The following is a 109,225-nucleotide window of genomic DNA, read 5'->3' on the forward strand; positions in this document are numbered from 1 at the left end:
GCGATGATGCCAGCGAGGACGCTCTCGTTGCCGGTGAAGCCGTGCCACGGCTTGAAATGCGGCACGTGGTAGACGCTGGCCTTGTCTCGTTTGAGCAGGTTGGCAAAGACACCCGCGACCAGAGTGCCGCCCACCCCGGTCAGCCTGCCGCCGCCGAATTCCTCCGCCTCCTGAAGGCAGTAGAACCAGAGCGGAGTCTTGCGGAACCCCTTGTCCTTCAGCGGGTCGGGCACTTCGGGCCGCTTGTCGATCCCGAAATGCGCCGCCGCCATCTGCCCGCTGGCCAGTTCGTAGGTATAGCGGTCGCGGATCATGTTGCGCAGGGGCAGGTTCCGCGACTGGTCCAGCGTCAGGGTGTGATCGATGTCCTTGAGACGGATCGGATCATGCACGAACGGCAGGTTGAGCAGCGGCAGCCCCAGCCCCGTGCCCACCGGACGCGCATGCTGGTGCGTGCCCCCGCCCGTCATATGGAACATGACGTCATAATCCATGTTCGCGCTTTCGGGCCGGGGGCCGAAGCCGAGCGTGGAGAACAGACCCAGCGGATCGCCGTCCTTGCGCAGCTTGTACTGGAACTGCGTGGTGGCATGACCGAAACGATAGGCCGCGCCGGTGAATTCCACCGGCATCACCGGGGCCATGGGCGGCAGCACGTCATGGTGCCACGCCGCCTCGAGGCAAGCCTTGTCCACGAAGGCCGGCAACATCTCGTTCCAGACGATGTACTGGTAATGCAGCCGGATGAAGCGGCGGACCTGTTCGAAATCCTCGAGCGAGGGCACGACATGGTCGGCCCAGACGCCCGCATCCATGCCCGCCATCGCGCAGGTCTTGATATCCTTCGCGGTGTCCCCGTTTTCCTGCCGGTAGGTCATCAGGATGTTGTGCAGCCGGATGAAGATGCTCTGGATCTGCGCCACGATCACGTTCTCGTCGTTGCGCGGATCGCCGATCAGCGCCTTGCCCGAACAGGTCCGCGCAAGGTCCAGGTGGTTCTCCTCCCGGCCGAACATGAGGAACTGCTCGGCCGCCCCGTTGCCGTACAGGTGCGGCGAGGCCTCCGGCCCCGCGCCATAGACGCAGTCGAGGTCGAGGTTGGGTGTGCGGACATTGGTGATGGTCGCCGGGTCGATCCGTGATCCCAGCGCACTGGTAGCATCAAGGGTGATGTCGTGGTCGACGAACTGCCCGAGAAAGGTCATGCCCGCCTCGGCCGGGCCGTCGGTCTGATCGTCCCTGCCCATGGTCACGGACAGGTCGGTCAGCGCATCTATCACGTCTGCGTGGCTGATGTTGTCGATATGCACCGGGTTGCGCTTGAGCATCCGGTCGAGGACACGGGGAAAGACGGCGTTGGGCCCGTTCCCCTCAAGGCAGGTCTTGGCAAGTTGGTCGAGGCGCGAAAGGCCATGGTATTGCTTGGTCATTTCAATCTCCGATTCTGGTGAAAATCCGGGTAAGAACTGCCACTCTTTATGAAATTCCCTTAATGCGGGTATCATGCGCCCCGATGGCCCCGCGCATAAGTGGGGAAAACCCTACCCGGGGCATTGCGGGGGCTGGGGCGCTTATGTATAGGAACTGCAGTGGACCATTAGCTCAGCTGGATAGAGCGCTGCCCTCCGAAGGCAGAGGCCAGAGGTTCGAATCCTCTATGGTCCGCCATCCCCTTGAAGCAGTATTGATTTTATTGAAGAAATCAGGACTTTTGGGAACTTTGGCTGTCCGAGTGGGAACTTTCCGTTCCTGATATGATCCGCCTCAGGTCGGCCGACTTGCTGTAGCGTGCCGCTTCGCTGGCTGTTTCGTGGCCCAGGATCGCCATGCGCTGCGCGTCGGTTGCGCCGTTCTCCTTGAAGACAGCCGCGCGATGTTTCCGGATCCCGTGGGCAGTCTTGTCGGCGTCAAGGCCGGCGGCCGTGCAGGCGCGCGAAAACCATTGCGCTGCCGCCTTCGGGCTGCGCGGCGCGCCGCGGCCTGTCACGAGGAAGGTCATGTGGCGGGGGTGCTGGTCCAGGCAACGGCGGAGGTGGTCGTCCGCCTCGAACCAGGCGGGTCCCGGCACATTGAAGGGGCAGGTGGCCTCGCTGCCGGACTTCTGGCGTCTGTAGGTCAGCCAGCCGTCCTTGATCATACCAGGGCCGAGCCGGCCAGCATCACCGATCGCGGCGCAGGTGCGGTGCATGAGCTCGAAGGCCAGCCGTTGATGCGTGTCGTGCGGCCAGTGGGCCCGGAACTTGGCGACATCGTCTCGTGTCCAGGCAACGCGGCCGTCGGTCTTAGGTGTCGCTCTGCGGCGGACGGCGCGTGCCGGATCCTCCTCGATGAGGCCGGCATCTTCAGCCCAGCGGCACAACCCGCGCCATATTTTACGCCGCGTGTTCGCCGGATGTGCATTGAGCCGCGACAGGTCCTTGCGGATGTGGCGCGTCTGCAGGTCATCGAACAGCGCGGCGCCGTAGCGGGCCTCGATGTCCTCAAGCGCACGCCGCCACAGCGCCCGCGTGGTGGGTGCGAGGCTCATGAACACATCGGAGGCCAGATAAGCCCTGATACCAGCACCCAGCGTGCCCGTCCGGTGCCTGACGGCCGGGTGCGGCTTGCTGCCATCGTGGGCTGCCAGCAGCTCGGCGTACTTCTTCAGGAAGACAGGATCATTCTTGGGCGTGTCGGGCATCGGCACGCCTTTCTGGCCCTTGGGGCGGAAGTAGTACCTTGGGTTGCCAGAGGGGAAACGACCGTTGGGGTTGAGGTGCTTCATTCTGGCGCCATGCCGAAGATGTCGTCGCATGAATTACCGCCTCCCATGTCTGATCCCGGTATCCCGCCTTCAGTAGCGAGGTTGTCCGCATAGGCGTCAAGTTCGATCCGGTCATATAGCCGCTTGCCGTCCAACACCTTGCGGGGCAGCTTCAGGCACCGCAACTTGGACTCGCTGACACCCAGATAATGCGCGGCCTGTGGCGCTGGCATGAGCCTTGGGATGAAAGACAGAGCCGGCATCGCCTACACCTCCTCACGCGCTCGGGTCAGGGAGGGCGATACGTTAAGTCTGACGTAGGTCGCGGGGAATTTTGAATTCAGCGCCGGTTTCTGAAATCGCGCCAGACGTAGTACGGCCAGAATAGCCCCTGTTTCACGTCTGCGATAAATCCTTTGCCGCCTTTGTCCGCCATCCAGAACAGGCCGAATATCAAATAGGCAATTGGTATGACGCCCGCTACGGTGGTCAACATGCACCTCCGTGGTCATTTTTGGGTCTGTTCCCAAAACGATAGTATGACCATCAATCAGGTCAACTTGAGGTTGCCGTTTGCCCGCTTTGTTTCGTTCGTTGAGGGGGGATGTCGAAGTTGTACAGGCGCGCGAAATTGAATGCGCTAATTCCTCCCGGCGCGCCGTCAGCGACGTCGGAGCATCTTTATCAGAAGATGAATGGGCCAGAAAACTGTGCGGAAGATATCCGAGAAGAACCCTTTTGTTCCCTCGTCTGCGACGCGGACCAATCCAATGGTAAAATATACGATGATGCAACAGGCTGCGGCGATGGTCAGGGACACTGCGAACACTTCCTGCTTGGTGCAATACTGAGTAGCTAGCCCAAGGGCGGACATTATCCATGGGACGGTCACCGGTTTGCCTCATTTCGAAACCTCCGCCGCCGCTACCAGAAGTGTCGATACCAAGCGCCATCAGGAGTAGATCCAACGGCGTCATGTCGCTGCCCCTTCCGAGACATTCCTCGCGATCGCGTCCGGCAGCCAGGCGTCGATCGCCGTGATCTCGGCGCGGCTGAGGCCCAAGGCTTCCTGGGTGCTGGCGTCGTTGAACAGCGCCTCGAGCTCCTTGCGCTTCTCGCCGACCTTCAGCTTGGTGAACCGCTCCATCTGGTCGGCTCGATCCTCCGTGGCCACCAGGGTGCGCCAGATCGCGTCAAGCGCATCCGACCGGCAGTACTTGAAGAAGTTCTCGGCCGTCGGCGTCCAGATGCTGCGGGGCGTGACCTCCAGCGCCTCCATCATCGCGCCGTTGATCCGGGCCCCGAAGGGCGCGTTCACGCAGCGCACCAGCGCAAGGGTCAGCACGGTGTTGCGGTACTTCTTGCCCTTGTCCAAGAAGGCCTTGAAGTCGGACCCGATGTCCTCGCCCAGGCGCGGCAGGGGCGCGTCGTCCTCACCGGTGATCCGCTTGTCGATGGTCAGCGCCTCGGTCGATGCCGGCAGCGCGTCCTGCTCCGTCGCGACCACGTTGAACGCACCCGACCAGCTCGAGATCTCGTGCCAGAGTTGGAACGCCAGCAGATCAAGCACCAACTCTGGCCGGCGCAGCATTTCCGTTTGCAGCGCGATCCGCTGGATGCGGTGCAGATCGTCGATGCCCGCCTGGCTCACCGGCGGCTTGGGCTTGACGGTTTCAATGCTGTCGCTGCCTGCGGCGCTGCCGGCGCGCTTGATCGGGATGTAGGCGCCGGTCTGCTCAAGTTTGCCTTCATGATTGACCAAGAGATATGCCGTGGCAGCCGCGCGCTCTTCGTCCGCGTAGTCGCCTTTCATCCGGTCTTCGAGCCGGTCGAACTCCCCTGCCTCTCCGCTGGTGAACTCCCGCGCCTCTCCGATCTCGCACAACTCTTCGTAGCGGGTCATGTCGGCATCGGGCAGCTCGACGCTTGCCCGGTGAATGCGGCGCATGTCATCGGTGTGCTGGTGTCCCAGCCAGGTCTCGAAGATGGGAATGACCCGGGCGAACCCTTCGGCCTGCTGAAGATCCTCGGCGGCCTTGGTCAGCTTCTGCCGGAACAGGTTTTCCACCAGCTCGACGTTGTGCAGGACGGATTGATCGTTGAACAGATCCTCGTCCATCTTGCCGCCCTCGGCCCGGTAGAGGTCCAAGCCGATGTAGCGCACCCGCCGGTCAGTGGAGGGCACGTTGCCTTCCAGCAGCTGCCGGCGCAGGCGGGCGGCGCCGAAGCCCTGTTCGGTGGCGAGGTTCAGCGCTTCCATCTCGCGCGGCAGGCTATCGGTCAGGGTGAGGACCTGCGCGACATCGAGGGTGATCTGCCCCTCGCGCAGCGCGGTTAGCGTCGCGTCGGACAGCCGTGATAGGCGCAGGCGGCGCAGCACATGTGCGAGTGTCTGGCCGAAGGCGGCCGCGATCAGTTCGGGCGTGTTCCCCTGGTCCGCCATCGCCGCATAGGCGCGGATCTCCTCGGCCGGATGCAGCGGGCGTTGGGTGGCGCCCTCGGTGCCGGCCCAGCTGCGCGCCATCATCTCGTCGTCGGTCACATGGACCGGGATGTTCTCGAAGTCGATCTGAACGCCGTCTCGCAGTGGGTCGATGCCCGAGCCTTCATGGGCCAGAAGCTCCAGCGCGCGCAGGCGGCGACCGCCGGCGACGACACCCAATCCTTCCGGGCCATCGAACACGTTAAGGTTCTGCAGCAAGCCGTTGATCGAGATGGATTTCGCAAGCGCGGCGATATCCGTCTCGTCGTGCTCCTGCCGCGGGTTGAAAGGATGCAGGAACAGCGCGGTCAGCGGCACGGTCCGGGTGCTGCGGGCGATGGGGGATTGGTCGGTCATGTGGGGCTTCCTTCTTTGCGCCAAAAGGCGGTTAGGGTCACGGCGTCGGCCATTGCTCCGGCGGCAGGAACTGGGCCTTGCGCCGGGCGACCGCGGCCGAGATGCGGGGCGAGCGTTCGGCCAGATCAACGGCCAGGGGCGAGGCCTCGGGGCGGTCGATCAAATAGGCAGGCTCGCCCAGGCGGTCGAAGCGCACCGGCTGGCCCCGCCGCAGCTTCAGGTAGGCCCATTGCGCAGCCAGAACCGCCGGCACGCGGCAGAAGCGTTCGGGATGGCTGACCACGTGGGCGGCGACCTGGTCCCGGTCAAAGATATCGGTGATCATGCGACGGCCCCCTTGCAGGTCATGGCGCCAGCGGTGCGCACCAGTGTCTCTCGCAGGGCGCGGGCCCGGTGGGCATCGCATCCGTTCGGCGCAAGACGCAGGATCGTGTCGCAAGCCGCGATCAGAACGCTGTCGGGATGATGCGCGCAGTCCGCCAGCAGCCCGCGGGCATGGGCAAGATCGGTGGCGTCGTCGGTGGTCGGGTCGATCAACTGCATGTCTGTGACTCCTGCAGGTGGGGGGTGCTGACGTTCATCGGCGCGCAGCGTTGGGCGGCCTTGATCCATTCGGCCATGGCCTCCTCCATCGTCTCGCCGATGTGATAGAGACCCAGCAGGCTGATCTCGGCGTAGACCGGACCGGCGCGTCCCTGTTTCGTGGGGTCGATGATGGACCCGCCGGTGTCGATCGCGACTTCGGTGAGGCGGCGGTGGCGCGCGTCGGCGTCGGTGATCCTGCGCAACTCGTCCGCCAGGTGGCGCCGCTGGGCGGCCTGGACAAGGGCATGGTGGAAAGTCATCAGAACAGCCCTCCTTGCTTTGCTTCGCCGGGGCGGATCACGGCGACGGTCTCGAGCACCAGATGCGGGGCGTTGGTCTCATTGGCGAGACGGCCCGCGGTTTCCTCGGCTTCGGCGCGTGTGCCGTAGCGTTGACGGGGTTCGGTGCGCGCGCCGGGGTGCATCGGCTTGCGGCAGACCATCCAGAAACGGGCGAAGCGCGGCAGCTCGGTCATTGCAGGCGCATCCCTGCGCGATCTGCCCAAGCGTCCCAGCCCTGAACGCCATCCTCGCGATACTGCGGGCCGTTCGCCCCGCAGGTGTTGCAGTGGACGTAGGACTGCATCTCGCCGTCGCCGTCAGGGCAGGGAAACTCGATCCTGTGCAGATCCATCTGGCCGCAGAACGGGCAGGGCGGCGGGGGTAGGTTCATGCCAGCCCTCCAGCCATCACCAGGCGCCGGGCGCGCAATTCATTGCAGATGTCGGTCAGGAGCATCGCAAGCGTGAGCTGATCGGCCTCGCTGAGGCTCCCGACGCGGCGATGTTCGTCGTCTTGCGCCAGCGACCGCAGCGTCTTGATCGAGGTCAGGGCGGCGGTGTCCCACTGGAAAGGCTCGCCCGCCATCGCTCCGCGGCGTGCGATCAGCTCACCGCAGATGTGCGGCAGTGCCAGCGCGAGCAGCGCCTGGTCGTCGGTCGAGATCTCGCCCAATGCGCGGTCCGGATCGCCGGCGGCAAGGGTGCGGAGCTCGGCGTTGGTGACCAGTTCTTCCGGCGCGATCGGCCGGATCGGTACTGCGGCGATGGCAGCGGCGAGGGTGGATCGGGAGGTGGGTCTGGTGCTCTGGAACATTGGAAACTCCTAGTTGCAGAAACACCTTTAATCCAAAAAAATCGGATACTACAAGGAAAAATACGAAAAAAATGGATATTGGGCTTGCCCGCTATGGGGGAAGTGGTGTTGACTGGGTGAGATCAAAAAGAGAACATTTGCTTCGTGAGCTTTGGGCATGTTGATTCGAATAAGCATTCTGCTCAGGCGTGCTGGCCTAAGCCTCAACTGGTTGCTGAACCGCAGGGTCAGTCGTGCGAGGAAAGAGCCTCGAACAATGCTGTTTGAATATCGCCGGGAAGTTGAACGAAGTCGCCGAAAAGGATGAAGTTTGCGTCGATGCGATGGTTGGTGTGCAGATATCGTATAACTTCTAGTGAAGGGCGACCTTTGATCTCTTGAGAATTGTAGGTTGTCTGTTTCACCTGAACGGCCTCGGCAAACTCTTTCTGCCCAAGACCTACGACGACTCGTGCCGCCTTTAAGCGCGCCCGGATTGCTTCCGGGTCGGACTTCCTGGTCCGCGCAAGTGCCTCTTTCTGCTCAAAGTTCATGAGACCTTGTAGCCTGTAATCCGAAAAAATTGAATACAGTCATCGATCCGAACTTGATAATCCACAATAATCGGATTAATCGATTGTTGCATGTACAGCGACGCTAGATCTTTCATCGACGCCATGGGTGGTTACCGTTCTCTAGCCGCTCGTTTGAGAATTGGTGCCACGACACTTCATACGCACATGATGTCCGGGTTGCTTCCTCCGAAGTGGTACGGAGCTTTGGTCGCCTTGGCGAGCGAGAAGGGCATGGAACCACCGAGCCGTTCATTGTTTGCATTCGAGAAATTGCCTCCTCCGCCGGTGACTGAGCAGGCTGGAGATGCTGCATGATTAACCTTCAAATCGTGGTTTCATCGTTGATCTGTCGCACTCACGTCACGACCTGCCAAGGAAACGAGGTATCCCATGGCTGACGATGTGATCCGGGGTCAGTTTGACGGATTGGTCCGTCGCGCGGGCGGGGTCGACGCGGTGGCCGCGATCCTCGAGGCACGGCATGGCTCCGGCACCAAGGGCACTGTCAGCAAGATGTGCCGGGGGCAGATTGGCGTAACGATCGACGCGGTGGTAGCGGTCGAGGATTTCCTCGGCAGCTATCCGATCACCCGCCGCCTGATCGAGCGGATAGGCAAGGATCCCCAGCCGGCGCAGCCGCTCTCGGAATTGGCCGCGACCTGCGCGGTGGCAGCGGGCGAGGCGCATGGCGCCTTGGTGCGGGCCATGTCGGAGACCAGTGCCGGCGGGTCTGCCCTTACGCGAGGTGAGCGCACCGAAGTGTTGGCCCGGATGCGCACCGCGCGAGAAGAAATGGATCAGATCATCGCGGCCGTCGAAGGGATGGCCGCGCCGTGACCCTGCCTGTCGAATATCCCCCGTGTCCTGGCCTGCCTGTGCCGAAACCCACGGTGGATGGCCCCTGGTCCGCGTCTGCTCGCGCGGGCCGGGGCTCCGGAATTTGCGTAGCGGCCCCGTCTTGTGGGCTTCATGACCGAAGGGGCGCGGTGCTGCGCAATGCCCCGGCCGGGGAAAGAGAAACGCCTCGGTCAACCTCCCTCAACTGGCGGCGCACAGGTTCTCTTGGACCTGCTGCGCCGTCTCTTTTGGGCGGTGCCGGGCCATGAGTTCATCCGAGGAGACCCACTCGGGCCCAACAGCATCCGGGGCCGATCCGCCGATCCGAACCTGATCCCCGCGCAGGCCCCGGCAGAGGGCCGCGCACCCGCGAGGGCCGTAAAGGCCGGTAGCCGAGGCAGGCTGCTCGAAAGACGACAGGGCACGGCGGACGCCGTGCCAACAGGCATGTGAGGACGACATGAGCCACAAGGCGACGAACTGGGCGATCGAGCAACGGGGGCTGAGACCGGCGACGAAGCTGGTGCTATGGCACCTTTGCGACCGCCACCATCCCGACAACGGCTGCTTTCCCTCGCAAGAGACCCTGGCGCACGACTGCGAGATGTCGCGCAGCTCGGTCAACGAGCATCTGAAGCTGCTGGAAGACGCGGGGCTGATCCGTCGCATCCAGCGCAGCGACCGCAAGAACAGGCGCCGGATCTCGACCCTCTATCTCTTCGCCTTCGACTTCCCGGACGGGGATGCGCGGCCCGATGCCGAGAAGCCGGATCCTGCGCCGTCCAACGATAGCGGAGAAGCCGGGGAAACCGATGATCCGGCCGGAAAGCCGTGTCCGGATTCTGGACACGGAGCCGTGTCCGAAAAACCCCGAAAGCCATGTCCGGAAATCGGCAAAAGCCATGTCCAGAATCTGGACACTAACCCTGTAAGGGAACCTTTAAAGAACCCGCGCGCGCGAGCCGACGGTGACGGTTTGTCGAAAATCGCGGCGTTCTGGGTCGAGCAGATCAAGGCGGCCAGGACAGCGGGCAGTTCCTCGATTGCGCCGGCCGTGGCCGACGAGATCAGGCGCAGCGGGCTGCTGAGCGAAGCGCAGCTGAAGTCAGCCGGCATCGACATCCGAAAGCGCGCAGGCTGAGAAAAATGGGGATGGGACACATGGCAGGACAGCAGGCATCCACAAAGACGACGGCAACCGTGGCTCCGCAGGAAGGCAACCGCGCACGGGTCCGCAGGCTCTTCATCGAGCCACTGACACGGGACGGGATGCGGTTCAGGCACGGCACGCCGCCCGACGAGCAGCGCCGCCGGCTCGACCAGATGGCCGATGACCTGGGCTATCTCAGCGACGCCTCGCTGACGGTGCTGGCGGGCTGCATGGTCAGCAAGGGCGAGGGCGCGAACAAGGTGTTTTGGCCCAGCCGGGTCAGCATCCTGGGCTATGCCGAAGCCCGCGAGCCGCGCCCGCTCGAGGAAGTGCCGGGCCTGCGGTCCTGGTTCGTGTCAGCCGCGGGGCGCAAGGCCGCCGGGATCCCGGGACGGCTGGTGGCCGAGTTCGGGTTCTGGAAGCGCCACAAACGGCCGCCGCTGGGGGACCGGGAATGGGACGCGGTGAACCGCAACGCGGGCGACTATGCGCGTCGCGTCGAGCTGACACGGGACCGCCAGGCACGCGGCGTCCAGGTCGATCCCAACGATGAGAACTGGCTGGCGCGCTATGACGCGACCGACGCGATGCTGCGCGGCTGGCTGGCGGACGTGGACGGTGACGCATGACGGAACTGCGCAAGCTCCAGACGGCGCCACAGGGCAGGGTGCGCCGCCCGATCAGCATCCAGCGCCTGCTGGAATGGGCTTTCGCCGATGAGTGCGCGTCGATCGACTTCGAGGACGCGGGCACGCTGGCGCAGGGCTATCGGAACGTGGGCACCGAGTGGGTGCTGATGCAGCGCTGTCTGATAGGCTGCAGCATTGATGGGGGCGGCCGGTCCGAGCCGGATCCGGATGCCGACCTGGTGGCCTCGGCCGTCGCTTGCCTGCCCGAAGGCTGCGGTGGAAGGCGCATGGCGGTGCAGCTGGCGGAGCTGGCCCGGGCACGCCGGGTTCCAGACGCCTACGTTGGCGTGGTGCCCCGCTGCGAGCCGGTGGGTTGGCATATCAATCCACATGGGCGCAGGGCGGTAACAGAGCATCTGGGCTACCTCGATGACCGCAGCGGGCGCAAGCCGCGCCGGCACGATGTGAGGGTCTGTCCTGTCGTCTACCGGCCCGCGGCCCACCAGATCGCAGCGGCGCGCCGCAATTATTTGCAGTGGTGGTCGGCGCTGCTTGAACTGCGGATTACCTTTCAAATACAGAACGATATGTCGCGCTGGTCGGTCAGTGACGACATGCCGCCGCGCACGCCCTGGAAAAAAGATCTTGCCGAATAATCGTTGCCCCCCTAGACAAGATGCCAGCACCATATTCGCGCCCGGACCGGTAATCCCGCTCCGGGCGCTTTGCGTTTGGGACAGCATCAAGGGACATCGATGGGCAAGCTGAAGGGCAAGGGGCTGAAGCCGAGGCTTCGGTCGCTGCCGCCGCGCGTCGTGCCTCGGGATATCGATGTGCCTGGCGAGGGTGCGGCGCGCCGATCGAAGGACTGGCTCAACACCGCACGCTGGCAGCGGCTGCGCGAGCGGGTGCTGCTGCGCGACGGCTACATCTGCCAGCAGACAGGCATAGCACTGATCGGCAGCTATCCCGCGCCGAACAGCGCGGTGGTGGATCACAAGGTGCCGCATCGCGGTGACCCGGACCTGTTCTGGGATGAGGACAACCTGCAGTCGGTGGCCAAGAGCTGGCACGACGGCATGAAGCAATCGATGGAGAAGCGCGGGCTGGCATGAGGGGGGGCGGGTCAAAACCCTGCCACCCTCCAGCCGCCAGACCCGCCCTCCCACTAGTCGGAGATTTTTTTCTGGTGGAACGGGGTTTTGACCTGCTGGGCGATCCGATCCCGGAGGGGCGCGGCCAGCCCGGCGCGACCGGGCACATCGCGACCGCGAAAAATGTCAACAAAGTCAGGTGGTTGCTGCTGGCTGGCTGGAAGAAACCGAAGATCGCGCAGGAGCTGGGCATCTCGATCCCGACGCTGAACAAGCATTATTTTAAGAACCGCTCGATCAAGGACGCGGTGCTGCTCGCGGCCGCCGAGGCGCGCGGCCGCACGCTCCTGCAGCTCGACCAGGCGGCGCAGGCCGGATCGGTCCCGGCGATGAAGGAACTGGCGAAGCAGGCCCGGCAGGTCGAGCTCGACTGCCTGGCGAAGGACCTCCGCACGCCGAAGGCGGATCCGAAGCCGCTGGGCAAGAAGGAACAGCGCAAGCAGGATGCGCGCCCCGACGGCACCTGGGACTTCCTGCCGCAATCGAAGGAAGTGCACTGATGCCGTTCGATGCGCCCTTCGACGGGGATCTGTCCTGTCCCGATTGGGTCGAGAAGCTGAAGGCCGGCAAGACGCCGATGCCCGAGGTGCCCGTCGACGAGGCCCGGGCCAGGGTGGCGGTGCGGGTCTTCGACCAGCTGAGGCTGCCGGACGTGGCGGGCCAGCCGCGGCTGGGCGACGTCGGCGGCGACTGGTTCCGCGACATCATCCGGGCGCTCTTCGGCTGCGTCGATCCGAAGACCAAGGTGCGCCACATCAGCGAGCTGTTCCTGCTGGTGCCGAAGAAGAACTCCAAAACCACCAACTCGGCGGCGCTTGGGCTGATCGCGCTGATGATCAACGAGATCCCGAACGCCAAGATGGTGATCATCGGGCCGACGCAGGGGGTGGCGGAGACCTGCTTCGGGCAGGTGCAGGGCATGATCGGGGCGGATCCGGACCTCGCCCGGCTGTTCCACGTCCAGGATCACCTGAAGAAGGTGACCTACATCCCGACCGGCGCGGTGCTGCAGGTGCGGTCCTTCGACATGAACGTGGTAACGGGCGGTATCCCGATCTTCGCGATCATCGACGAACTGCACCTGATGTCCTCGCGCAGCTACGCCAAGAAGGTGATCGGGCAGATCCGGGGCGGGATGAACAAGCCGAACTGCCTGCTGGTGTTCATCACCACGCAATCGGTCGACGACCCGGCGGGGATCTTCCGCACCGAGCTGCTGAACGCCCGCGCGGTGCGCGACGGCAAGACGCCGGCAGAGGGGCTGCTCGCGGTGCTCTACGAGTTCCCGGAGGAGATGCAGGCCGACAAGGCCAAGCCGTTCCTCAACACGCGGCTGTGGTACATGGTGATGCCGAACCTCGGGAAGTCGGTGTTCATCGATCTGCTCGAGCGCGAGTACCGCAAGGCCAAGGCGAAGAGCGTCGAGGATCTGCAGCTCTGGTTGTCGCAGCACCTCAACATCCAGATCGGCGTCGGGATGCACAACGACCGCTGGATCGGGGTCGATTACTGGGAAGACTGCGGCGACGACGATCTGAGCCTCGAGGAGATCAAGGCGGTCTGCGATGTCTGCGTGGTGGGCATCGACGGCGGCGGCCTCGACGACCTGCTGGGCCTCGCGGTGATCGGCCGGCACGCGGAGACCCGCGACTGGCTGCACTGGGCCAAGGCATGGGTGCAGGATGACGTGCTGAAGGACCGGCCGGAGATCGCCGAGCGGCTGCAGGACTTCGACGCCTGCGGGGACTTGCAGATCTGCAAGGACCTCGGCGCCGACCTCGAGGAGCTGGCCGACATCTGCGCCGATCTGAACGACGCGGGGCTGCTGCCCGAGGATGCGGCGATCGGGCTCGACCCGGAAGGGGTGGCCGACATCGTCGATGCGCTGGTGATGCACGGCATCTCGGATGACCAGATCACCGCGATCAGCCAGGGGTACCGGCTGAACGCCGCGATCAACGGTCTGCCGCGCAAGATGAAGAAGGGCACCTTCCGCCATGGCAACCAACCGATGATGGCCTGGTGCGCCAGCAATGCCAAAACCGAGGTGAAGGGAAACGCCCGCATGGTCACGAAACAGCGCTCCGGCGTCGCGAAGATCGATCCGCTGATGGCGACCTTCGACGCCGTCATGCTGATGAGCCGCAACCCGGAGGCCTCGGGCGGGCCGTCGGTCTACGAGGCACGCGGGGCGGTGGTGCTCTGATGGGACTTCTGAACTGGCTGGCCGGGCCGCGCAACGCCGTGCAGGAACAGGGTGGCGGCAGGACCATCTCCGCGTCGGCGGACCTCGAGGAGGCCGTGCGGCACGCGAGCCTCGGCAACAGCGCGGGCATCGCCGTCACCACGACCTCGGCGATGCGGGTGGCGGCGGTTTATGGCTGTGTCCGCCTGATCTCCGGTGCGGTCGCGAACCTGCCGATCCACGTCAAGCAGCGGATCGACGAGGACACGCGCATCGAGCGGCCCGACCATCCGCTCTCCGCGGTGCTGCGCCGCCGGCCGAACGGGTGGCAGACGCCCTCGCAGTTCAAGCGGATGATGCAGGCGCACCTGCTGCTGCGCGGCAACGGATATGCCCAGATCGTCTGGTCGCGGGGCAGGGTGATCGCGCTGAACCCGCTCAACCCGGACCGCATGAAGGTGACACAGGCGGACGATCTGAGCCTGCGCTACGAGTACCAGCGCCGCGATGGGGTGCGGCAGGTCCTGCCGGCGGACACCGTGATGCACCTGGTCGGGCTGACGCTGGACGGGGTCACGGGGGTCTCGGTGCTGACCTACGCCCGCGAGGCGATCGGGCTCAGCATTGCCCAGGACCGGCACGGCGCCACCACTTTCCGCAACGGCGCGCGGCCGAGTTCGGTGCTGACCCATCCCGAGCAGCTGAGCAAGGAAGCCCAGGAGAACCTGCGCGCCAGCCTCGACGCCTACCGCAGCGGCGGGGAGAGCGAGGGCAAGGCGCTGATCCTGGAAGAGGGGATGACGGTCGCCGACATGTCGATGACCTCGACCGATGCCCAGTGGATCGAGAGCCGGAAGTTCTCGCGTGGGGACATCGCCATGTTCTTCGGGGTTCCGCCGCACATGATCGGCGACACCGACAAGACCTCGAGCTGGGGCACCGGCGTCGAGCACCAGTCGATCGGCTTCGTGACCTACACGCTCGAGGATCACCTGACGACCTGGGAGGAAACCGCGAACCGGGATCTTCTGAAGGACGAGGAGCCGAGCCTCTACTCCCGGTTCAACCGCAAGGCCCTGGTGCGGGGCGACATCAAGACCCGCACCGACCACTACACGAAGATGCTGCAGTGGGGCGTCTACAGCCCCAACGAGGTCCGGCGGCTGGAGGACAGCAACCCGCGCGAGGGCGGGGATGTCTTCTACGACCCGCCGAACACCGCAGGTGCGCGCAAATCCGACGAAGGAGATGACGATGACAATCCGAACACTGCCTGAGGCCAGGACATTCCCGCGGCCGCAGAACTTCCAGTGGGACGCGCCGACCGACGTGCTGGCCAGGTGGGCGGCGACGCCCGCGGCTGCCGCTGACAGCGATGCCACCACCATCACCATGTTCGAGGTGATCGGAGAGGACTTCTGGACGGGGGGCGGGGTGACGGCCAAGCGGGTCTCTGCCGCGCTGCGCGCGATCGGGGACCGGGACGTGACGGTCAAGATCAACTCGCCCGGCGGTGACATGTTCGAGGGGATCGCCATCTACAACCTGCTGCGCAAGCACCCGGCGAAGGTCTCGATCGAGGTGATGGGCTGGGCGGCCTCGGCCGCCTCGATCATCGCCATGGCGGGCGACGATATCCGGATGGGTCTCGGCACCTTCATGATGGTCCACAACGCCTGGGGCGGGGTGATCGGCAACCGCCACGACATGCGCGAGGCCGCCGAGATGTTCGACGGCTTCGACAGCGCGATCGCCGACATCTACGAGGCCCGCACCGGGCAGGACCGCAGCACCGTTACGGCGCTTATGGACGCGGAGACCTTCATGGGCCCGCAGGACGCGGTTGCGAAGGGCTTTGCGGACAGCGTCGACGAGGGTCTGTCGCTGCCGGACGACGACGACACGCAGAACGCCGGGCAGCGACCGCTGAACGCCGTTCGGCAACTCGATGCCATCCTGGCACAACAGGGCATGTCCCGTGGTGAACGCCGTAGCTTCATCCAGGACGTCAAAAGCGGCACGCGCAACGCTGCCGATCCCGCCATGCAGGACGCTGGCGCCTTCGCAGCCGCCGCCCAGGCGCTGCTTCAAACCATCAAATCGTAAGGGAAACACGATGACCAAGATGATCAACCCCGCGCGCCTGCGCGGCTTTGCGGTTGCGCGCGCGGATGCCAGCAACCCCACCCAGATCCTCAACGAGATGCGCACGGCGTTCGAGGCGTTCAAGGAAGAGCGCGACAAGGAGCTGGCCGACCTGAAGAAGGGCATGGGCGATCTCGTCCAGTCCGAGAAGGTGGACCGGATCAACAACGAGATCACGTCGCTGCAGAAGTCCCTGGACGCGGTGAACATGTCGCTCTCCGCGCTGCAGATCGGCGGCGCGGGCGGCGGCGGTGCCGATCCGGACGTCTCCGCCCACGCCACCGCCTTCAACAAGTGGTTCCGCAAGGGTGAACGCGCGATTGACGCCGATCTGCGCGACCTCGAGGTGAAGGCGTCGCTGACCACCGACAGCGATGAGGACGGCGGCTATGTCGTGCCCGAGGAGATGTCGAGCACCATTGACCGCGTGGTCGGCACCGTGTCGGTGATGCGCGACATCTCCCAAGTGATGACCATCTCGACGGACAGCTACAAGAAGCTGATCAACATGGGCGGCGCCGGCTCCGGCTGGGTGGGCGAGAAGCAAGCGCGTCCGCAGACCGATACGCCGACCCTGCGCGAGCTGGTCTTCAACATGCAGGAGATCTACGCGAACCCCGCGGCGACCCAGAAGATGCTGGACGATGCGCGCGTCGACATTGCCCAGTGGCTTGCCAACGAGGTCGCGATCGAGTTCGCCGAGCAGGAAGGCGCCGCGTTCATCTCCGGCGACGGGGTGAACCGCCCGCGCGGGATCCTGTCCTACGACAAGGTCGCGAACGACAACTATACCTGGGGCAAGATCGGCTACGTGCCTTCGGGCAAGGCCGGCGGGTTCGCCGATGCTTCGGCCACGACCAGCCCGGCCGATGCGCTGATCGACCTGCACTACGCGCTGAAGCAGCAGTATCGCAACGGTGCCAGCTGGCTGATGTCGGATGCGACCATGGGCAAGGTGCGCAAGTTCAAGGACGCGGACGGCAACTTCATCTGGAACCTGCCCCAGGGCACGGCGGAGCTGCCGACGATCCTGAACAAGCCGGTGCGCACCGACGACAACATGGGTAAGGTCGAGGCGGGCAAGTTCCCGATCTCCTTCGGCAACTTCCAGCGCGGCTATCTCATCGTCGACCGCTTCGGCATCCGCGTCCTGCGCGATCCCTACACCAACAAGCCCTACGTGCACTTCTACACCACGAAGCGGGTCGGGGGCGGCGTGCAGAACTTCGAGGCGATCAAGCACCTGAAGATCGGCACCTCCTGATCCTTCGGGATCGATCCCGAAAAACACCACCGGGGCGGCACAGCTGCCCCGGATCCCCGACACACATCATCACAGGAGAGGCACATGAAAGACCTCGTATCCAAGATCGGGCCCATCGTGGCCCTTGCCCCGGCCATCGTGAGCGCCACCGCCACCAGCGCGGCGCTCGACCTGCTGGGGTTCAAGAGTGCTGTGCTCATCGTCCAGTCCGGCGCCATCGAGAGTGCCGGCGACTTTACGGTGACGTTGCAGGAATCGGACACCACCACCTCGGGCGACTTCACGGACGTCGCGGCGGGTGATCTCGAAGGCGAACTGCCCGACACGCTGGCAGCCGACACCGTCTACAAGCTCGGCTACACCGGCACGAAGCGCTACCTGCGCGCGGTCGCGACCAAGAACGGCGGCACCTCGATCGGTCTCAGCATCACGCTGATCAAGGGCCATCCCGAGAGTGCGCCGGTTGCCTGATCCGTTTCCGAAGGAGGGCGGCGGATTGCCGCCCTCTCTGCAAGCGGATTGGAGCTGCAGATGCTGACGACAAGACCCATCCTGGAGGACCCGCCGGACGAGATGGTGGTGAGCACCGCGGAGATGAAGGCGCATCTGCGCGTCGATTTTGCCGATGACGACGCCCAGATCGAGGGCTTCATCAAGGCGGCGACCGCGCGTCTCGATGGCTACGCCGGGATCCTCGGCCGCTGTCTGGTCACGCAGACCTGGTCGATGCGGATCTCGGACTGGCCCAAGTCCTGCCTGCTGCTGCCGTTCCCGGATGTCTCGGCCGCCCTCATCGAGTACCAGGACAGCGACGGCGATGACCGGCCGGTGGATGCCGGCATGTACGAGCTGGTCGAAGGGCCACGCGGCAGCTCGGTGCTGCTGCGCCCGTCCTTCACGCGTCCGGCGGTGTTCCAGGACGTGGAGATGCCGATCACCCTGACGATGACCGCGGGCTACGGTAATCCGGCCGCGGTGCCGCACCCGATCAAGACCGCCATCATGATGCTGGCGGCGCATTTTTACGCGCACCGCGGTGCGGCCGAGAAGGCGGAAACCATGCCGTTCGGCGTAAGCGCCCTGGTCGCGCCCTACAGGCGGGGGTTGCTGTGAACGCCGGTGACCTGATCGAGCGCGTGGCCTTCGACGCGCCCACGGCCGCCAGCGACGGGCAGGGCGGCATGGAGGAGGGCTGGACCGAGCGCCATGCGTGCTGGGCGAACTTCAAGTACCTGCGCGGCGGGGAGACGGTCCAGCAGGCGCGGCTGTCGGGGCGGCAGCCGGTGGTGGTCACGATCCGGGTCTGCGAGGCCGCGCAGGCCATCGGCAGGGACTGGCGCATGCGCGACACCCGCCGTGGCGACATCTACAACGTGAACGCGATCGTGCAGACGGATGACCGCGCGTTCCTCGAGATCACGGCCACCGGTGGGGTGGCAGTCTGATGGCCGCGCCTGCGAACGAACTGCAGGCCGCGATCTACCAGATCCTGCGGGCCGACAGCGCCGTGAGCGCCCTTGTCGGCGACGGGGTCTTCGACCGGGTGCCGAAGGCGGGGGACGTTCCTCCCTACATCACCTTCGGGCCCTCGGACGAGATCGAAGCGGACATGCTCTGCATCACCTCGGCCGAGCACAGTCTGCAGATCGACGTCTGGTCCGAACGGCAGGGCGGGTTCAAGGAATGCAAGGAGATCACCTACGCGGTGAAGAAGGCGCTGCACGAGGTGGAGATCGACCTGCCGACCCATGCCCTGGTGCAGATCAGGGTCGTGCGCCGGCTGCACCTGCGCGAGCCCGACGGGATCACCTCGCACGGGGTGGTGACCGTCGAGGCGGACATCGAGGAGGCCGGGTGATGGTGCAGGGGCTGAAGGAGTTCAACCGACGCTGGACCCAGATCCCGAAGCTGGTGCGCCAGGCCGCGATCGAAACGCTGGAGATGAACGCCGAGGAGCTGGTCGCAGCGATGCGCGCCGTCCTGCCGCTCGACGAGATCGAGATCGCCTGGACGTGGGGCACGCCGCCCAAGGGCGCGATGACCCTCGGCAAGGTCGGCACCTCCGACCGGGGGCTGCTGATCACCGTCTACGCGCGGGCCGACGACTTCAATCCGGCGTGGTTCGAGTTCGGCACCGGGCCCCGCTTCACCAGGGCGGGGCGCTACACCGGCCAGATCCCGGCGAGCCCGTTCTTCTGGCCGACCTACCGGGCGAAGAAGCGGCGGCTGAAGTCCCGGATGACCCGCAACATCACCAAGGCGATCCGGAACGCATGACGCGGCCGGCGCCGACACCACGGCAACCCCAAGCAGGACAGGAGACACGATGAAGATCAGGGTGCTTGAAGACGCGCATCACCGCCTCGGCGGCGCGCGCAGCCAGAGCTTTCGGGCGAATGGCGGCAGTGAAGGAAAGGGCATCTACGATGTCCCAAAGGCGACGGCGGATGCGCTGATCGCACGCAAGGTGGCCGAAGCCTTCACCGGCCCCGAAACCCGGCAAAAGGAGGCGTAAGCCATGGGAACCGGAAAACAGACAAAGCGGCTGGTCGTGCAGCTCGGCGATGGTGAGGACCCGGAGGTCTTTGCCCATACCTGCGGTGCGAACACCTTCGGCATCACGCTGACCAACAACCTCGGTGAGAACACCGTGCTCGATTGCGACGATCCGCTGGATGTCCCGGCGGTGATCGTGCGGCACCTCGAAAGCCAGGACACCAGCGTAACCATCTCGGGCATGGTCACGACCGAGGCCTGGCCGACCTGGCGGGGCTGGGCGGACGGGGGCACCGAGAAGAACATCAAGATCTTCCTCGATGAGACCGCCGCCAACAACGGTGGGTTCTGGACGCTGCCTGCCTATCTTACCTCGCTCGAGCTGGGCAAGGAGAACAGCGGCAAGGTGACCTTCAGCGCGACGATCTCCGGTGCGGGTCAGCGCGCCTGGACCGACGCCTCCTGATGGCGGAGGTCATTGCGGACTGGGCCGGGGCAGAGCGTCTGTTCCGGCTCGACCTCGGCGGGGTGCTGGATCTCGAGGAAGCCTGCCACCGAGATGCCATCGGCAGCATCTTCCTGCGGATCAGCACCGGCCAGTTCAAGGCAATGGACGTGCATCACGTCCTGCGGCTGGCCCTGATCGGGGGCGGCATGGCCAAGGTCGAGGCCAAGCAACTGCTGGACGATCGGTTCGACACGATCCCCTATCTCGAAAGCGCGACGCTCGCGGGCGAGATCCTGATCGCGTTGATGTCGGGGGTGGAAGAGGGCGAGGCGGACGATGCGACGGGCGATCCGGCGCCCTGGAAGTTCTCGGAGCTGTCGCAGATCTGCCGGGTGTTCAACATGTCGCCGGCCGACCTGCGCGCCATGAGCTATCCCGACTTCCTCAACATGCTGAAGGGCTACAACGCGACCACCGCCCAGAAGGCCGCGCCGCCCACGGAAGAGGAGTTCGAAGAGATCCTCGCCAAGTATGAACCGGAGGCCTTGCGGCAATGAACGATGTCCAAACGGCGCTGGTCCTGCGGATGGAGGCCACGCTCGCCAAGTTCGAGAAGCAGATGGCGCGCGCCCGGAAGGTCGGGACCGACGCGGCCACCAGTCTCGAGCGCCAGTTCAGGCGGTCCAACGACCAGATGGCGGCAAGTGCCGAGCACAGTGCCCAGGCGATAGCGCGCCAGATGGACCAGTTGCGGGCGAAGTACGATCCGGTCTTCGCCGCGTCGAAACGCTACGAGAAGGCGCTGGAGGAGCTGAACCGCGCACAGAAGCTCGGGGCGCTGACCTCTGCGCAGCATGAACGGGCGCTGGAATCGCTGAACGCGGAATACACGCGGGCCACTTCAGCGGCGGGGCAGGCGGCAGGCGCCATGACCGGCCTGCGCGGCTCGACCATGCTCAGCGGTTCGGTGATCCAGAACTTTGCATACCAGGTCGGCGACTTCGCCGTGCAGGTCGGTTCCGGTGCGCGCGCTTCGCAGGCGCTGGGGCAGCAGCTGCCGCAGCTCCTCGGTGGCTTCGGCGCCATGGGGGCGGTGCTCGGGGCCGTGGTCGCGGTGGCCATTCCGCTGACCACGGCCCTGGTGAACATGGGCGGGGCCGGGGCGGATCTCGAGGATCTGCTGGAAGAGCTCCGGAACGCGGTGGGGGAATACTCGGCGGCGGTGCAGAGCGCGATCATCCCGACCGAGGAGCTGCGCGAGAAATACGGCACAGCGACGGCCGCCGCGCGCGAGTTCCTGAGCGCGCTGGTGGAGATCAACCAGGTGAAGGCGCTCGAAGAGGTCCGGACCTCGCTTGCCGCCATCGCGGAGCAGTTCGGCGGGCTGGGCGATGACCTGATCAACGTGGGCGGTGTGAAGCCGCTGCGCGAGATCGAGATCACGGCGGGCGAGATCGCGGAGCAGTTCGGCATCACGGCAGAGGAGGCGCTGGTGCTCGCCGAGGCGATGCGCACCCTCTCGGAGGCCGAGGGCATCCGCGCACAGGTGGATGCAGGCAGTGACCTTCTGGATCTGATGATTGCCACGCTGGGTCCGATCGAGAGCATGTCGGGCGCCGCGCGCCAGCTGGCGGAAGAGCTGTCGACCGCCGGCGTTGCCGCGGCGGAGGTCAAGGCGAACGTGGATCGGACGAGCTTTGGCGTCGATGATCTCGTGGCGGGGCTGGCCAATGCCGGCTCGAACCTGGCCACGATGATCGGCGACGCGGGGGCATTGGGCGACAACATGTACCGCGCCGCAAGCGCCGCGTGGAGCTTCCTCCAGGCGCGGGCGCGCGAGAAGATGGCCTATGATACGACTGTCGGTCGTGGGCGGGGACAGGATCCGCGGCTCTTCGGCGGTTCGTTCGACGACGTCGGCACCAGCGACCCGCGCGTGCAGCTCGACCGGACCTCGACGGCAATCGACGAAGCGAACCGCAAAGCCGCCGAAAAGGCAGCGCGCGCCGGACGCCGGGGCAGGGGCGGCCGGGGCCGGCGCCGGAGCGAAGACAGCCTCTACGAGATCGGTCAGCGTGAACTGCAGACGCTCGAGCGGCAGATCGAGCTGATCGGCAAGTCGGACGCGCAGGTGGCGGAGCTGACCGCGCGCTACAAGCTGCTGGATGAGGCGAAGAAGCGTGGGCTCGATCTCGATGCGCGGCATGCCGGCAGCAGCAAGACCGTCCGCGAGCAGATCGACGAACAGGCGAAGGCAGTCGGTCGCCTGACCGAGAAGGCAGACCAGTACAGGGAACGTGCGGCCTTCATGGCGGATATCAACCAGGACCTGAAGGACGGCTTCATCGATGCGATCATCGAAGGGGAGAACTTCGAGGATGTGCTGTCCAATCTGGCCAAGCAGCTGGCCAAGGCCGCATTGCAGGCCGCGATCTTCAACGAGGGGCCCTTCTCCGGCGGAGGCGGGCTCGGCAGCTTCTTCGGCAGCCTCCTGACAGGCAAACGCGCGACTGGCGGCCCGGTGCGGTCGGGTGGTGCGTACTTGGTCAACGAAAACACACCTAACTCGGAGGTGTTCGTGCCTTCGCAGTCGGGTGCAGTCCTGAACGTGGCGCAGGCGCAAGCGGCCCTACACGGTGCGGCCGCGCAATCCGCTGCGACGGGAAACTCGGTTGTGCGGATTGAGCTCGGCGAGGGGCTGGTCGGCCAGGTGGTGGCGCAGGCGCGAGGCCAGACCGTCCAAATCGTCGGGGCGGCGATGAAAACCCAGCAGCGCGGGTTGGGCAACAGCGTGCAGTCGTATCAATACCGGGGTACCAGCTGATGAACCGTGAAATCGTAGACGTCTCGCGCGGGCTTTTTGCGCAGCTCACTTTCGACTGGGATATCGATTGGCGGGGCCAGTCGATCGGCGAAACCACTTCAGGTGTGAGCAAAGTGGTCTACAACGCCTTTCCGCGTTGGGTCGGGTCGCCAACCGTGCTTCTGAACCGGGCGCAGATCTCGCAATGGCGCGCGGTCCGTGCATCGGCGCGCGGGCTGGTCAACCTCTACCGCATCCGCATGTGCGACCCGATCGGATCAGCTCACTCCTTTGCCGGCGCAACCCAGGCGACACGCAAGCGCGGACTTCCGTTCGCGACGGGGCGACGGTTCTCGACCGGCTGGGGCTTCAGGTTCGAGCCTTTCGTCGAGGCGGTCGGTGCAGCGCTGGCCGGGGCCGAGACCATGCGCATCGAGATCCCCTCGGGAGGCATCGCGCCGGTCGTGGGGCAGATCATGAGCCACGACGACTTGCCGTTCATGGTGACATGGATCGAACCGATCTCGGCCGACACCTTCGAAATCGGTATCCAGATGCCCTTGCGCCGCGCGATCCCGGCCGGCGCGGAAATCAGGATGCGGGGGACGGGCATATTCGAGGCGACGGAAGAGGCCATGGGGTTGCCGGCCTATGGCGCCGGCCGCACCAGCACACCGCGCTTGCTCCTGCAGGAATGGCTGCGATGACTTTCTTTCCTGCCGGTTTCGACCCGCGCGATGACCGTGTTGCCCTGCTCGACCTCGTGGAAGTGGACACGCCCGACGGGCCCGGTCGATTTCTGATCGGCGTCGACGGCGTGTTCCGGGACGTGGACGGCAATCAGTGGATCGGCTCGCAGCTCGTCGCCGTCAATGGCCTGAAGAGCGCCATCGACGGGATCGCACCGGAGGGCACCGCCACGCTGTCCTATTTCCAGGATCCGGAGGCGGCGAACCTGATCGCCCAGCTGCGCGCGTTGGGATCGGACTACATCGCCGGGCGCAAGATCACCTTCTACGTCCAGCCGCTTCAGTCGATGTCCGAGTTCTACGCCCCGACCTTGCCACCGGTGCAGTGGATGCAGCGGGTGATGAAGAATACCGCGTTCGCCGCGCAGGGCGCGCTTGACCGATCTATTTCGCTGACCTTCGAGGCCTGGTCGGAATATCGCCGCTCGGCACGCCGCATCGCGATGAATACCGAAGGACATGCCCGTCTGACCGGAGCGCCGAACCCCTCGCTGGAGTTCGCGCCGACCGTCGACTTCCAGGAAGAAAAGCTGTTCGGATGACGCCCTTGTTCCAGGAATTGCACCGCTGGATGTCGCTTCCCTTCATCTGGGGCGAAACCGACTGCATGCTGGTGCTGGCCGACTGGATCCGAACGGTGCGTGGCGCTGATCCAGCCGATCACATCCGAGGCACCTATGACAGCCCCGGATCGTGCCAGCGCGAGACGGGCTTTCTGCGGACGCCCGTGGAGGCCGTAGAGAAATGCCTCTCGACCATCGGGGGTCTGCCTCGGGTCGATGAACCCGCGCCGGGCGATATCGCGCTGATCCGCATCGCGGACGGGCGCGGCGGGCTGATGACGGCGGGCGCGATCTGGACCGGCACCGCATGGGGCTGCAAAGGGCCGGAGGGAACAACGACGATCAGCCCGCGAGCGGTGGTGGAAGTGACGGCAATCTGGGCTGTGGGTTATGCGGCGTAAAGTCTTCGTGGCGGTGCTGATGTCGAGCACGTTTCTGTCATCGCCCGCCGCCGCCATGCCGCAGGTCGCGGGCTTTCTGCTGGGCGCGATCGGGGTGCAGGCCACGGCGCTGGTGGGCACCTTTGCCTCGGGGCTGCTGAATGCAGGCTTTGCCGCCGGCGCGACGTTCGGCGCGACGGCTTTCGGTGGTTTCCTGGTCCGCACGGTGGTCGGCCTGGGCTTGTCGGCCCTGTCCGCCGCGCTTGCACCAAAGCCCAGTTTCCCGCCGCCGGCGGCCCGGATGGCAAACTTCGCCCAGCCGATCAGCTATGCGGAATGGGTGTTCGGGCGGGTGCGCAAAGGCGGGCCGCTGGGTTTTACCGGGTTCCACGAGAACCGGCGTTACTATGTGCCGATCATCGCGGCGCATTCGACCAGGGGGCCGGTCGAGCACTGGCTCGATGAGAACGTGGTGCAGGTGGATGCGGAGATCGCCGATCAGACGGAAAGCAACATCCTGGAGCCAGCGAAAGCCGCGGGCTTCGGTCGCATCGATGTCTTCACGGGGCAGGGCGGTCAGACCGCCGATCCCGGCCTGCAGTCGGCATTTCCCGAGATCACCGACGCGCATGATTTTGCAGGGCTGTCGGGCGCTTATGTCTGGGCCAAGCGCCCGCCCGGCAGCCAGTTCTCGGAAGTCTACCCGCGCGGCCGGGAATGGGCCTATACGCCGGTCTGGGAGGGCCACGACCAGATCCTCGATCCGCGCGACGGTCAGCGGCAGTACACCAACAATGCAGCGCTGGTGCTGGCCTTCTGGATCACGGAAGTTCTCGGGCAAGGGTCGATTGGGATGCGGTGGCGATCGAGGCGGATGTCTGCGACCAGCTGGTGACCAACGCAGAAGGCCAGCAGCAACCGCGCTGGACCATCAACGGTGTTCTGCAGGATGACCAGCAGTTCGAGGACCAGCGCGCCCAGATGGCGGCCGCCTGCGATGCGTTTCTGTTCGAGCGCCCCGACGGCAAGGTCGGGTTCCTGGTCGGACGCTGGATCGCACCCCAGATCACGCTGGGCGCCGGCGACTTTTTCTCGCTTGAGATCAAGGATGGCGGGTTCGGGTTCAGCGCGCCCTCGGAGGTCGCGGCCACCTATATCGAGCCGGATAACGCCTGGCGGGAGACACCCAGCGGGGCGTGGGTCGAAGCGCCCGGCGAGCAGTCCCGGCGGGACGAGCCACAGCTCTACATGGTGCATTCGCACAACCAGTGCGCCCGCCTCAACAAGAGGTTCGCCAAGACCGCCCGACCGCAATATGCGCTGCGCGGCACCATCGGCGTGATCGGCTACGAGTTGATCGGGCAGCGTTTCTTCCGCGCGGTTCATCCTGAAATGGGGATCGATGCCTATTTCGAGATCGGCGAACTGGCTCGGGAGGGTGCCGGCGTGTTCAGCCTGATCGCAAATTCCGTCGAGCCGGACGACTTCTCGTTCGACCCGGCGACGGAAGAACCGGACAGGCCGGTGTTCAATTCGGTGGTCACGGAAGACACGGTGCCCGACCTCACCGGGCTGGCCGTGACACCGGTCGGTGCTGGTGCTGTGGATGTCACCTGGACAGCCCCCGACGCCAGCCTGCAACAGCAGCTGCGCATCCGAGAGGCCGGCACCGAGGACTGGCAGATCCTGTCCGTGGCCGAGGGGCAGTCGAACTACACGATCATGGCGCTGATCGATGGGCGTTCCTACGAGTTGCAGGGGCGGAACAGGACGCCGGCGCTGCGCCCTGGGGGCTGGTCGCCCGATCCGGCGCTGACGTTCACAGTGGTGGCGAACACGGAAGCGCCGCAGGCCTTGCTGCTGGCTACGGTTGATCCAGTGGGGGCGGGTGCCCTGGTGCAATGGGCGACCGGGAACGATCCGAACCAATACGCGGTCCGTGTCTATCGCGGCCCGACCCTCGCGACGGCGGACCCCGTTGTGCTGGCGATCAGCGGGGCGAACACCTCGGCGTCCTTCACCGATGCCGTTGCCCTCGGCACCTATACCTATTGGGCCGCGCCCATCAACGGCTCGGGGGTCCTGGGGCCGGTAAGCGGTCCGCTGAACGTCACCGTGACCTGACGCCACTGACACCTTTGACCGAATTCCCGCGCCCGCGCGGCCCATTGGGCTGCGCGCCGGTGCTCCACGACACGTCCAGAAAAAGAGGCCAGCTATGGTGACCAAGAGCCCGTCCCTCGTGATGCGGGGCAACCCGCCTTCGGCATTGCACGAACCCGATCCATTGGAACTGGTGACGCTGTTCAATGAGATGCTGGCGAGCATCGACATCGCCCTTGGCGACCGGACCAAGCCCTACTTCCTTGTGGTCGATGGCCAGTCCGACATCGACGACGAACAGGCGGCCCAGGCGGGCGGCGATCTTTCGACAGACCCCCGGATCAGGGTGCAGACGGCCAGCGGCTGGCAGATGATGGACCCGGCCAATGGCGTCGGCAACCGCATCGGTCGCAACTCGATCGGGTTCCAGGCCGCGAAATACATCCTGAGCGAGGGGTATCCCCTGGTCTACCTGGTCGACCTCGGCACCGCCGGCCGACCGATCGAGGACTGGATGGGCGATGGCAAGGACTCGGAACTCTACGTCGCGTTGAAGACCGTCGTTGAAACTGCTCTGTCGTCGCTGGAACTGGTCGCTGCCGGCATCACCGAACTGAGCGGGTTCGGCTGGGCGCAGGGCGGATCGAACAACATGGATTCCTTCGAGGAATACAAGGAAAAGCTGCGCACCTTCTTTATCGACCTGCTGCCGACCGAAAGCTGGTTCTCGCTGCGCACGCCCGTGGCCATGCAGGACATCGGGACGGCCACCGGCTTCAACAAGATGGATGGCGTCATCACCCAGGACATGATGGCGGAGTTTCCCTATATCCTGGTCTACCGCACCAACGATCTGGCGCGGGACTTTCCGGGCGACGGCGGCAACCACCTGACCGGCCCGGCCATGGACGAAGCCGGCCGCCGCATGGGGGCGAACCTTTTGACGCGGCGTCCGGCGCTTCCCTTCACGGACAAGTCCAAGGTCTTTGGCGAATTCACGATGTGGCTCGAACCGTTCCAGGGCTACGGCATGAAAGCGATCTACGACGCCGCAACCGGCCAGGCGCGGCTGGCGGCGTTCAACGGATCGGTGGGCGCGAGTTCCACGAACTACCTCGGCTGGGATTTCGTGGCACCAGGCGCGGCGCGGGCCGTTCTGAGATCGTCCGTCGCGGTCGATCTGCTGGGTCCGGCTGCGACGGTCGAAGGCAACTTGTTCGTTGGTGATGTTCTGCGGGTCAGCGACATCGGCCACGTGCGGGTGGGCGAGTTCACCGCCGCGCAGTTCGATGACCCAGCGGCGCCGGTCAATACCCATGACGGCAAGGGCAGGGGCGCGCTGGCGGTAAACGTGACCAACCAGGCGCTGATGCGCGCCTCCGGAGGCGGCGACACGTCTGGCTGGTACGGCACATATCCCGACTTCTTCCAGACGCCAGATGGCGAGGAAGTGCCGCTGGCACCGATCGCGGACCGGCAGCCGGCTGTCTTCGAGACGTTTGAGGGGTTTGAAGCCTGGCGGAACGCGCCTCCTGCCGCTGTACCTAACAAGGCGATGGCTTTCGCGGATGGGGTCAGCTTCAAGAAAGACAGCAGCGCCCCAGCAAGCGCCTACCTCAACCTCTGGGTGCCACCTGACGACATTCTCACCACGAACCACATGGGATCGTCGTCCGACATCGCCAGCGATTTCAAGGGTATCGCGGAAGAAATGATCCGGATGTCCGGTTTGAAGGGCTGGATCGCGCATTTCAAAGCACCGCCTGACGGCACCCCTTTCCGGTACTCGTATCTGGACTTCCTGACAACGGGGCGGATCGTTCGCATCCGCGGTGACCGCAATGCCGAGTTCTTCCCGGAAGAACGGTTTCAAGTGTTCGATTGCGACGGCAGCACCACGATGTTCGATCTGAACCCGGCGATCTGGGCCTACGACGGCTCGTCGGAAGGGTTTCAGGCCGGCGTCATTGCAGCGGACGGAAGCACCGAGACCAAGCTGACCGTAGGCACGGACATCAGCATCGCTCAGGTCGGCGGCGTGTGGCGGCTGACCACGACAACGGCCCCGGCTGGCGGCACGAAACTCAAGGTCATTTCGGCCCGGTCGGCAATGTCATTTTCCGCAGGCGGCACAGGCGCGGAGCTGCATTGGGACGGTCATTTCCGTATCAACCTTTCGGAGAGTGGTCAGGTGAAGTCGGCAGGTGGCCGCTCCGGCCTAGCGCCCAAAGGCATCGACCATCTCAGGCACGGCGGCATCGTGCACATCTACGGTTCACCTACGTCAAACTTTGAGGCGCCGTTCTTAGACCAGCGCGGCGACAGCGGCTTTGTGCCGGTCGATTTCAAGACCATGATCGGTAACGGCGTTATCATCGCCGACTACCTGTGCGATTGCGGCATCTATGTCAGCGGCGGCGGCGCGGCGGGCGACACGTCGGACGATCCGCTTATGTGCGTGCTGCCTTCTCTGCTTACTCGCGGAACAGGTCAGGTGCTTAAAGACACCCGAGAAATGAACTACGGGTACGCCCCCTATGTGTTCGGGGTTGACCAGTACGGCGGCTATGTCAACGCGGCGCAAGACGGCATCAGCCAAGGACAAAACTTTGTCATCAACCACGCCCGCTTCGTGAAGACGCGTCGCACTCCGGTCGACCTCCGCGCGTCGAACCACCCTGTCACGATCAATCATCTCTCCGTCGAGGACTTTGGATACGAACCAGACGGCGAGGGCGGGCTGAACGCAGTGAACGGGGCTGAGGGTATCTGGTTCAACAGTTCTCGCGGCGCGACAGTCAAGCAAGCCGAGTTCACACTGCGCGAGTGGCCCGCGCCGGAAGGCTTTGTTGTCAGGTTCGAGGGTGACGAGTGCTACGGCAACCGTTTTGAGGGCGTGGCGATCGGCTATGACAACCTTGTACGGAACAGGGTCACCAGCACCGCAGCCGCGGCAAACTCGGTCCATATCCGCCATACGGATGCGACGACGCTCTATACGACCGAAGGCGGCACGGCTATCGACAACGTGCGGCATATATTCGAGAACATGGATACCGACGAGCGGATTGCGCGCCTGCATGTCCCGAAAATTTTCCTGACGGAAATCTACCACGGGGGCGAGACACCTCCTGCACAACTCAATCGGAAGTTGGAATATACCCGCGACGACAACGGCTATGTGGAGTTTACGCTCGACGTGCAATCGACGGGCTGGACCTTCACGCCAAGCGGAAAGACTGTTCGGGTCAGCCTACCGTTTACAGCTGCATCGCTGGAAGGGCAGAGTTTCCTTTGCAAAGCCCTGCCGATCAGCGGCTTGGGTAAGACCGGAACCAACATCGAACTGGTCGGAGAGATACCAAACGGCCAAAGCTACATGGAATTCCGCTGGCGAGACCTCAGCGGAACATCTGGCGGCCTTCTTACGGACAACGATCACACATCGAATATCCGGCTTAAGGCGACGGGCCGGTATCGTGCGGTTGCGAACGGAATAAGCTGATGTCCCGCTTCAATCCCATGCGCCTGAACCTGCTGGAACAGGGCAGGGCGACCGAATGGCTGGCCAGCTTCGTGATGCTGGCTTTCGCGGTTACCCTGTCCCTGCCGGGCGAAACCCTGGCCTCGCCGTCCTTCCGGGCCTTCCGGGCGATCGGCCTCGATGACGCGGCCATCGCCACGCCAATGGCGCTGCTGGCCACCGCGCGGCTTTGCGCACTCTACATCAACGGCACGCTGCCACGCCGCACGCCGCTCATTCGCATGATCGGGGCGATCGTCGGCACTTGTGTGTTCTCGATGGTCGCGATGGGCCTCTACTGGCCCGTCCTGAAGTTCGACGTCCCGACCAGCACCGGGGTCGGGACCTACCTTGTATTGGCGTTGTTCGACGCACTCTCGGCCTACAGGAGCGGCGCTGATGTCCGACTGGCTCAACAGTTTTCTGAGCAATCTCGATAAGGAAACGGTCACGGTCCTGGGCACGGGCTTTGCCGCTGCCGTGGTAGCCCTGGTCGCAGGGCTGCGGGGCATCAAGCGGGGTCAGCCGACCAGCGCGGCCCTGACCGATACCGCGAACGCCATCACCAAGATGAGCTGCGGCGCGCCCGAGCTGACGCCGCTGCTGCGCAAAATGCTGGCCAACCAGCAGGAGCAGAACCTACGCCAGATCGAGATGGCCGGCGACATCCAGCGGATGGGCGAGAAGATCACGCGCATCGAGGATCGAACGCACCGCTGATCCACCAGACAACCCGTAACCCGGCCCGCCATCGCGCGGGCCTTTTGCATTGGGGAAACACCATGGCATTGAAGTATTCCGCCCGCGACCGGGACATCCAGATCGCCCTGAAAAAGCGCGGGTTTGATCCCGGCCCGCTCGACGGGTTGAAAGGTCCGCGCACCTCGGCCGCGATCATCGCGTTCAAGCGCTCGATCGGCTTCCGTGCTCGCGACTACGTGGGGCCGCTGACCTGGGCGGCGCTGCACCGCCGGGAACCACCCGAAACGCCAGTGACCACCGCGCCCGTGCCCTGGCTGGCCGAAGGCTACAAGCGGATGGGCCTGCACGAGGTCCGCGACAACGGCATCCTGCGCCGCTGGCTGGGCAGCGACGGGCACGCCCTGGGCGACCCGTCCCGCTTTCCCTGGTGCGGCGACTTCGTGGAGACCTGCATCCGCCTGGCGCTGCCGCAAGAGGATATGTCGCCACTGCGGGGCAATCCCTACTGGGCGCTGAACTGGCGGCATTTCGGCCAATCCTGCCGGCCGGCGGTGGGCGCGGTGATCTCGATCACCCGCAACGGCGGCGGGCACGTCGCCTTCGCCGTGGGCGAGGACGAGCGCCGCATCTACTGCCTGGGCGGCAACCAGCGCAACAGCGTCAGTGTCGTCCCGATCGACAAGAACCGGTTCGTGCCGGCGTCCTGGCGCTGGCCGTCCACATGGCCGCTGCCCGCACCGGGCCTGCCGCCGATGACCTCGGCCGAGGCATCCAGCATCAACGAGGCTTGACGCCTCCTCATCCCGAAAGGAAAGACCAATGAACGACATCCTTCTGACGCAGATCATGCAGATCCTGATCCCGATCATCGCCAGCATCCTGACCGCCATTTTCGGCGCGGTCGGCATCGCGGCGCGCCGCTATCTGGGTGAGCGTGCCACCGCAATCCTGCGTGAGGCCCTCCATGAGGCTTTCGACCGTGCCTTGGCAAAGGCTGTCCAAGACGGCAGCAACAGCCCGGAGATGGACGCAGTGGCTTATATCGAGGCCACCATGGGCGACACGGTGAAACGGCTGAAGGCGTCCACGGGGGGACTGTTGAAGAGGGCGCAGGCGCAGATGGCTGGGAATGAAAGGCTCTCGAGGTCGCAATCTCCACGACATCTGAAAGGCCAGGAGAAACCATGAGATCGTAGTGATGTCGTCAGCGCGGCCGCCTTGACAGACTCACGGGCTTGAAGCTTAATTTTCGTGTCATATTGGCGGCAACGCATTTTCAATACACGCAAACGAATTGGGGTGGGTCTGCAGGTTTCAGGCCCATTCCAATCAAGCTGATTTTCATGAAAGGTCTGTTCCATGCGCGCTATCTCCCACGTTTCCTGTGCCGGCTTGATTGCCTCGACAACTCTTCTTTCGGGGCAGGTGCAGGCCCAGAACCTGCTCGCCACCACCGACGCCACCATCAGGCACCAGCTGTGCGTCGGCAGTGCCTGTCCAGACAGTCCTTTCGGCACCTTTCCGGACAGCGGGGCCAGCTCGGTCAAGATGAGCGGCGTCCGGACCCGGCTCGACTTTGTTGATAGTTCAGGCCTCGATTTTCCGGACAACGACTGGGCCTTGGTCGTCAACGATTCCAATGCAGGCGGTGCGGAGTACTTTTCGATCCAGGACACGAGCAGCGGCACGGTGCCGTTTTCGATCGCGGCCGGGGCGTCCAGCAATGCCATGTACATTGCCAGCAACAATCGCGTTGGCCTGGGCACATCGTTGCCGTCCGCTTCCATCGACATCGTACAGGCATCCCCCGGGATACGCTTCAAGCCCTTGTTCAACACGACCGAGTGGAATGTCCTTGGTGCGAACCGCTTCACGATCTCGAATGATGACACCTTGGACTGGATCTTCTCGATCGACTACGGCGCTCCCGAGTCCAGCCTGGCAATCGTTGAAAACGGAAATATCGGCATCGGTACCCAGTTTCCCCAAGAGGCATTGACCGTCTACACAGGCGCTGACGGGGCAAATGCCTTTGCCTTGTTCACGGCGGAGGGGCCCAATTCCGATTCAGGCTTCCTGATCCGCCAGCTCGGCGACATCCCGACAACGTGGGAATTCCGCAACCAGCAGAGCTCAGGCCGGCTCAACGTCGGGATTGCCGGGGGCAACACCCCGTTCAAGATCGACAATACCGCCGCGAACAACCTGCTCAAGCTGGGGCGCAACGGCCGCCCGGATGAAGTCGTCGTCACCGGCAAACTGGTGGTGAACAACACCGAACTCAATGTCCCGGATTACGTGTTCGCGGCGGACTATCCCCTGCGCCCGCTGGCGGAAGTGCGTGAATTCATCGACACCAACAGCCACCTGCCGGACGTGCCTTCGGAAGCGGAGATCAAGGCGAACGGCGTCGACATGACAGCGATGCAGATGACTCTTCTGAAGAAGGTCGAGGAGCTCACGCTCTACACGCTGGCGCAGGAAGATATCATCGCCAAGCAGCAGGTGGAGCTTCGGGAACTGGACCAGCTCAAGGCACAGATGGCTCGTATCGAAGCGCTGTTGTCCAAGCGGGCGGAGTGACGGTGTGGATCTGCCGTTCGCGCCTGTGCGGCGAACGGCGGCTTCGAGCCCTTCCACGACATTTGCGGCGACCCCGCCGCACGTAACCGGGAAGGAAGCCCATCCTCGCTACATTGAGCTGATGATGTTCTCGCTCATGCGCCCCGCCAACTCTCGGGCTGCATCGCCTTGGCGGCTCCAATCGTCCGTGACCTCGCCAAGATAAGCCCGGCGCGCATGATCGAGTGCCATAGCATCCAAGTCAGACAATCGCGGAATCGCCCATTCGGCGGCAGAATCCTTCGTGATGAACCTCCCCGTGCTCGCCGTGTGCCACATCCGCGCAAGCGTCAGCAGGACATTCCGCTCGTCCCCGCGCAATCCATTCAACAAGTCCGGAAGTGCATCGCGCATGGCTTGATTGACATGCTCTGTCGAAACGTCCGTCAGAAGTTCGCTCCTCGGCGGTCCGAACAACGGAATGGCCTCCTGATGGGCCTGTGCGATAACCAGAGAATATTCAGGATCTCGTTCAGGCATCGGCGTCTCACCGGCCTCGAAAGCCTCCCTCAGCCACTCTCCATAAACGAACTCCGCTCGCGCCGGGTAGTCACCGCGGCTGAGCTCGGCTTGGCAAAACACCATCACTTCAAGGCAGCGGGCGCCCCCCGGCACGGCAGGATGGCGTCCGGAAAGATGCAGCAAGTCCAGCAACAGCCCGTTGCGCTGGCTCTCGGTCAGCTCGGACTGAACCACGGCCAGAAGATCAATGTCGCTCTGTGGCCGGAGACCGCCGGATACGGCCGATCCATGCAGATATACACCAAGCAGCGTGTCGCCGAGACGGCGGTGCAAGATCAGCACAGCCGACTGTATCTGTTCTGTCTGATGGAGTGCCACCTGCATGATGGTTTTCTAACGTGCATAGCTCATTATCGGAAGGCAGCTTTGTCCGCATAGCCGACGTAGATGGCTGATCCCCCGCGAAGGGCCGCTCTCCGCCCTCACAAGCTGCTTTTCTGTTTCGGAAACCTCGACACCTCGAGCGCTCCGTTCACCTATTCTGGAAACGAAAGCGACATAACTCTACCCAAATCCCTTCGAAACGATCCCCGCTCCCATGCGTTGCCCGTCGTGTGCAACCATGCGAACGAAGGAACGCGACGACATGCTCGACTGGATCGCCAGCAACTCCGGCACGCTGCAGGTGGCCATCAGCCTGTTCACGGCGGTGGTCTGGCTGGCCTACCTCCATATCCTCTGGATGAACTTCCGGCGGCAGCGGCAGGCCGTGATCCTGATCAACCGCTCCATCGCGCAGGATGAGAACGCCCATTGCTTCGTCACCAACATGGGTGCGGAGCCGATCTACCTGATGGAGGTGATGGCCAAGGTCGTCACGGAGGACAAGGCCTACACCGTGAAGGTTACCGAGCGCGAGGAAGTCGCCCTGGACAAGGTCGATAATCCGTTGACCCGCACCAACCAAGGGCCGATCAAAAGCGGTGAGTTCATCGACATCGGATCGTTCCTGGACCTGCTGCACCGGGCCGATGCGCGCATTGGCTCAGAGGGGCTGTTCGACAGCGTGCGGGAGATGGAGCTGACGGTGGCCGCGGTCGACGGTCACGCCCCGCACATCGTCGCGGCGCGACGCAAGTTCACCGCGGACTGGAAGGATGGCAAGCCGTACTTCGTGCCCGAGCAGGTGATGACGGACCAGATCCGCCACTTTTTCCGCCGGCGCAAGATCACTTCGCTGCTGGAAGAGCAGATCGAGTGATGGTGCCAAGTCCTGTGCTTCGCGCGATCTTCAGATCAGCACACCTTCGGGCGCGCGGCGTCCTTCAGCATGGCCGACAACCGGTCAAGCTTCTCGGCCTGGTCATGCAATGATTTCGAAATGTCAGGATTGAGGCCTTCGCGTTGCACCAGTCGCGCAGCGCTCAAAAGGGCTGTGGCTGAATCTACCAATTCGCCGGAAATCGCGCTCAGCTTTTTTATCGGCATGGGAACCTCCTCTTCATGCTTTGCACGTGAAGATTGTAAAGCAGCGGCGCACCGTCTGTCAAAAACCGCCATCTTTGTTCGGCAGTGCACCGCCACATTGACGGTCTCAGGACAGGGTAGGGAAGGCGGCACCTTTCTGGACGCCGGTGCATAAAAATGGCCACCTGTCGGGAGATAACAGGTGGCCCAAGGTACTCAACCTGGTTTGCCAAGTAGCCTTATTGCTTCGGCAGCAGCACGCGGTCGATCACGTGGATCACGCCGTTCGACTGCTTGACGTCGGCCTGGGTGACCGTTGCGACCCGGCCGTTCTCGTCGGTCAGGGTGATGTTGTCGCCGTCCATCATGGCCTGCAGCGTGCAGCCGCCGACCGTCTCGACCGGGTGGTTGCCGTCGTCATCCGCGATCATGCCGGCGATGGCCGATGACATGGCGTCGGCTGCGACGACGTGGCAGGTCAGGATTTGGGCCAGCTGGTCCTTCGCTCCGGGCTGCATCAGCGCCTCGAGCGATTCCTGCTTGATCATGCCGAAGGCCTCATCGGTCGGGGCGAAGACCGTGAAAGGGCCGGGACCGGACAGCGTGTCCACCAGCTCCGCCTGCTTGACGGCCGCGACCAGCGTCGTGTGGATGGGAGAGTTCACGGCATTCTCCACGATGTTCTTCTCGGGGAACATCTCGGCCCCGCCCACCATCGGGTTTTGGGCCGAAGCCATGGTTGCGGTTGCGGCCAGCGCGGCGCCCATCATCGTCTTGCGGATCATGTTTTTCCTCCAAAGTTGTGCAGGGCGTCATTGCCCTGTTGCCAGTAGCTACGGAGGGACGTCCCGCGAAGTTTCAAAGATATTCCGGCCGGGGAGGGCAGGCACACGCCCTGGGCAGGTTTGCGCCGGCTTTCCGGAAAGCTTTCTTCGGCCGCGCATTGTAAATCGCCCCGCAGCGCTTACCTCGGCTGAAATGTCAGCGCCTTGAGGAGGACCACATGCAGTGCCCAGTCGACGGAGAGACCCTCGTGATCACCGACCGCAGCGGGGTCGAGATCGACTACTGCCCGAAATGCAGGGGCGTCTGGCTGGACCGGGGCGAGCTCGACAAGATCATCGATCGGGCGGCGCCGGCTGCTGCGGCACCCCGGTACGAGCGCGCGGATTACGATGACCGCGACTACGACGATCGCCGCCCGCACAAGAAGAAGCGGAGCTCCTTCCTCGGCGAGCTGTTCGACTTCTGATGGCCAGGTCCATCCGGGGGCGCTCCCGCTTCGTGGCGCCGTTGTTCATGCTGTGCGCCACGATCATGGTCACCCCCCACGGGGCGGTATCGCAGGAGCAGGGAGATCCCGACCAGCTTCGCATGCTTGGACAGTGCAAGGGCTGCCTGTTCGAAGAGATCGACCTGTCTGAACGTCGGATGACCGGCATCGATGTCCGCGAGACCACGTTCCGGAACGTGGACTTTACAAATGCCGGCCTGGGGATCTCGATCTTCGACAACGCCGTGCTCGAGAACGTGTCGTTCAACGGCGCGGATCTCTCCGGTGCCAGCTTTTCCGACGCGCAGCTGACCAACGTGACCTTCGAGGGCGCGGACCTGCGGGCCGCCGTGTTCGAGGGCGTCCGCCTGGTCGGCACTGACCTTCAGGCCGGCATTCTGTGCAACACGCAGATGCCTGACGACATGATGGACAACTCGGACTGTAATTGAGAATGGCCGGTGCCGATTAATTTTGACCGCCATTGGGAATGTCGCGTGGCAGGCGTCGCGCGGGCTTTCCCACTTGCGATGAGTTCCTTGCCAATCGGAGACCGCAGTAAGAGGCTGGTGTAAGTGACGGTCCAGACTCGTAATCTCGGAAATATTGTGCGACCAGTCACCCGCGACATTTTCTGTAAGCGGGATTGGGTATGGGCGAAGAATCTGAAGGTACTGTAGACCGAATCGTCGTGAAGGACATTAGCTATCAGCCACATCGTGGACTGGTGCTCTTCGGCGCCGCCAAGGAAAGCGCCCAACTTGGCCGGCACGGAGACGAGTTTTCAGTAACTTTGCACTACCAAAACAAAGCCGTTCCTGCCCGCGCGCAAGTGTTCGGTGAAGGTGAAGTGCTGGATGGCAAAGATGGCAAAGGTGTTGAGATCGTCGTGCCCTTGACTGAAGCCGCCGACGGCCCCTTGTGTTCGGTGATTTGTGACCTCCCTGAGTGGCTCAGCCTTTCGCCTGAAGCACAGGCATTTCTTTCCGACATTTTCCCAACTGACAACAAGGCCTATGAGGCGGTCTTTCTTAGAAAAATCCATCGCTACGGTGATGAGGCGCTACAGTACTTTGTCGCGCGCCAGCTTTCAGAAAGCTTTACCGGTATGCGTGCGTATCGCGTCGGTGCAGCCGTGGTGATGACTTACAAATCCATCGAGCTCAATGACACCGATCTTCAGAAGGAAGCGCTGGACCATGTAAAGATGCAGTTATCTCATGTCGGCGAGTGTGAGATCACAAACCATCCGCGAACCAATCGTGAGCATCTCGAAGTCTCTCTTCTTTGCGCACAATGGCATTTGGAGTTGTCGCTTCGGCGGTACGATGAGTTTTTTTCGACCCTCGAAAGGTGCCGATCCGTTGCTGAAGGCATAACAAATTTCTTTACGCCAGCATATAACCTGTCGATGGCGCTATTGATCTACTGTGCTTTGCTAGCCCGGCGGGGAGACGTTGAAAAAGCTAGCGAAGTGGCCGACGAGGGCATGAGAATATTCAAGAGTGCTGTCGCGTCTGCTACCCAGCAGCTTACCTTGTTTCAAGAGCTTCGGATATCGCACCGCAATGTGCACCTTATGCTGTGCACGACGAAGCCAGACAAGCGTGCCGATGCAGATTTCAATCTCTACGTTCAATGCAGTTTGCGAGTAACGGGAGACGCAGTTGAGCGACTGAAGAAGGCGGCGTTTGACATCTATCCTGTACAGGAAGCTGGTCGTTCCTGAAGATCGAGTTGTGTTTCTTCCTAGAGGTTTGATTCGGACACCATCCGGCCCAGACGAGAATGCGAGGTACTGTTGATGACCCATCCCTATAGCGATCTTCCTGCGCCGGCGTTCTGGCGGACTGCCGTCTCCGAGCGCAATCCTTTGGAGACGTCCGATCTGTGGTCGCCAAAGAATGCTCTCCTGCCTTCTGACAGCGTTGTAACTTTTGGATCGTGCTTCGCGCAGCACATTAGCCGCGCTTTGAGGAAAAACGGATTTTCTTGGCTCGATTGCGAACCCGGTCCCAACTTCGCGTCAGAGAAGCTAAGGAGTCGTTTCAACTACGGTGTATTCTCGGCTCGGACGGGGAACATCTACTCTGCAAAAGCATTGCTACAGTGGGTGAAGTGGTCACTCGGCCATGAACTAGTGCCTAGCGAGGTTTGGGAGCGGGATGGCCGATTTTTTGATCCGTTTCGACCGGCAATTGAACCGAATGGCTTCGCCTCTCCTGATGAAGTGCAGGCCTCCAGAAACCAGACTCTCAAGGCATTTCGGAAAGCCCTGACCGACTCTGATCTGTTTGTCTTCACCTTGGGTCTTACGGAAAGCTGGGAGAACGCACAGCGAGGATTTACCTACGCCACATGTCCTGGGACAAATGCTGGTACATTCGATCCGCAAGCACACGTCTTCCGGAACTATAGCTACACCGATGTGCACAGCCATCTCCAAGAAGCATTGAACCTCATGAGAGATGTAAATCCAAGCGTTCGCATTCTGCTGACAGTTTCACCGGTGCCGCTTACCGCTACAGCAGCCGGGAAACACGTGGTCGTGTCTACGACATACTCAAAGTCCGTCTTGCGAGCGGTGGCTGGCGCAGTGTCGGACAGTTGGGGGGCCGTCGACTACTTCCCGTCATATGAGATAATAACAGCGCCCAGCTTTCGCGGAATGTTTTATGATCCGAACATGCGTACCGTTTCCGGTCGGGGCGTGGACTTCGTTATGAGCCATTTCATGTCGGGCATTTCTGAGCACTCTTCGGGCGATGTGTCCAAAGATGGCGGAACATCAACGCCGCCCGCGCCTGTTGAAAAGGTAGCTGCTTCGGCTTCGGTACCTGAAGCCGAAGCGGAGCTCGACGATATCAAGTGCGAGGAAGAGATCCTCGAAGCGTTCGCTCGCAAATGAACTTCTCGGAGATCTAAACCGAATGCCCAAAATCTGTATCATTGGTAACAGCCATCTTGGTGCTCTTGCACAATCAGAAAGTGGAATGAAAGCTTTTGGAACGGCAGGTTACGATGTCGTCTACTGGGGTGCGGCAGGTAGGCTCTTTGACCAGATCAAATATTCAGATGGGAAGTTGATTTCCCCAGCGCCGGAGCGGTCCAAGATCATTTCTTCGGGAAGGTATGGGCACCTGCCGCTTTCCGATTTTGATGCCATAATATTTTACGGAATGGCTGTTAGGCTCTCCGGTATAGCCGCGCAAATCACAGGTCGACTGAAAACTATTCAAACGCTGTCCAAATCATTCGTTGACGAGACATTGGCAGAACAGATCGCAGTGTGGTGGGATCATCGTTTGGGGCGCGAGTTGATGAAAGTCGTTACGGATGCAGCGCCTTCAAAGAAATTTATCTTCACCACCGATCCACTAGTCGCGGAAAACCCGCAGTACCTTGACAAAGTGAAAGACAATCTCTTGCTAAGGAGGGTCCTGGACGAACTTTATGCTCACTGCTCGCATTGGTGTGAAGAGCATGGAATCTCCTTTTACCGGCAGAGCAACGCGACACTGGCGGCCAACGGCGTCACGACCGACTTCGATTTCAACACGAACTCGGTCAAGATGGAGGCTGGCAAGCCGCATCCCGAGGACGATTTCGTGCACATGAACAGCCGCTATGGCGATGTCGTGCTGGCAGATCTTCTCGCGCTGTTGGAAGCGGACCGTTCGGCGGCACGCGCTGCGGGCTGACACTGTCCGTTGCAGCGCAGTGCGTTAGACGGTAAGCGACGTTCAGAAAACTATAGAGGTCCAGATGTCGGACATTAAGATTTTAGACTGCACATTTCGGGACGGCGGTTATTACAACGATTGGGATTTCTCCACGCCACTGATCAATCGCTACCTCGAGGCGATGAAGGCGGCGCAGGTCGATATCGTCGAACTGGGCTTCCGCTTTGTCAAAAACTCCGGCTTCAAGGGGCCTTGTGCCTATGCGACGGACGATTTCATCCGTTCGCTCACCATTCCGGACGGATTGGAAGTCGGCGTGATGCTGAATGGCGGTGATCTGTTGACCGACTTGGGCCTGGTGCCGACGCTTGAACGTCTGTTTCCCGAGAAGGCGGACACCACACCCGTAAGCCTGGTCCGTTTTGCGTGTCATTTTCGTGAGTTCGAACAGGTTCTTCCGGCTGTCACTTGGCTGTCGGAGCGTGGCTACAAAGTCGGCTTCAATCTCATGCAGATCACGGAGCGGACGGAAGAGGAAGTGCGTCACTACGCCCGCACCTCCAAGGATTGGCCGATCGAAGCGCTCTACTTCGCTGACAGCATGGGCAGCATGTCCCCTGCGGACGTCGGCCGCATCATCGGATGGATGCGCAAGGAGTGGGATGGTCCAATCGGTGTCCACACGCATGACAACATGGGTCAGGCGCTCGCGAACACGATGCGCGCGGTTTCGGACGGGGCGACCTGGCTGGATGCGACCGTGACAGGCATGGGGCGGGGGCCGGGCAACGCCCGGACCGAGGAGCTGGTGATCGAAGCCGAAGCGCTTAGAAATCGGCCGGCCAATTTCGTTCCGCTGATGAGCCTGATCCGGGAGACATTCCAGCCGATGAAGACCCACTATGGCTGGGGCACCAATCCTTACTACTATCTCTCTGGAAAATACGGCATCCATCCGACCTACATTCAGGAAATGATGGGGGACGCTCGGTACAGCGACGAGGACATTCTCGCCGTGATCGATTTCCTCCGGCACGAGGGCGGCTCGAAATTCAGTTCGGAGCGGCTGAGCGGCGCGCGCACCTTCTATCGCGGCGAGGCACAGGGCGCCTGGTCGCCCAAAGAGGTTATGGAAGGCCGAGATGTCCTTGTTCTTGGCACGGGGCCCGGTGTCGCGGCGCACCGCGCTGCGTTGGAGGATTATATCCGTCGGACGAAGCCTTTGGTTCTGTCCTTGAATACTCAATCGGCGATCGACTCTGATCTGATCGACATGCGGGTCGCCTGCCACCCCGTGCGCCTGATGGCTGACTACGAGCTGCACACTAGCCTGCCGCAGCCGCTGATCACACCTTTTTCCATGCTTCCCGAAGATCTGAGAAAGAACCTGCAGGACAAGGAAGTGCTTGATTTCGGCCTCACCGTGACTCCGGGCAGTTTCCGTTTTCAGGACACCCAATGCGAGGTCCCGGCACCGCTCGTGCTTGCCTACTCCCTCGCGATCGCTACGAGCGGCGGCGCCCGGCGCATTCTGATGGCCGGGTTCGACGGCTACCCCGCTGGTGACCGTCGCAACGACGAGACGGCGGAAATACTTTCGGCCTACAAGGCGCATACAGCAGACGTGATGTTGTCGTTGACGCCCACACGTCATGCCATCGCGACCGCCAGCCTTTACGGCTACCTGGAGTAAGGCGCGCCATGAGCATGCAGACGGTCAATTGCTTCCTCCCTTGTCGGAAGGGCAGCGAACGGGTCCCGCGGAAAAACATCAAGCCCTTTGCAGGTTTCGAGAATGGGCTCATCGAGGTTAAACTGCGCCAGTTGATCGAGGCGAAGGGGGTAGGGAAGGTCTTCCTTTCCACGAACGATGAAGAAATACTCGATTATGCCGGGACCCTGAATTCGGACAAGATCGTGCTTCACAAGCGGTGTGAAGAACTATCCTCGAGCCAGACGAGCACCGACGACCTTGTTTCTCACGCGCTCGAGTTGATAGGTGAAGGCGATATCCTCTGGACGCATGTGACTTCACCCTTTGTGAGCGCAGCGTCGTATGACGCGATTGTCTCGCGGTATTGGCAGGCATTGGATGACGGACACGATTCCCTGATGACCACGTCGGTCATCCATGGATTCATTTGGGACGAGAATGGTCCCATCAATTATGATCGTTCCGTAGAGAAGTGGCCGCGCACACAGACTCTTCCGGCATTGCATGAAATCAACAGCGCCGCTTTTCTCGCACCGGCTGAGATTTACCGAAACGATGATGACCGCATCGGCCAAAATCCCTTCATCTACGGGATGGACAAGATCGAGGGAATGGATATCGACTGGCCCGTGGATTTCCAGATCGCCGAAAGCATGGTGTTGCAAGGCATCGCCAAGGTATGATTGATCTCTCTCGGTACCGTACACTGGTCTTCGACTGCGACGGTGTCGTGCTCGACTCCAACCAGGTCAAGACGGCGGCTTTTCGGGTTGCGGCCTTGCCCTATGGTGAAGCTGCAGCGGAGGCACTGGTCGCGTATCATGTCGCCAATGGCGGCATCTCGCGCTATGTCAAGTTCACCCATTTCCTTGAGCAGATCCTTCCCGAACACCAGCCGGAGGCGATGCCAGGCCGGGATGGACCCGATCACGAGGCGCTTCTTCGTCTCTACGCCGAAACTGTGCGGGATGGGTTACTGAATTGTGCGGTCACGGAGAAATTGGAACAGCTTCGCGATACCACCGAAGGTGCCAATTGGTTGATTGTCTCCGGTGGAGATCAGAATGAACTTCGCGACGTATTCGGAAGGCGGGATCTCTCGCGACTGTTCGACGGCGGTATCTTTGGCAGCCCGGACACGAAGAGCACGATCTTGGAGCGTGAGCTGGCGTCAGGCAACATACAGTCGCCGGCGCTGTTTCTGGGCGACAGCCGATTAGACCATCAAGCTGCAACGGCCGCGGGGCTGGACTTCGTTTTCATCCATGGTTGGACCGAGGTGGTGGACTGGCAGAGATATGTTGAAGAGAACAAGCTTGAAGCGATCTCGAAAGTTGGCGAACTCGCCAATAAATAAGCGCTCGTGCCCTAGCTTATAATTGCGGGCTGGTTTTGCGCGTTCCACAGCCTGATTGCTTCCTCGGTACTTTCAGCAGTCTCGCTCCGCACCATATTCTCATAGTCGTCACAGTAGTGCGCCACTGCAAAGCCACCTTCAACTTCTACGATTTCATAGGGTTGAGCTCCGCACCTTACACATGCAGACATTCCGTGCATAATCGGCTGTTTCAAATTTCGCTCCCATCCGTCCTGTTTGCAGTCCAAGTGTAAGAAATTCCCTAAAAAGAGATCGTTAATTTCTTCGCGGGCTAAGTGTTGTCGATCGCTTCTTCATCACAGAGTAGTTCGATCAACTGTTCCATGTCGGCATTGTGTTTCTTGCCTTCCGATTGTTCTGGGCGGCTAACGGGAACATCCTTCGATTGAGTGTTTTCGAAGAAGTGTTTCGCAAACAGTGCCATGACATGGTCAACTCCAGTGAGTAGCACTTCGCGCCCATCGTCCGCGTAGTATCCTCCCCTGACATGAGGGCTCGTGATTACCTCATAAGACGGGAAATAGCAGCAGTCATCCAACGAGGCTGTGACCTTCTCGGCCGCGATGCGGAGAGCAGCCTTCGACCAGGTCGTCGATGTCCAAACGTGACGAGGAAGATAGGTGGCGTTGAGTGGCACCGGCGATACAGTAACAATAAATTTGACGGTAGGGTTCTTCGATCGAATGAACTGGAGCGCACTCATCAGATCGTCTGCAGTTTCGTCGTGATCGAAGTTGTAGAATTCGACGATTTCTTCATCGAACTCGCCTCCTGCTACGCCCGGCGCGATCGGGAAAACTGCGCCGTCGCGCTTGTCTAGCCATGCTTCGGTCAGTCCAAGGGTGAAGACGAAAACGTCCATGTTCTCGATAGATTGCCGAACAGCGGCAAGATGCTGCTTACGATCTGCTTCGAGTTCCTCAAGGCTGCTGAAGCCGCCAGGCTGGATCTGAGGGCGGAATGGATCTGCGTAGGCCTTTCCGTCCGGAGTTTTCCAATGGGAAGCAACAGGATCGAATAAGCCATATGCGCGCTGGAGAAGTTGAAGCAACTGGCGGGCGGTATAAAGGTTGCCATATCGCGCAGAGAACAGACCGTAGTTGTGCCTTTTCGCGACTGCATCTTCTATGAAAGGGTAGGCGGCCTCAGATACGTAGTGATTAAATCCCTGTTCGGTAAGGTACCGCGCGACATGCTGAGCGAAACAGCTGCCCGCAGTCACGATCTTGTCTTGGCTCTTAAGTACGAATGGAACGTCGGATACGGGATCGAGATCTTGGCCACTCGGTCCTGCAGGAGCGCGTTTCCAAAACTGCCGATCGTCCAGGCCGATATAAGGATGTTTCCTTTTCATCAGTTTACACCACTTGTTTCAATATCTGGTTCAGAACCAAGTCACCATACTTACGGTTAGCATGTGTCGGATCTCCACCACAGAACTCTGACGCAAGCATTCCATCCTCGGTCACTGCTTCTGCAGGTGGGGGGATGAAATGGGCACCGTTTTGTTCAGCTAATTTCTCGTACCAATCCGATTGGAGCTTGTAGACTGCGTGTCTCAACTTATTCGGCGCATACCCGTTCACGCTCATTTTTTGAAAAAACTCAGGTAGATGCCGGATTGTGCTAGTGTCTGAAATTGGAGGGGGAGCACAGATGTAGATGAATTTCGCATTTGGAAATTCGTCATGCATTTTGTTAAATGTCTTCGCGGTGCCACGGTTCTTTTCTGCGATTGCATCCTTCATAACCGCAAGCGGAATAGAGGTTCGCGACTTATCATCGAGCTGTTTACCTGCTATGGTAAATGGCTCAGGTTGCTCGAATAAGGTCATGATGTTGTGTTTGTTTCCGGCGATTGAGAGACAGACGACATCTGGCTCGAAAGGCCAGATCGCTGGCTCCTCGCCAGCTTCGATCTTGCCTATATTGATGACCGCCACGTTGTCGAGTTCGGGTCTGTCCTGATGAGCTCTTGCGATACACGCAGTGTGGCTCATGCCTAGGACCAGATACTGTTTTTTTCGGTCGTTGTCGGTGCTTTCAGCAATGACCATATGCATTCGCTCCTAGTGTCCATGCGCTGATCGAGTGTTCGGAGTCTTCAAAGACGAGTCAACCAACCGGCGATGACAAAAGCTTATCACGTTTGGATATGCAATCTCTGCGTCTGAAATAGTTGAAACCTTGGGCGTTGGGCCGGTTGTTGACGTGGGGGTATGATTAATCTTCGCCTGGTTTTCTGGGAACTCCGCCCCTAACCCATTGATTTCCCATACCCCAGTTTCCGGTAACATCGCCGTGCAACGGATTGATAACAAATGGCGCAGCGTGGTTCTCTATGGTCAGCCAACCGGGGCTTCTGCCAAGGTGGCGAGCGCCGTTCGGAAGGTGCTGATGTCCTGCGGGCGGGATAGGGACGGGGCGTGGCCGCAATCGTCGAGGAGGGTCATCTCGGGTTTCGGGCCGCTGCGGCGCATGCGGTTCCGGATGTCGTCGGTCAGAAGATCCGATCGTGCGCCGCCGATCACATGCGTGGGCACGGTTATTCGCGTCCAGCGGTCCCACGCGGTCATCTCCTGCGGAGAATCGGTGAACTGGTGCAGAATGGCCGCGTCGTAGTGCAGCGTCAGCCGACCGTCCGGGCAGCGGCGGGTGGATGTGCGCGCCATGCGTTGCCAGAAGCTGTCGGCGGCGGGGCCGAACGGCGCGTAGGCGCTTCGCAGCCAGGTTTCGGCCTGGCTGTGGCTGGTGAAATGCGGCAGCTCGCCGACATAGGACATGATGCGCTCGATCGCGGGCAGGGGCACCTCGGGGCCGATATCGTTCAGTATCAGGCGCTCGATCCGCCCGGAGTCCTTGCCCGATGCCATGTGGACACCGATCTGGCCGCCCATCGAAGTGCCGAGCCAGGCGGTGCGTTCGATCCCGTAGTGGTCCAGCAGATCGGCGATGATGCCGGCGGCATATTCGATCGAATACTCGACCCCGGGGTCCGAGGCCCAGCTGGATTTGCCGCGGCCGATCATGTCGGGGCAGAGGACGAGGAAATCGTCGCACATGGCGGCGGCGAGTTCGTCGAAATCCCGGCCCGTCCGTGCCAGCCCGTGCATCATCATCAGCGCGGGTTTGCCGGGCGCGCCCCATTCGGTGACATGGATTTCGTGATCCATCACCGGGACGAAGGCAAAGCGGGGCGTGGTCATGCGCGCCTTCCCCTTGCCATCAGGGTGCCCGCGATTCCCTTGGGAAAGAAGTACACCAGCAGGATGAAGATGATCCCCAGCCAAAACAGCCAACGGTCGGGGGCCAGCAGTTCGGGCAACAGGGGAATGGCTGCCGTCGCTTCGGATGCGGCACCCATCAGGTCGCGCAGGTAGTATTGCGCCATGACCATCAGCACCGCGCCGATCACGGCCCCCCACATCGTGCCCATGCCGCCGATCACCACCATCAGCAGGATGTCGATCATGATGGCAAAGGACAGGGCGGTGTCCGGCCCGGTGTACTTGAGCCAGACGGCATAGACGGACCCGGCCAGCGACGCGATTGCGGCCGACAGGCAGAACACGAAGGTGCGGTAGGCGACGACGCGGTAGCCGATCGCCTCGGCCCGCGCCTCGTTCTCGCGGATCGCCTTGAGCACGGTCCCCAACGGCGAGACCGTGATCCGCAGCATGACAAGGAACATGACGAGCGATGTGGCGAAGACGAAGTAGTAGGCTGCGAGCTTGCCGTTCAGCGCCACGCCGAACCAGCGCAGCACCTTGCCGTCCTCGTCTACCGCCAGCTTCGTCGCGGGCTTGAAAAGGTCAGGTGCCCGGTAGGTGATGCCGTCCTCGCCGCCGGTGATCTGCGACAGCTGCGAGGCCAGCACCAGCACGACGGACGCGGCGGCGAGCGTGATCATGGCAAAGAAGATCGCCTTGACCCGAAGGCTGATCAACCCGATCGCCGTGGCGACGACGAGCGACAGGGCGACACCGACCAGCGTGCCCAGCGCCACGGCATCCCAGCCCGGCCCCATCTGTTTCAGGGCGATGGCCGACCCGTAGGCGCCGAAACCAAAGAACATCGTATGGGCAAAGCTGACGATCCCGGTATAGCCGATCAGCAGGTCGTAGCTGGCCACCAGCACGATGAAGATGCAGATCCGCGCCGCGACTTCCAATGCCCGGATGTCCTGAAAGAGGAAGGGGGCGAACAGCAGCAAGGCTGCGATGACCAGCATGGCGGTCTTGACTGTGATCGTGCCGTAGGTCGGTTTCATTCCGTATGCCTCACTTGACTGCCGGGCGCAGGCCGCTGGGCCGCCACATCAGGATCGCCATCATCAGGATCATGTTCGATGCCAGCGCCAGCTTGGGGGCGAGATAGCCGATGTAGTTGGCCGTCAGCCCCACGATGATCGCGCCCAGCAAGGTCCCGTCGATGGAGCCGAGCCCGCCGATGATGACGACGATAAAGACGACGATCATCATCTCGCCGCCCAAGGCCGGGGTGATGAGTGTCTCGTAGCCCGCCCACATCGCACCGCCCAAAGCGGCCAGGGCGCTGCCCAGCATGAAGACCCCGATGAACAGGCGGTTGATCTTGAACCCCAGCGCCTCGACCATCTCGCGGTTCTCGACGCCCGCGCGGATCAGCAGGCCGATGCGGGTCCGGTTCAGCAGGACCATCAGCCCGGCAAAGACCGCGAGGCCGAGCGCGACGGCAAAGAGCCGGTAGATTTCCATGCTCACGTCGCCGACGATCCAGGCGCCTTCGAGGAATGCCGGACGCGGCACGCTGACCGGGGTGCCGCCCCAGACGGCGAGGATGATCTGTTCGCTGACGATCAGCGCGCCCATCGTGATAAGAATCTGGCGCAGGTGGTCGCGGTAGACGGGTCGGATGATGACGGTTTCAAAGAACAGGCCTGCCGCAAGCCCGAAGGCGATGGCGGCCAGCAGCGCGAGCGCCAGCGCGGCGGAGGCCAGCATCCAGCCTCCGTCAAGCCATGTGGACAGCGCGGCCAGCACGGTCGCCGCGACGAATGCGCCAAAGCTGATAAAGGCGGAGTGGCCAAAGTTCAGCACGTCCATCAGGCCGAACACCAGCGACAGGCCGGAGGCCATGAGGAAGACCATCATGCCCATGGACAGCCCCGCCACGGTCAGTGTCACCCATGAGGAGGGCGCGCCGATCAGCACGAAGGCCACGGCGGCCAGCGCCAGTGGCAGAAGGTTCACGCCGCCCCACCGGCCCAGCGTCTCGGAAAGATTGGTCATCATGCTGAAAGCCCCAGTAGCTGCCCTTGCAGGTCGGTGTCGGCGGCGAAGTCCGCCATGCTGCCCCGGTGCACCACGCGGCCGTCGTCGATCACCGCCATGTCGCGCCCGAGGCTGCGGGCAAAGTTGAAGTTCTGTTCCACCAGCAGGATCGTCGTATCCTGTGCGATCTCGCGAAAGGCCTCGCCCATGGCGGCGACGATCGCGGGGGCCAGCCCCTTGGTCGGCTCGTCGATTAGGATCAGATCGCGCGGCTCGATGATGGCGCGGGCGACGGCCAACATCTGTTTCTGCCCGCCGGACAGGGACCAGGCCTGTTTGGTCCAGAACTGTTCAAGCGCGGGAAACAGGGTATAGATGCGTTGCAGGCGGGTCTGGTCGAAACGGCCTCCGGCAGTGGCGAGCACGAGGTTCTCCTGTACCGTGAGGCCGCCGAAGGTGCCCATGTTTTCGGGCACATAGGCGATCCCCAGCCGGGCGATGTCGGCCGTGGCGAGACGCGAGATGTCGCGCCCTTTGAAGACCACCGATCCCGGCTGCGGCTGCCACAGACCCATGATCGAGCGCAGTGTCGTCGTCTTGCCCGCGCCATTCCGGCCCAGCAGGACAAACACGCCGCCCTCGGGCACGTCGAAAGTGATGTCGTGCAGCACGTGGTACTGCCCGATCTGCGTTTTCATGTTCTTCAGGGACAGAAGGCTCATGCGGTCTCCTCCGTCGCGGTCCCGAGGTAGACGTCGCGGACGATCTTGCTGCCCATGACCTCGGCCGGTGGCCCGTCGGCCAGCAACTCGCCGTTGTGCAGCACGATGATCCGGTCGGCGAGCGCGCGCACCACGTCCATCTTGTGCTCCACCAGCAGGACGGTCTTGGTGGTGTCCGCCTTGATCTTGCCGATCAGGTCCAGCACGGCGGGGGCCTGGTCCAGCGACATGCCCGCGGTCGGTTCGTCGAACATGTAAATGTCGGGCTCCATCGCCATCAGCAGGGCGACCTCCAGCTTGCGCTGGTCGCCGTGCGGCAGGCTGGCGGCGGGCATGTCGGCGCGGTCGGTCAGGCGGGCCGCGTCGAGGTAGTGCTCGGCACTGCGGATGAGGTCGCGGCGCGACGCGGCGGGGCGGAACAGGCTCCAGCCCGCGCCCTCGCGGGCCTGCACGGCCAGGCGGATGTTCTCGATCACGCTGAGCTGCGGAAAGAGGTTCGTCAGCTGAAACGCGCGGCCGATGCCGCGGCCGGCACGGGCCGAGGGCGACAGACGGGTGATGTCCTCGCCCGATTTCTCGACGCGCCCGGCGCTCGCGGGCAACTGGCCGGAAATCAGGTTGAAATAGGTCGTCTTGCCCGCACCGTTCGGTCCCACGATCACGGTGGTCTCGCCCGGATGAAAATCGCAGGTGACGGAATTGACCGCGACATGGCCGCCGAAACGGATCGTCAGGTCACGAGTGGACAGGGACGGGGAGGGCATCGATTGGCAATCCTTGAGGGTATCCGGCCCGCCAGAGGGGCGGACCGGGTGTGCCTTGCGGGTTTCGCGGGCTTACTGGCTGTTGTCGCGGCCGATGGGGATGTTCATCTCGTCCGGCTCGATGATGCGGACCAGATCGGGGATCGCCCATTCCACGTCGTCATCCACGCGGATCTTGAAGTGCACCATGGATTGCAGGGCCTGATGGTCTTCGGGGCGGAAGGTCATCTCGCCCTTCGGAGTATCCCACGACATGCCTTCCATCGCGGCGATCAGGTCTTCGGTCTCGTAGCTGTCGGCGGTCTGCAGCGCCTTCACCACGGCCAGTGCGGCGGACATGCCCCCGGCGGTGAAGAAGTCGGGCGGGCCGTCGAAGCGTTCCTGATGGGTGTCCACGAGCCACTTGTTGATGTCGTTCTGGTAGGCCTCGTAGTAGTAGTAGACCGCGCCTTCCAGACCGGGGAACCGCTTGTAGGTCGGCAGGACCGGCAGGATGTGACCGCCCATCGAAATCTCGATGCCGTAGCGGTCGGGGTCCAGCGCCTTGATCTTGCCGGGCGCGTCACCGCCGCCGGCGATGTAGACGAGGATGACCTTGCGCCCTTCCTTGTCCTTCAGCGCGTTGAACATGCGTTCGGTCGCCGCCGTGAAATCGGCGGTGCCCTGCGGGACGTATTCCTCTGTCACCACTGTCGCGCCGGACCCGTCAAGGGCGGCCTTGAACGCGGTGATCCCGTCGCGGCCAAAGGCGTAGTCCTCGGCCAGTGTCGCGACGTAGAGGTTCTCGTCCGGCTGGAGCGCCAGCGCCTGCGCTTGCATGTCCATGGACGAGTTGCGCGAGGTCTTGAACACGTAGCGGTTGCTGTCAGGCCCGGTGAGGCTGTCGGCCACGGCGGGTTCCACGATCAGGATCTTCTCGTACTCCTCGGCGATGGGCAGCATCGCCTGTGTCACACCCGAAGACGTGGCGCCGACGGCCAGCAGCACTTCGTCGTCGCCGTAGGCTTCGGCCAGGACGGCGCGCGCGACGTCGGGCTTGAACTGCGTGTCCTTGATGATGACCTCGATCGGACGACCGTTGACCTCGTTCGTGCCGTCGGTGGCATATTCGAGGCCCAGTTCGAAACCGGTTTGCGCCTGCTTGGAAAAGGCTTCGAAACTCGATCCCGACAGGCCGTGGATCAGGGCGATCTTGATCGGGTCTTCCTGTGCCCAGGCCGCGCCGGCCAGGCTGATCGACGTGGCAATGGTGGCGGCGAACCGCGCGAAATTCTTCATGGCTTCCTCCCTATGGGCGGTGGCCGCGGTTGTACGAACCCCACCCGTCGTTTACGTGTTCGAGAGGATTGAGGATAACCGCAGCCGGGGCAAGATCGTGGAAATACCTATTGACGATTGCTACGCGCAGGGGCTCTTCGCCGACCTCGCTTTCACCTATGCGCCGGTGGGGCTGGTGGTGACGGAGGCACGGGTGATCCGCCAGTGCAACAATGCCTTCGGGCAGATGTTCGGCTATGCGCCGGAAGAACTGGCGGGGCAACTTTTCGCGATCCTCTATCCCACGGACGCGGAGTTCGTGAACATCCGGGACCGGGGCGTGAAGCAGTTGCGCGAGACCAACCGTTACTGGGACGAACGCATCATGGCCCGGCGGGACGGGACATTGTTCTGGTGCCGGGTCCGGGGCCATTCTTTTACCCCCGAAGACCCGCTGGCCCGCGCGGTCTGGAGCTTTGCCGATCTCAGCGCGGAACGGCCCTATTTCCCCCTGACCCGGCGGGAGCGCGAGATCCTCAGCTACCTGTCCGAAGGTCTTACGAGCAAGGAAATCGCCATCAACCTCGAAATCTCCCACCGGACAGTCGAGGTCTATCGCGCCAAGCTGTTGCGCAAGTTCGGGGTCAACAACACCAGCGGGCTTTTTCATTCCATGGGCGGGATCGACGGCGATCACGTGGTGTCGACATCCGACCAGTAGGTCAGGTCGCGTCCTCGCGCGGAGGGAAGGTCACGGTGACCGCGACGCCGCGTGTGTCGCCCGGCCGGGGCGACTGGAAATCGAACCCGCAGCCTGCCTGATTGCAAAGCTCCTGCACGATGGAAAGACCGAGCCCGAATCCGTCGGTGGTCGGCGCGCGGCGGCCAAAGCGGCGCTTGATGTCGCTCACATCCGTTTCGCTCAGCGGGGCGCAGTCGTTCGCGACCACGATCCGGCCCGGTGTGCCGGCATCCACGGTGACGGGGCCCTCACCGTGCTTGGCGGCGTTGTCGAAGAGGTTGTTCAGGATGATCCCAAGCGCGTCGGGGTCCAGCCGGCATGGCCAGGGCGCCGTGGTGCCGATCAGCACAGGCGCATCGGCCTGCGTGTGCGCGCCGCCCAGTTCCCGCATCAGCATGTCGATGACGGGTGCGATGTCCGTGACAGGCGCATTGAGGCCGATACCAGACTGCGCACGGGACAGTTGCAGCAGCCGCTCGACGAGCCGGACCAGACGTTTCAGGCCCGTTTCAATCTCCGCCACACGGGTGGCCGTTGCCGGATCCGAGGTGGTCGATTTCAGCCGCTGGGCCTGCGCCAGGGCAATGGCCAGCGGGGTGCGCAGTTCGTGTGCCGCATTGGTGGCAAAGGCGCGTTCGGCCTGAAGCGCTGTGTCGAGGCGGGCCATCAGCATGTCGAGCGTGGCCACCGCCGGTTCGATTTCGGCGAACGTGTGCCGTCGGTCAACCGGCGACAGGTCGTGTTCGTTCTTGGCGGCGATGTCGGCACTCAGCGCGGCGACGATGCCGGCGGAACGGCGTACGGCGATGAAGGTCGCCGCGGAGGACAGCACACCCAGCAGGACGAAGCCCAGAACGACCGCCGACATCACGTCCAGGATCGCCTCGTTCCGTTCGACAAGCGGTTCCGCAAGGACGACGCGAAGGCCCGGCACGCGGTCCGATTCCAACATCACCAGCCGATGGCCGTTGGCGGTGATGAACGTGCCGGGGTCCAGGCCGGGGACCTCGAAAGGCTCGGCAAGCTCCGACAGGCCAGTGACCGCGCCAGCGGCATCGAGAAACCAGAACCGGGTGCGTTCCGCCGGATCGAGGCTTGGATCCTCGAAGACCGTCGGCGCAGGACTGCCCGCGCTTTCCCGCAGTTGCAGCAGGAGGTGCGCCTTGTCGGTCAGGGACTGGTCCAGAAGTTCGTCGTACTCATCCTTGAACAGGGCGTAGACGATCGCGCAGCCCACCACCACGGCGGCGATGCCGGGCAGGGCGAGCGCCGTCAGCAGGCTGCGCAGCAGGCTGTGGCGGGGTGGAATCAGGGGCAAAGCGCGTACCCGAGGCCGCGGTGCGTCACGATCAGTTCCTTGCCCAGCTTGGCGCGCAGACGGCTGATGTGCGCCTCGAGCGCGTTGCTTTCGACTTCTTCGCCGAAGGCGTAGAGCGCGGCTTCGAGGCTTTCCCGCGGGACCACGGCCGACTTGCGCCGCACCAATGTTTCCAAAACCTGCCATTCCCGCGTGGTCAGGCGCACGGGCCGGTCGCCACGGGTGACGCTGTGATCCGCCAGGCTGATGGAAAGGTCACCGATGCGCATGACCTGCGCGAGGTTGTCCTCGCTGCGGCGGCAGACGGTGTGAATGCGCGCCTTGACCTCGTCGAGGTCGAAAGGCTTGATGACATAGTCGTCCGCGCCGAGGTTGAGGCCCCTGATGCGGTCTGACACCTTGTCACGGGCCGACAGGATCAGGACGGGTGTGCCGACCCGCCGTCCGCGAAGCGCGTTGAGAAACTCCAGCCCGTCGCCATCGGGCAGATGAAGGTCCAGCAGTATGACATCGAAAGGACTGGCGCGTTCCGCGCTTTCCGCGTCCGAAAGCGTGTCGAACCATTCGACCACGTGCAGGTCCGCCGCCAGATGCTCGACCAGCGGGCGGGCCAGCGCCGCCTCGTCTTCAATCAGCAGAATACGCATGCTCAAGCGGAGCCCTGATCTGTTTCTTCTGTGCCGCCCAGGAGAATGGCAGCGACCCGAGGTAGAGGCAATTGCCCGCGATCAACGTGGGCCAGGGATAGACGATCAGGCAGACTACGAGCACCACCGCCGCCACCATGAAGAAGGGAAGATGGCTGCGCCGTATCGTGGCATGTTTAATCGAGAACGTAGGCACCGTGCTGACCGCCAGCAGGCCGATGCAGATGATATAGCCTGACCTCAGAACCGGCAGGTCGGTGTTCTGCCAGCCGTAGAGCTCCATGAAGACCGGCATCAGCGCGAGGCAGGCCAGCGCCGGGGCGGGGATGCCGACAAAGAAGCTGTCCGTGGTCAGGCTGTCGGCGCTGCTGCGCATCGACAGGTTGAACCGCGCCAGCCGCAATGCGCAGCAGACCGCAAGCACCAGGATCGACAGCCAGCCAAGGCTGGCCAGCGGCGTCCCCAGATACAGGGTGTGATAGATCAGGACACCGGGAACGATCCCGAAGTTGAAGAAGTCCGCCAGTGTATCCAGTTCGGCGCCGAACGGGCTGGCGCTGTCGAGGAAACGCGCCAGCTTGCCGTCGGCCGCGTCAAGAAAGACGGCAAGCAGCACGAACATCAGACCTGTCTCGAGGTGGCCTTCGAGCGTCATGCGGATCGCGGTCAGGCCGGAGCAGATCGCGAAGACCGTCACGATGCTCGGCACCACGTGCCGCAGCTTGATGCGTTGGCGCTTCTCGGTCATTCGGAGATGCCGATGCGGGCAGGGCGGTCGGCACGGAGATTGGCGAGGATGGTCTCTCCGGCCACGGCCGTCTGGCCGACGGCCACCTGCGGTGCGATGCCTTGCGGCAGGTAGACATCCAGCCGGCTGCCAAAGCGGATCAGGCCAAAGCGGTGACCGGTCGAGATGCGATCGCCTTCCTTGACGAAACAGACGATCCGCCGCGCCACCAGCCCGGCGATCTGCACCACGCCAATGCGGGCACCCTCGGGAGTCTGGAGGGTCAGCGAGTTGCGTTCATTGTCCTCGCTCGCCTTGTCCAGCGAGGCGTTCAGGAACTTGCCGTGCCGATAGACGATGTTCGTCACTTCGCCGGCGACGGGGGCGCGATTCACGTGGCAGTTGAAGACGTTCATGAAGATCGACACGCGGGTGAGCGGCGCGTTCCCCAGCGCGAGGTCGGCATGCGGTATCACATCCTCGATCAGCGAAACCACACCGTCGGCGGGCGACACCACCAATCCGTCCTGCTGCGGAACGACCCTTACCGGGTCGCGGAAAAAGTAGTAGCACCAGACGGTTGCGCCCAGGCCAAGCCAGAACAGCGGTTCCCAGACAAGGCCAAGCGCGACGCTGATCGCGGCGAAGATCGCCACGAACTTGCGGCCTTCGCGGTGCATCGGCACCGCCACGATCTTGAGCATATTCATATCTTTGTTCTCTCTATCCAGCGAAGGAACGCAGCATCACCGCGCCCAGGAAGACGCCGTTGGCACAGAGCAGACACATCGTCGCCAGCGAGCCCAAATCCTTGGCGTCGCGTGCGAACGCCGCCCAGTCCGGGCTGAGGTGATCGACGATGCATTCGATCGCCGTGTTGAGCGCCTCGACGGCGACCAGACCGAAGAACAGGACCAGCAGGATGGCGTAGTCCGTCGCCTCGGCCCCGGCGAAGGCCAGAAGCCCGAATCCCAAAAGCAGAGCAAGCACGATATGTCGGAATGCGGTCTCTTGCCAGAGCCTGCGAAGCCCGCCCAGCGAATAGCCGGCCGCCGCGAAAACATGGGCGATCCCGGTCACGCGGGCCGGCTTGACTGGCGGGGAACTGGTGAAGGGGGGGCGGGTCATTTCTGGGCGACTTTCTGGTTGCTGCGGCAGGATGCGAAGATATCCAGCGCTGGATCGTGTACCTCGGTCGAGATGTCCAGCATCCCCAGGAGGGAATGGAACAGGTTGTCATGCGACAGTTGGTCGTCGGCCTTCTTCGCGAGGCAGGTCGCATCCAGCCCGAAGGTCGCCTTGAAACCCTCAGAAAGCCACAGGACCATCGGCACCGTGGTCTGAACGTCGGGCGCCATGAAATAGGGCGAACCGTGAAGGTAGAGGCCGGATTCTCCCAGCGATTCACCGTGGTCCGAGACGTAGACCAGGGCGGTATCGAGGGTCTTCTGCGCCGCAAGCAGGTCGATCATCGCGGCCAGAACGCTGTCGGTATAGGCGATGGTATTGTCGTAGGCGTTGACGATTTCCTCGCTGGTGCATTCCTTGAACTCGGCAGTTCGGCAGGCCGGAGCGAAGCGTTCGAATTCCGGTGGATACCTGAGGTAATAGGTCGGGCCATGGCTGCCGATCTGGTGCAGGACCAGCACGGTATCCTGCTTCAGGTCTTTGACGTAAGACCTTAATTCGTCTATTAAAATGCCATCCATGCATTCGCCTGCCGCGCAGAATTCCGGATTGTCGGCATGGGTGAGACTTCGGCTGTCGAGCCGCTTGGCGAGCCCCTTGTCCCCGGTGTTGTTGTCCCACCATTCCACATGCAGCCCCGCGTGGTCGAGCACGTCCAGCACGTTCTGGTGCGCGACACCGTTTTCGTAGGAATACCCCGAACGCGTGAACTTGGAGAACATGCAGGGCAGGGACACCGCCGTGGCCGTCCCGCAGGAGGCGACGTTGCTGAAGTTCATGACACGCCGTTCCGCAAGCATGGGGGTGGTATCCCGCTCATACCCGTTCAGGCCGAAATTCTGCGCACGGGCGGTCTCGCCCGCCACCACGATCGTCAGCATCGGCTTGCGGCGTCCCTCATATGACGCGCCGCGGTGGGCGTCCGCCTCGATCGGCTCCGCTTCCACGTGGGCGGTGGCGCTGACCATCCGCACGTAGCGGATCGCGCCCACCATCGGCGCGAAGGGCTGAAAGCTGCTCATCAGGTCCTTTCGTTCGCGGAACACGGCGGCATAGGACTTCAGGTCCGCCAGCAGGAACCCGGCGGTCAGCCCCAGCAGCAGAAACAGGCTGACGACAGGGAACAGCAGCGTCTTCAGGCGACGCTGGGGTTTGATGCGGACGAGCCAGACCACCACGGCGGGCAGAACGCCGGTCAGCAGGACCTGCGCCACGAAACTGAAGGTGACCAGATGTTTCGATTCGGTGACCGTGGTGACCATCACGTTCTGGATCATGTCCCGGTCGACGATCACGCCCAGCCTGTCCATGTAGTAGGAAGTGACCGACCCGAGTATCAGGACGAACGTCAGGAACGGCTTCACCGTGTAAGGGAAGGAAAAGACGCTCAGCACCGCAAGCGCGAGGCAGAATACCGCCGCGATGAACCCGGCGAAGGAAAGCGGATGCCCGGCAAAGATTTCCGAGCCGAGCCGCCAGAAGGTCGCGTTGTGAACGGCAAAGATGAACAGCGCGGTGAGCAGGCTCAGGGTCAGCGGTGTGAAGGCCGGGCGCTCCGGCCAGGTCATGAGGCGGTGTTTGGGGATCATTGGTCGGGGTCCGCATTGTGATGTCCTGCGGTCTTGACCAGTGCAACCTTACGCGAACCTTACGATCCTGACGGGGTGCGCACATATTCGCCCACATACCGGGCCGAAATGAAAAAAGCGCCCCATGGGGCGCCTTGCACATCGGATCAGATGTAGCGAGAGGGGGCGGTCAGCCGCCCCAGCTGCGGACCTGGCCGCAATCCATGTGCACGAAGTTGGAACCGGAATACCGGCCGACACCGCCACCGTGGCAGGCCATCGCGGCTTTCGCGACCTGGTTGACCGAACGCGACGCGAGCCGCAGGTCGGCGGCCTGACCGCGCAGGTGCAGCGAATTCTTGGCCACGCCGCTGGACCGGGCGCGCAGCATCGCGTTGGTTTGCGGGCTGCGGTAACCGGAAAGCAGCATGTAGGGTTCGTTGACCTCGAGCAGGTTGTGCGACGCGGCCATGATGTCGATCGTCCGAAGGTCGATGTTCTTGACCAGATCGTTGCGCCAGTCGCGCATGAAGTAGGTGACTTCCTGAACCGCGTCCTTGATGTACTGGCCTTCGATCCAGTAGATCATGTCGAGGCGTTCGCCGGTCCGGCCGGAATACATGCGGATCCGGCGGATATCGCCAGCGCCGCGAAGGAAGCCTGCTGCATTGGAATATGTGGGTGCTGATGCTACAGCGGTTGCTGCGAATGCGCCGAGCAGGGCGCGCCGGGTCATACCCGAAGAGCTGGTGCCTGTCATAATCTCTGTCCCGTCATCTCTGCCTGTGGCCATGATGTTACATGGGCCGTTCATCTCTTCCCCAGATGCAACATCGTTATTGCATAGCGGTTTTTCTTTACCAAGGGCTGAATCCAAAAGGTTCCGAACCGATGCAATTTTCGGCGAGATTTTGCGCATTTTTTGCCGTGGGGCCCATGACCCCATAAAAACAGGTGCTTTTTTCGCATCAGGTGTGCCGCGGTCGACGCAACTGTTGCAAATGTGAATGGACAGTCTACCTGCGGGGCCCGAAAACTTGGTCCTGCTACTGCTCGTATTTTCAAGGGGGAATTCATGACAGGCATTTTCACGGGCGGTCGACGTCTGGCACTCACGGCGATGGCGGCAATCGTCCTTGCGATCCTTGTTGCCGCTGTCCCGGCGCAGGCCCAGATCACGGCGTTCAAGCAGGCGGTCGCAGAGGCCGCGGCGGACGATGCGGACATCGCGGCCTTCTACCGGGACAATGGCTACCAGCCGATCTGGACGGCGCCCGATGATGCCAGTCGCGCGCGCCGCGCGGAACTGATGCGGGCCATCCGGATGGCGGGCTCTCACGGGTTGCCGGTGGCGCGCTACGATCCGACCGGTTTGCTGGCCCGGCTGCGTTCGGTGCGCTCCACGCGGGACCGTGGCCTTGCCGAAGTCGAGCTGAGCAAGGTTTTCCTGACCTATGCCCGCGACATCCAGACGGGCGTGCTGACCCCCAAGAGAATCGACAGCCGGATCGTGCGTGAAATCCCCTATCGCGACCGGGGTGCCTACCTGTCGGGAATCGCCACCTCGCAACCCGCCGCCTTCTTCCGCGCGCTGCCCCCGCGCAGCATGGAATACAACGCCCTGCTGAAAGAGAAGATGGCCATGGAACAGCTTCTGGCCAGCGGCGGCTGGGGGCCTCGTGTGCCCGACACCAAGCTGGAGCGCGGCGCGACCGGCCCGGCGGTGATCGCCCTGCGCAACCGGCTGATCGCCATGGACTACCTTGCCCGCACCAATGGCCGGACATTCGATCAGGCGATGCTCGACGCGGTCAAGCAGTTCCAGCTCGATCACGGGCTGAACGACGATGGAATCGTCGGGGGCGAGACGCTCAAGCAGATCAACGTGGACGTGGAGACGCGGTTGCAGTCCGTTCTCGTTGCGCTGGAGCGGGAGCGCTGGTTCAACACGGAACGCGGCAAGCGTCACATTCTGGTGAACCTGCCGGACTTCACCGCCAAGGTCATCGACGATGGCGTCGTGACCTTCGAGACCCGCGCGGTGGTGGGGGCCAATCGCGACGACCGTCCGACCCCGGAATTCTCGGACGAGATGGATCACATGGTCATCAATCCGAGCTGGTACGTGCCCCGCTCCATCGTCACGAACGAGTACCTTCCGGCCCTTCGGCGCAACCCGAACGCGGCCAGCCACATCATCATCACCGACAGCAGGGGCCGCAGGGTAAACCGCAACGCGGTCAACTTCTCGCGCTATTCGGCGCGGAACTTTCCCTATTCCATGCGCCAGCCGCCGAGCCGGTCGAACGCGCTGGGGCTGGTGAAGTTCATGTTCCCCAACAAGTACAACATCTACCTGCACGACACGCCTGCCAAGGACCTGTTCGCCCGCGACGTGCGTGCCTTCAGCCATGGCTGCGTCCGGCTGGCCGATCCGTTCGACTTTGCCTACACGCTGCTTTCGCGTCAGACGGACGATCCCGAGGGTGAATTCCAGCGTATCCTGCGCACCGGGAACGAGACCCGCGTGAACCTCGAACAGCCGGTACCGGTGCATATCATCTATCGCACCGCGGTGACCAACGCGCGCGGCCATACGGAGTACCGCGCCGACATCTATGGGCGGGACGCGAAAATCTGGAACGCGCTTGCCAACGCGGGGGTGGTCTTGGGCGGCGTTCAGGGGTAGTTCTGCCCCTGCAAATGCAGGGGACGACGCCATGGGCCACACGGTCAGGGAAATTGCCGACAGCATCGGTGCGCGGGCCGAAGGGGATCTGGATCTGGTCATCCGCAGGGCTTCGGAGCCGGCCAGCGCCGGCCCCGACGACCTCGCCATGGCCTCGACCCCCAAGTATGCAGGCATGCTGTCGCAGGGCCAGGCACGAGTGGCCATGCTGTGGCCCGGCGCCGACTGGCAAAGCCTCGGGCTGCGCGCGGCGATCCTGCCGGAACGGCCCCGCTTCGCGATGTCGGGGCTCACGCGGATGCTTGATCCGGGGCAGGGCTTCGCGGCGGGGATTCACCCATCCGCCGTGATCGACGACAGCGCCGAACTGGGCGAGGGTGTCAGCGTCGGCCCCCTTGCGGTGATCTCCGCCGGCGCCCGCATCGGCGCGAACTCTGTGATCGGACCGCAGTGTTTCATCGGCATGGATGCCGTCCTCGGGCCGGATTGTTTCCTGCGTGAAATGGTCAGCATCGGCGCGCGCGTGCAAATCGGGGCACGGTTCATCGCCCAGCCGGGGGCGCGGATCGGCGGGGACGGTTTCTCCTTCGTCACCCCCGAGGCGGGGGCCGTGGAACATGCCCGCAAGACGCTGGGCGACCAGGGCACCGCGCGGCCGCAATCCTGGGCCCGGATCCATTCGCTGGGGGCGGTCACCATCGGCGACGACGTGGAGATCGGGATGAACACGACCGTGGACAGCGGCACGATCCGCGACACGCGCATCGGCAACGGCACCAAGCTCGACTGCCAGATCCAGATCGGCCACAATGTAGTTGTCGGCAACGACACGCTGATTTGCGCGCAGGTCGGCATCGCCGGGTCATCCGTGATCGGCAACAATGTCGTGCTGGGCGGACAGTCCGGAATCAGCGACAACATCTTCGTCGGTGACCGCGTGATCCTCGGGGCAGGGACCAAGGCCCTTTCCAACGTGCCGGCGGGGCGGACGATGCTGGGCTATCCCGCCACGCAGATGGAAAACCAGCTGGAAATCTACAAGGCCCTGCGCCGGCTGCCCCGTCTGCTTCGCGAGGTCGCATCCCTGCGAAAGGTGGTTTCCAAATCGGACGGGGATGACTAAATCGTCCCCGAGTACCGAAGGGAAGGTCTGTCATGAACACCACGGATCAGGTCATCGCGATCATCGCCGAACAGGCCATGCTGGAGCCGGAGGACGTCACGCTGGACAGCACGCCCGAGGAACTGGGGATCGACAGTATGGGGCTGGTCGAAAGCATCTTTGCCATCGAGGAAGCCTTCGACATATCGATCCCCTTCAATGCGAATGAACCCGCGGCGTCGGATTTCGACATCTCCAGTGTCCGCACCATCGTCGCCGGGATCGAACGCCTGAGGGCCGAACAGGGCTGACATGGCATGAAGCGCGTCGTCATCACCGGGGCGGGAACCATCAACGCCCTTGGCCAGAATGTGCCACAGACGCTTGCCGCCATGCGTGAAGGCGTTTGCGGGATCGGGCCCTTGTCCTTTCGCGACGTGGAGCGGCTTCAGATCCAGATCGGTGGGCAAGTCCGCGATTTCCACGCCGAGGCGCGCTACAATCGCCAGCAGATTTCCCTTTACGACCGGTTCACGCTCTTCACGCTCGAAGCCGCACGCGAGGCGATCGAACAGTCCGGCCTCGTCTTCTCGGGAGAGCTGGCGGCGCGGACCGGTGTGGTGCTGGGCACGGCGGGCGGCGGGGTTTCGACGTGGGATGACAATTACCGTGCCGTCTACGAAGAGGGCAAGAACCGGGTACACCCCTTCGTCGTCCCGAAGCTGATGAACAATGCCGCGGCCAGCCATGTCAGCATGGAATGGAACCTCAAGGGGCCGTCCTTTACCGTCTCCACCGCCTGTGCGTCGTCGAACCACGCGATGGCGCAGGCTTTTGCCATGGTCCGCTCCGGGATGGCGCCCGCGATGGTCACCGGCGGTTCCGAAAGCATGCTGTGCTTCGGCGGGGTCAAGGCGTGGGAAGGGCTGCGGGTGATGAGCCGCGATGCCTGCCGTCCGTTTTCCGCCAATCGCAATGGCATGGTGCAGGGCGAAGGCGCGGGGATCTTTGTCTTCGAAGAGATGTCGCATGCCATGAAACGGGGCGCCGACATCCTTTGCGAAGTGGTGGGCTTTGCCATGACGTCTGACGCGAGCGATATCGTCATGCCCTCCAAGGCGGGGGCGGCCCGCGCCATCACCGGCGCGCTGGAAGACGCCCGCATCGACCGGGAAGAGGTCGGCTATATCAACGCGCACGGCACGGGGACGGCCGCCAACGACAAGACCGAATGTGCGGCTGTCGCGGATGCCTTCGGCCCGCATGCCGACAACCTCATGATCTCCTCGACCAAGTCGATGCATGGCCACCTGATCGGTGGCACCGGAGCGGTTGAGCTGCTGGCCTGCATCATGGCGCTGCGCGACGGTGTGATCGCGCCCACGATCGGCTACGAGGAACCCGACCCGGAATGTGCGCTGGACGTGGTTCCCAATACGGCGCGCGAGGCGAAGGTCAAGGTGGCGTTGTCCAACGCCTTCGCCTTCGGCGGCATGAACGCCGTGCTGGCCCTGCGCGCGGTCTGACGCGGAACCGCCGACACCGTACCGGACAACGAAAAAGGCCGCCCCGGGATCGGGACGGCCCTGTGTGTCGCGTGAGGAGCGGGCGATTATTGCTCGATCACGGATGCCTTGTCGTAGCTGGCGGTGAACCCGTCGAGCGACAGGCTCAGCTTGACCTGCTGGTCAGGCGCCAATGCCGGAACGATGGTGATGACAGCTTCCTTGCCGCGTTTGAACGCCGCGACGTCGTCTGCTGTCAGGCCAAGGCGCACGTAGCAGCCGACCGGGTTGCAGAACGCGTAAGGGTAGCGCCGTGCCTTGCCGCCGTCGACCGAGATCGTCAGCTGCTGCGGCAGCGCGGTTTCAAGGGGCACCACGATCGTCGCGCCAGCGGCGGCCTTGCCACCGTCGGGCAGACGGAACAGCGAGAATTCCGCCACCGGTGCGCCCTGGCCGTCATCCAGAAGCTGGTACATCTGGCAGGGTTCGTTGCCTTCCGCGTCCTGGATGCAGCGCATTTCCCAGGAGCCGATCACTTCCTTGGTGTAGGGCTTGCCGACTTCGGGCGTGCCGTCGGCATCCTCTCCGAGGCTGAGCTGATCCTCGATCGCGGCCGCGTTGCCCGTCTCTTCGGAGGTCGCATTTTCCTGCTCGGTCTGTGCGGGCTGCTCAGTTGTGGCTGGGGCGTCTGTCGTCTGCGCGAAAAGCGCCGCGGGGCTCGCACAGGCGAGGGCCACGGCGATGGGCAGTGCTGTCAGAAATCTACTCATGTCAAATCCACGTTGGTTGCGTTACCGCGCTCTACCATGATGGCTTGACGATGTCAGCGGGCAGGCACGGAAAAGTGCGAAATCACACGCGAATTCCCGCTGATCTCATCACCGATTGAAAGCCGTAAACGCAAAAAGAGGACGCTGGGCATCCTCTTTTCACATTGGTTCTCTCCCCGTCGGACTGGGCCGACTTTCTCACGCGACGTTACGAAAGCGCCGCGTGCCGGTCAACAGGAAAAACGGCGGATTTATGCCTTCCCGCAGAACGCGAAAAAAGCCGCACCCGAAGGTGCGGCCAGTCTGACAGGGAGGACGCCCGGACCCGAAAGGACGCCGGATCAGGGCAAGAACACTATGGCCCGCAGGCGTTAAGATTGTATGCTCGGGGACAAGGAATTTCAGTGGGGACACACGTGACACAGGACATCTTCATCGGCGGCGGAGGTGCGGATTATGCCGTTCCCCAGTACCTCAACCTCGCCTACGCGAACCGCCATGGCCTGATCGCGGGTGCCACCGGGACCGGCAAGACCGTCACCCTGCAGATCCTGGCCGAAAGCTTTTCCGCGCGCGGCGTGCCGGTGTTCCTGTCCGACGTCAAAGGCGACCTGAGCGGGCTGGCCCATTCGGGATCGGCGGACCACAAGCTGCACGACGCCTTCACCAGCCGGGCCGAGAAGATCGGCTTTGCCGACTATGCCTACAGCGCGTTTCCGGTGACCTTCTGGGACCTTTACGGAGAGCAGGGCCATCCCGTCCGCACGACGGTGTCCGAAATGGGGCCGCTGCTGCTGTCTCGGCTGCTCGACCTGAGCGAGGCACAGGAGGGGATCCTGAACATCGCCTTTCGCGTCGCGGACGAGGACGGTCTGCCCCTGCTGGATCTCAAGGACTTGCAGGCGCTGCTGGTCTGGATCGGTGAAAACGCGGGCGATCTTGCCCTGCGCTACGGGAACGTCTCGGCCGCGTCGGTGGGCACGATCCAGCGCCGCCTGCTGGTGCTGGAAAACCAGGGCGCGGCGGAGCTTTTCGGCGAACCGGCCCTCGCGCTGGAGGATATGATGCGGTGCGATGCCGACGGGCGGGGCATGATCAACATCCTCGCGTCCGACAAGTTGATGGGCGCGCCGAAACTCTACGCCACCTTCCTGCTGTGGTTGCTGTCCGAACTGTTCGAGGAACTCCCCGAGGTCGGCAATCCGGACAAGCCCAAGCTCGTCTTCTTCTTCGACGAGGCGCATCTCCTGTTCGAGGACGCGCCCAAGGCGCTGGTCGACAAGGTCGAGCAGGTGGCGCGGCTGATCCGGTCCAAGGGGGTCGGCGTGTTCTTCGTCACCCAGAACCCCGGCGATGTGCCGGACGATGTCCTGGGCCAGCTGGGCAACCGGGTGCAGCATGCGCTGCGGGCCTTCACCGCCAACGACCAGCGCGAACTGCGCAAGGCTGCCGATACCTACCGCCCGAACCCGGCTTTCGACACCGCCGAGGCGATACGCGACGTCGGCACGGGGGAAGCCGTGACCTCCATGCTGGAGCGGAAGGGAAATCCGGGCATCGTGGAGCGGACGCTGATCCGTCCCCCATCGTCGCAACTGGGTCCGATCGACGCGGCGGCGCGCGCGGCGCTGATGGAGGCCTCGCCCATGTCGGGCAAGTACGACACGCGGCTCGACCGTGAAAGCGCCTTCGAGATCCTGCGCGCACGGGCGGAAAAGGCCGCCGCCGAGGCGGCGGAGGCGGAGGCAGGCGCGGCGGCGGAACAGCCTTCGGGGGACGCCGATACGCCCTCGTTGCGCGAATTCAACAAGGCGCGGCGCTATGCAGGCAAGGGTGTGACCCGGTCCACCTCCCGCGAGGAAGACAAGAGCTGGTCGCGCGAGATCGGGGGCGCCGTCGGCAGCGTCTTCATCAAGGAACTGAAGGGCACGACAGGTCGCCGCATCGTGCGCGGCATCCTTGGCGGCCTTTTCAAGGGGCGCTGACGGGGCCGCGGCGCAGGCCGTTCGGGCCAGCAAGCCCCGAGGCACCCGCGCCTTCCCGAAGGGGCGCGGGCGCGTCATCCGCGGGCCTATCTTTCGGGGATCAGCCCGCGCGGGCTGAACCGCAGCACCAGCAGCAGCACCAGCCCCATTGTCAGAAGCCGCATGTGCGAGGCCGACTCCAGCAGGTGCGCCCGCAGGGGTGAATTCAGGTCCATGCCCGACGTGATGAGGTCCATCAGCCAGAAGCCCATCGGCTCGACCTGCACCCAGAGGAACCAGATGAGGAATCCGCCAAGCACGGCGCCGAAATTGTTGCCCGACCCGCCGACGATCACCATGACCCAGACGAGGAAGGTAAAGCGCAGCGGTTGGTAGGTGCCGGGGGTCAGCTGGCTGTCCATCGTGGTCATCATCGCGCCGGCGATGCCGCAGATGGCCGAGCCGAGTATGAACACCTGAAGATGCCGCGCGGTCACGTCCTTGCCCATGGCCTCGGCCGCGACCTCGTTGTCGCGGATGGCACGCAGCATCCGGCCCCAGGGCGAATGAAGCGCGCGCTGCGACATCCAGAGCAGGATCAGCAGAACGGCGGCGAAAAGCGCGATGTAGAGCACCTTCACCCAGAGGGTCGAGGCCTCGACCGGATCGAACCCAAAACTTGCCGCACGCTCCACGAAGCCGGGGTCGTTCTGAAGGTCGATCTCGTAGGGGACGGGGCGGGGCACGCCGATCACGTTCTTCACGCCGCGGGTCAGCCAATCCTCGTTCTTGAGGATCGCGATGATGATTTCGGCGATGCCGAGCGTCGCGATGGCAAGGTAGTCCGACCGCAGGCCGAGGGCGGTCTTGCCGATGATCCAGGCCGCGCCCGCGGCAAAGAGCCCCCCAACAGGCCAGGCCAGCAGCACCGGCAGACCCAGCCCGCCAAGATAGCCTGTCTGCGCCGGATTGATCGCTTCGATCCGTTCGACTGCCGGATCCAGAAGGGCGCGGTACAGGAAGAAGCCACCGATCAGGATGGCGATGACCACGAGCGTGCGCAGCCACCCGGCGGCCATCCGCCGCATCACGAGGATCACGGCGAGGATCGTCAGGGCGCCGAGAACCAGCGCGCTCACCACGCCCCAGCCGCCCGCGGCAAAGGCGCCTTCGGTGGGGGGCATGCCGACCAGCACCGCCGCAAGACCGCCCAGCGCCACGAAGCCCATGATGCCCACGTTGAAGAGGCCCGCGAAACCCCATTGCAGGTTCACCCCCAGCGCCATGATGGACGATATCAGCCCCATGGAGATGATCAGCAGGGCGGAGTTCCAGCTTTGCGCAAAGCCGACATAGACGATCAGCGCGCCGATGATGCCGAAAAGAAGCGTGTTTCTCAGTGTCGCGTTCATACCGACTGCCCCTTGAATAGTCCCGTTGGTTTGAACAGCAGCACGATCAGCAGGATCACGAAGCTGACTGCGAACTTGTAGTCCGTGCTCAGAAGCTGGACGAGGCCCGATGGCTCAAGCCCCTCGGGCATCATGTAACCCAGCACCTTCTTCCAGGCGTAGGTGATGGTCACTTCCGAGAAGGCGATGACGAAACCGCCCGCGATGGCGCCCAGCGGATTGCCCAGCCCGCCGACGATGGCGCTGGCGAAGATCGGCAGAAGAAGCTGGAAATAGGTAAAGGGCTTGAAGGACTTGTCTAGGCCGTAGAGCACCCCGGCGGTCGTCGCGAGCGCGGCAACGATCATCCATGTGATCATCACCACCCGTTCGGGGTTGATGCCCGACAGAAGTGCCAGATCCTCGTTGTCCGAATAGGCGCGCATGGACTTGCCCGCGCGGGTCCGGTTCAGGAACCAGAAGAGCAGGGCCACGACGATGATCGCGGTCACGATGGTGATCCCCTGCGTGGTCTTGAAGGACAGCCCTTCCTCGAGGCCGGTCATTTCCTTGAAGTCGCGGGCGGAGATGATGAAGCGTTCCCCGTCGAGGAAATTCTGGTCGTCCGCCCCGATGATGAACCGGGTGATCCCGTTGTAGATGAAGGTCACGCCGAGCGAGACGATCACGAGGATCACCGGCTTCGCCTTCTTCTCGCGGTAGAAGCGATAGACCACGCGATCGGTGCCCAGAAGCAGAAGGATGGTCAGGCCGATGGCGAAGGGCAGGGCGAGAAGGGCCGTGGGCAGTGGCCCGAGCGAGATGCCCCAGCCCTGGAAAAGCCAGGTCAGCAGCACCGCCGACATCGCCCCCAAGGCCATCGTGTCGCCATGGGCGAAGTTGGAGAACCGCAGGATACCGTAGACGAGCGTCACGCCCAGCGCGCCAAGCGCAAGCTGGCTGCCGTAGGCGATGCCCGGCACAAGCACGTAATTGGCGAGTGCGATGAATGCGTTGAGAAAATCCATGGTCTCAGCCCCCGAGGAAGGATTTGCGGACTTCCGGATCGGCCAGAAGTTCCTTGCCGGTGCCTGTGTAGGCATTCGCGCCCTGAACAAGGACATAGCCCTTGTCAGCGATCTCGAGCGCTTGGCGGGCGTTCTGTTCGACCATCAGGATCGGGATGCCGGTGCGGGCCACTTCGATGATCCGGTCAAAGAGTTCGTCCATCACGATCGGGCTGACACCCGCGGTGGGTTCGTCGAGCATCAGGACCTTGGGCTGTGTCATCAGCGCGCGCCCGACCGCGACCTGCTGGCGCTGGCCGCCCGACAGTTCGCCCGCCGCCTGGCGGCGCTTTTCCTTGAGGATCGGGAACAGGTCATAGACCTGCGCCATCGTATCGCGGAAATCATCCGTGCGGATGAACGCGCCCATCTCGAGGTTTTCCTCGACGGTCATGGAGGTGAAGATGTTCGACGTCTGCGGCACGAAGCCCATGCCCTTGGCCACCCTTGCCTGCGGCGACAGGTCGGTGATGTCCTCTCCGTCCAGCCGGACATGACCCTTGCGCATGTCCAGCATGCCGAAAACGGCTTTCATGCCGGTGGACTTGCCCGCACCATTGGGGCCGACGATCACGGCGATCTCGCCGCGATCCACGGCGATGGTGCAGTCGTGCAGGATGTCGGGGCCATTGCCGTAGCCCGCGGTCATGCCGTCCCCGATCAGGAACGGTCCCCCCGGCGCGGGGCGGGACGTGCCCTTGTGTTTCGGGATCTGGCTGCCTTGCCCCTTGGGGTTGGCAATCGACACATCCTTGTTGCCGCGGTCTCCGTAAGGATCGCTCATATCTGTCTCATTCCTTGCTGGCCGTTTCCGGCGGCTCGTAGTCCTCGGCGCAGGACACCGGATCGGCGCAGTCGTCGCGCAGCAGCGAGGCGACCTCCCGCGATGCCAGGTCCAGATCCTCCACGGGGGTTTCGTTCGGGGCCTGCAGCCACAGCATGATGCGCGCGTCCGAGACCTGCGCGAGCATCACCGCCTGCAGGTAGGGCTCTCCCTCCCACAGGTCGCGCTGGATGTGGCGAACGACGGTGGCATGCGGCAGGTTCATCCTGTCCGACTGCAAAAGGTTCGCCGGTGCTTCGGCCTCGGCCGCGGCCCAGGCGTTATAGGTGGCGAAAAGCTCCTCGAGGGTGGAGACGCCGTCCGTGATCTCGTGTCCCGGCCACTCCTGTGTGAAGTCGAGCACGTAATCATCCAGCAGCAGCGTCGCCCCGTCGCCGTATTGATCCCATGTCGCGGTTTCCCAAGGGGTGCCGCGGTCGCACATCCACACATCCTGGCTGAGCTGGGCGCAGGCAACCGCGGCCTGGGGCAGGCCCAGCAGCGCCATGCCCACGGCACCTGCGACGGCAAGCCGCGTCATGCGCCCACCTTGTCCTTGTTCTTGAGCCCCGTGCCCAAGTAGGCCTCGATCACCTGTTCGTTGGCCTTGATCTCGTCCAGCGTCCCTGTCGCCAGCACGCGGCCTTCGGCCATGCAAATCACCGGATCGCAGAGGCGCCCGATGAAATCCATGTCATGCTCGATCACGACGAAGGTGTAGTTGCGTTCCTTGTTCAGTCGCAGGATCGCATCGCCGATGGTGTTGAGCAGGGTGCGGTTCACCCCTGCGCCCACTTCGTCCAGAAACACGATCTTGGCATCCACCATCATGGTCCGGCCCAGTTCCAGCAGCTTTTTCTGGCCGCCCGAAATCTGCCCCGCCTTCTGGTCGGCAAGATGTTCGATCGTCAGGAACTCCAGCACCTCGTCCGCCTTGGCCCGCAGCGCGCGTTCCTCGTTGGCGATGCGGCGGGTGCCGAACCACGTGTTCCACAGGCTTTCGCCACTCTGACCGCCGGGCACCATCATCAGGTTCTCGCGGCAGGTCATCGAGTGGAACTCGTGCGCGATCTGGAAGGTGCGCAGCAGCCCCTTGTGGAACAGCGTGTGCGGCGGCAGGCCGGTGATATTCTCGCCGTCCATGTGGACCTTGCCGGACGTCGGTTTAAGAACGCCGGCGATCACGTTGAAAAGAGTTGTTTTTCCCGCCCCATTCGGCCCGATCAGCCCGGTGATCGACCCCGCGTCGATGGTCAGGCTTGCGCCATCAACGGCGTGAAAACCACCGAAGTGCTTGTGAATGTCGTCAACGACGATCATGTATCCATCCCCATGTCCGCGCCCCGTTTCAGGCGCGTGTGCGACCCGGTTTGCGGGCGCTTGATTGTTGGACACAGCCCGGCACGGGGCCGGGCTGCGCCTGTTATAACGGAAGGCTGGTAGCCTTACTTGAAACCGATGGTTTCGTTCTTGCCGTCGCGGATTTCGATCATCCTGTAGGTACCGGCGGATTCGCCCGGTCCGATCAGCTCGACCGAGGATGCGCCGACATAGTCGATGTCCTCGCCGTTCTTGATCAGTTCCAGCGCCTTGGCCAGTTCACCGGGATAGATCTCGGTGCCGGGAGCGTTGGCCACTTCGAGGATCTTGTCCTTGTACTCGGCCGGGTCCATGGAGCCCGCCGCCTGCATTGCCAGCAGGAACAGCGCTGCCGCGTCATAGGATTCGGGGGTGTAGGGCGATGTGCCGTCGAACCCGCCTTCGTCGGCCATCTTGGTGAAGGTCTCGATGCCCGGACCTTCGGAACCCGCGATCTGGCCGTAGGACCCGTTCAGATCGGGGCCGATGTTCTTGGGCAGGTTTTCACCGATCATTCCGCCGGGAAGACCGAAGGTGTCCCACGCGCCCGCGTCGAGCGCGGATTTGATGATGCCGGCACCACCCTGATCGAGGTAGCCCGCGACCACCAGCAGATCACCGCCGGCAGATGCCAGAGCGCCCACTTCGGCGGAGTAGTCGGCCTTGCCGTCTTCGTGCGCCGCGACGATGGTCACCTCGCCACCGATGGCCTTGAAGGAAGACTCGATCGCGTCGGCCAGACCCTTGCCGTAGTCGTTGTTGGTGTAGGTCAGGGCGATGGATTCAACGCCGCGCTCCTGCAGGATTTCTGCCATCACTTCGCCTTCGCGCGCGTCGGAGGGCGACGTGCGGAAGAACAGGCCGTTGTCTTCCATGGTGGTCAGGCCGGGCGACGTCGCGGAGGGCGAGATCATGACCATGCCGTTCGGAATCGCCACGTTCTGCAACACGGCACCGGTCACGCCGGAACAGTCGGCGCCGATCAGGCCGTTGATGCCTTCTGCGATGAGGCGTTCCGCACCCGACACGGCCAGACCGTTGTCGATGCAGCCCGAGTCCGCGCGCGCGCTGGTCACGGTTGCGCCGTCCAGCAGCAGGCCACTGTCGCTGACTTCCTTCATCGCCATTTCCGCGCCGGCGGACATGGGTCCGGTCAGCGATTCAATCGGTCCGGTGAAGCCGAATACAATGCCGAGTTTGACTTCCTTGGCATGCGCGTCGGCCAGGGCCGAAGTCGCTACGAGCGCCGCGGCAGTTGACGCCAGAAGCATCTTTTTCATGAGTTTTCTCCCTATTGGAACATGATGTTCGCCGGGAAACCTAGGCAATGGTTTGCAAAAAGAAAAGGAGTTTTTCCCGTTCCCCAAGGTCGGGCTCAAGCGGAGTTGAACCGCTGCGGATGGAAAATTTCCGGTGAAAAGTTACATTTCTCGAAATTACCCACAACAGCGGGAGCTTCGACATGCGATTTCCGAGAAACTCTGCCGATTTCCTGCCCGTGGCCGTGGCGGGGCTGCTTTTTCCCCTGTCGGCCACGGCGCAGGAAAATTGGGCGTTTCAACCCATGGTAGCCGATCTCGATACCCCATGGGCCATCGCGCCGATGCCCGGAGGCGGCCTGCTGGTCACCGAGAAGGACGGCAGGCTGCTGATGTTCCGCGACGGCGCCCGGACGGAGGTGGCCGGGGTGCCGGATGTGGAGACGTCCGGCCAGGGCGGACTGCTTGACGTGACGCTCGCGCGCGATTTCGACACGACGCGAACGCTGTTTCTGACCTATGCCAAGGATCAGAATGGCGGCAGCGGCACCGCGCTGGCATCGGCCCGGCTTTCCGAAGACGGTCAGCGGCTCGAAGACGTGAGGGACCTGTTCGAGATGAAGCCGGGCAGCAGCGGCGGGCGTCATTTCGGCAGCCGGGTCGTGGAAGCCGCTGACGGAACCCTTTTCGTGACCATAGGCGAGCGTGGAGACCGGCCTGCGGCGCAGGACCTCGGCCGTCACAATGGCACGGTCGTCAGGGTCAATCGGGACGGCAGCGTGCCGCAGGACAATCCCTTCGTCGGGCAGGAAGGCGCCTTGCCCGAGATCTGGTCTTACGGGCATCGCAATCCGCAGGGCGCCGGTCTCGACCTCGACGGCAATCTCTGGGTGTCGGAACACGGGGCGCAGGGCGGCGACGAGGTGAACCGGGTGCGGAAAGGTGCGAACTATGGCTGGCCCGTCATTTCGTACGGCCGTCACTATTCCGGCGGCAAGATCGGCGAAGGCACATCGAAACCCGGCATGGAGCAACCGGAATACTATTGGGATCCGTCCATCGCGCCCTCGGGTCTGATGGTCTATTCCGGGGCGCTGGACGAGGATCTGCGCGGCGACATCTTCGTCGGTGCGCTCAAGTTCGACTATATCGCCCGGCTCAGCGGCGACCCGCTCGAAGAAGTGGCACAGATCAAGGGGCCCGAGACGTCGCGTGTCCGCGACATCGTGGAGGGCCCGGAAGGCGGGATCTGGTTCATCTCGGTCGGAGAGGGCACCGTCTATCGTATGATGCCGGACGGATAGGGGCGCAAACCCCCGGCCGCCCGTTCGTCAGATCGACAGGCGCGCCGCGTGGCTGCCGCGTTCGCGGTAGGGTGTCGTGTCGTAATGCGCCCGGTAGCACTTGGAAAAGTGCGAAGGAGAGGCAAAGCCGCAGGCGAGGGCCACGTTGATGACGCTCATGTCGGTCTGCATCAGCAGGTTGCGCGCCTTTTGCAGACGCAGTTCCATGTAATACCGCTTGGGGCTGCGGTTGAGGTAACGGCGGAAAAGCCGTTCCAGTTGCCGCGTGGACATGCCCACGTCGCGGGCGAGCACGGACGGGCTGATCGGCTCCTCGATGTTGGATTCCATCATCTGGATGACCTGGCTCAGCTTGGGATGCCGGACCCCGATCCGCGTCGGCACGGACAGCCTTTGCGTATCCTGATCGGTGCGGATCGAGGAATAGATCAGCTGGTCCGCGACAGCGTTCGCCAGATCCTCGCCCTGGTCGTCGGCGATGAGTTTCAGCATCAGGTCGATGGAGGAGGTGCCGCCCGCCGTGGTCAGCCGGTTGCCGTCCACCACGAACACCGACTTGGTCAGGTTCACTTCCTCGAATTCCTCGGCAAAGCTGTCCTGGTTCTCCCAGTGGATCGTCGCGCGTTTTCCGTCCAGCAATCCCGCCTTGGCCAGCGTGAAAGCCCCGGTGCAAAGGCCGCCCACGGTCAAGCCCTTGCGGGCCTCGCGGCGCAGCCAGCTCAGAACCTTCTTGGTGGTGGCGTCCTGCACATCCAGACCGCTGCAGACCATGATGGTGTCGTCGCGGGCCAGTTCATCGAGGTCGGCGTCGAGCTGGAAAACCGTGCCGGCGGAACAGCTCGCGCTCTGGCCGCCTTCGCCGATCATGATCCAGGTATAAAGCTGCCGGTCCGCCATGCGATTGGCGATGCGCAGACATTCGATTGCGGTCGAAAAGCACAACAGGCTGAACTGGTCCAGAAGGACGAAGACGAACCGCCGGGGTTTGCCCGGTTCGGAAATTCTGCGCACGGCTTGGCGCGTTTGAGACATCGTGGCGTCCTTTGGCAGTGAAGCGCGGCACATGTGACACCAAGTTACAATACCGACACAATCTGACGCAATCTTAGGTCACGGGTTCTGCGCATGGTCAAGAGGCGGTAATTGGGTTCTGGCCAGCGCGCACGTCCTTTTGTATAGAAAGGGTCTTTGATGGCGCCGGAATACGGCGCGCGGGACCGGAGAATACAGATGACACAATGGAGCAAATCAAGCTGGCGCAGCAAACCGCGGATCCAGATGCCCGACTATCCGGATCAGGCGGCACTCGATGCGGTCGAGGCCCAGCTGTCGCGATATCCATTGCTCGTCTTCGGGGGCGAGGCACGCCGACTGAAACAGCATCTCGGCGCGGCAAGCCGGGGCGAGGCGTTCCTGCTTCAGGGCGGCGACTGTGCCGAAAGCTTCGAGCAGTTCAGCTCCGATGCGATCCGCGATACCTTCAAGGTCATGCTGCAGATGGCCGTGGTGCTGACCTACGGCGCAAAGGTGCCGGTGGTGAAGGTGGGCCGCATGGCCGGACAGTTCGCGAAACCGCGCTCCGCGCCGACCGAGGTGGTGAATGGCGTCGAACTGCCCAGCTATCGCGGCGACATCATCAACGAGCTTGATTTCACCCCCGAGGCGCGTGTGCCCAACCCGGACAAGATGTTGCGGGCCTACACGCAGGCGGCGGCGACCCTGAACCTGATACGGGCCTTTTCCACGGGCGGCTACGCCGATGTCCACCGGGTCCATGGCTGGACCCTTGGCTTCACCGACGGCGAGAAGGCCGAGAAGTACCGGGAGATCGCGAACCGCATCTCCGATACGCTCGACTTCATGTCGGCGGCGGGGGTCACCTCGGATACCGCGCACACGCTGCAGACGGTCGAATACTACACGAGCCACGAATCGCTGCTGCTGGAGTACGAGGAAGCCCTGTGTCGGCAGGACAGCCTGACGGGCAAATGGCTTGCGGGCTCCGGTCACATGATCTGGATCGGTGACCGCACCCGGCAGCCCGACGGCGCGCATGTGGAATTCGCGCGCGGCGTGCAGAACCCGATCGGGTTGAAGTGCGGGCCGAGCATGACGTCCGAGGACCTGAAGAAACTGATGGCGACACTGAACCCCGAGAACGAGGCGGGGCGTCTGACGCTGATAGCCCGTTTCGGCGCGGGCACGGTCGGCGACCACCTGCCGCGCCTGATCCGCACCGTGGAGCAGGAAGGGGCCAAGGTGCTTTGGACCTGCGATCCGATGCACGGCAACACCATCAAGTCCGCGTCGGGCTACAAGACGCGCCCGTTCGATTCCGTGCTGCGCGAAGTGCGGGAATTCTTCGACGTCCACGGCGCCGAAGGCACGGTTCCGGGCGGCGTGCATTTCGAGATGACCGGTCAGGATGTGACCGAGTGCACGGGCGGCGTGCGTGCGGTCAGCGACGAGGATCTGAGCGACCGTTATCACACGGCCTGCGATCCGCGGCTCAACGCCAGCCAGTCGCTTGAGCTGGCCTTTCTGGTGGCCGAGGAACTTTCCGCGCGCCGTGTCTCGAAGGCTGAAGTCGCCGCGCTCTAGGGCGGCTCCCTCCGTATGGACATCGTGAACGCCGCGCGCCCCCCGGGGCCGCGGCGTTTGCTTGTCCGGCGTTCCGGCAAGGGGCGGAAACAGCCCCTAGTCTTCCGATTTGACGAGACGCAGGTAGGGCGGACGCTTGTTCCCTTTGCCCCGTTTGGTGGTGTCACCGCTGTCGAACCGGGTTTCGGGCGCGGCGAAGCCGGGCGTTTCGACCGGGGGTCTGGCCGGCTCCGGCTCCGGCTCGGGCAGGGGAGCGGGTGGCATGTCGATACCGGGGCCAAGCATGCTGAACGATCTGCGCACCACCTCGAACCGCCGTGGCGCCAGACCGATCGTCCCCTTGAACACGATGCACCCCAGCAGCCTGCTGACATCGCCGAGGTCGCTCTTCAGGGGGAGCAGGATCATCCGCGCCTCCCCTTCGGGGCGACCTTCGGTCCCCGGCGCGACGAGATGGAAGGTGGCGGTGCCCGGCGCCTGGAACACTTCCTCGATCGTTTTCGACACCGTCTGCCGCGAGGAGGGCGCAAAGAGCGCGGTCAGCGGCATGCCACGCACTTCCATGCCCATCAGATCGTTCAGGTGGCTGCCCGCGATCCGCAGCCGCGCGATACCTGCCGCGACGCGCTCGACGATAAAGGCATTCTCGAGCGCGCCTTCGATGCCTCGCGGGTCTATTTCGGAGCGCTTCGGCACCATGCGTGCGCCACGCAAGGCTTCCCAGTAGGCTTCGACCTGCGCGATCGCGGCGTAGCCGCTTTGTGGCTGATATTCTGACATGGCAACAACATTGTGCGTCTTATGCTGCAACTTGTCCATTGGGCTACACCCTGGGAACGTAACAACTGTGAGAAACGGCAAAGCCACCGGCTTCCACGGCAGCCGGTTCCGACCCACCGTCGTTCTTTTCAACTTGTCTCTTCTTAGCCCAGGCCCCGCGACACGGGGAGAAATTCTTAAGCAATGGTTAATGCCGCACCGGATGGGCTTGCCCCTCCGGGGGGTTTCGACCTATCCCCGTGAGGAAACGTCAGGACGGGACCGCCCCTTATGATCCATTCGATGACAGGGTTTGCCACGCGAACGGGTAGCGCAGGCCTTTTTTCCTGGGCGTGGGATATCCGGTCCGTGAACGGGCGGGGTCTGGACCTGCGTCTGCGGGTACCGGATTGGATCGACGGGCTCGAGGCGGGGCTGCGCAAGAAACTTGCGGGCGTCGCCGTGCGCGGGAACGTCACCTGCACGCTCCGGGTCACCCGCGAGGAAGAGGGGGGCGCGCTGGAAGTCAACGAGACGCAGCTCGATCTGCTGCTCGCAGCACTGCACCGGATCGAGGCGCGGGCGATGGACGCGGGGGTGTCACTGGCACCTTCGAAGGCGACGGACATCGTCACCATGCGCGGCGTGCTGGAACAATCCGCCTCGCAGGACGATACATCGGCACTATGCGCGGCGATACTGGCGGACGCGGATGCGGTACTGAGCGATTTCGCCGCCATGCGCGCCCAGGAGGGATCGACCCTGTCGCGGGTGCTGGAAAGCCGCCTTGCGGAGGTCGAGAGGCTGACCGTCGAGGCCGCTGCCCTTGCCGAAGCGCGCAAGGACGACATGGCGCGGGCCCTGCGGGAAAACATGGCGCGGGTGCTCGACAATGCCGACGGTCTCGACGAGGGCCGGCTGGCCCAGGAACTGGCGCTGCTTGCCGTCAAGGCGGATGTGACGGAAGAGATAGACCGGCTCGGCGCCCACGTGAGCACGGCGCGGGCCCTTTTGGCCGAGGGCGGCCCGGTGGGCCGCAAGCTCGACTTCCTCACGCAGGAATTCAATCGCGAGGCCAATACCCTGTGCGCCAAGGCCCAGAACACCGACCTGACCCGTGTGGGGCTGGACCTCAAGGCGGTGATCGACCAGATCCGCGAGCAGGTCCAGAATGTGGAGTAACCCATGACCCAACTGCCGGAAAGGCGCGGCCTTCTTGTTATTCTGAGTTCGCCCTCCGGGGCGGGCAAATCGACCCTCGCGCGCCGTCTGATGAGCTGGGACGCGTCTTTGAAGTTCTCTGTATCCGCAACGACCCGTGTCGCACGCCCGGGTGAGCTCGAGGGACAGGACTACTACTTTGTCTCGGAGGAGAAGTTTCGCAGGTGGGTCAAGGACGGTGAACTGCTGGAACATGCACATGTCTTTGGAAACAACTACGGCTCTCCGAGAGGGCCGGTACAGGAAGCCATAGATGCGGGCCGGGACGTGCTGTTCGACATCGACTGGCAGGGAGCGCAGCAAATCCAGAAATCTGCGCTCGGCTCCCATACGCTGTCCATCTTCATCCTGCCGCCCTCGATTGTAGAGCTGCGCCGCAGGCTCATCAGCCGGGGGCAGGACACCGCCGACACCATTGCCAAGCGGATGCGGAAAAGCTGGGACGAGATCAGCCACTGGGACGGTTACGACTACGTCATCGTGAACGACGATCTCACCGAAACCGAGGAAAAGCTGAAAACCATCATTCGCGCGGAACGGATGCGGGTCGCCCAGCAACCCCGTCTTCTGGACCACGTCCGCAAACTTCAGAATGAATTCGAGGACCTCACATGACTCTATATGCGCTCGCAGACAAAAAACCCATGGTGGACGCCTTCGCGTGGGTCGCGCCCGATGCCAATGTCATCGGGGATGTGGTGCTGGAGGCCGACAGTTCCGTCTGGTTCTGCGCCACCCTGCGCGGCGACAACGAGCGCATCCATGTCGGCAAGGGCTCGAACGTGCAGGAAAACTGCGTGTTTCACACCGATCTCGGCTTTCCCCTGACCATCGGGGCCGATTGCACCATCGGTCACAAGGTGATGCTGCATGGCTGCACGATTGGGGACAACACCCTGATCGGCATGGGCGCCACGATCCTCAATGGCGCGAAGATCGGGCGCAACTGCCTGATCGGGGCAGGGGCATTGGTGACCGAGGGCAAGGAAATTCCCGACGGGTCGCTGGTGATGGGCGCGCCCGGCAAGGTGGTGCGCCAGCTTGACGCGGCGGCGATTGCCAAGCTGACGGCAAGCGCGCGGCACTACACCGAGAACGCGGCGCGTTTCGCCGACGCGCTTACCGCGCTCTGACACCATGCCCGAAGCGCCGCTGCTGCCTGACCTGATCGCGGCGTTGCCGCTGCCGACGCTGGTCATCGACAGGGCGGAACGGATCGCGGCGGTCAATCCGGCGGCGCGCGCCCTGATCGGCGCCCATACCGTGGGCCGGCATTTCGTCACCGTCTTGCGCCAGCCCGCGCTGGTCGACGCGGTGGAGCGTTGCATCGAGGACGGGCAGGGGCGCCAGGCGCAATACCTCGCCAGCGAGGCGGACAAGGACGTGACGTTCGACGTGACGCTGCGGCCCGTCGCGGGCGCGGGCCTGCTGATCGTCAGTTTTCAGGACATCACCCACCAGGCGCAGGCCGGGCAGATGCGCCGCGACTTCGTCGCCAACGTCAGTCACGAGTTGCGCACGCCACTGACCTCGCTCATGGGCTTCATCGAGACCCTGAGCGGCCCTGCGCGCGACGACGCGGCCGCACGGGACCGTTTCCTGCAGATCATGCAGACTGAAGCGGGCCGGATGAACCGGCTGGTGGGGGATCTTCTGTCCCTCAGCCGGGTCGAGGCCGAAGAGCGGGTGCGCCCCACGCGGCAGATCAACCTTGCCGAGGTGCTGCAGACAGCGCTGCGCAACCTCAACCCCCTCGCGGTGGAGGCCGGCGTGACCCTGCGCCCGGATTTCGGGTGCGACCCGTTGCCGATTCTAGGCGACGCCGACCAGTTGCTGCAGGTCTTCACCAACCTCATCGAGAATGCCATCAAGTACGGGGGCGACGATAGGCCCGTGGACATCACCGGTGAATTGAGCCTGCGCGACCCGATGCTGCGCGGCCCGTCCGTCCGGATCACCGTCACCGATCACGGGCCCGGTATTCCGGCACATCACATACCGCGCCTGACGGAGCGGTTCTACCGGGCCGACAGCCACCGGAGCCGCGCCCTGGGCGGGACGGGACTGGGCCTCGCCATCGTCAAACACATCCTGAACCGGCACCGTGGACGGCTCAGAATCACGTCCGAAGAGGGGCAGGGCGCGTCTTTCTGCGTCATTCTTCCCCGAGATGTTGTGGTGTCGGACGCCTTGTAGGCCACATGTCCGGTTTTTGACGCAACTCCGCCTTTGTCATAAAACTGTAACGAAACCGTCACAAAAGGTATAGGCGCGCCCCGTAGACGGGCCCTGAGATCGCCCAAGGGGGAGGTCGATGAATGACTGAAAACGGGAGACATCATGTCACTGACAAAACTCACCACATCCGCACTGGCCATCGCAGCGCTGTCCGCATCGGCTGCCGCCGCGCGTGACAACGTCCAGGTTGCCGGCTCTTCCACCGTGCTGCCCTATGCCTCCATCGTGGCAGAAGCCTTTGGCGAAAACACCGACTTCCCGACACCGGTCGTCGAATCGGGCGGCTCCTCTGCCGGCCTCAAGCGTTTCTGCGAAGGCGTGGGCGAAAACACCATCGACGTCGCCAACGCATCGCGTGCCATCCGCGAAAAGGAAATCAAGGCCTGCGCCGAGAACGGCGTGACCGACATCATGGAAGTGCGCATCGGCTATGACGGGATCGTCTTTGCCAGCCAGCAGTCCGGCCCTGACTTCACCGCGTTCCAGCCCACCGACATCTTCAATGCCATCGGCGCCAAGGTGCTGAAGGACGGCGAACTGGTCGACAACAGCTACGAGAACTGGTCCGAATTCAACGGCGACCTGCCGGATGCCGAGATCGCGATGTTCATTCCCGGCACCAAGCACGGCACCCGCGAAGTCTTCGAAGAGAAGGTGCTGCTGGTCGGCTGCGAGGAAACCGGCGCCATGCAGGCCATGCTGGACAGCGGGATGGACGAAGATGCGGCGGAAGATGCCTGCCTCGACGTGCGTCAGGACGGCAAGTCCGTGGACATCGACGGCGACTACACCGAGACGCTGGCGCGTATCGACGCGAACACCAACGGCATCGGCGTGTTCGGCCTGGCCTTCTACGAGAACAACCAGGACAAGCTGAAGGTCGCCACCATGAGCGGCGTCGCGCCCTCGACCGAGACCATCGCCTCGGGTGAATACCCCGTGTCCCGTCCGCTGTTCTTCTACGTCAAGAAGGCGCATATCGGCGTCATCCCCGGCCTGAAGGAATACGCGCAGTTCTTCGTGTCCGATGAACTGGCCGGTCCCTCCGGCCCGCTGGCCAACTACGGCCTGGTGTCGGATCCCGAACTGGCCGACACGCAGAAGGCCGTTGCCGACGAAGCGACCATGGGTTCCGGTTCCTGAACCGACGGATCCTGACTTCTGCCGGGGGCGGTCGCTGGCCGCCCCCGCGCAGCACCCCTTTCTGACTTGCGAACAAACACTGACGGGCAGGGCGACACATGCCGATACTCTGGCTTTTCCTCATCGTTCTGGCCATCGCGATCGCCGGATACTATCTTGGCAAGGCGCGCGTGATGCGCAGCGCCGACGGTGACCGGCGCCACATGCACTCCCTGCCGAGCTACTATGGCGGCAACGTCGCCATCAAGGCAGCCGTACCGGCCCTGATCGTCATGCTGATCTGGCTGCTGGCACAGCCCATGATCGTGAGCAACGCGGTCTCGGGCATGATCCCTCAAGCCGCCATCGCCGACAATTCGTCGCGCGGGCTGGTCCTGTCCGAGGTGCGCCGTACAGCGGACGGGCTCGACATGGCCGTGTCGGCGGGCACTCTCGATGCCGCAGCCGCCTCCGACCCGCAAGCCGATCTCGATGCGGTCACGGAAGGCTTGCAGCAGGCCGGGGCGATCATCACCTCCCAGATCACGCAGCCGGTCCTGTCCGCCGCCCAGAGCTACCGGGCGCTGAACGCCCGCGGCACCCTCATCATGAGCGCCGTGGTGATCGTTCTTTCCGTGCTGGGCGCCCTGTGGGGCCTGAGGGACGCGCAGGCCGACTACCGCGCGCGCAACGTGGTCGAAACAGCCGTTCGCTGGCTTCTCATTTCCGCCGCGTCGATCGCGATCCTGACGACGCTGGGCATCGTGCTGTCGCTGGTGTTCAACACCGTGGAGTTCTTCCGTCTCTACCCGGCGTCCGACTTCTTCTTCGGGACGAACTGGGCGCCCAGCTTCTCCGGCCGGGGCGGCAGTTCGGACCTGGGTGTGCTGCCGCTGCTGTGGGGCACGTTTTATATCTCTCTCGTGGCACTGGCCGTGGCCATTCCGATCGGCCTTTTCGCCGCCATCTACCTGTCGGAGTACGCAAGCAACGGCGTGCGGTCTTTTGCCAAACCGCTGCTCGAGGTTCTGGCCGGCATCCCGACCATCGTCTACGGTCTGTTCGCACTGCTGACGGTGGGGCCGCTGCTGGTGTCGGTCTTTGGCCGCGACGGCCTGGGCATCATGCCGGCGGGCACCGCCGTCATCACGGCGGGGCTGGTCATGGGCGTGATGCTGATCCCCTTCGTCAGTTCGTTGTCAGATGATATCATCAACGCTGTACCGCAGGCGATGCGCGACGGGTCGTACGGGCTGGGCGCGACCAAGTCCGAGACCATTCGCCAGGTCATCCTTCCCGCCGCCTTGCCGGGCATCGTCGGCGCGATCCTGCTGGCCGCCAGCCGCGCCATCGGCGAAACGATGATCGTGGTCCTTGGGGCAGGGGCGGCGGCACGGCTGTCGCTGAATCCCTTCGACGCGATGACGACCGTCACCGCCAAGATCGTGAGCCAGCTGACCGGGGACGCCGATTTTGCCAGCCCCGAGGCACTGGTCGCCTTCGCGCTGGGGATGACGCTGTTCGTCATCACCCTCGCGCTCAATGTTTTCGCGCTCTACATCGTGCGCAAGTACCGGGAGCAATACGACTGATGTCCGATGCAAGCCTCAGCAGCGGAGCTGCACCCCATTCCGGCGCGAAATCCCTGCTGGTGCAGGACGCGCGCACCCGCAAGCGCAACGCGGCGGAGCGCCGGTTCAAGGCCTACGGCATGATCGCCATCCTCATCGGCCTGTTCTTTCTGGTGGTGCTGGCGGTGTCGATCATCCGGTCGGGCACACCGGCCTTCACCCAGACGGTGGTCGACGTGGAGTTCACCCTGACGGCGGATCAATACGCCGCCGCGGAAGGCGAATTGTTCAAGACCAAGGCCTACGAGGGCTTGCTGATCGAACAGATCCGCGAAACGCTGGAGGCCCAGGGGATCGATGTGGCGTTCGACGCAGGCGCGATCGAAAGACTGCTCGGCAAGCCCGGCGGCACGTTGAGGGAGTATTACCGGGCCAACGAACAGAGCCTTGGCAGCCCGGTCAGCTTTCAGCTGGCCGCCGCGTCCCGCGTCGACGGTTACCTGACCGGGCGCGTCACCCGCGAGGCCTTGCAGGACACCCGCTTCATGCAGGCCTCCGACCTGGACCTTGTGGACGCGCTGCTCGAAGCCGGGATCATCACCCGCGCCTTCAACTGGACTTTCATCACCGGCGCGGATTCGGGCGTGGACAACCCCGGCGGGGCCGGCATCGGCGCCTCGGTCATCGGCTCGTTCTTCATGATGCTGGTCGTGCTGATCCTGTCGCTGCCCATCGGCGTCGCGGCTTCCATCTACCTCGAGGAATTCGCGCCGCAGAACAGGTTCACCGACCTGATCGAGGTGAACATCTCCAATCTCGCCGCCGTGCCGTCCATCGTCTTCGGCATCCTCGGCCTTGCCGTGTTCATCCAGTTCATGCACCTGCCGCAATCGGCGCCGTTGGTGGGCGGGCTGGTGCTGACGCTGATGACCCTGCCCACGATCATCATCTCGACGCGCGCCTCGCTGAAATCCGTGCCGCCGTCGATCCGTGATGCGGCACTGGGGGTAGGGGCCTCCAAGATGCAGGCGGTCTTCCACCACGTGCTGCCGCTCGCCATGCCGGGCATCCTGACCGGCACCATCATCGGGCTTGCGCAGGCCCTGGGCGAAACCGCGCCGCTGCTGCTGATCGGCATGGTCGGCTTTGTCGCGAGGGGCTATCCCGACGGCGTGCTTGCGGGTTTTACCGAGCCGAACTCGGCGATGCCGGCGCAGATCTACACCTGGGCCGCACGGGCGGACGCCAGCTTCTACGAAAAGGCATGGGGCGGGATCATCATCCTTCTGCTATTCCTGCTGACCATGAACATCATCGCCATCATCCTGCGCCGCCGTTTCGAGCGCCGCTGGTAGGAGGGAACAATCGATGAAAGACAATTTTATTGCGGAGAGTGAAGTGGCCACCAAGAACATCAAGATCGCGGCCCGCGACGTGCAGGTTTACTACGGCGACACCCATGCAATCAAGGACGTGAACGTCGAGATCGAGGACAAGACCGTGACGGCGTTCATCGGCCCGTCGGGCTGTGGCAAATCGACCTTCCTGCGCTGCATCAACCGGATGAACGATACCATCGACGTCTGCCGCGTGACCGGCGACATCCGCATCGACGACGAGGATATCTACGACCGCAAGGTGGACCCGGTCCAGTTGCGCGCCAAGGTCGGGATGGTGTTCCAGAAGCCCAACCCGTTCCCCAAGTCGATCTACGACAATGTCGCCTACGGCCCGCGCATCCACGGGCTTGCGCGCAACAAGGCCGAACTGGACGATATCGTCGAGCGGGCACTGCGCCGGGGGGCCATCTGGAACGAGGTCAAGGACCGGCTCGACGCGCCGGGAACCGGCCTGTCCGGCGGACAGCAGCAACGCCTGTGCATCGCCCGCGCGGTCGCGACGGAACCCGAGGTACTGCTGATGGACGAACCCTGTTCAGCGCTCGACCCGATCGCCACCGCACAGGTGGAAGAGCTGATCGACGAGCTGCGCCAGAACTACTCGGTCGTGATCGTCACGCACTCCATGCAGCAGGCGGCCCGCGTCAGCCAGAAGACGGCCTTCTTTCACCTCGGCAACCTCGTCGAGTTCGGCGAGACCGACAAGATCTTCACCGCGCCCGAAGACCCGCGCACCGAAAGCTACATCACCGGCCGGATTGGATAAGAATCATGCAGGATCAACACATTGCGTCGGCATTCGACCGCGACCTCGAATCGGTTCAGGCCCAGATCATGAAGATGGGCGGCCTGGTGGAAGATTCCATCCGCAACGCCGCGCTGTCGCTCGAAAGCCGCGACGAGGAGATGGCCGAACAGGTGCGCGCGGGGGACCGGGCGATTGACGAGTTGGAAAACCTCATCAACGAAAGCGCCGCGCGGGTCATCGCGCTGCGCGCACCGACGGCGATCGACCTGCGGCTCATCCTCAGCGTGATCAAGATCAGCGCGAACCTCGAACGGATCGGAGACTACGCCAAGAACATGGCCAAGCGCACCGGCGTGCTGAGCCAGATGCAGCCGGTCAATGACAGTGCCGGTGCGATCCGTCGCATGGCGCGCACGGTCGAGACGATGCTGAAGGACGCGCTCGACGCCTATATCCAGCGCGACGCGGAACTGGCGGCGGACATCATCGAACGGGATCAGGACGTCGACCAGATGTACAACGCGCTTTTCCGTGAGTTCCTGACGTTCATGATGGAAGATCCCCGCAACATCACGGCCTGCATGCATCTGCATTTCATCGCCAAGAACGTCGAACGCATGGGCGACCTCGTCACATCGATCGCGGAACAGGTCATCTATCTCGTCACGGGCGACCATCCCGACGAGGAACGCCCGAAGGCGGACCACACGTCAACAACGGCAGGAGCCTGACGATGTCGGTGACGCAGCCGCAGGTCCTGCTGGTGGAAGACGAACCGGCACAACGCGAGGTGCTGGCCTACAATCTGGAAAGCGAAGGCTTTGCCGTCAGACGTGCCGAGAATGGCGAAGAGGCGCTGCTGATGGTCTCGGAAGCGCGGCCGGACCTCGTGATCCTCGACTGGATGATGCCGCTGATGAGCGGCATCGAGGTTTGCCGTCAGCTCAAGACGCGCGACGATACCCGCGAGATTCCGATCATCATGCTGTCGGCGCGTTCCGAAGAGGTCGACACCGTGCGCGGGCTTGAAACCGGCGCGGATGACTACGTGGTGAAACCCTATGCACTGCGCGAACTGATGGCGCGCGTCCGCAACCAGCTGCGGCGGTCACGTCCGGCGGCCAGCGGAACGGAACTGGTGTTCGACGACATCCGCCTGGATCCCGAACGCCACCGGGTCAACCGCGCGGACAAGGAACTCAAGCTGGGGCCGACGGAATACCGGTTGCTGGTCACGTTGCTCGAAAAGCCGGGCCGCGTCTTCAGTCGTGACCAGTTGCTCGACCATGTCTGGGGCCGCGACATCTATGTCGATACACGGACGGTCGATGTTCATATCGCGCGGCTGCGCAAGGCGCTGACCATCCATGGGGGGATGGACCCGATACGTACCGTGCGCGGTGCGGGATATGCCTTGGGCTGAACTCGTTTTCCCGGCACGTTACCGAGTAAAGGGCCACGTAGCCAAGTTCTGCGGGCTCTGGGTTCATCATTTATTTACATAATACTGATTATGGGACCATTGTCTTGCGTCAGCGCAGCGTCAGAAATCGCGCCCCTGCCGGACCCGCTTGAGGAGAATACTGGACTTTGCGGCGCTTTCGCCGCTAAAACTACGCATCTCATCAAAGGTTTGTGTATGCCGTCCGTCCTGATCATCAATGGTCCGAACCTGAACCTGCTGGGAACGCGCCAGCCCGAGGTCTACGGCAAGACGACGCTCGCGGATGTCGAGGCCATGTGTACCGATGCCGCGGCGGAGTCCGGACTCGAGGTCGCATTCTGCCAAAGTAATCACGAAGGCGCGCTGATAGATGCGATCCATGCGGCCAAGGGCAAGCACGACGCGATCATCCTGAACGCCGGTGCCTATACCCATACGTCCGTCGCCTTGATGGATGCGATCGCCTCCGTGGAACTGCCGGTCGTCGAAGTACATCTGAGCAACATCCACGCGCGCGAGAGCTTTCGCCACCATTCCTACATCGCACCGGTCGCCATCGGCCAGATCTGCGGATTCGGGCCCAAGGGCTACCTGATGGCGCTGGACGCAATAGCAGAAAGGCTAAAAAAGACATGAGCTTGAGGGAGTATCTTCATTCGGTCGCGCGGTGTCCGACACTGGAGGAACTCTGGGACCTGCACACGACCAAGATGGCGGCCTACGGGTTCGACCGGCTGCTGTACGGGTTCACACGCTACCGGACCTCCAATTCCCTCGGCGATCCCGAGGACTTCGTGATCCTTACCAATCACAGCCGCGCCTACACTGACGAATTCCTGGGCAACGGGCTGTATTACCATGCGCCGATGGTTCGCTGGGCGCTGGAGCATGACGGCGCCTGCAGTTGGACCGTCCTGCATGACATGGCCCGTGAAAATGCCATGACCCCGGCCGAAGCGCGTGTGATCGACTTCAACCGGCGCATGGATGTCACCGCGGGCTACACGGTCAGTTTCAAATCCATTTCCGCAAGGTCGAAAGGTGCCATCGCGCTGACGGCGAAATCCGGCATGACGCAGGAAGACGTGGACCGGGTCTGGGAGCAGCACGGCAGCGACATCAAGCTGATGAACGAGATCGCGCACCTCAAGATCCTGACCCTGCCCTACCACTCGCAGCGCCGCGCGCTCACCCGGCGCCAGCGCGAAGCGTTGGAATGGGTCGGCGACGGCAAGACCATGCAGGACATCGCCGTGATCATGGGGCTGACGTCCGCCACGGTGGAGAAACACCTGCGACTGGCGCGCGAGGCGCTGGCGGTCGAAACGACGGCCCAGGCCGTGCTCAAGGCGGCATTTTCGAACCAGATGTTCGTCCTCGACGCCTGAAAAGTTACGCAAAGCCGTCCCGTTCGGAAATTTTCGGCAAGAAACCACGGCCCGGGTAAGGAATCCCTGACTGGCGAAGCGCCATTCGTTAACGCAAGGTAAAGGTGTTCCTGATACACGGTTTGACCACAGGGACACAGCCTGTAGTAACCTTGAGATAACAAGGCTCTATGCAGGTTCCGGCCACAGTCGGGCGTATTGTTCCGCCCGACTGTCCGGGGTGAGACCGCCCCTGCTCCTCCCCGAGCGTTCCGTCCCTGGGCGTGGGCGGGTTCCGGACTTCGGAACCCGCCGTCTCATTCTCTCCCGATCCGCTCTCTCCTGGCCAAGAAAAAGGGCGGTACCTTGCGGCACCGCCCTCGCGTATCTCTCCGGGCGCCCGAAAAGGCGCGTCGGCTCAGCCTTTCGCGGCCTTGGCCACTTCGGCGGCGAAGTCTTCCTTGACCACCTCGATGCCTTCGCCGACTTCCAGCCGGACGAACGCGGTGATCGTGGCGCCTGCCTCCTTGGCGGCGTCGCCGACGGTCACGTCGGGGTTCACCACGAAAGACTGGTTCAGCAAGGTGACTTCGGACATGTATTTCTTCATCCGGCCCTCGATCATCTTCTCGATGACCTGCTCGGGCTTGCCGCTTTCGCGGGCAATGTCCATCTGGACCTGCTTTTCCTTTTCGACGACGGCCGGGTCCAGGTCATCCTCGGACAGGGATGCGGGGTTCACGGCGGCGATGTGCATCGCGACCTGGCGACCAAAGGCTTCGTCGCCACCGGTCATCGCGACCAGAACGCCGATCTTGCCCATGTCGGGGGCCGCGGCATTGTGCACGTACGACACGACGGTATCGCCGTCGACGCTGGCCATGCGGCGCACCGACATGTTCTCGCCGATCACGGCGACCGCATCCGTCACGGTCTGATCGACGGTCTTGCCGCCCATGTCGGCCGACTTCAGCGCGTCGATGTCGGAAGCCTTCACCGCCACGTTGGCGATGCCCGCGACCATTTTCTGGAAATCGGCGTTCTTGCCGACGAAATCGGTCTCGGAGTTCACCTCGACCGCCACGCCGTGGCCGCCTTCGACCTTGACAGCGACCAGACCCTCGGCGGCGGTGCGACCGGATTTCTTGGCCGCCTTGGCCAGACCCTTGGTGCGCAGCCAGTCAACGGCGGCTTCCATGTCGCCGTCGTTTTCGGTCAGTGCCTTCTTGGCGTCCATCATGCCTGCGCCGGTGCTGTCGCGCAGTTCCTTGACCATAGATGCTGTGATTGCCATCTCTGGAGTCTCCTAAGTTCAATCAAACGATCGGGGCAGGTTTCCCCTGCCCCATATGTCAGGCGTATGTCAGTCTCGTGACAACGCTCAGCTGTCGGCCTTCTCGTCCGCCTTGGCCACGGTTTCCTTCTTGGATTCCAGGTCGTAAGGGGCATCCTTGGCCATCGCATCATTCGACACGGTTTCGGAGGAGGCATTGCCGACCTCGACGCCGGTGCTTTCCTCGGCCAGCGCGTCTTCGGCGGGGGCTTCTTCCATGGCGCCGATGTCGACACCTGCCGCGCCCAGCTGGGCCGACATGCCGTCAAGTGCGGCGCGGGACGCCAGATCGCAGTACATCGAGATGGCGCGTGCCGCGTCGTCGTTGCCCGGGATGATATAGTCGATGCCGTCGGGCGAGCAGTTGGTGTCGACAACGGCCACGACCGGAATGCCCAGCTTGTTCGCTTCGGCGACGGCCAGCTGTTCCTTGCGCACGTCGATCACGAACAGAAGGTCCGGACGGCCGCCCATTTCGCGGATCCCGCCAAGCGAGGCTTCCAGCTTGGCCTGGTCGCGTTCCATGCCAAGGCGTTCCTTCTTGGTCAGCCCTTCAAAGCCGCGCTCGGACTGTTCGTCGATGGACTTCAGACGGTTGATGGACTGGGACACGGTCTGCCAGTTGGTCAGCGTGCCGCCCAGCCAGCGGTGGTTCATGTAGTACTGCGCGCATTTTTCCGCGGCTTCGGCGATCGGCTGCTGCGCCTGACGCTTGGTGCCGACGAACAGGACGCTGCCGCCCTTGGCGACGGTGTCGCGGATGACCTGCAGGGCCTGGTCCAGCATGGGGACGGTCTGCGTCAGGTCCATGATGTGGATGCCGTTGCGCGCGCCGTAGATGTAGGGACCCATGCGGGGGTTCCAGCGCTGCGTCTGGTGGCCGAAGTGAACGCCTGCTTCAAGCAGCTGGCGCATGGAGAACTCTGGAAGAGCCATGTCTTTATACCTTTCCGGTTTAGCCTCGTCGGGGGTATGACAGCGTTTGCTGCCAACCGGCGGACGCCTGGGGATGTCTCCCCCAGGGGCCCAACCCCGACTGCGGGATTAAGTGGCCGTCCTATAGGTCAGGCGCGTCGGCGGTGCAAGGGTTAAACGTTTCGTGATGGCGATGGACAGGTGATCGCCTTTGACGCAATGTGGGGCCAACGCACAAAGAGGATGTCTCTCATGTTGAAATGCACCACTCTTCTGGTCGGCCTTGCCCTCGCGGCACCTTCCTTTGCCCAGACGCTGACGCTCGCACCCGCGTCGCCGCAACCTTCCGGCCTGAAACAGGGTCTTGCGGTCGACTATGCCTACTACGGTGTCCGGTCCCTGAAGGAGGCAAAGGGAAAACTGGACCGTGCCAAGGCGGGCCCACCGCTGCAGGGATTGTCCTATCTGGACTCCGATCCGGGTGACAAGACCATGACCTCTACCAGCGCCGAAAAGGTACTGGCTGCGATCAGCGGATACATCAAGTTCGACGCGCCGGGCACATACGATCTCGAGTTCATCAGCAACGACGGCCTCGAAGCCAGCATCGGCGGTCAGCAGGTCGCCCTTTTCGATGGCGTTCACGGCTGCGAGTCCGCCGGTGTGACAACGGTCCAGGTGCCGCAAGCCGGCTGGTACGAGATCGAGGCGACCTATTTTCAGCGCAAGGGTACGGCCTGCCTCCTGATGGACTGGGGCCAGGCCGGCAACATGGAACCCGTGCCGGACAGCGCCTTCGGCTACAAGTGATACGCGCCGCCGGACCTCATGCCGGGCCCACGCGCGCCCGGTGTCCCGCGCGCACCGCGGCCTCGCAGGCCAGCGCAAGGGCCTTTCGGTCTGGCATGTCTTTCACCCTCACCGGGGGTGATAGACGACCTCCACCCTGCCCTGCCGTTTCGGCGCGAGCGTGTGCAGCAGATGGGTGCCGAATGCCATGTCGCCCCACCAGCCGTAGAAGCGCGCCTCCGCCCCGGGCGGCGCATGGTAGATCACGCTGACCGGCTGCACCGAGATCTTGTCGCGCAGGTCGGGCGCCAGGAAGCTCTGGAACAGCGTGGTCTTGAACGGCAGAACCTGCCGGCCATCGGTGCTCGTGCCTTCGGGAAAGAACAGAAGGGTATGGCCCGCCAGCAGACGGTCCCGAAAAATCGCGGTCTGCGCGCGGGCGCGCGCCGGGTTGCGTTCGATGAAGACAGTGCCGGTCGCCCTGGCGAGCCAGCCGATCCCGGGCCAGCGCGCGACTTCGGCCTTGGACACGAAATAGATCCGCTTGCCGGCGTTCAGCACGAAAATGTCCAGCCATGACGAATGGTTGGCCACCACGGCACCTCGCCCGGCCAACGGCCGCCCGGATTGCTCCAGCCTCAGCCCGATGACTTTGAGCGCAAGGCGGCAGACCGTCTGCGTCACATGGGGCGATACCGGACGGTCCGTCCCGCACAGGGGCCTTTCCGCTGCCCGCAGGACCAGTTTGATCGCAAGGCCGCCGAATACGATCACGACCAATGCCAGCCCGCGCAGGAGGATGCGCAGCCAGCCCGAAACCGTGATCCGTGGATAGACCGGAGGTATCCCGCTGTCCCAGGTGGTCGTCATGTGCCCCCTGCTCCGTACAGGCGCGCCTGCCGCGTGTTGATGCGGCTCGTATCGAGGATCAGGCAGACATCCACGGTGTTGAAGGCCCGATCGATGAAAGCGCCCTCCCCGACGCAGCCGCCAAGGCGCAGGTAGGCTTTCATCAGGCTCGGAACCTGCCGCATCGCCGATTTCCGATCAAGATCATCTTCTTCGATCAAGTTCATGTTCTGAAAGGATTTCGGCAGGGCCCGCACCCGCAGCTCGGGCGGGGCGAGATGACGTGCGTGCAACAGGCTCAAGGGCGCGGCCAGCCGGTTAATGTCCGTCCCGTGAAAGCTGGCCACGCCGAACAGGATCTCCACCCCGTTCACGGCGACATAATCGGCCAGGGCGGACCAAAGCACGTGCATCCCGACGCCGCCGCGGTAGTCCTGGCGAAGGCAGGAGCGCCCTAGTTCCAAAAGGTTGCGACCCGACCTTAACAGCGGCGACAGGTCGTATTCCGAAGCCGAATAGAATCCGCCCGCCTCTGCTGCCCGGTCGGCGCGCATCAGCCGGTATACCCCGACGATCTCCCCAGTCCTGTCGTCGGTCAAGAGCAGGTGGTCGAAGAACGGGTCCAGTTCATCGCGCTCAAGCTTGCTGTGATGGTCGACAAGCGGACCACCGCCGCCAAGCTCGGTCACGAACACCTCGTAGCGCAGCCGTTGGGCCGCCTTCAGATCCGCCTCTGTCCGAGCAAGCCGAACCGAGAAATCCGCCGCAGTCGCCTGGTTCATCTGCCTGTCGTCACCGTTGGGAAACCTGCGCGTCTGATAGGCAATCGACCGGAGCGGTGCAATCCTTGTGCGATGGTCGGAAATGTCGCATTATCCCGGCACAGTTGAAAGTACGCCGACCCGTTCACGTGTTAACCATTTGAAAAGGATCATGGGCCATCAAAGATCGGCATCAAACTGATCCGAAAGCTGTCAATGACGACCTTCCCCTCATCCCTGAAATTCACTGTCACCTTCCCGTCGATATTGCTTTGCACCTGTCCGACGCCCCAGTCGGGGCGGCCGGGATGCGTGACCAGCATGCCTGGGGTCAGCAGCGCGTTCAGATCGTCCATGGAAGCGGTCCTTTCGGAGAGGATGGCATGATGCGCGACACCCAAGTCGACCTGGCCGCCCTCATCGGAAGTCGTATCTGTCATGACGTGATATCGCCGATCGGCGCGATCAACAACGGTCTTGAACTGCTGCAAATGGCTGATGGCATGTCGGCGGGGCCGGAAATTTCGCTCATTCGCGAAAGCGTCGACAACGCCTCGGCGCGCATCCGGTTCTTTCGGGTCGCGTTCGGGGCGCCGGCCGAACAGATGCTCGGCCGGTCCGAGGTGCTGTCCATCCTCGGCGATCTCTATCGAAGCTCTCGTTTCAGCGTCGACTGGCAACTCGACGAACCGCAGGCGCGCGGTGCCGTCCAGCTTGCTTTCCTGTCGATGCTCTGTCTCGAATCCGCCCTGCCGTTCGGGGGCGCGATGACCGTCACCAAGGACGCGCAGAAGTGGCGTCTTGTCGCCTCGGCGGACAAGATCAGGGTCGACAGGACCCTGTGGTCATTGCTGGCACCGGGCCGTTCGACGGCACGGGTGCAGCCCGCGCATGTGCAGTTCGCCATGCTGCCGATCTTTGCCGCCGAACAGGGCCGTCAGCTTGCCCATCACGCGACGGACACGACGGTCACGATCGAATTCTAGCCGCGCACCGTGCCGTCGCCGGTCACGATGTACTTGAACGACGTGAGCTGGGCCGCGCCCACCGGACCGCGCGCGTGCATCTTGCCGGTGGCAATGCCGATCTCCGCGCCCATGCCGAATTCACCACCGTCCGCGAATTGCGTCGAGGCGTTGTGCATCAGGATGGCGGAATCGAGCCGCATCATGAAGGTTTCCACCGCGGCCGGGTCTTCGGTGACGATGCAATCCGTATGGCTGGACCCGTAGCGGCGAATATGGGCGATCGCATCTTCGACGTTTTCCACCACGCGGGCGGCCATGACCATGTCGAGGTACTCGCGACCCCAGTCGTCGTCCTGTGCGGGCACCGTCCCCTCGATTCCGGCGAGATCGGCATTCACGCGCATTTCGACGCCCGCATCCATCAGCGCGCGGATGATCCCCTTGCCGATGGTGTCGGCCACGTCACGGTGGATCAGCAGGCATTCCGCCGCGCCACAGATGCCGGTGCGCCGGGTCTTGGCGTTCAGGACCACGCGCAGCGCCTTTTCGGGGTCCGCCGCCGCGTCGATGTAGATGTGCACGATCCCCTCCAGATGGGAGAATACCGGGACGCGCGCCTCGCGCTGGACCAGCCCCACCAGCCCCTTGCCCCCGCGCGGCACGATCACGTCGATCAGGTCCGTCATCGTCAGCATCTCGGAAACCGCCGCACGGTCGCGGGTCGGCACCAGCTGCACCGCGTCCTCGGGCAAGCCTGCCTCACGCAGCCCCTTCTGCAGGCAGGCATGGATCGCACGCGCGGAATGAAAGCTTTCCGAGCCCCCGCGCAATATGACGGCGTTCCCTGCCTTGAGGCAAAGCGCACCGGCATCCGCGGTGACGTTGGGACGGCTTTCGTAGATCACGCCGATCACGCCGAGCGGGGTCCGCACCCGCTTGATATGGAGACCCGAAGGACGGTCCCACTCCGCCAGTGTTTCACCCACCGGGTCGTCCTGCGCGGCCACGCTCCGCAAACCGTCCACCATGCCCTGAATGCGTGTCTCATCCAGCATCAGCCGGTCCATCATCGCGTCGGACAGCCCCTTGTCCCGGCCGAAGGCCAGATCCTTGGCGTTGGCCTCGAGGATGTCCGCCCGCGCGTCCCACACGGCATCCGCCGCGGCGGTCAGCGCCTGCGCCTTCAGCGCCGCCGAGACATAGGCAAGCTGCGCCGCGGCGGCCTTGGCACGCTGCCCGATCCCGGACATCAATTCGGAGATATTTTCTTCGTCTTTCATGGCCCTATGTCCACTTCTTAAAGTTTCTGACGATCACATCGCCATGTCATCGCGGTGAATCAAGGCGGCCCGGCCCGGATAGCCAAGGATCTCCTCGATCCTTTCGCTGCGGTGGCCCTTGATCTGGACAGCCTCTGCCGCGGAGTAGCGCGACAACCCGGTGCCGATGCTGTGGCCCTCCGGGTCGAGGATCGACACGCTGTCGCCCCGCTCGAAACTGCCGGTCACGGCAGTGATGCCCGCAGGCAGCAGGGACTTGCCCCGCGCCATGGCCTCGACCGCGCCTGCATCAAGCGTCACCGCCCCTCGCGGCTTCATCGCTGCGATCCAGCGTTTGCGCGCCGCCTGAGGATCCGACTGGGCGGTGAACCATGTGGCATTCGCGCCGTCCTGCAAGGCCCGGAGGGGGCGCAACACCGACCCTTCCGTGATCGCCATCGCGCAGCCCGCCGAGGTGGCCGTGCGGGCGGCCATCAACTTGGTCTTCATCCCGCCTTTCGACAGGCCCGATCCCGCGTCCCCGGCCATGCGCTCGATCTCGGGCGTGATCTGGTCGATCGTGTCATAGCGTGTCGCGGTCGGATCTTCTGCCGGGTTGCCGGAATAGAATCCGTCTACGTCGGAGAGCAGGATCAACTGGTCCGCGCCGACCGTGACGGCGATCTGCGCGGCCAGCCGGTCGTTGTCCCCGTACCGTATCTCGTCGGTGGCAACGGTATCGTTTTCGTTCACGATCGGCACGACGCCGAGGCCCAGCAGCGTCTCCATCGTGGCCCGGCTGTTGAGATAGCGCCGCCGATCAGCGGAATCTTCAAGCGTCACAAGCACTTGCGCCGTGATGATGCCATGAGGCTGCAAGGCTTCCTCATAGGCCCTGGCCAGCCTGATCTGGCCGACGGCCGCGGCGGCCTGGGATTGTTCCAGTGGCAGCGTCGTTGCCGGCAGGCCCAGTACGCCCCGCCCCAGCGCGATGGAGCCGGAGGAAACGAGCACGACATCGGCCCCCAACCCCTTGAGCCAGCGCACATCTTCGGCCAGCGCCACCAACCAGTCGGCGCGCAGCAGGCCGGTTTGCCGGTCGACCAGCAAGGCCGATCCGATCTTGACGACGATGCGCTTTGCAGCGGTCAGGGTTGCCATGGCGCGATGTCTTCCTCGGGCTTGTGGCGCAGCCGATCGTCGTCGATCTGGTCACGCAGGGCCCGCAGCACCTCTGTCACGCCTTCCCGTGCCACACCTGACATCTGCATGACAGGGCCGCCAGCCGCTTTTTCCAATGTATTGCAAGCGGCTGCACGCTCCTCTTCATCCAGGGCATCAATCTTGTTCAGGACCGTCACGCGCGGCTTGTCCGCCAGGGCGCCGCCGTAGGCCTCCAGCTCGGTCAGGATGGTGCGATAGTCCTCCGCAATGGTCTCGGATGTGCCGTCGACCAGATGCAGCAGCACGGCGCAGCGTTCCACGTGTCCGAGGAACAGGTCGCCCAGGCCCCGCCCTTCCGAGGCGCCTTCGATCAGTCCCGGAATGTCGGCGACGACGAACTCCGTATTGTCGACGCCGACGACGCCAAGGTTCGGGTGCAGCGTGGTGAACGGGTAATCCGCGATCTTGGGCCGGGCGTTCGACGTCGCGGCGAGGAAGGTGGATTTGCCCGCGTTCGGCAGGCCGAGAAGGCCCACGTCCGCGATCAGCTTCAGCCGCAGCCACAGCGTGCGTTCCACCCCGTCCTGCCCCGGGTTCGACCTTCGCGGGGCCTGGTTGGTGGCCGACTTGAAATGCAGGTTTCCCCAACCGCCGTTGCCGCCGCGGGCCAGTTCGACGCGCTGCCCCAGTTCGGTCATGTCGACCAGCACGGTCTCCTGGTCCTCGTCGAGGATTTCCGTTCCGACGGGAACGCGCAGCACGATATCCTCGCCGTCCTTGCCCGTGCGCTGTTTGCCCATGCCGGGCTGGCCGTTTTTCGCAAAGAAATGTTGCTGATACCGGAAGTCGATCAGGGTGTTCAGACCGTCGACAGCCTCCGCCCAGACGGACCCGCCCTTGCCGCCGTCGCCCCCGTCCGGCCCGCCGAACTCGATGTATTTTTCGCGCCGGAAGGACACGCATCCGCCGCCACCCGCACCGGAGCGGACGTAGACTTTGCACAGGTCGAGGAACTTCATGTCGGGGCCTTTCGGGACAGGCTAGAGCTTGCGGCTATAAGTCCATGTGGGTACGGCAGCCTGACGGGCCACACAATAGGTTTCCGCATCGCCAAGATAGACGAAACCGGCGTTGGTCAGCACCTTGGCCGATGCGGGGTTGTCATGGAAGACAGAGGCGAACATCGCGGCATTTCCCTGGGGATTTGCCGAAACCAGCGCCTGAACGGCCTCGGACGCCAGGTGACTGTTCCAGTAGGCCGGTGCGACCCAGTAGCCGATTTCGGACTGGTTGCGATCCAGCCGGGTCAGGGAGATCACACCCATCACTTCCGAACCGCCGGTCTTGAGGCCATCCATTGCCCAGACGTCCTCCACCCTCGGGTCTGCCAGGGCGCGGGCGATAAACGCCTCGATGGTGCCGGGCGGCAGCGGATGCGGGATCGTTGCGGTGGTCAGGGCCACGCGCGGATCGCCGGCGAAGAACTCTATCAAACCCTTGTCCGACCGGCGCAGCGGGCGCAGATCGAACCGCGGAGTCGCGATCAGAGGTTGATTGGTGATCGTCTCCATTTGCATCGTCATGTTCCTCCTCCGAACATCAACTTAAACTGCCCGACCCGCGAACAGCACAAAAAGCACCGACGCGACGGTAAGCGCGGCCAGTGTCCACATCAGATAAGGTTCGGCGGCCGTTCCCGCCACCGTCCGGGCCACGCCGTCACCGGCGAGGGTCCAGAGCGGATGCAGCAGGATCTGCACCCCCAACAGGATGACCGCGATCGTTGCCGTCGCTTCGAGCGGCGGCGTGCCGGGGGTCACGAAGGCGGTAAAGCCACCGATGATCATGGCCCAGGCCTTGGGATTGAGCGGATGCACGATCAGCCCGGGCAGAAATCCGGGCGGTGTTCCCACCTCTCGTCCCTGCCCCAGCCGCAGGTTCGCGACCTTCCATGCCAGCCAGAAGATATAGGCGGCGGAAGCATACTTGAGCACCGTGAAGACCCAGGGGGCGCGGTTGCTCAATTCCATCAGGCCGAAGCCGATGGGCCAGATCAGGAACTGCTTGCCCAGAGCGACCCCCGCGACGAATGGCAGGGCCGCCCGAAAGCCGAAGCGCGCCCCGGTGGCCATGAGGGCCATGTTCGCCGGACCCGGCGTGCCCACTTGGCTGGCGGCGAAGACGATGAAGGAGGTGGCGGCGACGGACATCACGCGGCCTCCGGCTTGGCGAGGTCGTCGGCCAGCACGCCCATCAGCACGTCATCGTACCAGGTGTCGCCCACGCGCGTCGCGGCGCGCGCCCGGCCTTCCTCCGTGAAACCGGCCTTCCTGAAAGCACCGATGGCGGCCTCGTTGTAGGACAGGACACGCGCGGAAACGCGGTGCAGTCCCAACCGCCCGAAGGCATGGGGCAGAACCAGCGAGATCGCGCGGGTTCCAAGCCCCTTTCCCAGCATCTTGCTGTCCAGAATCCCGACCGCCAGGGCTGCGCGCCCGTGGTGCGCCTCGTACGAATGCAGGCGCAGCGCGCCGATCATCCGGCGCTTATGCTCGATCACCCATGCCCAGGGCTCGACCTCCTGCGCGTAGAGCCAGCGATCCGCCTGCGCGCGCGTCATCGCGGGAACGGTCGCGGGATCCGCGCCGAACATATGGTGGATCGCAGGCGTATTTCCCAGCCGCAGCCGTGCCACGGCATCCTGCGCGCGGGGCGGACGCAGACGAACAACACCATCACCGAGGACCGGACGCTGTGATGTGGACATGGCCCGCTCCTTTCTGGATCGCGGTCTGAACAGGAAAAAGAAAAGGGACCGGCGTTTCCGCCGATCCCTGAATTTTTTCAAAACTTGCGGGTACGGCTTACTCGGCGGCCTCCGCCGCTGGCAGGACCGAAATGAAGGTGCGGTTCTTGAGACCCTTGTGGAAGGTCACGGCGCCATCGACGGTCGCAAAGATCGTGTGATCCTTGCCCATGCCGACGCCATCGGCGGGCCAGAACTTGGTGCCGCGCTGACGCACGATGATGTTGCCCGGAACGACGGATTCGCCGCCGTATTTCTTGACGCCAAGGCGGCGACCAGCTGAGTCGCGCCCGTTACGGGATGAACCGCCTGCTTTCTTGTGTGCCATTTGGTCTCTCCTTAGCCTTTCGCCAGTTCCTTGGCCTGTGCGATCCAGTCTTCCCGACCGACACGACCCTTGAACGACAGTTTCTCTTCAATAGCTTCAACGTCCGCTTCTGTCCATGCGGCGATCTGCGCGAAGGTGGTGATGCCCTCGTTGTTCAGCTTCTCGACGATCACGGGACCGACGCCGGAAATCTGGGTCAGATCATCACCCTCGGATTTCTTGGACTTGGCCGCTTTCTTTTCTGCCTTGGCAGGCGCTTCTTCCTTGGCGGCTTTCTTTTCCGCCTTGGCGGGCGCGTCAGCCTTCTTGGCCTTCACCGGCTTGGCGGATTTCTCCTGCGCCTCGCCCTCGGCAACGCGCTTCTTCATCTCGGCCTGATCGGCACGGTTCATGGTGTACCGCTCTTCCATCGCAGCGACGATGGACGCGCTGACCGACCCCGTGCCAACGGCGGCCTTGGCCTTGGACTTGCCCGCGCCGGAGGGCATGATGTCGCCGATCTTGACCAGCGTCAGCTTCTGACGGTGGCCCTTGGTCCGCTTGGAAGAGTGCTTCCGGCGGCGCTTGACGAAGTGGATGACCTTCTCGCCCTTGATCTGGTCCACGACCTCGGCTTCGACACCGGCGTCCTCGATCAGGGGGAGCCGACCTTGGGATCGTCGCCGCCCAGCATCAGCACTTCGTTGAAAATGACAGTTTCACCGGCATCTGCCGCAATACGTTCCACCCGCAGCATGTCGCCGGGGGCCACCTTGTATTGCTTACCGCCAGTCTTGATGACCGCAAACATCGCGTCTTCCTTCACTTTGCCGCGTTCTGTGGTCCCCTCTCGGGCGTTTCGGACCGGCATCGCAGCCGCGTCCACCTCGAACAGCGCGCCCTTGGGGCGTCATTGATACATTTCCCGCGCGAGCAGCCTCGCCGGGATGCGGGCTTATCGGGGTATCGCGGCCGCAAGTCAAGCGGGTTTCGGCAGTTTTCCCTACAGTTCCTCTGCAGTCATGTTCAGCGCCACGGTGCGCCCCAGCGCATAGGATATATCCTCGTAGGCGGCACCGAACCCGGCAAATAGCGCGCGGTTGAGCGCCTGGCCCGCCGGCGTGGCGCCAAAATCGATATAACTTTGCAACTGCGCGTCCGAAAGCGGCGAATAGGCCATCAGAAGGTAGCCGTAGAGCCAGCTTTCCGTATCCTCGCGTATGGCATCCGCCTCGGCGGCGGTGTCTGCAAGCATCTGGTCCTCGGTCGCATCGAGGGCATTGCCGTCTGCGAGGCCCCGCATGAACTGGTAGTTGGAGTTGAGCGCGGTGGCGACGTTGCGTTCCACCATGTCGCCCCCCGCGACCAGCAACCGCAGCATTTCCAGGCGCGGGTTAAGAGTTTCCGACAATTCGGCATAGCGCAGGCGCGCCGCCGCCTCCACGTCGGGCGCACGGATCGCCTCCCTCGCGGTATTTTCCAGCGTGACGATGCGTGTCCCGAGGTCGGAGGCGAAAAAGTCGACCGCTTCTTCGAGCGTTTCGCCCTCCAGTTCCGCGTCGAGGGCGGTGCGCACGGACTCCACGATGCGGGCGGGGTCATAGATCGCCTCGACCTGCATCTGCCATCCGCCGCCGCCCTGCCCGTTCAGCATGTCGGCGTCGAGATCCTCGGCGCTGGCCAGCCCTTCCTCGCGCAGGATCGCCGCGACCTCTTCAAGGCGCAGGACATCCACAAGCACCGAAAGGCGCGCATCCGCATGGGCCGGCAGCGCAAGGGCCAGCAGCAGAGGCCAGAGCAGAAGCGCGCGCCGCATCACAGGTCGGTGCTTGGCTGCATGTCCGACAGCCGGGCCGCCACCGCTTCGAAACGGTTGGCCATGATCTCGTACTGGACCGCATTCATCAGGGCATAGACCTTCTGCATCTTGGGGTGTTCCAGCGCTTCGGCATAGGCTTCCACCTCCTCGTCCGAAAAGGCCTGGTATGTATATGCGGCATTGGTGAGCGCGCTGGCGGCAATCGCGCTGCGCATCTCGTCCTCCTGCGCCCGCATGGCCTCGCGCAGGTCGGCCTCCTCCATCTGCAGTTCGATCACCCCTGCCGCTGCGGCAGCCATGAGGAACCGCACCTGGACTTCCTGGATCGCCTTGAGCGACGCACCATCCGCGTCCGTGGCCGTGGTCAGCCGCTCCAGCAGGTCGATGCGCGGGCTGTCGATCCGCTGCAATCCCTGCATGATCGCCTCGCCGCTTTCGGTCTTGAGCCCGTCCTCTTCCTCCATGTGGCTGTCATTCTCGACCGCGACCAGCCGCTGACCGAGGTCTGTGGCATAGAAGTCGGCGGCATGGTCGAGCAGGTCGTCGGTCAGCGTTTCACCGAGAATGGTCAGCGCCATCTCGTGCATGATGTCCGTGGCGAAGACCTCGTTCACGAGCCGCGACCACTCCGAGCCAAAGGCATCGGCCTCGATTCCCAGCATGGCCGGGGCGTTGTCCGCGGACAGCCGTATGCTTTCGAGCGCCACGTCGAAGCCCGTGACCTCGAGATATTCGCGCAGCTTCGCCTCGTCGGCGGCCTGCGCAGGCGGCGCCAAAGCGGCGACCATCAGCGCAAAGGCGGTTGTCAGGGTGAACAGGCTGTGGCGAAGGGCGGCGGGCATGGGAGGATCCTTTCGTTCGTCTTCCCTGAACTTAGGCGCTCCTTTCGCAGCCGCAATGAAAATTCCCGTGTAGGGCATCTTCCCGCAGATGCCCTCTTGCCTGTGGGACGAAAGCCCACTAAACGGGCGCTCCAGACCCCCGCGGAGAGGTGCCGGAGTGGTCGAACGGGGCGGTCTCGAAAACCGTTGACCCTTCACGGGGTCCCAGGGTTCGAATCCCTGTCTCTCCGCCACTGATCTCTTAATATTTTCGTATATTTCAGGTCGTTACAGGATGTATAATTCGGACGCTTGAGATCTTGCCCACTCCCTGCGCACGGCGCGACCCCAGATCTTGACGGACAAACGGCCCCACTAACCTCACGAAAGCGTGAGCAGCTAGGCCGCTATACTCTCAGTCTTTCCGCTCCTACTTTTGTTCTTTGTAATACTGCACTGCAGCGAATTCGCCGATCATCTGCCCAGCAACCCGCCCGCAGAAGTAGTTGCATATCTGGCGAAGCCGGGTGACACGCTGACGGTCCGTGCTTACCGAAAAGTTTTCGTAGTCTTCGGAGTTGATACGCAGAATTTCATCCAGCCGTGCGCGATCCAGTTCGAATGTGTGCGCTATCTGATTTCGGAGCTTGTTCAAGCCTTCCACCGTGGGCAGCATGTGCGGGTCGTTTACCCCAAAACCCAAGAGGTAAGCTATCTCAAGCTTCTGAGCAAAACCTGCTTTAACATCCTTCACGGCAACATGCGTTGTTGCGTAGGCTCGGATATACTGCAACAGGACGTGCTCAATGATCAAATGCGCCTTGAGTAGTGCGTATTCGATGTTCTGCGTGCGCGGAAACTTCTTCGTTAGCTGCTCAAGGTCTTCGGCAATCGCTTCTATCTCCGCTTCCCGTTCTTCCCGCGACGTGTAGTGGGCTACGGGATCAATCAAGAAACCGCCTTCTTTAAAGAAATTATGCGCAGTCTGCATGTTCGGCCTAGGGCGCTTGACTTGACGATACTTCATTTTCGGACCCGATACATTCCTTTGCCTACCAATACCTCATCCTACGCTGAGCATTGAAAAAAGTACCGCCCCCGAAGGGACGGCAATTGCCCTTGGCACTAGGGATGGGTTGTCAGAGGTGTTCGCACAGGGCCGCGACGGTCTAAGCCCTTCCCCGGTCAGAACGTCCACAACGCTCTGGGAGGGCGACGACAGCGCCAGCGTCAGCACGTCGGGCAGATCCACCCCTAGCCGGTGCTCGAATAGGTGCCGGAGTGGTCGAACGGGGCGGTCTCGAAAACCGTTGACCCTTCACGTTGTCCCAGGGTTCGAATCCCTGTCTCTCCGCCACTTTTCGGAATGTCCCCGGAAATCGGGTGCCAGACCGGAAATCGACGCGTCGTCGGCTTCAAACCGTCACCCGAGCGCCAAACTCCCGACCATATCTTTCTGCAATGTCGCGCCTTCTTGAAAGGCGCTGGCATGACCGAGATCCACGATCACACCCCCTCGCGGCGGGCCCGGCTGTTCGAACTGCACCGCCAGATGCTGCAGGCCGGCGATGCGAACGGATCTGGCCGTCGGGGCGGTGCGTTGCTGGACGATGCGGCGGCGCGGCACCTTAGGTCCAGCGCGATCGCTTCGTTGCGTCAGGATCCCCCGGGCGAAGAATCCCCCGCCCGAGGTCGGTCGTTGGCGTTCAATAGAATGCGCTGGCGTCCAGGCCGACCGTGACCGCGCCGATCACGTCGCCGCTTGCGGGGTCGGTGATGGAAAAGGAAACCTGCCCCTGGTAGGTCTGCGTGCTTTCGTCCAGCGCGATCTCGTCGATGAAAATGGCGCCTGCACCCTTGTTGAACGTCTTTTGAAACTTGGGTTCATCGCCCTGCCAGTAATCGGATGTAACCCCGCTGGCCGCGACGTTCAGGCCGTGGCTATCCATGACAAAGACTTCGGTGATGCGCCCCTGTCCCAGAGAGACCTGTTCGCGCAGGAAATCGGAAAGGTCATTCTGCAGCACGCTGTCGATGAGGGGGGCATCCGCGGCGCCGACCTGTCCCCGCCACGCGTTGTCCAGCTCGGTCACCTTGGCGGTGTCGAAATGGGCGTGGCGCCTGTTCTGGTCCTGCACGGCCGCGACGATCCGGGGCGCGTTCACCCAGGAGGAAAGATCGCCGGAAATGTAATCCGCCATGGCGGGTGGCACCTCCGCCGCATGCGACATGCCGCCGACAAGCAGGGTGAGAGGAAGAAGTATCGAGCGTGAAGTCATGATGGCATCCCAAAACTGGCGCCCGGCGCCAGTTGCCGGGCCAACCCGGCGGACCCTAGAGCCTGTGGATTAAGCCGGCGTAAATGCCACTCGACATCCCGCCCCGCCCCTTCAGGAGGCGCCGCGGAAACCGGTCGCAACCACGAATTTTTCCGAACTGTCGGACCGGCTTGCCGGCGGTTTGATGTTGGCGACCTTGGTGAAACGCTGCTTGAGCAGTTTCTGCAGGTCGCCTTCGGCCCCGCCGGCCAGAACCTTGGCGACGAAGGTCCCGCCTTCGTCCAGCACGTCGAAGGCGAAATGGGCCGCCGCTTCGCACAGGGCGATGATGCGCAGATGGTCCGTCTGCTTGTGCCCTGAGGACGCGGCGGCCATGTCCGACATCACCACGTCGGCCTTTCCGCCCAGCCATGTCTTGACCTGCTCGTCCGCGTCGTCCGCCATGAAGTCGAGCACGTGCAACTCGCACCCCGCGATGGGCTCCATCTCCTGCAGGTCGATGCCGAGGATCGTGCCGACCCGCTTGTCCGACCGTTCGCCCAGCACGTTGCAGCGCTTGACCGCGACCTGGCACCAGCCACCGGGCGCGGCGCCAAGGTCCACGACCCGGGCGCCCGGAACGAGGAAGCGGTACTTGTCGTCCAGTTCCATGATCTTGTAGGCGGCGCGGCCCCGATACCCTTCTGCCTGAGCGCGCTTGACATAGGGGTCGTTCAACTGCCGTTGCAGCCAACGGGTCGAACTGAGCTTGCGTCCGCGCGCGGACTTGACCTTGACCTTGAGGTCGCGCAGGCCGCGACCGGAGGTATTCTTGCCCGTTGGTGTCTTTGCCATGCTGTCAATCCGCCTTCGATGCCCTGTCATACCGGCTTTGCCGTGACTTCGCCAGTGTTCAGCCGCGCTCTACCGGGGCGGGGAGCGGGAAGAAACCGGCAAAGCGCCGCAGCAATGCGGGATCGCCGGCAATCTCCAGCCCTCCCGCCGCTTCCGGCGCGACACCGCCGTACACCACGGAGGCCAGCGCGGTCGGATCACCCGACAGCCGCAGGTGGGCCACGTCGACCGTTCCGGCGGCGACGGTCAGCCTTCCGTCCCGGATGCGCAGGGTCTGCGGCCGGCCCCCGAGGTCGAGTTGGACCACCATGTCGACACCCGCCGCGCGGGATGCGTCGAACATCGTTTCGAACGACATGCCGATCGATGCGGGACTCATCGGTTTGCCCGGGGTCATCCCGGGCGAGCGGACTGCCCAACGGCCCAGTTCTCGGATCAGCGGTTTCAGTTCCGCGCCCCAGTCGGTCAGGGCGTAGACCACGGTGGACGCCGGATGCGGCAGGCTGCGCCGCACGACGATGCCATCCCGTTCGAGGTCGGCAAGGCGATTGGTCAGGATGTTGGAACTGATCCCCGGCAGCGCGGCCTTGATGTCGGTGAACCGCAGCGGCCCCGGCACCAGTTCGCGCACGATCAGCAGCGCCCACCGCTCGCCGATGATTTCGAGCGCATGCGCGGTCGCGCAGCCGTCATCGTAGGGCTTCTTGCGCGCCATTCCGCCGTCTCCTTTCTGTTTCGAATTATTCAGTTGCTTTTATGAACTGGAAAGACCTTATTCTTAACCTAGTCATCAAGAGGGAGAAACCAATGGCCTATTTCGATATTTTCCTGGCGCCGGTCGCGAAAACCAATCGGCAGTCGTTCGACGCGTTTCTGAAGAAGTCGCACGAGATGATCCTGGGGTTCGGCGCGACCGAGGTCGTCGACCTATGGGGCGATGACCTGCCGGAGGGCAAGCTGACATCCCTGCCGCTCGCCGTGAAGCTGGAGGACGGAGAGACCGTCACGGCAGGCTGGGTCGTCTGGCCATCCAAGGAGATCCGCGATGCGGGCTGGGCAAAGATGATGAGCGCGGAGCCCGACATGGAAATGCCTTTCGACGGCAAGCGCATGATCTTTGGCGGGTTTTCCGAGCTCCTGACGTCGCGCGCCTGACCCCGGCGCGTCCGGGCGTTCAGCCATCGAAGCTAATAGGTGCCATCCTCCAGCACGCCGTCCGCGCTCATCTGGGCATAGAGCAGGCCTTCGCGGAGGCCGCGGTCGGCCACGGACATGCGGTCCGTCGGCCAGCAGCGCATGAGCGCCTGCAGGATGGCGGCGCCCGACATGATCAGCGCGGACCGGTCCTGCCCGATCCGTGGATCGGCCCGCCGCCCCCCCGGCCCCATCGCGAGATAGGAGTGGATCACCCGGTCGATCTGTTCCGAGGTCATGCGCAGCCCGTCCACCTTTGTCCGGTCATAGCGCTTGAGACCGAGGTGGCTGGCGGCGACGGTGGTCACAGTGCCGGAGGTGCCGACGATCTGGAAGTTCTCTTGCGGCTGGGCGGACTGGTAGGGGGTGAAATCCGTCAGGTTCTCTTCGAAATACCAGCTCATCAGCGCAAATCGTGCCGCGTCGTCCTCCACGTCGGAGAACTGGTCGCGCAGCGTCGCGACGCCCAGCGGCACGCTGATCCAGTCGACGACCCGTGCCGTCGGAACATCCGAGGCGGCCTGCTCGAACCCGCTGTGGAGCCGCATGATGGATTGCGCGCGGTCCTTGCGTGGCACCTTGGAGATATCGATCCACACCAGCTCGGTCGAACCGCCGCCGATATCCACGACCAGCAGGTTCTCCGTCTTGCGGTTGACGAGCGGGGCGCAGGAAATCACCGCCAGCCGCGCCTCTTCCTCGGGTTTGATGATGTCCAGCCGCAGACCTGTCTCACGCTGGATGCGTTTCAGGAAGTCGGCGCCGTTCAGGGCGCGACGGCAGGCCTCGGTCGCGACGAGACGCATCCGCTTGACCTTGTTGCGCCGCAATTTCTGCTGGCAGATGCGAAGGGCCTGAATGGTACGCGACATGGATCCGCGCGACAGACGCCCAGTTTTTTCCAGGCCGGCGCCCAGCTGGACGGACTTGGAAAAGCTGTCCACCACATGAAAACCGCTGCCCTTGGGCTGGGCGATCAGCATGCGGCAGCTATTTGTCCCCAGATCGAGCGCGGCATAAAGCTCGGTCGAACCGGGCGTAACTGGCGCGGGGCTCAGAGCCGGTCGTGTTCCTTTGTCGAGCGCGCCCGCACCTTTGGGACGCTGTGGCGCCATGGTGTTCGCGCCTTGTATAACGAGTTGACGACAGGCTAATCCCTGCGCCGTCCCTGCGCAAGGCCTAGCACGTTTCGGAAGGCCGCGTTGCTGTCAGGCGCGGCCCGTTTCGGCCTTGTAGCGTGCGATCCATGCGGCGCTGGTGGCATCTGCAAGCTTTCGGGTGCCGGGGGCGATATTTGCGGCGCATCCCGGGTCAACACCGATGAACGCCAGCACCTGTGAAAGCGTCTTCTGCGGCGCCTTCGACAGGTCTTCATAATTCAGCCGCAGCGGTGCGATGCCATTGGTGTCAAACCAGGCGGGCCAGGCGGTATCCAGCGCCTGCAATTCGGCGATGCGCCGGGTGAGCGCCGCTGCATCATAGCCCGGTGTTCCCGCAGGCGGCAGTTCCTCCAGCGCGCTGCCATCCGGGCGGCTGTGCCAGAGCCCGCTCTGTTCAGCCCTGAGCCAGGAAACCGCCTCTGCCAGCTTGTCCGCGCGCCTGAGGTATAAGAAGCGGACCGGTCCGAAAGCGGCGGCAAAGCGGGCCGCGTCATCGGGCAGGCCGGGGTGTCTCCGGCCCAGCCAGGCGCAGGCCGAGCCGAGATCGGGCCCCATGAGCCGCAGGCCGAACAGCGCGGTACCGCCCTGCCCTTCGCGGCGCATGGCCGCAAAATATTCTTCGGTAAAACGCGCGTCGGTTGGGTCAACCGCTTCGGCAATACCCCATTCGGCGCACCAATCGGCCAGATGCTGCGCCCCGAAAAACGAATCCGGCCGTCCCGCGACGCCTGTCTGCGTCAGCATGTTGCACAGCAGGGTCGTGCCGCTACGCGGGTTGCTGCACAGGACGTAGGCTTGGGGTTTGTCGGTCATTTCGCAATTCTAACGTGGCAGGGTTGCAGCGACCATCTGTGGTTTCATCCGGCTGGGGGTTCCGGGCTTCGCATCTCTGGCCTGCACCGATCCGACTGACACATGCAACCTGTCCGCGGACCGGCACCATGCGGCGATCCTCACAACCTTGTTGAGAATTATGAGCGCCCGCGCCCCTCGTACCCGATGGCCCCGCAGGCTAGAAGACGCAAGTCGCGGATGGGGTCCCGTGTGTCGAAAAACGGCGACGGGAAATTTGCGACTGCCGATAGAAGGCCTGAAAGCGCAACGGAGGAATCAAGGCATGCCGGACGTCACGATCGTGTATTGGCGCGACATTCCTGCACAGGTCATCGTCGGCAAGGGCCGGCGGGGATCCAAACGCCAGTTGCCGGAGCGCTTTGAGCAGGCCATCGACCGCGCCGCCATGAAGGTGGGGGCCGAGGACACCGATGCCTATCTCGCTGAGTGGCGCAAAGCCGAACCCTACGTGGTGGACGGGGACCCCGACACCGTGGCCGATGCAGAGGCCGCGCGTCTGGACGCCGAATACGACCGGGATCGGATCAAGGCGCTGATCGCCAACGACGGCTGGGCCTGAGGGCCGCCCCCATGTTCAAGGATAACATCATGTCTTTGCTGAACTTTCGCCGCAAGGAAACGCCCGCAGCGCCCGTTGGCAGCCCCGAGGTCGAGGCCTTCCTGCAGGACTATTCGATCGAGGTGATGCCGCGCACCGCCGAGAAGGTCGAGGATTTTCGCGACCTGCTGCCCGCGGGCACGCGCGTCTATATCGCGCATATCGAAGGCACGCCGATCGAGGACATGGTGGCGACGGCCCGGCGTCTGAACGCCGACGGCTACAAGGTCATGCCGCACTTTCCCGCGCGCATCATCAAGGACCGCGCGACGCTGGCGAACTGGATCGCTATGTACCAGGGCGAAGCGGACGTGAAACAGGCGCTTCTGCTGGCGGGCGGCGTGACGACACCGCACGGCGATTTCAGCGACTCGATGCAACTGATGGAAACCGGTCTTTTCGACGAGGCAGGATTCGAGCGTCTGCACGTCGCGGGCCACCCCGAAGGCAACCGGGACATCGACACCGACGGCACCCGCCTGCGCGTGGACGAAGCCTTGCGGTGGAAGAACGATTTCCAGACCCGCACCGATGCGGAAATGGCGATCGCGACCCAGTTCGCCTTCGAGGCGCAGCCGATCATCGAATGGGCCGACAGCCTGAAGTACGCGGGGATCACCCTGCCGATCCACATCGGCATCGCCGGTCCCGCCAAGCTTCAGACGCTCATCAAGTTTGCCATCGCCTGTGGCGTCGGCCCGTCGCTGAAGGTGCTTCAGAAGCGCGCGATGGACGTGACCAAGCTGCTGCTGCCCTACGAGCCGACCGATGTCGTGACCGAACTGGCCCGCCACAAGGCCGAGAACCCCGATTTCAACATCAGCCACGTGCACTTCTTCCCGCTTGGCGGCATCAAGACCAATGCCAACTGGGCCATCGAACACGGTGGCGCCGCCGCCGTTCCAGCCAACGCCGAATAAAGGACCAATCCATGACCCGTACCGTAGTCGAATCCAAGACCAGGACCGCCATCATCGGCTTTGAAGAGCCGTTCTGTGTCATTGGCGAACGGATCAACCCCACGGGCCGCAAGATCCTGTCCGAAGAGCTTGAGCGCGGCGATTTCAGCCGGGTCGAGGC

At 63.3% G+C, this 109,225-nt stretch carries 124 protein-coding genes, 3 tRNA genes and 2 pseudogenes (2 of these 129 cut by a window edge); 68 read left to right on the forward strand and 61 right to left on the reverse strand.

Annotated features, from left to right (window positions below; translation table 11 throughout):
- Window positions 1-1,430, reverse strand: the 5' portion of a protein-coding gene (locus tag BOO69_RS08170) for a peroxidase family protein (protein WP_071971719.1). Its footprint begins 97 nt before the window's first position; only the first 1,430 of its 1,527 coding nucleotides appear in the window; it begins with the start codon at window positions 1,428-1,430; the stop codon falls past the left edge of the window.
- Between the two features lie 161 nt (window positions 1,431-1,591).
- Between BOO69_RS08170 and BOO69_RS08175 the strand changes: the two genes are divergently transcribed.
- Window positions 1,592-1,668, forward strand: a tRNA-Arg gene (locus tag BOO69_RS08175).
- Between the two features lie 34 nt (window positions 1,669-1,702).
- Here BOO69_RS08175 and BOO69_RS08180 read toward each other — a convergent pair.
- The 11 genes from BOO69_RS08180 to BOO69_RS08230 form a co-directional block, all read right to left on the reverse strand.
- A complete protein-coding gene (locus tag BOO69_RS08180) occupies window positions 1,703-2,764 on the reverse strand; it encodes a tyrosine-type recombinase/integrase (RefSeq protein ID WP_172839515.1) in 1,062 nt (353 codons plus the stop codon).
- Window positions 2,761-3,006 (reverse strand): MerR family transcriptional regulator, encoded by a 246-nt coding sequence (locus tag BOO69_RS08185; protein ID WP_071971721.1) that lies wholly within the window; start codon window positions 3,004-3,006, stop codon window positions 2,761-2,763. Before BOO69_RS08185 ends, BOO69_RS08180 begins: the two co-directional genes overlap by 4 nt.
- Before the next feature lie 77 nt (window positions 3,007-3,083).
- A complete protein-coding gene (locus BOO69_RS23230) occupies window positions 3,084-3,239 on the reverse strand; it encodes a hypothetical protein (protein ID WP_172839516.1) in 156 nt (51 codons plus the stop codon).
- 477 nt (window positions 3,240-3,716) lie between these two features.
- Window positions 3,717-5,582: a ParB/RepB/Spo0J family partition protein gene (locus BOO69_RS08195; RefSeq protein ID WP_071971723.1), complete on the reverse strand. Its 1,866-nt coding sequence runs from the start codon at window positions 5,580-5,582 to the stop codon at window positions 3,717-3,719.
- Between the two features lie 37 nt (window positions 5,583-5,619).
- On the reverse strand, window positions 5,620-5,907 hold the full coding sequence (locus BOO69_RS08200; protein WP_156874892.1) for a hypothetical protein: 288 nt from the start codon (window positions 5,905-5,907) through the stop codon (window positions 5,620-5,622).
- Window positions 5,904-6,125: a hypothetical protein gene (locus BOO69_RS08205; RefSeq protein WP_071971724.1), complete on the reverse strand. Its 222-nt coding sequence runs from the start codon at window positions 6,123-6,125 to the stop codon at window positions 5,904-5,906. Before BOO69_RS08205 ends, BOO69_RS08200 begins: the two co-directional genes overlap by 4 nt.
- Window positions 6,116-6,427: a hypothetical protein gene (locus BOO69_RS08210; protein ID WP_071971725.1), complete on the reverse strand. Its 312-nt coding sequence runs from the start codon at window positions 6,425-6,427 to the stop codon at window positions 6,116-6,118. Before BOO69_RS08210 ends, BOO69_RS08205 begins: the two co-directional genes overlap by 10 nt.
- Entirely contained in the window at window positions 6,427-6,642 is a 216-nt protein-coding gene (locus tag BOO69_RS08215; protein WP_071971726.1) for a hypothetical protein, read from the reverse strand. Before BOO69_RS08215 ends, BOO69_RS08210 begins: the two co-directional genes overlap by 1 nt.
- Window positions 6,639-6,839 carry a Lar family restriction alleviation protein gene (locus BOO69_RS08220; protein ID WP_071971727.1) on the reverse strand — a complete coding sequence of 67 codons (201 nt, stop codon included), beginning with the start codon at window positions 6,837-6,839 and terminating at the stop codon, window positions 6,639-6,641. Before BOO69_RS08220 ends, BOO69_RS08215 begins: the two co-directional genes overlap by 4 nt.
- Window positions 6,836-7,261, reverse strand: a complete 426-nt coding sequence (locus tag BOO69_RS08225) for a hypothetical protein (protein WP_071971728.1) — start codon at window positions 7,259-7,261, stop codon at window positions 6,836-6,838. Before BOO69_RS08225 ends, BOO69_RS08220 begins: the two co-directional genes overlap by 4 nt.
- Window positions 7,262-7,488: 227 nt before the next feature.
- Entirely contained in the window at window positions 7,489-7,794 is a 306-nt protein-coding gene (locus tag BOO69_RS08230; RefSeq protein ID WP_071971729.1) for a helix-turn-helix domain-containing protein, read from the reverse strand.
- A gap of 411 nt (window positions 7,795-8,205) precedes the next feature.
- Here BOO69_RS08230 and BOO69_RS08235 point away from each other — a divergent pair, with 411 nt between their 5' ends.
- The 30 genes from BOO69_RS08235 (at window position 8,206) to BOO69_RS08380 (ending at window position 33,529) form a co-directional block, all read left to right on the forward strand.
- Window positions 8,206-8,652, forward strand: a complete 447-nt coding sequence (locus tag BOO69_RS08235) for a hypothetical protein (RefSeq protein WP_071971730.1) — start codon at window positions 8,206-8,208, stop codon at window positions 8,650-8,652.
- Between the two features lie 460 nt (window positions 8,653-9,112).
- Entirely contained in the window at window positions 9,113-9,793 is a 681-nt protein-coding gene (locus BOO69_RS08240; RefSeq protein WP_071971731.1) for a helix-turn-helix domain-containing protein, read from the forward strand.
- Window positions 9,794-9,813: 20 nt separating this feature from the next.
- Window positions 9,814-10,431 (forward strand): hypothetical protein, encoded by a 618-nt coding sequence (locus BOO69_RS08245; RefSeq protein ID WP_071971732.1) that lies wholly within the window; start codon window positions 9,814-9,816, stop codon window positions 10,429-10,431.
- Window positions 10,428-11,087: a hypothetical protein gene (locus tag BOO69_RS08250; RefSeq protein WP_071971733.1), complete on the forward strand. Its 660-nt coding sequence runs from the start codon at window positions 10,428-10,430 to the stop codon at window positions 11,085-11,087. Before BOO69_RS08245 ends, BOO69_RS08250 begins: the two co-directional genes overlap by 4 nt.
- 99 nt (window positions 11,088-11,186) lie before the next feature.
- Window positions 11,187-11,546 (forward strand): HNH endonuclease, encoded by a 360-nt coding sequence (locus tag BOO69_RS08255; protein WP_071971734.1) that lies wholly within the window; start codon window positions 11,187-11,189, stop codon window positions 11,544-11,546.
- A gap of 74 nt (window positions 11,547-11,620) precedes the next feature.
- Window positions 11,621-12,085: a hypothetical protein gene (locus BOO69_RS08260; RefSeq protein ID WP_071971735.1), complete on the forward strand. Its 465-nt coding sequence runs from the start codon at window positions 11,621-11,623 to the stop codon at window positions 12,083-12,085.
- A complete protein-coding gene (locus BOO69_RS08265) occupies window positions 12,085-13,791 on the forward strand; it encodes a terminase large subunit (protein ID WP_071971736.1) in 1,707 nt (568 codons plus the stop codon). The genes BOO69_RS08260 and BOO69_RS08265 overlap by 1 nt, the downstream gene beginning before the upstream one ends.
- Complete coding sequence (locus BOO69_RS08270; protein WP_071971737.1) at window positions 13,791-15,047, forward strand: phage portal protein; 1,257 nt, start codon at window positions 13,791-13,793, stop codon at window positions 15,045-15,047. Before BOO69_RS08265 ends, BOO69_RS08270 begins: the two co-directional genes overlap by 1 nt.
- Window positions 15,025-15,876: a head maturation protease, ClpP-related gene (locus BOO69_RS08275; RefSeq protein WP_071971738.1), complete on the forward strand. Its 852-nt coding sequence runs from the start codon at window positions 15,025-15,027 to the stop codon at window positions 15,874-15,876. The genes BOO69_RS08270 and BOO69_RS08275 overlap by 23 nt, the downstream gene beginning before the upstream one ends.
- Before the next feature lie 10 nt (window positions 15,877-15,886).
- Entirely contained in the window at window positions 15,887-17,179 is a 1,293-nt protein-coding gene (locus tag BOO69_RS08280) for a phage major capsid protein (RefSeq protein WP_071971739.1), read from the forward strand.
- Between the two features lie 84 nt (window positions 17,180-17,263).
- Window positions 17,264-17,650, forward strand: a complete 387-nt coding sequence (locus tag BOO69_RS08285; protein WP_071971740.1) for a hypothetical protein — start codon at window positions 17,264-17,266, stop codon at window positions 17,648-17,650.
- Between the two features lie 60 nt (window positions 17,651-17,710).
- Window positions 17,711-18,292 (forward strand): head-tail connector protein, encoded by a 582-nt coding sequence (locus BOO69_RS08290; protein WP_071973720.1) that lies wholly within the window; start codon window positions 17,711-17,713, stop codon window positions 18,290-18,292.
- Window positions 18,289-18,624, forward strand: a complete 336-nt coding sequence (locus BOO69_RS08295) for a head-tail adaptor protein (RefSeq protein WP_071971741.1) — start codon at window positions 18,289-18,291, stop codon at window positions 18,622-18,624. Before BOO69_RS08290 ends, BOO69_RS08295 begins: the two co-directional genes overlap by 4 nt.
- Window positions 18,624-19,037 (forward strand): DUF3168 domain-containing protein, encoded by a 414-nt coding sequence (locus BOO69_RS08300; RefSeq protein WP_071971742.1) that lies wholly within the window; start codon window positions 18,624-18,626, stop codon window positions 19,035-19,037. The genes BOO69_RS08295 and BOO69_RS08300 overlap by 1 nt, the downstream gene beginning before the upstream one ends.
- Window positions 19,037-19,456, forward strand: a complete 420-nt coding sequence (locus BOO69_RS08305) for a hypothetical protein (RefSeq protein WP_071971743.1) — start codon at window positions 19,037-19,039, stop codon at window positions 19,454-19,456. The genes BOO69_RS08300 and BOO69_RS08305 overlap by 1 nt, the downstream gene beginning before the upstream one ends.
- Window positions 19,457-19,505: 49 nt before the next feature.
- Window positions 19,506-19,694 (forward strand): hypothetical protein, encoded by a 189-nt coding sequence (locus BOO69_RS08310; RefSeq protein WP_071971744.1) that lies wholly within the window; start codon window positions 19,506-19,508, stop codon window positions 19,692-19,694.
- Window positions 19,695-19,697: 3 nt separating this feature from the next.
- Window positions 19,698-20,141 (forward strand): phage tail tube protein, encoded by a 444-nt coding sequence (locus BOO69_RS08315; protein ID WP_071971745.1) that lies wholly within the window; start codon window positions 19,698-19,700, stop codon window positions 20,139-20,141.
- A complete protein-coding gene (locus BOO69_RS08320; protein ID WP_071971746.1) occupies window positions 20,141-20,680 on the forward strand; it encodes a gene transfer agent family protein in 540 nt (179 codons plus the stop codon). Before BOO69_RS08315 ends, BOO69_RS08320 begins: the two co-directional genes overlap by 1 nt.
- Complete coding sequence (locus BOO69_RS08325; protein ID WP_071971747.1) at window positions 20,677-22,947, forward strand: coiled-coil domain-containing protein; 2,271 nt, start codon at window positions 20,677-20,679, stop codon at window positions 22,945-22,947. The genes BOO69_RS08320 and BOO69_RS08325 overlap by 4 nt, the downstream gene beginning before the upstream one ends.
- On the forward strand, window positions 22,947-23,633 hold the full coding sequence (locus tag BOO69_RS08330; protein ID WP_071971748.1) for a hypothetical protein: 687 nt from the start codon (window positions 22,947-22,949) through the stop codon (window positions 23,631-23,633). Before BOO69_RS08325 ends, BOO69_RS08330 begins: the two co-directional genes overlap by 1 nt.
- Window positions 23,630-24,217, forward strand: a complete 588-nt coding sequence (locus BOO69_RS08335; protein WP_071971749.1) for a hypothetical protein — start codon at window positions 23,630-23,632, stop codon at window positions 24,215-24,217. Before BOO69_RS08330 ends, BOO69_RS08335 begins: the two co-directional genes overlap by 4 nt.
- Complete coding sequence (locus BOO69_RS08340) at window positions 24,214-24,639, forward strand: DUF6950 family protein (RefSeq protein ID WP_071971750.1); 426 nt, start codon at window positions 24,214-24,216, stop codon at window positions 24,637-24,639. The genes BOO69_RS08335 and BOO69_RS08340 overlap by 4 nt, the downstream gene beginning before the upstream one ends.
- Window positions 24,629-25,513 carry a hypothetical protein gene (locus tag BOO69_RS23400; RefSeq protein WP_071971751.1) on the forward strand — a complete coding sequence of 295 codons (885 nt, stop codon included), beginning with the start codon at window positions 24,629-24,631 and terminating at the stop codon, window positions 25,511-25,513. The genes BOO69_RS08340 and BOO69_RS23400 overlap by 11 nt, the downstream gene beginning before the upstream one ends.
- On the forward strand, window positions 25,477-26,742 hold the full coding sequence (locus tag BOO69_RS23405; protein ID WP_071971752.1) for a phage tail protein: 1,266 nt from the start codon (window positions 25,477-25,479) through the stop codon (window positions 26,740-26,742). The genes BOO69_RS23400 and BOO69_RS23405 overlap by 37 nt, the downstream gene beginning before the upstream one ends.
- A 163-nt stretch (window positions 26,743-26,905) precedes the next feature.
- Window positions 26,906-30,226, forward strand: a complete 3,321-nt coding sequence (locus tag BOO69_RS08355; protein WP_156874893.1) for a hypothetical protein — start codon at window positions 26,906-26,908, stop codon at window positions 30,224-30,226.
- Window positions 30,226-30,684, forward strand: a complete 459-nt coding sequence (locus BOO69_RS08360; RefSeq protein ID WP_071971754.1) for a hypothetical protein — start codon at window positions 30,226-30,228, stop codon at window positions 30,682-30,684. Before BOO69_RS08355 ends, BOO69_RS08360 begins: the two co-directional genes overlap by 1 nt.
- Window positions 30,644-30,964, forward strand: coding sequence for a hypothetical protein (locus BOO69_RS08365; protein WP_071971755.1), 321 nt, complete (start codon window positions 30,644-30,646; stop codon window positions 30,962-30,964). The genes BOO69_RS08360 and BOO69_RS08365 overlap by 41 nt, the downstream gene beginning before the upstream one ends.
- Window positions 30,965-31,026: 62 nt before the next feature.
- A complete protein-coding gene (locus BOO69_RS08370; RefSeq protein WP_071971756.1) occupies window positions 31,027-31,737 on the forward strand; it encodes an NlpC/P60 family protein in 711 nt (236 codons plus the stop codon).
- Window positions 31,738-31,765: 28 nt separating this feature from the next.
- The gene (locus BOO69_RS08375) at window positions 31,766-32,134 is read left to right on the forward strand and encodes a hypothetical protein (protein WP_071971757.1); all 369 of its coding nucleotides are present in this window, start codon (window positions 31,766-31,768) and stop codon (window positions 32,132-32,134) included.
- A 171-nt stretch (window positions 32,135-32,305) separates the two neighbouring features.
- Entirely contained in the window at window positions 32,306-33,529 is a 1,224-nt protein-coding gene (locus tag BOO69_RS08380) for a hypothetical protein (protein ID WP_071971758.1), read from the forward strand.
- Window positions 33,530-33,637: 108 nt separating this feature from the next.
- On the opposite strand, the gene BOO69_RS08385 is transcribed toward BOO69_RS08380, so the two are convergent.
- Entirely contained in the window at window positions 33,638-34,414 is a 777-nt protein-coding gene (locus BOO69_RS08385; RefSeq protein WP_071971759.1) for an aminoglycoside adenylyltransferase family protein, read from the reverse strand.
- Between the two features lie 238 nt (window positions 34,415-34,652).
- Here BOO69_RS08385 and BOO69_RS08390 point away from each other — a divergent pair, with 238 nt between their 5' ends.
- A complete protein-coding gene (locus tag BOO69_RS08390; RefSeq protein ID WP_156874894.1) occupies window positions 34,653-35,291 on the forward strand; it encodes a hypothetical protein in 639 nt (212 codons plus the stop codon).
- Between the two features lie 35 nt (window positions 35,292-35,326).
- Here the strand turns inward: BOO69_RS08390 and BOO69_RS08395 are convergent, their stop codons facing one another.
- Complete coding sequence (locus tag BOO69_RS08395) at window positions 35,327-35,518, reverse strand: hypothetical protein (protein ID WP_071971761.1); 192 nt, start codon at window positions 35,516-35,518, stop codon at window positions 35,327-35,329.
- A 218-nt stretch (window positions 35,519-35,736) separates the two neighbouring features.
- Window positions 35,737-36,282 carry a fasciclin domain-containing protein gene (locus BOO69_RS08400; RefSeq protein ID WP_071971762.1) on the reverse strand — a complete coding sequence of 182 codons (546 nt, stop codon included), beginning with the start codon at window positions 36,280-36,282 and terminating at the stop codon, window positions 35,737-35,739.
- A 218-nt stretch (window positions 36,283-36,500) separates the two neighbouring features.
- On the opposite strand from BOO69_RS08400, the gene BOO69_RS08405 reads away from it, so the two are divergent.
- From BOO69_RS08405 to BOO69_RS08440, 8 genes are all read left to right on the forward strand, one after another.
- Window positions 36,501-36,749: a TFIIB-type zinc ribbon-containing protein gene (locus BOO69_RS08405; RefSeq protein ID WP_071971763.1), complete on the forward strand. Its 249-nt coding sequence runs from the start codon at window positions 36,501-36,503 to the stop codon at window positions 36,747-36,749.
- Complete coding sequence (locus tag BOO69_RS08410) at window positions 36,749-37,222, forward strand: pentapeptide repeat-containing protein (protein ID WP_237267590.1); 474 nt, start codon at window positions 36,749-36,751, stop codon at window positions 37,220-37,222. Before BOO69_RS08405 ends, BOO69_RS08410 begins: the two co-directional genes overlap by 1 nt.
- A 200-nt stretch (window positions 37,223-37,422) precedes the next feature.
- Window positions 37,423-38,499, forward strand: a complete 1,077-nt coding sequence (locus tag BOO69_RS08415; RefSeq protein WP_156874895.1) for a hypothetical protein — start codon at window positions 37,423-37,425, stop codon at window positions 38,497-38,499.
- A 75-nt stretch (window positions 38,500-38,574) separates the two neighbouring features.
- Entirely contained in the window at window positions 38,575-39,678 is a 1,104-nt protein-coding gene (locus tag BOO69_RS08420) for a GSCFA domain-containing protein (protein ID WP_071971765.1), read from the forward strand.
- Window positions 39,679-39,700: 22 nt separating this feature from the next.
- Window positions 39,701-40,471, forward strand: coding sequence for a hypothetical protein (locus tag BOO69_RS08425; RefSeq protein ID WP_156874896.1), 771 nt, complete (start codon window positions 39,701-39,703; stop codon window positions 40,469-40,471).
- 64 nt (window positions 40,472-40,535) lie between these two features.
- The gene (locus BOO69_RS08430; RefSeq protein WP_071971767.1) at window positions 40,536-42,146 is read left to right on the forward strand and encodes an aldolase catalytic domain-containing protein; all 1,611 of its coding nucleotides are present in this window, start codon (window positions 40,536-40,538) and stop codon (window positions 42,144-42,146) included.
- Window positions 42,147-42,154: 8 nt separating this feature from the next.
- The gene (locus tag BOO69_RS08435) at window positions 42,155-42,850 is read left to right on the forward strand and encodes an acylneuraminate cytidylyltransferase family protein (protein ID WP_083545475.1); all 696 of its coding nucleotides are present in this window, start codon (window positions 42,155-42,157) and stop codon (window positions 42,848-42,850) included.
- Window positions 42,847-43,524 carry an HAD family hydrolase gene (locus BOO69_RS08440; RefSeq protein WP_071971768.1) on the forward strand — a complete coding sequence of 226 codons (678 nt, stop codon included), beginning with the start codon at window positions 42,847-42,849 and terminating at the stop codon, window positions 43,522-43,524. Before BOO69_RS08435 ends, BOO69_RS08440 begins: the two co-directional genes overlap by 4 nt.
- Before the next feature lie 292 nt (window positions 43,525-43,816).
- On the opposite strand, the gene BOO69_RS08445 is transcribed toward BOO69_RS08440, so the two are convergent.
- The 8 genes from BOO69_RS08445 to BOO69_RS08480 all read right to left on the reverse strand — a co-directional run bounded on the left by BOO69_RS08445 (window position 43,817) and on the right by BOO69_RS08480 (window position 51,561).
- Window positions 43,817-44,899, reverse strand: coding sequence for a GSCFA domain-containing protein (locus BOO69_RS08445; protein ID WP_071971769.1), 1,083 nt, complete (start codon window positions 44,897-44,899; stop codon window positions 43,817-43,819).
- A 4-nt stretch (window positions 44,900-44,903) separates the two neighbouring features.
- Window positions 44,904-45,602 (reverse strand): hypothetical protein, encoded by a 699-nt coding sequence (locus BOO69_RS08450; protein ID WP_156874897.1) that lies wholly within the window; start codon window positions 45,600-45,602, stop codon window positions 44,904-44,906.
- 288 nt (window positions 45,603-45,890) lie between these two features.
- Window positions 45,891-46,751: an alpha/beta fold hydrolase gene (locus BOO69_RS08455; RefSeq protein WP_071971771.1), complete on the reverse strand. Its 861-nt coding sequence runs from the start codon at window positions 46,749-46,751 to the stop codon at window positions 45,891-45,893.
- Entirely contained in the window at window positions 46,748-47,815 is a 1,068-nt protein-coding gene (locus tag BOO69_RS08460; RefSeq protein ID WP_071971772.1) for a branched-chain amino acid ABC transporter permease, read from the reverse strand. The genes BOO69_RS08455 and BOO69_RS08460 overlap by 4 nt, the downstream gene beginning before the upstream one ends.
- Before the next feature lie 10 nt (window positions 47,816-47,825).
- Window positions 47,826-48,815, reverse strand: coding sequence for a branched-chain amino acid ABC transporter permease (locus tag BOO69_RS08465; protein WP_071973723.1), 990 nt, complete (start codon window positions 48,813-48,815; stop codon window positions 47,826-47,828).
- Window positions 48,815-49,519, reverse strand: a complete 705-nt coding sequence (locus BOO69_RS08470) for an ABC transporter ATP-binding protein (RefSeq protein WP_071971773.1) — start codon at window positions 49,517-49,519, stop codon at window positions 48,815-48,817. The genes BOO69_RS08465 and BOO69_RS08470 overlap by 1 nt, the downstream gene beginning before the upstream one ends.
- A complete protein-coding gene (locus BOO69_RS08475) occupies window positions 49,516-50,283 on the reverse strand; it encodes an ABC transporter ATP-binding protein (protein WP_071971774.1) in 768 nt (255 codons plus the stop codon). The genes BOO69_RS08470 and BOO69_RS08475 overlap by 4 nt, the downstream gene beginning before the upstream one ends.
- Window positions 50,284-50,355: 72 nt before the next feature.
- Window positions 50,356-51,561: a substrate-binding domain-containing protein gene (locus tag BOO69_RS08480; RefSeq protein WP_071971775.1), complete on the reverse strand. Its 1,206-nt coding sequence runs from the start codon at window positions 51,559-51,561 to the stop codon at window positions 50,356-50,358.
- 97 nt (window positions 51,562-51,658) lie between these two features.
- Between BOO69_RS08480 and BOO69_RS08485 the strand changes: the two genes are divergently transcribed.
- Window positions 51,659-52,261, forward strand: a complete 603-nt coding sequence (locus BOO69_RS08485) for a helix-turn-helix domain-containing protein (RefSeq protein WP_418361303.1) — start codon at window positions 51,659-51,661, stop codon at window positions 52,259-52,261.
- A 1-nt stretch (window position 52,262) separates the two neighbouring features.
- Here BOO69_RS08485 and BOO69_RS08490 read toward each other — a convergent pair whose 3' ends face one another.
- From BOO69_RS08490 to mepK, 7 genes are all read right to left on the reverse strand, one after another.
- A complete protein-coding gene (locus tag BOO69_RS08490) occupies window positions 52,263-53,600 on the reverse strand; it encodes a sensor histidine kinase (protein WP_237267591.1) in 1,338 nt (445 codons plus the stop codon).
- On the reverse strand, window positions 53,591-54,247 hold the full coding sequence (locus tag BOO69_RS08495; RefSeq protein WP_071971776.1) for a response regulator transcription factor: 657 nt from the start codon (window positions 54,245-54,247) through the stop codon (window positions 53,591-53,593). The genes BOO69_RS08490 and BOO69_RS08495 overlap by 10 nt, the downstream gene beginning before the upstream one ends.
- Window positions 54,228-54,995, reverse strand: a complete 768-nt coding sequence (locus tag BOO69_RS08500; protein WP_071971777.1) for a CDP-alcohol phosphatidyltransferase family protein — start codon at window positions 54,993-54,995, stop codon at window positions 54,228-54,230. Before BOO69_RS08500 ends, BOO69_RS08495 begins: the two co-directional genes overlap by 20 nt.
- The gene (locus BOO69_RS08505; protein WP_071971778.1) at window positions 54,992-55,684 is read right to left on the reverse strand and encodes a phosphatidylserine decarboxylase; all 693 of its coding nucleotides are present in this window, start codon (window positions 55,682-55,684) and stop codon (window positions 54,992-54,994) included. Before BOO69_RS08505 ends, BOO69_RS08500 begins: the two co-directional genes overlap by 4 nt.
- A gap of 13 nt (window positions 55,685-55,697) precedes the next feature.
- Window positions 55,698-56,102: a diacylglycerol kinase gene (locus BOO69_RS08510; RefSeq protein WP_071971779.1), complete on the reverse strand. Its 405-nt coding sequence runs from the start codon at window positions 56,100-56,102 to the stop codon at window positions 55,698-55,700.
- Window positions 56,099-57,751 (reverse strand): phosphoethanolamine transferase, encoded by a 1,653-nt coding sequence (locus BOO69_RS08515; RefSeq protein WP_237267592.1) that lies wholly within the window; start codon window positions 57,749-57,751, stop codon window positions 56,099-56,101. Before BOO69_RS08515 ends, BOO69_RS08510 begins: the two co-directional genes overlap by 4 nt.
- 169 nt (window positions 57,752-57,920) lie before the next feature.
- Window positions 57,921-58,490: a peptidoglycan L,D-endopeptidase MepK gene (gene mepK, locus BOO69_RS08520; protein WP_071971780.1), complete on the reverse strand. Its 570-nt coding sequence runs from the start codon at window positions 58,488-58,490 to the stop codon at window positions 57,921-57,923.
- Between the two features lie 315 nt (window positions 58,491-58,805).
- Here mepK and BOO69_RS08525 point away from each other — a divergent pair, with 315 nt between their 5' ends.
- The 4 genes from BOO69_RS08525 to BOO69_RS08540 are packed head-to-tail and all read left to right on the forward strand — an operon-like array spanning window position 58,806 to window position 63,047.
- Entirely contained in the window at window positions 58,806-60,419 is a 1,614-nt protein-coding gene (locus BOO69_RS08525) for a L,D-transpeptidase family protein (RefSeq protein ID WP_071971781.1), read from the forward strand.
- A gap of 31 nt (window positions 60,420-60,450) precedes the next feature.
- A complete protein-coding gene (gene lpxD / locus BOO69_RS08530; protein ID WP_071971782.1) occupies window positions 60,451-61,542 on the forward strand; it encodes a UDP-3-O-(3-hydroxymyristoyl)glucosamine N-acyltransferase in 1,092 nt (363 codons plus the stop codon).
- 32 nt (window positions 61,543-61,574) lie between these two features.
- Window positions 61,575-61,832 (forward strand): acyl carrier protein, encoded by a 258-nt coding sequence (locus tag BOO69_RS08535; RefSeq protein ID WP_071971783.1) that lies wholly within the window; start codon window positions 61,575-61,577, stop codon window positions 61,830-61,832.
- A gap of 6 nt (window positions 61,833-61,838) precedes the next feature.
- Complete coding sequence (locus tag BOO69_RS08540; RefSeq protein ID WP_071971784.1) at window positions 61,839-63,047, forward strand: beta-ketoacyl-[acyl-carrier-protein] synthase family protein; 1,209 nt, start codon at window positions 61,839-61,841, stop codon at window positions 63,045-63,047.
- Window positions 63,048-63,133: 86 nt separating this feature from the next.
- Here BOO69_RS08540 and BOO69_RS08545 read toward each other — a convergent pair whose 3' ends face one another.
- The gene (locus BOO69_RS08545; protein ID WP_071971785.1) at window positions 63,134-63,796 is read right to left on the reverse strand and encodes an invasion associated locus B family protein; all 663 of its coding nucleotides are present in this window, start codon (window positions 63,794-63,796) and stop codon (window positions 63,134-63,136) included.
- A gap of 416 nt (window positions 63,797-64,212) precedes the next feature.
- Between BOO69_RS08545 and BOO69_RS08550 the strand changes: the two genes are divergently transcribed.
- On the forward strand, window positions 64,213-65,781 hold the full coding sequence (locus BOO69_RS08550) for a helicase HerA-like domain-containing protein (protein WP_071971786.1): 1,569 nt from the start codon (window positions 64,213-64,215) through the stop codon (window positions 65,779-65,781).
- Window positions 65,782-65,867: 86 nt separating this feature from the next.
- Here the strand turns inward: BOO69_RS08550 and BOO69_RS08555 are convergent, their stop codons facing one another.
- From BOO69_RS08555 to BOO69_RS08580, 6 genes are all read right to left on the reverse strand, one after another.
- Window positions 65,868-67,172 (reverse strand): ABC transporter permease subunit, encoded by a 1,305-nt coding sequence (locus tag BOO69_RS08555; RefSeq protein ID WP_071971787.1) that lies wholly within the window; start codon window positions 67,170-67,172, stop codon window positions 65,868-65,870.
- Window positions 67,169-68,179 carry a branched-chain amino acid ABC transporter permease gene (locus tag BOO69_RS08560; RefSeq protein WP_071971788.1) on the reverse strand — a complete coding sequence of 337 codons (1,011 nt, stop codon included), beginning with the start codon at window positions 68,177-68,179 and terminating at the stop codon, window positions 67,169-67,171. Before BOO69_RS08560 ends, BOO69_RS08555 begins: the two co-directional genes overlap by 4 nt.
- 4 nt (window positions 68,180-68,183) lie before the next feature.
- Window positions 68,184-69,002 (reverse strand): ABC transporter ATP-binding protein, encoded by an 819-nt coding sequence (locus BOO69_RS08565; RefSeq protein WP_083545477.1) that lies wholly within the window; start codon window positions 69,000-69,002, stop codon window positions 68,184-68,186.
- Window positions 69,003-69,009: 7 nt separating this feature from the next.
- Complete coding sequence (locus BOO69_RS08570; protein ID WP_071971789.1) at window positions 69,010-69,582, reverse strand: hypothetical protein; 573 nt, start codon at window positions 69,580-69,582, stop codon at window positions 69,010-69,012.
- Window positions 69,579-70,361, reverse strand: coding sequence for an ABC transporter ATP-binding protein (locus BOO69_RS08575; protein WP_071971790.1), 783 nt, complete (start codon window positions 70,359-70,361; stop codon window positions 69,579-69,581). The genes BOO69_RS08570 and BOO69_RS08575 overlap by 4 nt, the downstream gene beginning before the upstream one ends.
- A gap of 125 nt (window positions 70,362-70,486) precedes the next feature.
- The gene (locus tag BOO69_RS08580; RefSeq protein ID WP_071971791.1) at window positions 70,487-71,680 is read right to left on the reverse strand and encodes an ABC transporter substrate-binding protein; all 1,194 of its coding nucleotides are present in this window, start codon (window positions 71,678-71,680) and stop codon (window positions 70,487-70,489) included.
- Window positions 71,681-71,862: 182 nt separating this feature from the next.
- On the opposite strand from BOO69_RS08580, the gene BOO69_RS08585 reads away from it, so the two are divergent.
- Complete coding sequence (locus BOO69_RS08585) at window positions 71,863-72,963, forward strand: PQQ-dependent sugar dehydrogenase (RefSeq protein WP_083545478.1); 1,101 nt, start codon at window positions 71,863-71,865, stop codon at window positions 72,961-72,963.
- Window positions 72,964-72,990: 27 nt separating this feature from the next.
- On the opposite strand, the gene BOO69_RS08590 is transcribed toward BOO69_RS08585, so the two are convergent.
- A complete protein-coding gene (locus tag BOO69_RS08590; protein WP_071971792.1) occupies window positions 72,991-73,995 on the reverse strand; it encodes a GlxA family transcriptional regulator in 1,005 nt (334 codons plus the stop codon).
- Between the two features lie 198 nt (window positions 73,996-74,193).
- On the opposite strand from BOO69_RS08590, the gene BOO69_RS08595 reads away from it, so the two are divergent.
- Complete coding sequence (locus BOO69_RS08595; protein ID WP_071973729.1) at window positions 74,194-75,564, forward strand: class II 3-deoxy-7-phosphoheptulonate synthase; 1,371 nt, start codon at window positions 74,194-74,196, stop codon at window positions 75,562-75,564.
- A gap of 96 nt (window positions 75,565-75,660) precedes the next feature.
- Here the strand turns inward: BOO69_RS08595 and BOO69_RS08600 are convergent, their stop codons facing one another.
- On the reverse strand, window positions 75,661-76,344 hold the full coding sequence (locus tag BOO69_RS08600) for a PAS domain-containing protein (RefSeq protein ID WP_156874899.1): 684 nt from the start codon (window positions 76,342-76,344) through the stop codon (window positions 75,661-75,663).
- Window positions 76,345-76,626: 282 nt separating this feature from the next.
- Here BOO69_RS08600 and BOO69_RS08605 point away from each other — a divergent pair, with 282 nt between their 5' ends.
- The 12 genes from BOO69_RS08605 (at window position 76,627) to BOO69_RS08660 (ending at window position 87,455) form a co-directional block, all read left to right on the forward strand.
- The gene (locus BOO69_RS08605) at window positions 76,627-77,505 is read left to right on the forward strand and encodes a YicC/YloC family endoribonuclease (protein ID WP_237267593.1); all 879 of its coding nucleotides are present in this window, start codon (window positions 76,627-76,629) and stop codon (window positions 77,503-77,505) included.
- Between the two features lie 3 nt (window positions 77,506-77,508).
- On the forward strand, window positions 77,509-78,159 hold the full coding sequence (gene gmk / locus BOO69_RS08610; protein ID WP_172839517.1) for a guanylate kinase: 651 nt from the start codon (window positions 77,509-77,511) through the stop codon (window positions 78,157-78,159).
- Window positions 78,156-78,677, forward strand: coding sequence for a gamma carbonic anhydrase family protein (locus BOO69_RS08615; RefSeq protein WP_071971795.1), 522 nt, complete (start codon window positions 78,156-78,158; stop codon window positions 78,675-78,677). Before gmk ends, BOO69_RS08615 begins: the two co-directional genes overlap by 4 nt.
- A 4-nt stretch (window positions 78,678-78,681) precedes the next feature.
- On the forward strand, window positions 78,682-79,740 hold the full coding sequence (locus tag BOO69_RS08620; RefSeq protein WP_071971796.1) for an ATP-binding protein: 1,059 nt from the start codon (window positions 78,682-78,684) through the stop codon (window positions 79,738-79,740).
- 144 nt (window positions 79,741-79,884) lie between these two features.
- Window positions 79,885-80,925 (forward strand): substrate-binding domain-containing protein, encoded by a 1,041-nt coding sequence (locus BOO69_RS08625; RefSeq protein ID WP_071971797.1) that lies wholly within the window; start codon window positions 79,885-79,887, stop codon window positions 80,923-80,925.
- A gap of 98 nt (window positions 80,926-81,023) precedes the next feature.
- Window positions 81,024-82,496, forward strand: coding sequence for a phosphate ABC transporter permease subunit PstC (gene pstC / locus BOO69_RS08630; protein ID WP_071971798.1), 1,473 nt, complete (start codon window positions 81,024-81,026; stop codon window positions 82,494-82,496).
- On the forward strand, window positions 82,496-83,830 hold the full coding sequence (gene pstA / locus BOO69_RS08635; RefSeq protein ID WP_071971799.1) for a phosphate ABC transporter permease PstA: 1,335 nt from the start codon (window positions 82,496-82,498) through the stop codon (window positions 83,828-83,830). Before pstC ends, pstA begins: the two co-directional genes overlap by 1 nt.
- 13 nt (window positions 83,831-83,843) lie before the next feature.
- Window positions 83,844-84,641 carry a phosphate ABC transporter ATP-binding protein PstB gene (pstB, locus tag BOO69_RS08640; RefSeq protein ID WP_071971800.1) on the forward strand — a complete coding sequence of 266 codons (798 nt, stop codon included), beginning with the start codon at window positions 83,844-83,846 and terminating at the stop codon, window positions 84,639-84,641.
- Between the two features lie 5 nt (window positions 84,642-84,646).
- Entirely contained in the window at window positions 84,647-85,354 is a 708-nt protein-coding gene (phoU, locus tag BOO69_RS08645) for a phosphate signaling complex protein PhoU (RefSeq protein WP_071971801.1), read from the forward strand.
- A gap of 2 nt (window positions 85,355-85,356) precedes the next feature.
- Complete coding sequence (gene phoB, locus BOO69_RS08650) at window positions 85,357-86,046, forward strand: phosphate regulon transcriptional regulator PhoB (protein ID WP_071971802.1); 690 nt, start codon at window positions 85,357-85,359, stop codon at window positions 86,044-86,046.
- A 216-nt stretch (window positions 86,047-86,262) separates the two neighbouring features.
- A complete protein-coding gene (aroQ, locus tag BOO69_RS08655; protein ID WP_071971803.1) occupies window positions 86,263-86,703 on the forward strand; it encodes a type II 3-dehydroquinate dehydratase in 441 nt (146 codons plus the stop codon).
- Window positions 86,700-87,455, forward strand: a complete 756-nt coding sequence (locus tag BOO69_RS08660) for a LuxR family transcriptional regulator (protein ID WP_071971804.1) — start codon at window positions 86,700-86,702, stop codon at window positions 87,453-87,455. The genes aroQ and BOO69_RS08660 overlap by 4 nt, the downstream gene beginning before the upstream one ends.
- Before the next feature lie 397 nt (window positions 87,456-87,852).
- Here the strand turns inward: BOO69_RS08660 and tsf are convergent, their stop codons facing one another.
- Both tsf and rpsB read right to left on the reverse strand, forming a co-directional pair.
- Window positions 87,853-88,728, reverse strand: coding sequence for a translation elongation factor Ts (gene tsf, locus BOO69_RS08665; protein ID WP_071971805.1), 876 nt, complete (start codon window positions 88,726-88,728; stop codon window positions 87,853-87,855).
- An 87-nt stretch (window positions 88,729-88,815) separates the two neighbouring features.
- Complete coding sequence (gene rpsB / locus BOO69_RS08670; protein ID WP_071971806.1) at window positions 88,816-89,703, reverse strand: 30S ribosomal protein S2; 888 nt, start codon at window positions 89,701-89,703, stop codon at window positions 88,816-88,818.
- 231 nt (window positions 89,704-89,934) lie between these two features.
- Between rpsB and BOO69_RS08675 the strand changes: the two genes are divergently transcribed.
- Window positions 89,935-90,492 (forward strand): PA14 domain-containing protein, encoded by a 558-nt coding sequence (locus BOO69_RS08675; RefSeq protein ID WP_083545479.1) that lies wholly within the window; start codon window positions 89,935-89,937, stop codon window positions 90,490-90,492.
- A gap of 16 nt (window positions 90,493-90,508) precedes the next feature.
- On the opposite strand, the pseudogene olsA reads toward BOO69_RS08675, so the two are convergent.
- The 3 genes and pseudogenes from olsA to BOO69_RS08690 form a co-directional block, all read right to left on the reverse strand.
- Window positions 90,509-91,341 (reverse strand): annotated as a pseudogene (gene olsA, locus BOO69_RS08680) (lyso-ornithine lipid O-acyltransferase).
- Complete coding sequence (olsB, locus tag BOO69_RS08685) at window positions 91,338-92,102, reverse strand: L-ornithine N(alpha)-acyltransferase (protein ID WP_071971808.1); 765 nt, start codon at window positions 92,100-92,102, stop codon at window positions 91,338-91,340. Before olsB ends, olsA begins: the two are co-directional and overlap by 4 nt.
- A 149-nt stretch (window positions 92,103-92,251) precedes the next feature.
- Window positions 92,252-92,437, reverse strand: coding sequence for a DUF3553 domain-containing protein (locus BOO69_RS08690; RefSeq protein WP_071971809.1), 186 nt, complete (start codon window positions 92,435-92,437; stop codon window positions 92,252-92,254).
- A 30-nt stretch (window positions 92,438-92,467) separates the two neighbouring features.
- Here BOO69_RS08690 and BOO69_RS08695 point away from each other — a divergent pair, with 30 nt between their 5' ends.
- Window positions 92,468-93,067 (forward strand): histidine phosphotransferase family protein, encoded by a 600-nt coding sequence (locus BOO69_RS08695; protein ID WP_071973731.1) that lies wholly within the window; start codon window positions 92,468-92,470, stop codon window positions 93,065-93,067.
- Here the strand turns inward: BOO69_RS08695 and BOO69_RS08700 are convergent.
- The 10 genes and pseudogenes from BOO69_RS08700 to BOO69_RS08745 form a co-directional block, all read right to left on the reverse strand.
- Window positions 93,064-94,329, reverse strand: coding sequence for a glutamate-5-semialdehyde dehydrogenase (locus tag BOO69_RS08700; protein WP_071971810.1), 1,266 nt, complete (start codon window positions 94,327-94,329; stop codon window positions 93,064-93,066). The genes BOO69_RS08695 and BOO69_RS08700 overlap by 4 nt on opposite strands.
- A gap of 33 nt (window positions 94,330-94,362) precedes the next feature.
- Window positions 94,363-95,469: a glutamate 5-kinase gene (gene proB / locus BOO69_RS08705; protein WP_071971811.1), complete on the reverse strand. Its 1,107-nt coding sequence runs from the start codon at window positions 95,467-95,469 to the stop codon at window positions 94,363-94,365.
- Window positions 95,457-96,491, reverse strand: coding sequence for a GTPase ObgE (gene obgE / locus BOO69_RS08710; protein ID WP_071971812.1), 1,035 nt, complete (start codon window positions 96,489-96,491; stop codon window positions 95,457-95,459). Before obgE ends, proB begins: the two co-directional genes overlap by 13 nt.
- Window positions 96,492-96,512: 21 nt before the next feature.
- The gene (locus BOO69_RS08715; protein ID WP_071973732.1) at window positions 96,513-97,049 is read right to left on the reverse strand and encodes a GNAT family N-acetyltransferase; all 537 of its coding nucleotides are present in this window, start codon (window positions 97,047-97,049) and stop codon (window positions 96,513-96,515) included.
- A gap of 27 nt (window positions 97,050-97,076) precedes the next feature.
- Window positions 97,077-97,682, reverse strand: a complete 606-nt coding sequence (locus BOO69_RS08720; protein WP_071971813.1) for a LysE family translocator — start codon at window positions 97,680-97,682, stop codon at window positions 97,077-97,079.
- Window positions 97,682-98,239, reverse strand: coding sequence for a GNAT family N-acetyltransferase (locus BOO69_RS08725; protein ID WP_071971814.1), 558 nt, complete (start codon window positions 98,237-98,239; stop codon window positions 97,682-97,684). Before BOO69_RS08725 ends, BOO69_RS08720 begins: the two co-directional genes overlap by 1 nt.
- A 97-nt stretch (window positions 98,240-98,336) precedes the next feature.
- On the reverse strand, window positions 98,337-98,606 hold the full coding sequence (gene rpmA / locus BOO69_RS08730; protein ID WP_071971815.1) for a 50S ribosomal protein L27: 270 nt from the start codon (window positions 98,604-98,606) through the stop codon (window positions 98,337-98,339).
- 11 nt (window positions 98,607-98,617) lie between these two features.
- Window positions 98,618-99,396 (reverse strand): annotated as a pseudogene (locus BOO69_RS08735) (50S ribosomal protein L21).
- 192 nt (window positions 99,397-99,588) lie between these two features.
- Window positions 99,589-100,401, reverse strand: coding sequence for a DUF2059 domain-containing protein (locus BOO69_RS08740; RefSeq protein WP_071971816.1), 813 nt, complete (start codon window positions 100,399-100,401; stop codon window positions 99,589-99,591).
- A complete protein-coding gene (locus tag BOO69_RS08745; protein ID WP_071971817.1) occupies window positions 100,401-101,246 on the reverse strand; it encodes a DUF2059 domain-containing protein in 846 nt (281 codons plus the stop codon). Before BOO69_RS08745 ends, BOO69_RS08740 begins: the two co-directional genes overlap by 1 nt.
- A 143-nt stretch (window positions 101,247-101,389) precedes the next feature.
- Between BOO69_RS08745 and BOO69_RS08750 the strand changes: the two genes are divergently transcribed.
- Window positions 101,390-101,479 (forward strand) — tRNA-Ser (locus BOO69_RS08750).
- Window positions 101,480-101,655: 176 nt separating this feature from the next.
- On the opposite strand, the gene BOO69_RS08755 is transcribed toward BOO69_RS08750, so the two are convergent.
- Window positions 101,656-102,216, reverse strand: a complete 561-nt coding sequence (locus BOO69_RS08755; RefSeq protein WP_156874900.1) for a hypothetical protein — start codon at window positions 102,214-102,216, stop codon at window positions 101,656-101,658.
- A 276-nt stretch (window positions 102,217-102,492) separates the two neighbouring features.
- Here BOO69_RS08755 and BOO69_RS08760 point away from each other — a divergent pair.
- Window positions 102,493-102,582, forward strand: a tRNA-Ser gene (locus BOO69_RS08760).
- 66 nt (window positions 102,583-102,648) lie between these two features.
- On the opposite strand, the gene BOO69_RS08765 is transcribed toward BOO69_RS08760, so the two are convergent.
- From BOO69_RS08765 to BOO69_RS08780, 4 genes are all read right to left on the reverse strand, one after another.
- Window positions 102,649-102,852 (reverse strand): hypothetical protein, encoded by a 204-nt coding sequence (locus tag BOO69_RS08765; protein WP_071971819.1) that lies wholly within the window; start codon window positions 102,850-102,852, stop codon window positions 102,649-102,651.
- Window positions 102,853-102,931: 79 nt separating this feature from the next.
- On the reverse strand, window positions 102,932-103,504 hold the full coding sequence (locus BOO69_RS08770) for a hypothetical protein (protein WP_071971820.1): 573 nt from the start codon (window positions 103,502-103,504) through the stop codon (window positions 102,932-102,934).
- A gap of 111 nt (window positions 103,505-103,615) precedes the next feature.
- Complete coding sequence (locus tag BOO69_RS08775) at window positions 103,616-104,338, reverse strand: RlmE family RNA methyltransferase (protein ID WP_071971821.1); 723 nt, start codon at window positions 104,336-104,338, stop codon at window positions 103,616-103,618.
- A 58-nt stretch (window positions 104,339-104,396) separates the two neighbouring features.
- Complete coding sequence (locus tag BOO69_RS08780) at window positions 104,397-105,053, reverse strand: winged helix-turn-helix transcriptional regulator (protein WP_071971822.1); 657 nt, start codon at window positions 105,051-105,053, stop codon at window positions 104,397-104,399.
- Window positions 105,054-105,145: 92 nt separating this feature from the next.
- Here BOO69_RS08780 and BOO69_RS08785 point away from each other — a divergent pair, with 92 nt between their 5' ends.
- A complete protein-coding gene (locus BOO69_RS08785; protein ID WP_071971823.1) occupies window positions 105,146-105,493 on the forward strand; it encodes a DUF1428 domain-containing protein in 348 nt (115 codons plus the stop codon).
- Window positions 105,494-105,525: 32 nt separating this feature from the next.
- Here the strand turns inward: BOO69_RS08785 and BOO69_RS08790 are convergent, their stop codons facing one another.
- A complete protein-coding gene (locus BOO69_RS08790) occupies window positions 105,526-106,647 on the reverse strand; it encodes a Ppx/GppA phosphatase family protein (RefSeq protein WP_071971824.1) in 1,122 nt (373 codons plus the stop codon).
- Window positions 106,648-106,740: 93 nt separating this feature from the next.
- Window positions 106,741-107,505, reverse strand: a complete 765-nt coding sequence (locus BOO69_RS08795) for a Stf0 family sulfotransferase (RefSeq protein ID WP_071971825.1) — start codon at window positions 107,503-107,505, stop codon at window positions 106,741-106,743.
- 304 nt (window positions 107,506-107,809) lie between these two features.
- On the opposite strand from BOO69_RS08795, the gene BOO69_RS08800 reads away from it, so the two are divergent.
- The 3 genes in view from BOO69_RS08800 to BOO69_RS08810 are tightly spaced (at most 29 nt apart) and all read left to right on the forward strand, a layout consistent with a single transcriptional unit that may run on beyond the window.
- Complete coding sequence (locus tag BOO69_RS08800) at window positions 107,810-108,106, forward strand: virulence factor (protein ID WP_071971826.1); 297 nt, start codon at window positions 107,810-107,812, stop codon at window positions 108,104-108,106.
- Between the two features lie 29 nt (window positions 108,107-108,135).
- Window positions 108,136-109,065 carry a methylenetetrahydrofolate reductase gene (locus BOO69_RS08805; RefSeq protein WP_071973733.1) on the forward strand — a complete coding sequence of 310 codons (930 nt, stop codon included), beginning with the start codon at window positions 108,136-108,138 and terminating at the stop codon, window positions 109,063-109,065.
- 11 nt (window positions 109,066-109,076) lie between these two features.
- A protein-coding gene (locus BOO69_RS08810; RefSeq protein ID WP_071971827.1) for a methyltetrahydrofolate cobalamin methyltransferase crosses the window boundary here: on the forward strand, window positions 109,077-109,225 show its beginning. It continues 934 nt past the right edge of the window; 149 of the gene's 1,083 nt are visible here — the first part of the coding sequence; its start codon is at window positions 109,077-109,079; its stop codon lies beyond the right edge, outside the window.

The organism is Sulfitobacter alexandrii, from assembly GCF_001886735.1.
Taxonomy (GTDB): domain Bacteria; phylum Pseudomonadota; class Alphaproteobacteria; order Rhodobacterales; family Rhodobacteraceae; genus Sulfitobacter; species Sulfitobacter alexandrii.

Coding starts and splice junctions, on each gene's coding strand:
- rpmA (WP_071971815.1), bottom strand. CDS start 98,606: ATGGCACACAAGAAAGCAGGCGGTTCATCCCGTAACGGGCGCGACTCA.
- BOO69_RS08555 (WP_071971787.1), bottom strand. CDS start 67,172: ATGAACGCGACACTGAGAAACACGCTTCTTTTCGGCATCATCGGCGCG.
- BOO69_RS08495 (WP_071971776.1), bottom strand. CDS start 54,247: ATGCGTATTCTGCTGATTGAAGACGAGGCGGCGCTGGCCCGCCCGCTG.
- BOO69_RS08755 (WP_156874900.1), bottom strand. CDS start 102,216: ATGCAGACTGCGCATAATTTCTTTAAAGAAGGCGGTTTCTTGATTGAT.
- BOO69_RS08405 (WP_071971763.1), top strand. CDS start 36,501: ATGCAGTGCCCAGTCGACGGAGAGACCCTCGTGATCACCGACCGCAGC.
- proB (WP_071971811.1), bottom strand. CDS start 95,469: ATGGCAACCCTGACCGCTGCAAAGCGCATCGTCGTCAAGATCGGATCG.
- BOO69_RS08315 (WP_071971745.1), top strand. CDS start 19,698: ATGGGAACCGGAAAACAGACAAAGCGGCTGGTCGTGCAGCTCGGCGAT.
- BOO69_RS08410 (WP_237267590.1), top strand. CDS start 36,749: ATGGCCAGGTCCATCCGGGGGCGCTCCCGCTTCGTGGCGCCGTTGTTC.
- BOO69_RS08290 (WP_071973720.1), top strand. CDS start 17,711: ATGCTGACGACAAGACCCATCCTGGAGGACCCGCCGGACGAGATGGTG.
- BOO69_RS08280 (WP_071971739.1), top strand. CDS start 15,887: ATGACCAAGATGATCAACCCCGCGCGCCTGCGCGGCTTTGCGGTTGCG.
- BOO69_RS08740 (WP_071971816.1), bottom strand. CDS start 100,401: ATGCGGCGCGCGCTTCTGCTCTGGCCTCTGCTGCTGGCCCTTGCGCTG.
- aroQ (WP_071971803.1), top strand. CDS start 86,263: ATGCCGTCCGTCCTGATCATCAATGGTCCGAACCTGAACCTGCTGGGA.
- BOO69_RS08580 (WP_071971791.1), bottom strand. CDS start 71,680: ATGAAAAAGATGCTTCTGGCGTCAACTGCCGCGGCGCTCGTAGCGACT.
- gmk (WP_172839517.1), top strand. CDS start 77,509: ATGACCCAACTGCCGGAAAGGCGCGGCCTTCTTGTTATTCTGAGTTCG.
- BOO69_RS08600 (WP_156874899.1), bottom strand. CDS start 76,344: ATGTCAGAATATCAGCCACAAAGCGGCTACGCCGCGATCGCGCAGGTC.
- BOO69_RS08475 (WP_071971774.1), bottom strand. CDS start 50,283: ATGCCCTCCCCGTCCCTGTCCACTCGTGACCTGACGATCCGTTTCGGC.
- BOO69_RS08225 (WP_071971728.1), bottom strand. CDS start 7,261: ATGTTCCAGAGCACCAGACCCACCTCCCGATCCACCCTCGCCGCTGCC.
- BOO69_RS08215 (WP_071971726.1), bottom strand. CDS start 6,642: ATGACCGAGCTGCCGCGCTTCGCCCGTTTCTGGATGGTCTGCCGCAAG.
- BOO69_RS08715 (WP_071973732.1), bottom strand. CDS start 97,049: ATGCAAATGGAGACGATCACCAATCAACCTCTGATCGCGACTCCGCGG.
- BOO69_RS08625 (WP_071971797.1), top strand. CDS start 79,885: ATGTCACTGACAAAACTCACCACATCCGCACTGGCCATCGCAGCGCTG.
- BOO69_RS08690 (WP_071971809.1), bottom strand. CDS start 92,437: ATGGACGATCTGAACGCGCTGCTGACCCCAGGCATGCTGGTCACGCAT.
- BOO69_RS08775 (WP_071971821.1), bottom strand. CDS start 104,338: ATGGCAAAGACACCAACGGGCAAGAATACCTCCGGTCGCGGCCTGCGC.
- BOO69_RS08535 (WP_071971783.1), top strand. CDS start 61,575: ATGAACACCACGGATCAGGTCATCGCGATCATCGCCGAACAGGCCATG.
- BOO69_RS08240 (WP_071971731.1), top strand. CDS start 9,113: ATGAGCCACAAGGCGACGAACTGGGCGATCGAGCAACGGGGGCTGAGA.
- BOO69_RS08790 (WP_071971824.1), bottom strand. CDS start 106,647: ATGGCGCCACAGCGTCCCAAAGGTGCGGGCGCGCTCGACAAAGGAACA.
- BOO69_RS08480 (WP_071971775.1), bottom strand. CDS start 51,561: ATGAAGAATTTCGCGCGGTTCGCCGCCACCATTGCCACGTCGATCAGC.
- BOO69_RS08575 (WP_071971790.1), bottom strand. CDS start 70,361: ATGATCGTCGTTGACGACATTCACAAGCACTTCGGTGGTTTTCACGCC.
- rpsB (WP_071971806.1), bottom strand. CDS start 89,703: ATGGCTCTTCCAGAGTTCTCCATGCGCCAGCTGCTTGAAGCAGGCGTT.
- mepK (WP_071971780.1), bottom strand. CDS start 58,490: ATGACAGGCACCAGCTCTTCGGGTATGACCCGGCGCGCCCTGCTCGGC.
- BOO69_RS08745 (WP_071971817.1), bottom strand. CDS start 101,246: ATGCCCGCCGCCCTTCGCCACAGCCTGTTCACCCTGACAACCGCCTTT.
- BOO69_RS08400 (WP_071971762.1), bottom strand. CDS start 36,282: ATGATCCGCAAGACGATGATGGGCGCCGCGCTGGCCGCAACCGCAACC.
- tsf (WP_071971805.1), bottom strand. CDS start 88,728: ATGGCAATCACAGCATCTATGGTCAAGGAACTGCGCGACAGCACCGGC.
- BOO69_RS08265 (WP_071971736.1), top strand. CDS start 12,085: ATGCCGTTCGATGCGCCCTTCGACGGGGATCTGTCCTGTCCCGATTGG.
- BOO69_RS08440 (WP_071971768.1), top strand. CDS start 42,847: ATGATTGATCTCTCTCGGTACCGTACACTGGTCTTCGACTGCGACGGT.
- BOO69_RS08300 (WP_071971742.1), top strand. CDS start 18,624: ATGGCCGCGCCTGCGAACGAACTGCAGGCCGCGATCTACCAGATCCTG.
- BOO69_RS08375 (WP_071971757.1), top strand. CDS start 31,766: ATGAACGACATCCTTCTGACGCAGATCATGCAGATCCTGATCCCGATC.
- phoU (WP_071971801.1), top strand. CDS start 84,647: ATGCAGGATCAACACATTGCGTCGGCATTCGACCGCGACCTCGAATCG.
- BOO69_RS08435 (WP_083545475.1), top strand. CDS start 42,155: ATGAGCATGCAGACGGTCAATTGCTTCCTCCCTTGTCGGAAGGGCAGC.
- BOO69_RS08565 (WP_083545477.1), bottom strand. CDS start 69,002: ATGAGCGATCCTTACGGAGACCGCGGCAACAAGGATGTGTCGATTGCC.
- BOO69_RS08180 (WP_172839515.1), bottom strand. CDS start 2,764: ATGAAGCACCTCAACCCCAACGGTCGTTTCCCCTCTGGCAACCCAAGG.
- BOO69_RS08360 (WP_071971754.1), top strand. CDS start 30,226: ATGTCCCGCTTCAATCCCATGCGCCTGAACCTGCTGGAACAGGGCAGG.
- BOO69_RS08800 (WP_071971826.1), top strand. CDS start 107,810: ATGCCGGACGTCACGATCGTGTATTGGCGCGACATTCCTGCACAGGTC.
- BOO69_RS08460 (WP_071971772.1), bottom strand. CDS start 47,815: ATGAAACCGACCTACGGCACGATCACAGTCAAGACCGCCATGCTGGTC.
- BOO69_RS08780 (WP_071971822.1), bottom strand. CDS start 105,053: ATGGCGCGCAAGAAGCCCTACGATGACGGCTGCGCGACCGCGCATGCG.
- BOO69_RS08500 (WP_071971777.1), bottom strand. CDS start 54,995: ATGACCGAGAAGCGCCAACGCATCAAGCTGCGGCACGTGGTGCCGAGC.
- BOO69_RS08420 (WP_071971765.1), top strand. CDS start 38,575: ATGACCCATCCCTATAGCGATCTTCCTGCGCCGGCGTTCTGGCGGACT.
- BOO69_RS08725 (WP_071971814.1), bottom strand. CDS start 98,239: ATGTCCACATCACAGCGTCCGGTCCTCGGTGATGGTGTTGTTCGTCTG.
- obgE (WP_071971812.1), bottom strand. CDS start 96,491: ATGAAGTTCCTCGACCTGTGCAAAGTCTACGTCCGCTCCGGTGCGGGT.
- phoB (WP_071971802.1), top strand. CDS start 85,357: ATGTCGGTGACGCAGCCGCAGGTCCTGCTGGTGGAAGACGAACCGGCA.
- BOO69_RS08370 (WP_071971756.1), top strand. CDS start 31,027: ATGGCATTGAAGTATTCCGCCCGCGACCGGGACATCCAGATCGCCCTG.
- BOO69_RS08430 (WP_071971767.1), top strand. CDS start 40,536: ATGTCGGACATTAAGATTTTAGACTGCACATTTCGGGACGGCGGTTAT.
- BOO69_RS08390 (WP_156874894.1), top strand. CDS start 34,653: ATGCGAACGAAGGAACGCGACGACATGCTCGACTGGATCGCCAGCAAC.
- BOO69_RS08785 (WP_071971823.1), top strand. CDS start 105,146: ATGGCCTATTTCGATATTTTCCTGGCGCCGGTCGCGAAAACCAATCGG.
- BOO69_RS08340 (WP_071971750.1), top strand. CDS start 24,214: ATGACGCCCTTGTTCCAGGAATTGCACCGCTGGATGTCGCTTCCCTTC.
- BOO69_RS08415 (WP_156874895.1), top strand. CDS start 37,423: ATGGGCGAAGAATCTGAAGGTACTGTAGACCGAATCGTCGTGAAGGAC.
- BOO69_RS08335 (WP_071971749.1), top strand. CDS start 23,630: ATGACTTTCTTTCCTGCCGGTTTCGACCCGCGCGATGACCGTGTTGCC.
- BOO69_RS08615 (WP_071971795.1), top strand. CDS start 78,156: ATGACTCTATATGCGCTCGCAGACAAAAAACCCATGGTGGACGCCTTC.
- BOO69_RS23400 (WP_071971751.1), top strand. CDS start 24,629: ATGCGGCGTAAAGTCTTCGTGGCGGTGCTGATGTCGAGCACGTTTCTG.
- BOO69_RS08700 (WP_071971810.1), bottom strand. CDS start 94,329: ATGAAAGACGAAGAAAATATCTCCGAATTGATGTCCGGGATCGGGCAG.
- olsB (WP_071971808.1), bottom strand. CDS start 92,102: ATGAACCAGGCGACTGCGGCGGATTTCTCGGTTCGGCTTGCTCGGACA.
- BOO69_RS08605 (WP_237267593.1), top strand. CDS start 76,627: ATGACAGGGTTTGCCACGCGAACGGGTAGCGCAGGCCTTTTTTCCTGG.
- BOO69_RS08620 (WP_071971796.1), top strand. CDS start 78,682: ATGCCCGAAGCGCCGCTGCTGCCTGACCTGATCGCGGCGTTGCCGCTG.
- BOO69_RS08585 (WP_083545478.1), top strand. CDS start 71,863: ATGCGATTTCCGAGAAACTCTGCCGATTTCCTGCCCGTGGCCGTGGCG.
- BOO69_RS08465 (WP_071973723.1), bottom strand. CDS start 48,815: ATGACCAATCTTTCCGAGACGCTGGGCCGGTGGGGCGGCGTGAACCTT.
- pstA (WP_071971799.1), top strand. CDS start 82,496: ATGTCCGATGCAAGCCTCAGCAGCGGAGCTGCACCCCATTCCGGCGCG.
- pstB (WP_071971800.1), top strand. CDS start 83,844: ATGAAAGACAATTTTATTGCGGAGAGTGAAGTGGCCACCAAGAACATC.
- BOO69_RS08395 (WP_071971761.1), bottom strand. CDS start 35,518: ATGCCGATAAAAAAGCTGAGCGCGATTTCCGGCGAATTGGTAGATTCA.
- BOO69_RS08795 (WP_071971825.1), bottom strand. CDS start 107,505: ATGACCGACAAACCCCAAGCCTACGTCCTGTGCAGCAACCCGCGTAGC.
- BOO69_RS08445 (WP_071971769.1), bottom strand. CDS start 44,899: ATGAAAAGGAAACATCCTTATATCGGCCTGGACGATCGGCAGTTTTGG.
- BOO69_RS08385 (WP_071971759.1), bottom strand. CDS start 34,414: ATGCAGGTGGCACTCCATCAGACAGAACAGATACAGTCGGCTGTGCTG.
- lpxD (WP_071971782.1), top strand. CDS start 60,451: ATGGGCCACACGGTCAGGGAAATTGCCGACAGCATCGGTGCGCGGGCC.
- BOO69_RS08325 (WP_071971747.1), top strand. CDS start 20,677: ATGAACGATGTCCAAACGGCGCTGGTCCTGCGGATGGAGGCCACGCTC.
- BOO69_RS08675 (WP_083545479.1), top strand. CDS start 89,935: ATGTTGAAATGCACCACTCTTCTGGTCGGCCTTGCCCTCGCGGCACCT.
- BOO69_RS08250 (WP_071971733.1), top strand. CDS start 10,428: ATGACGGAACTGCGCAAGCTCCAGACGGCGCCACAGGGCAGGGTGCGC.
- BOO69_RS08205 (WP_071971724.1), bottom strand. CDS start 6,125: ATGCAGTTGATCGACCCGACCACCGACGACGCCACCGATCTTGCCCAT.
- BOO69_RS08770 (WP_071971820.1), bottom strand. CDS start 103,504: ATGACTTCACGCTCGATACTTCTTCCTCTCACCCTGCTTGTCGGCGGC.
- BOO69_RS08470 (WP_071971773.1), bottom strand. CDS start 49,519: ATGAGCCTTCTGTCCCTGAAGAACATGAAAACGCAGATCGGGCAGTAC.
- BOO69_RS08450 (WP_156874897.1), bottom strand. CDS start 45,602: ATGGTCATTGCTGAAAGCACCGACAACGACCGAAAAAAACAGTATCTG.
- BOO69_RS08330 (WP_071971748.1), top strand. CDS start 22,947: ATGAACCGTGAAATCGTAGACGTCTCGCGCGGGCTTTTTGCGCAGCTC.
- BOO69_RS08720 (WP_071971813.1), bottom strand. CDS start 97,682: ATGTCCGTCGCCGCCACCTCCTTCATCGTCTTCGCCGCCAGCCAAGTG.
- BOO69_RS08255 (WP_071971734.1), top strand. CDS start 11,187: ATGGGCAAGCTGAAGGGCAAGGGGCTGAAGCCGAGGCTTCGGTCGCTG.
- BOO69_RS08425 (WP_156874896.1), top strand. CDS start 39,701: ATGCCCAAAATCTGTATCATTGGTAACAGCCATCTTGGTGCTCTTGCA.
- pstC (WP_071971798.1), top strand. CDS start 81,024: ATGCCGATACTCTGGCTTTTCCTCATCGTTCTGGCCATCGCGATCGCC.
- BOO69_RS08200 (WP_156874892.1), bottom strand. CDS start 5,907: ATGATCACCGATATCTTTGACCGGGACCAGGTCGCCGCCCACGTGGTC.
- BOO69_RS08220 (WP_071971727.1), bottom strand. CDS start 6,839: ATGAACCTACCCCCGCCGCCCTGCCCGTTCTGCGGCCAGATGGATCTG.
- BOO69_RS08185 (WP_071971721.1), bottom strand. CDS start 3,006: ATGCCGGCTCTGTCTTTCATCCCAAGGCTCATGCCAGCGCCACAGGCC.
- BOO69_RS08455 (WP_071971771.1), bottom strand. CDS start 46,751: ATGACCACGCCCCGCTTTGCCTTCGTCCCGGTGATGGATCACGAAATC.
- BOO69_RS08545 (WP_071971785.1), bottom strand. CDS start 63,796: ATGAGTAGATTTCTGACAGCACTGCCCATCGCCGTGGCCCTCGCCTGT.
- BOO69_RS08230 (WP_071971729.1), bottom strand. CDS start 7,794: ATGAACTTTGAGCAGAAAGAGGCACTTGCGCGGACCAGGAAGTCCGAC.
- BOO69_RS23230 (WP_172839516.1), bottom strand. CDS start 3,239: ATGTTGACCACCGTAGCGGGCGTCATACCAATTGCCTATTTGATATTC.
- BOO69_RS08235 (WP_071971730.1), top strand. CDS start 8,206: ATGGCTGACGATGTGATCCGGGGTCAGTTTGACGGATTGGTCCGTCGC.
- BOO69_RS08695 (WP_071973731.1), top strand. CDS start 92,468: ATGCGCGACACCCAAGTCGACCTGGCCGCCCTCATCGGAAGTCGTATC.
- BOO69_RS08510 (WP_071971779.1), bottom strand. CDS start 56,102: ATGACCCGCCCCCCCTTCACCAGTTCCCCGCCAGTCAAGCCGGCCCGC.
- BOO69_RS08560 (WP_071971788.1), bottom strand. CDS start 68,179: ATGGATTTTCTCAACGCATTCATCGCACTCGCCAATTACGTGCTTGTG.
- BOO69_RS08210 (WP_071971725.1), bottom strand. CDS start 6,427: ATGACTTTCCACCATGCCCTTGTCCAGGCCGCCCAGCGGCGCCACCTG.
- BOO69_RS08365 (WP_071971755.1), top strand. CDS start 30,644: ATGTCCGACTGGCTCAACAGTTTTCTGAGCAATCTCGATAAGGAAACG.
- BOO69_RS08275 (WP_071971738.1), top strand. CDS start 15,025: ATGACAATCCGAACACTGCCTGAGGCCAGGACATTCCCGCGGCCGCAG.
- BOO69_RS08515 (WP_237267592.1), bottom strand. CDS start 57,751: ATGATCCCCAAACACCGCCTCATGACCTGGCCGGAGCGCCCGGCCTTC.
- BOO69_RS08595 (WP_071973729.1), top strand. CDS start 74,194: ATGACACAATGGAGCAAATCAAGCTGGCGCAGCAAACCGCGGATCCAG.
- BOO69_RS08540 (WP_071971784.1), top strand. CDS start 61,839: ATGAAGCGCGTCGTCATCACCGGGGCGGGAACCATCAACGCCCTTGGC.
- BOO69_RS08660 (WP_071971804.1), top strand. CDS start 86,700: ATGAGCTTGAGGGAGTATCTTCATTCGGTCGCGCGGTGTCCGACACTG.
- BOO69_RS08590 (WP_071971792.1), bottom strand. CDS start 73,995: ATGTCTCAAACGCGCCAAGCCGTGCGCAGAATTTCCGAACCGGGCAAA.
- BOO69_RS08245 (WP_071971732.1), top strand. CDS start 9,814: ATGGCAGGACAGCAGGCATCCACAAAGACGACGGCAACCGTGGCTCCG.
- BOO69_RS08285 (WP_071971740.1), top strand. CDS start 17,264: ATGAAAGACCTCGTATCCAAGATCGGGCCCATCGTGGCCCTTGCCCCG.
- BOO69_RS08505 (WP_071971778.1), bottom strand. CDS start 55,684: ATGAATATGCTCAAGATCGTGGCGGTGCCGATGCACCGCGAAGGCCGC.
- BOO69_RS08310 (WP_071971744.1), top strand. CDS start 19,506: ATGAAGATCAGGGTGCTTGAAGACGCGCATCACCGCCTCGGCGGCGCG.
- BOO69_RS08805 (WP_071973733.1), top strand. CDS start 108,136: ATGTCTTTGCTGAACTTTCGCCGCAAGGAAACGCCCGCAGCGCCCGTT.
- BOO69_RS08195 (WP_071971723.1), bottom strand. CDS start 5,582: ATGACCGACCAATCCCCCATCGCCCGCAGCACCCGGACCGTGCCGCTG.
- BOO69_RS08380 (WP_071971758.1), top strand. CDS start 32,306: ATGCGCGCTATCTCCCACGTTTCCTGTGCCGGCTTGATTGCCTCGACA.
- BOO69_RS08305 (WP_071971743.1), top strand. CDS start 19,037: ATGGTGCAGGGGCTGAAGGAGTTCAACCGACGCTGGACCCAGATCCCG.
- BOO69_RS08570 (WP_071971789.1), bottom strand. CDS start 69,582: ATGACGCGGCTTGCCGTCGCAGGTGCCGTGGGCATGGCGCTGCTGGGC.
- BOO69_RS08270 (WP_071971737.1), top strand. CDS start 13,791: ATGGGACTTCTGAACTGGCTGGCCGGGCCGCGCAACGCCGTGCAGGAA.
- BOO69_RS08320 (WP_071971746.1), top strand. CDS start 20,141: ATGGCGGAGGTCATTGCGGACTGGGCCGGGGCAGAGCGTCTGTTCCGG.
- BOO69_RS08525 (WP_071971781.1), top strand. CDS start 58,806: ATGACAGGCATTTTCACGGGCGGTCGACGTCTGGCACTCACGGCGATG.